This is a genomic window from Labrys neptuniae, from assembly GCF_040797145.1.
GTDB lineage: Bacteria > Pseudomonadota > Alphaproteobacteria > Rhizobiales > Labraceae > Labrys > Labrys neptuniae.
Genome location: NZ_JBFNQD010000013.1, coordinates 1 through 115,343, shown reverse-complemented (window position 1 = coordinate 115,343; position 115,343 = coordinate 1). Strand labels below are relative to the sequence as shown.

General features: G+C 63.6%; 98 protein-coding genes. 40 read left to right on the top strand and 58 right to left on the bottom strand.

Going from position 1 to position 115,343, the window contains the following annotated elements:
- The first annotated feature begins 7 nt into the window (after positions 1 to 7).
- From ABXS05_RS27465 to ABXS05_RS27450, 4 genes are all read left to right on the top strand, one after another.
- Entirely contained in the window at positions 8 to 1,018 is a 1,011-nt protein-coding gene (locus ABXS05_RS27465; protein WP_149249589.1) for an ABC transporter substrate-binding protein, read from the top strand.
- A 44-nt stretch (positions 1,019 to 1,062) separates the two neighbouring features.
- Positions 1,063 to 1,971 (top strand): ABC transporter ATP-binding protein, encoded by a 909-nt coding sequence (locus ABXS05_RS27460; protein WP_367626059.1) that lies wholly within the window; start codon positions 1,063 to 1,065, stop codon positions 1,969 to 1,971.
- Entirely contained in the window at positions 1,968 to 2,852 is an 885-nt protein-coding gene (locus ABXS05_RS27455) for an ABC transporter permease (protein ID WP_367626058.1), read from the top strand. Before ABXS05_RS27460 ends, ABXS05_RS27455 begins: the two co-directional genes overlap by 4 nt.
- A gap of 154 nt (positions 2,853 to 3,006) precedes the next feature.
- Positions 3,007 to 4,077: an LLM class flavin-dependent oxidoreductase gene (locus ABXS05_RS27450; RefSeq protein WP_367626057.1), complete on the top strand. Its 1,071-nt coding sequence runs from the start codon at positions 3,007 to 3,009 to the stop codon at positions 4,075 to 4,077.
- A gap of 16 nt (positions 4,078 to 4,093) precedes the next feature.
- Here ABXS05_RS27450 and ABXS05_RS27445 read toward each other — a convergent pair whose 3' ends face one another.
- The 13 genes from ABXS05_RS27445 to ABXS05_RS27385 all read right to left on the bottom strand — a co-directional run bounded on the left by ABXS05_RS27445 (position 4,094) and on the right by ABXS05_RS27385 (position 13,172).
- Positions 4,094 to 4,879 carry a putative hydro-lyase gene (locus tag ABXS05_RS27445; protein WP_367626056.1) on the bottom strand — a complete coding sequence of 262 codons (786 nt, stop codon included), beginning with the start codon at positions 4,877 to 4,879 and terminating at the stop codon, positions 4,094 to 4,096.
- 222 nt (positions 4,880 to 5,101) lie between these two features.
- Complete coding sequence (gene sctT / locus ABXS05_RS27440; RefSeq protein WP_311936350.1) at positions 5,102 to 5,908, bottom strand: type III secretion system export apparatus subunit SctT; 807 nt, start codon at positions 5,906 to 5,908, stop codon at positions 5,102 to 5,104.
- Complete coding sequence (locus ABXS05_RS27435; protein WP_068281421.1) at positions 5,908 to 6,180, bottom strand: EscS/YscS/HrcS family type III secretion system export apparatus protein; 273 nt, start codon at positions 6,178 to 6,180, stop codon at positions 5,908 to 5,910. Before ABXS05_RS27435 ends, sctT begins: the two co-directional genes overlap by 1 nt.
- A 24-nt stretch (positions 6,181 to 6,204) precedes the next feature.
- Positions 6,205 to 6,858 (bottom strand): type III secretion system export apparatus subunit SctR, encoded by a 654-nt coding sequence (sctR, locus tag ABXS05_RS27430; protein WP_311936348.1) that lies wholly within the window; start codon positions 6,856 to 6,858, stop codon positions 6,205 to 6,207.
- Positions 6,851 to 7,792, bottom strand: a complete 942-nt coding sequence (gene sctQ, locus ABXS05_RS27425) for a type III secretion system cytoplasmic ring protein SctQ (RefSeq protein WP_367626055.1) — start codon at positions 7,790 to 7,792, stop codon at positions 6,851 to 6,853. The genes sctR and sctQ overlap by 8 nt, the downstream gene beginning before the upstream one ends.
- A 145-nt stretch (positions 7,793 to 7,937) precedes the next feature.
- Complete coding sequence (sctO, locus tag ABXS05_RS27420) at positions 7,938 to 8,438, bottom strand: type III secretion system stalk subunit SctO (RefSeq protein ID WP_367626054.1); 501 nt, start codon at positions 8,436 to 8,438, stop codon at positions 7,938 to 7,940.
- Positions 8,431 to 9,783 (bottom strand): FliI/YscN family ATPase, encoded by a 1,353-nt coding sequence (locus ABXS05_RS27415; protein ID WP_367626053.1) that lies wholly within the window; start codon positions 9,781 to 9,783, stop codon positions 8,431 to 8,433. Before ABXS05_RS27415 ends, sctO begins: the two co-directional genes overlap by 8 nt.
- On the bottom strand, positions 9,780 to 10,403 hold the full coding sequence (gene sctL, locus ABXS05_RS27410; protein WP_367626052.1) for a type III secretion system stator protein SctL: 624 nt from the start codon (positions 10,401 to 10,403) through the stop codon (positions 9,780 to 9,782). Before sctL ends, ABXS05_RS27415 begins: the two co-directional genes overlap by 4 nt.
- A gap of 3 nt (positions 10,404 to 10,406) precedes the next feature.
- The gene (locus ABXS05_RS27405) at positions 10,407 to 11,021 is read right to left on the bottom strand and encodes a hypothetical protein (RefSeq protein ID WP_367626051.1); all 615 of its coding nucleotides are present in this window, start codon (positions 11,019 to 11,021) and stop codon (positions 10,407 to 10,409) included.
- Complete coding sequence (gene sctJ / locus ABXS05_RS27400; RefSeq protein ID WP_311936335.1) at positions 11,018 to 11,830, bottom strand: type III secretion system inner membrane ring lipoprotein SctJ; 813 nt, start codon at positions 11,828 to 11,830, stop codon at positions 11,018 to 11,020. Before sctJ ends, ABXS05_RS27405 begins: the two co-directional genes overlap by 4 nt.
- 32 nt (positions 11,831 to 11,862) lie before the next feature.
- Positions 11,863 to 12,297, bottom strand: a complete 435-nt coding sequence (locus tag ABXS05_RS27395) for a hypothetical protein (RefSeq protein WP_311936333.1) — start codon at positions 12,295 to 12,297, stop codon at positions 11,863 to 11,865.
- Between the two features lie 48 nt (positions 12,298 to 12,345).
- Positions 12,346 to 12,528 (bottom strand): hypothetical protein, encoded by a 183-nt coding sequence (locus ABXS05_RS27390; protein WP_068281412.1) that lies wholly within the window; start codon positions 12,526 to 12,528, stop codon positions 12,346 to 12,348.
- Positions 12,525 to 13,172 (bottom strand): type III secretion protein, encoded by a 648-nt coding sequence (locus tag ABXS05_RS27385; protein WP_367626050.1) that lies wholly within the window; start codon positions 13,170 to 13,172, stop codon positions 12,525 to 12,527. Before ABXS05_RS27385 ends, ABXS05_RS27390 begins: the two co-directional genes overlap by 4 nt.
- 306 nt (positions 13,173 to 13,478) lie before the next feature.
- On the opposite strand from ABXS05_RS27385, the gene ABXS05_RS27380 reads away from it, so the two are divergent.
- Entirely contained in the window at positions 13,479 to 14,159 is a 681-nt protein-coding gene (locus ABXS05_RS27380) for a L,D-transpeptidase (RefSeq protein ID WP_367626049.1), read from the top strand.
- Positions 14,160 to 14,404: 245 nt separating this feature from the next.
- Here the strand turns inward: ABXS05_RS27380 and ABXS05_RS27375 are convergent, their stop codons facing one another.
- The 3 genes from ABXS05_RS27375 to ABXS05_RS27365 form a co-directional block, all read right to left on the bottom strand.
- Positions 14,405 to 14,572: a hypothetical protein gene (locus ABXS05_RS27375; RefSeq protein ID WP_367626048.1), complete on the bottom strand. Its 168-nt coding sequence runs from the start codon at positions 14,570 to 14,572 to the stop codon at positions 14,405 to 14,407.
- A gap of 122 nt (positions 14,573 to 14,694) precedes the next feature.
- Positions 14,695 to 22,299 (bottom strand): DUF4781 domain-containing protein, encoded by a 7,605-nt coding sequence (locus ABXS05_RS27370; protein WP_367626047.1) that lies wholly within the window; start codon positions 22,297 to 22,299, stop codon positions 14,695 to 14,697.
- 84 nt (positions 22,300 to 22,383) lie between these two features.
- Entirely contained in the window at positions 22,384 to 23,253 is an 870-nt protein-coding gene (locus ABXS05_RS27365; protein ID WP_367626046.1) for a MurR/RpiR family transcriptional regulator, read from the bottom strand.
- 211 nt (positions 23,254 to 23,464) lie between these two features.
- Between ABXS05_RS27365 and ABXS05_RS27360 the strand changes: the two genes are divergently transcribed.
- The 7 genes from ABXS05_RS27360 to ABXS05_RS27330 all read left to right on the top strand — a co-directional run bounded on the left by ABXS05_RS27360 (position 23,465) and on the right by ABXS05_RS27330 (position 29,610).
- A complete protein-coding gene (locus ABXS05_RS27360) occupies positions 23,465 to 23,641 on the top strand; it encodes a hypothetical protein (protein WP_156771301.1) in 177 nt (58 codons plus the stop codon).
- Positions 23,642 to 23,753: 112 nt separating this feature from the next.
- The gene (locus ABXS05_RS27355; RefSeq protein ID WP_367626045.1) at positions 23,754 to 24,779 is read left to right on the top strand and encodes a SctD/MshK family protein; all 1,026 of its coding nucleotides are present in this window, start codon (positions 23,754 to 23,756) and stop codon (positions 24,777 to 24,779) included.
- Positions 24,776 to 25,213 (top strand): hypothetical protein, encoded by a 438-nt coding sequence (locus ABXS05_RS27350; RefSeq protein ID WP_367626044.1) that lies wholly within the window; start codon positions 24,776 to 24,778, stop codon positions 25,211 to 25,213. The genes ABXS05_RS27355 and ABXS05_RS27350 overlap by 4 nt, the downstream gene beginning before the upstream one ends.
- A 152-nt stretch (positions 25,214 to 25,365) precedes the next feature.
- Positions 25,366 to 25,551, top strand: a complete 186-nt coding sequence (locus tag ABXS05_RS27345; protein ID WP_367626043.1) for a hypothetical protein — start codon at positions 25,366 to 25,368, stop codon at positions 25,549 to 25,551.
- Positions 25,538 to 27,700, top strand: a complete 2,163-nt coding sequence (sctV, locus tag ABXS05_RS27340; RefSeq protein ID WP_367626042.1) for a type III secretion system export apparatus subunit SctV — start codon at positions 25,538 to 25,540, stop codon at positions 27,698 to 27,700. Before ABXS05_RS27345 ends, sctV begins: the two co-directional genes overlap by 14 nt.
- A gap of 78 nt (positions 27,701 to 27,778) precedes the next feature.
- Positions 27,779 to 29,122: a type II and III secretion system protein family protein gene (locus ABXS05_RS27335; RefSeq protein ID WP_367626041.1), complete on the top strand. Its 1,344-nt coding sequence runs from the start codon at positions 27,779 to 27,781 to the stop codon at positions 29,120 to 29,122.
- A 14-nt stretch (positions 29,123 to 29,136) separates the two neighbouring features.
- A complete protein-coding gene (locus ABXS05_RS27330) occupies positions 29,137 to 29,610 on the top strand; it encodes a hypothetical protein (protein ID WP_367626040.1) in 474 nt (157 codons plus the stop codon).
- Between the two features lie 139 nt (positions 29,611 to 29,749).
- On the opposite strand, the gene ABXS05_RS27325 is transcribed toward ABXS05_RS27330, so the two are convergent.
- Positions 29,750 to 30,574: a tetratricopeptide repeat protein gene (locus tag ABXS05_RS27325; RefSeq protein ID WP_311943942.1), complete on the bottom strand. Its 825-nt coding sequence runs from the start codon at positions 30,572 to 30,574 to the stop codon at positions 29,750 to 29,752.
- Between the two features lie 142 nt (positions 30,575 to 30,716).
- Between ABXS05_RS27325 and ABXS05_RS27320 the strand changes: the two genes are divergently transcribed.
- Positions 30,717 to 31,760, top strand: a complete 1,044-nt coding sequence (locus ABXS05_RS27320; RefSeq protein ID WP_367626039.1) for an EscU/YscU/HrcU family type III secretion system export apparatus switch protein — start codon at positions 30,717 to 30,719, stop codon at positions 31,758 to 31,760.
- 116 nt (positions 31,761 to 31,876) lie between these two features.
- Here the strand turns inward: ABXS05_RS27320 and ABXS05_RS27315 are convergent, their stop codons facing one another.
- Positions 31,877 to 35,005, bottom strand: coding sequence for a LysM peptidoglycan-binding domain-containing protein (locus ABXS05_RS27315; RefSeq protein ID WP_367626038.1), 3,129 nt, complete (start codon positions 35,003 to 35,005; stop codon positions 31,877 to 31,879).
- A 308-nt stretch (positions 35,006 to 35,313) separates the two neighbouring features.
- Between ABXS05_RS27315 and ABXS05_RS27310 the strand changes: the two genes are divergently transcribed.
- The 7 genes from ABXS05_RS27310 to ABXS05_RS27280 all read left to right on the top strand — a co-directional run bounded on the left by ABXS05_RS27310 (position 35,314) and on the right by ABXS05_RS27280 (position 44,380).
- Positions 35,314 to 37,749, top strand: coding sequence for an ATP-binding protein (locus tag ABXS05_RS27310; RefSeq protein ID WP_311943946.1), 2,436 nt, complete (start codon positions 35,314 to 35,316; stop codon positions 37,747 to 37,749).
- Positions 37,750 to 37,753: 4 nt separating this feature from the next.
- Positions 37,754 to 38,149: a response regulator gene (locus ABXS05_RS27305; RefSeq protein WP_367626037.1), complete on the top strand. Its 396-nt coding sequence runs from the start codon at positions 37,754 to 37,756 to the stop codon at positions 38,147 to 38,149.
- A gap of 86 nt (positions 38,150 to 38,235) precedes the next feature.
- Positions 38,236 to 39,738, top strand: a complete 1,503-nt coding sequence (locus ABXS05_RS27300; protein WP_367626036.1) for a hypothetical protein — start codon at positions 38,236 to 38,238, stop codon at positions 39,736 to 39,738.
- A 22-nt stretch (positions 39,739 to 39,760) separates the two neighbouring features.
- Entirely contained in the window at positions 39,761 to 40,156 is a 396-nt protein-coding gene (locus ABXS05_RS27295) for a response regulator transcription factor (RefSeq protein WP_068281395.1), read from the top strand.
- Between the two features lie 23 nt (positions 40,157 to 40,179).
- Positions 40,180 to 41,916 (top strand): YaiO family outer membrane beta-barrel protein, encoded by a 1,737-nt coding sequence (locus tag ABXS05_RS27290; protein ID WP_367626035.1) that lies wholly within the window; start codon positions 40,180 to 40,182, stop codon positions 41,914 to 41,916.
- Between the two features lie 65 nt (positions 41,917 to 41,981).
- On the top strand, positions 41,982 to 42,956 hold the full coding sequence (locus ABXS05_RS27285) for a HEAT repeat domain-containing protein (protein WP_311943953.1): 975 nt from the start codon (positions 41,982 to 41,984) through the stop codon (positions 42,954 to 42,956).
- Positions 42,953 to 44,380 carry a glycosyltransferase family 2 protein gene (locus ABXS05_RS27280; RefSeq protein ID WP_311943955.1) on the top strand — a complete coding sequence of 476 codons (1,428 nt, stop codon included), beginning with the start codon at positions 42,953 to 42,955 and terminating at the stop codon, positions 44,378 to 44,380. The genes ABXS05_RS27285 and ABXS05_RS27280 overlap by 4 nt, the downstream gene beginning before the upstream one ends.
- 15 nt (positions 44,381 to 44,395) lie before the next feature.
- On the opposite strand, the gene ABXS05_RS27275 is transcribed toward ABXS05_RS27280, so the two are convergent.
- The 3 genes from ABXS05_RS27275 to ABXS05_RS27265 all read right to left on the bottom strand — a co-directional run bounded on the left by ABXS05_RS27275 (position 44,396) and on the right by ABXS05_RS27265 (position 46,768).
- Positions 44,396 to 44,656: an Hpt domain-containing protein gene (locus tag ABXS05_RS27275; protein ID WP_367626096.1), complete on the bottom strand. Its 261-nt coding sequence runs from the start codon at positions 44,654 to 44,656 to the stop codon at positions 44,396 to 44,398.
- A 106-nt stretch (positions 44,657 to 44,762) separates the two neighbouring features.
- On the bottom strand, positions 44,763 to 45,287 hold the full coding sequence (locus tag ABXS05_RS27270; RefSeq protein WP_367626034.1) for a hypothetical protein: 525 nt from the start codon (positions 45,285 to 45,287) through the stop codon (positions 44,763 to 44,765).
- 140 nt (positions 45,288 to 45,427) lie between these two features.
- Positions 45,428 to 46,768 carry an aspartate aminotransferase family protein gene (locus ABXS05_RS27265; RefSeq protein WP_367626033.1) on the bottom strand — a complete coding sequence of 447 codons (1,341 nt, stop codon included), beginning with the start codon at positions 46,766 to 46,768 and terminating at the stop codon, positions 45,428 to 45,430.
- 351 nt (positions 46,769 to 47,119) lie between these two features.
- Between ABXS05_RS27265 and ABXS05_RS27260 the strand changes: the two genes are divergently transcribed.
- Together ABXS05_RS27260 and ABXS05_RS27255 are read left to right on the top strand one after the other, a co-directional pair.
- On the top strand, positions 47,120 to 47,989 hold the full coding sequence (locus ABXS05_RS27260; protein WP_311943960.1) for a DeoR/GlpR family DNA-binding transcription regulator: 870 nt from the start codon (positions 47,120 to 47,122) through the stop codon (positions 47,987 to 47,989).
- A 111-nt stretch (positions 47,990 to 48,100) separates the two neighbouring features.
- A complete protein-coding gene (locus ABXS05_RS27255) occupies positions 48,101 to 49,051 on the top strand; it encodes a helix-turn-helix domain-containing protein (protein WP_311943962.1) in 951 nt (316 codons plus the stop codon).
- Between the two features lie 259 nt (positions 49,052 to 49,310).
- On the opposite strand, the gene ABXS05_RS27250 is transcribed toward ABXS05_RS27255, so the two are convergent.
- The 5 genes from ABXS05_RS27250 to ABXS05_RS27230 form a co-directional block, all read right to left on the bottom strand.
- Entirely contained in the window at positions 49,311 to 52,475 is a 3,165-nt protein-coding gene (locus ABXS05_RS27250; RefSeq protein WP_311943963.1) for an efflux RND transporter permease subunit, read from the bottom strand.
- A gap of 3 nt (positions 52,476 to 52,478) precedes the next feature.
- Positions 52,479 to 53,600 (bottom strand): efflux RND transporter periplasmic adaptor subunit, encoded by a 1,122-nt coding sequence (locus tag ABXS05_RS27245; protein WP_367626032.1) that lies wholly within the window; start codon positions 53,598 to 53,600, stop codon positions 52,479 to 52,481.
- 1,071 nt (positions 53,601 to 54,671) lie between these two features.
- Positions 54,672 to 54,962: a hypothetical protein gene (locus tag ABXS05_RS27240; protein WP_367626031.1), complete on the bottom strand. Its 291-nt coding sequence runs from the start codon at positions 54,960 to 54,962 to the stop codon at positions 54,672 to 54,674.
- 85 nt (positions 54,963 to 55,047) lie between these two features.
- Positions 55,048 to 56,007, bottom strand: coding sequence for a phosphotransferase (locus tag ABXS05_RS27235; RefSeq protein ID WP_367626030.1), 960 nt, complete (start codon positions 56,005 to 56,007; stop codon positions 55,048 to 55,050).
- Complete coding sequence (locus ABXS05_RS27230) at positions 56,007 to 56,960, bottom strand: phosphotransferase (RefSeq protein WP_367626029.1); 954 nt, start codon at positions 56,958 to 56,960, stop codon at positions 56,007 to 56,009. Before ABXS05_RS27230 ends, ABXS05_RS27235 begins: the two co-directional genes overlap by 1 nt.
- A 321-nt stretch (positions 56,961 to 57,281) precedes the next feature.
- Here ABXS05_RS27230 and ABXS05_RS27225 point away from each other — a divergent pair, with 321 nt between their 5' ends.
- Positions 57,282 to 58,682 carry an amidase gene (locus ABXS05_RS27225; RefSeq protein WP_367626028.1) on the top strand — a complete coding sequence of 467 codons (1,401 nt, stop codon included), beginning with the start codon at positions 57,282 to 57,284 and terminating at the stop codon, positions 58,680 to 58,682.
- A gap of 7 nt (positions 58,683 to 58,689) precedes the next feature.
- Positions 58,690 to 59,916, top strand: a complete 1,227-nt coding sequence (locus tag ABXS05_RS27220; protein ID WP_367626027.1) for a Zn-dependent hydrolase — start codon at positions 58,690 to 58,692, stop codon at positions 59,914 to 59,916.
- A gap of 206 nt (positions 59,917 to 60,122) precedes the next feature.
- Here ABXS05_RS27220 and ABXS05_RS27215 read toward each other — a convergent pair whose 3' ends face one another.
- From ABXS05_RS27215 to ABXS05_RS27200, 4 genes are all read right to left on the bottom strand, one after another.
- The gene (locus ABXS05_RS27215) at positions 60,123 to 61,946 is read right to left on the bottom strand and encodes an ABC transporter ATP-binding protein (RefSeq protein WP_367626026.1); all 1,824 of its coding nucleotides are present in this window, start codon (positions 61,944 to 61,946) and stop codon (positions 60,123 to 60,125) included.
- Between the two features lies 1 nt (position 61,947).
- Entirely contained in the window at positions 61,948 to 62,856 is a 909-nt protein-coding gene (locus ABXS05_RS27210) for an ABC transporter permease (protein WP_311943972.1), read from the bottom strand.
- 2 nt (positions 62,857 to 62,858) lie between these two features.
- Positions 62,859 to 63,839 carry an ABC transporter permease gene (locus ABXS05_RS27205; protein ID WP_105860342.1) on the bottom strand — a complete coding sequence of 327 codons (981 nt, stop codon included), beginning with the start codon at positions 63,837 to 63,839 and terminating at the stop codon, positions 62,859 to 62,861.
- A 79-nt stretch (positions 63,840 to 63,918) separates the two neighbouring features.
- Positions 63,919 to 65,481 carry an ABC transporter substrate-binding protein gene (locus tag ABXS05_RS27200; RefSeq protein ID WP_367626025.1) on the bottom strand — a complete coding sequence of 521 codons (1,563 nt, stop codon included), beginning with the start codon at positions 65,479 to 65,481 and terminating at the stop codon, positions 63,919 to 63,921.
- A gap of 308 nt (positions 65,482 to 65,789) precedes the next feature.
- On the opposite strand from ABXS05_RS27200, the gene ABXS05_RS27195 reads away from it, so the two are divergent.
- Entirely contained in the window at positions 65,790 to 66,569 is a 780-nt protein-coding gene (locus ABXS05_RS27195; RefSeq protein WP_367626024.1) for an HAD-IIA family hydrolase, read from the top strand.
- A gap of 185 nt (positions 66,570 to 66,754) precedes the next feature.
- Here ABXS05_RS27195 and hpaH read toward each other — a convergent pair whose 3' ends face one another.
- The 11 genes from hpaH to ABXS05_RS27140 form a co-directional block, all read right to left on the bottom strand.
- Positions 66,755 to 67,558, bottom strand: a complete 804-nt coding sequence (hpaH, locus tag ABXS05_RS27190) for a 2-oxo-hept-4-ene-1,7-dioate hydratase (protein WP_367626023.1) — start codon at positions 67,556 to 67,558, stop codon at positions 66,755 to 66,757.
- Position 67,559: 1 nt separating this feature from the next.
- Positions 67,560 to 68,432, bottom strand: coding sequence for a fumarylacetoacetate hydrolase family protein (locus ABXS05_RS27185; protein WP_367626022.1), 873 nt, complete (start codon positions 68,430 to 68,432; stop codon positions 67,560 to 67,562).
- A 91-nt stretch (positions 68,433 to 68,523) separates the two neighbouring features.
- Complete coding sequence (gene hpaD, locus ABXS05_RS27180; RefSeq protein ID WP_311943982.1) at positions 68,524 to 69,504, bottom strand: 3,4-dihydroxyphenylacetate 2,3-dioxygenase; 981 nt, start codon at positions 69,502 to 69,504, stop codon at positions 68,524 to 68,526.
- A gap of 85 nt (positions 69,505 to 69,589) precedes the next feature.
- Positions 69,590 to 71,107 (bottom strand): 5-carboxymethyl-2-hydroxymuconate semialdehyde dehydrogenase, encoded by a 1,518-nt coding sequence (gene hpaE, locus ABXS05_RS27175; protein WP_367626021.1) that lies wholly within the window; start codon positions 71,105 to 71,107, stop codon positions 69,590 to 69,592.
- 44 nt (positions 71,108 to 71,151) lie between these two features.
- Complete coding sequence (locus tag ABXS05_RS27170) at positions 71,152 to 71,538, bottom strand: 5-carboxymethyl-2-hydroxymuconate Delta-isomerase (RefSeq protein ID WP_367626020.1); 387 nt, start codon at positions 71,536 to 71,538, stop codon at positions 71,152 to 71,154.
- A gap of 57 nt (positions 71,539 to 71,595) precedes the next feature.
- The gene (locus tag ABXS05_RS27165) at positions 71,596 to 72,606 is read right to left on the bottom strand and encodes a phosphotransferase enzyme family protein (protein WP_367626019.1); all 1,011 of its coding nucleotides are present in this window, start codon (positions 72,604 to 72,606) and stop codon (positions 71,596 to 71,598) included.
- Positions 72,607 to 72,672: 66 nt separating this feature from the next.
- Positions 72,673 to 73,956 carry an aspartate aminotransferase family protein gene (locus ABXS05_RS27160; RefSeq protein WP_367626018.1) on the bottom strand — a complete coding sequence of 428 codons (1,284 nt, stop codon included), beginning with the start codon at positions 73,954 to 73,956 and terminating at the stop codon, positions 72,673 to 72,675.
- A 1-nt stretch (position 73,957) separates the two neighbouring features.
- Positions 73,958 to 75,316: an aspartate aminotransferase family protein gene (locus tag ABXS05_RS27155; protein WP_367626017.1), complete on the bottom strand. Its 1,359-nt coding sequence runs from the start codon at positions 75,314 to 75,316 to the stop codon at positions 73,958 to 73,960.
- Between the two features lie 12 nt (positions 75,317 to 75,328).
- The gene (locus tag ABXS05_RS27150; RefSeq protein ID WP_367626016.1) at positions 75,329 to 75,979 is read right to left on the bottom strand and encodes an HAD family hydrolase; all 651 of its coding nucleotides are present in this window, start codon (positions 75,977 to 75,979) and stop codon (positions 75,329 to 75,331) included.
- Positions 75,976 to 77,229: a Tm-1-like ATP-binding domain-containing protein gene (locus ABXS05_RS27145; RefSeq protein WP_367626015.1), complete on the bottom strand. Its 1,254-nt coding sequence runs from the start codon at positions 77,227 to 77,229 to the stop codon at positions 75,976 to 75,978. Before ABXS05_RS27145 ends, ABXS05_RS27150 begins: the two co-directional genes overlap by 4 nt.
- Positions 77,229 to 78,029 (bottom strand): IclR family transcriptional regulator, encoded by an 801-nt coding sequence (locus tag ABXS05_RS27140; RefSeq protein WP_311943993.1) that lies wholly within the window; start codon positions 78,027 to 78,029, stop codon positions 77,229 to 77,231. The genes ABXS05_RS27145 and ABXS05_RS27140 overlap by 1 nt, the downstream gene beginning before the upstream one ends.
- A 286-nt stretch (positions 78,030 to 78,315) precedes the next feature.
- Between ABXS05_RS27140 and ABXS05_RS27135 the strand changes: the two genes are divergently transcribed.
- Positions 78,316 to 79,806 (top strand): APC family permease, encoded by a 1,491-nt coding sequence (locus tag ABXS05_RS27135; protein WP_367626014.1) that lies wholly within the window; start codon positions 78,316 to 78,318, stop codon positions 79,804 to 79,806.
- Between the two features lie 272 nt (positions 79,807 to 80,078).
- A complete protein-coding gene (locus ABXS05_RS27130) occupies positions 80,079 to 81,557 on the top strand; it encodes an aldehyde dehydrogenase (RefSeq protein WP_367626095.1) in 1,479 nt (492 codons plus the stop codon).
- Between the two features lie 58 nt (positions 81,558 to 81,615).
- Here ABXS05_RS27130 and ABXS05_RS27125 read toward each other — a convergent pair whose 3' ends face one another.
- Entirely contained in the window at positions 81,616 to 82,059 is a 444-nt protein-coding gene (locus tag ABXS05_RS27125; protein ID WP_187829496.1) for an SRPBCC family protein, read from the bottom strand.
- Between the two features lie 179 nt (positions 82,060 to 82,238).
- Complete coding sequence (locus tag ABXS05_RS27120; RefSeq protein ID WP_367626013.1) at positions 82,239 to 83,099, bottom strand: helix-turn-helix transcriptional regulator; 861 nt, start codon at positions 83,097 to 83,099, stop codon at positions 82,239 to 82,241.
- Between the two features lie 407 nt (positions 83,100 to 83,506).
- Between ABXS05_RS27120 and ABXS05_RS27115 the strand changes: the two genes are divergently transcribed.
- Complete coding sequence (locus tag ABXS05_RS27115) at positions 83,507 to 89,122, top strand: autotransporter domain-containing protein (RefSeq protein WP_367626012.1); 5,616 nt, start codon at positions 83,507 to 83,509, stop codon at positions 89,120 to 89,122.
- 126 nt (positions 89,123 to 89,248) lie between these two features.
- The gene (locus tag ABXS05_RS27110) at positions 89,249 to 90,187 is read left to right on the top strand and encodes a hypothetical protein (RefSeq protein ID WP_367626011.1); all 939 of its coding nucleotides are present in this window, start codon (positions 89,249 to 89,251) and stop codon (positions 90,185 to 90,187) included.
- A gap of 175 nt (positions 90,188 to 90,362) precedes the next feature.
- On the opposite strand, the gene ABXS05_RS27105 is transcribed toward ABXS05_RS27110, so the two are convergent.
- Both ABXS05_RS27105 and ABXS05_RS27100 read right to left on the bottom strand, forming a co-directional pair.
- Positions 90,363 to 91,073, bottom strand: a complete 711-nt coding sequence (locus tag ABXS05_RS27105) for a L,D-transpeptidase (protein ID WP_367626010.1) — start codon at positions 91,071 to 91,073, stop codon at positions 90,363 to 90,365.
- Positions 91,074 to 91,322: 249 nt separating this feature from the next.
- The gene (locus ABXS05_RS27100; protein ID WP_367626009.1) at positions 91,323 to 92,255 is read right to left on the bottom strand and encodes a DUF930 domain-containing protein; all 933 of its coding nucleotides are present in this window, start codon (positions 92,253 to 92,255) and stop codon (positions 91,323 to 91,325) included.
- A 93-nt stretch (positions 92,256 to 92,348) separates the two neighbouring features.
- On the opposite strand from ABXS05_RS27100, the gene ABXS05_RS27095 reads away from it, so the two are divergent.
- A complete protein-coding gene (locus ABXS05_RS27095; RefSeq protein WP_367626008.1) occupies positions 92,349 to 93,350 on the top strand; it encodes an adenylate/guanylate cyclase domain-containing protein in 1,002 nt (333 codons plus the stop codon).
- A 65-nt stretch (positions 93,351 to 93,415) separates the two neighbouring features.
- Here ABXS05_RS27095 and ABXS05_RS27090 read toward each other — a convergent pair whose 3' ends face one another.
- From ABXS05_RS27090 to ABXS05_RS27075, 4 genes are all read right to left on the bottom strand, one after another.
- Entirely contained in the window at positions 93,416 to 94,426 is a 1,011-nt protein-coding gene (locus ABXS05_RS27090; protein WP_367626007.1) for an OmpA family protein, read from the bottom strand.
- 78 nt (positions 94,427 to 94,504) lie between these two features.
- On the bottom strand, positions 94,505 to 94,729 hold the full coding sequence (locus tag ABXS05_RS27085; RefSeq protein ID WP_367626006.1) for a hypothetical protein: 225 nt from the start codon (positions 94,727 to 94,729) through the stop codon (positions 94,505 to 94,507).
- Between the two features lie 512 nt (positions 94,730 to 95,241).
- A complete protein-coding gene (locus ABXS05_RS27080; protein ID WP_367626005.1) occupies positions 95,242 to 95,754 on the bottom strand; it encodes a flavin reductase in 513 nt (170 codons plus the stop codon).
- Between the two features lie 10 nt (positions 95,755 to 95,764).
- Positions 95,765 to 97,330 (bottom strand): 4-hydroxyphenylacetate 3-hydroxylase N-terminal domain-containing protein, encoded by a 1,566-nt coding sequence (locus tag ABXS05_RS27075; protein WP_367626004.1) that lies wholly within the window; start codon positions 97,328 to 97,330, stop codon positions 95,765 to 95,767.
- A 57-nt stretch (positions 97,331 to 97,387) separates the two neighbouring features.
- On the opposite strand from ABXS05_RS27075, the gene ABXS05_RS27070 reads away from it, so the two are divergent.
- The 3 genes from ABXS05_RS27070 to ABXS05_RS27060 are packed head-to-tail and all read left to right on the top strand — an operon-like array spanning position 97,388 to position 99,284.
- Positions 97,388 to 98,326 carry a helix-turn-helix domain-containing protein gene (locus ABXS05_RS27070; RefSeq protein ID WP_437178701.1) on the top strand — a complete coding sequence of 313 codons (939 nt, stop codon included), beginning with the start codon at positions 97,388 to 97,390 and terminating at the stop codon, positions 98,324 to 98,326.
- A gap of 60 nt (positions 98,327 to 98,386) precedes the next feature.
- On the top strand, positions 98,387 to 98,881 hold the full coding sequence (hpaR, locus tag ABXS05_RS27065; protein ID WP_311944012.1) for a homoprotocatechuate degradation operon regulator HpaR: 495 nt from the start codon (positions 98,387 to 98,389) through the stop codon (positions 98,879 to 98,881).
- Positions 98,868 to 99,284: a hypothetical protein gene (locus tag ABXS05_RS27060; RefSeq protein ID WP_311944013.1), complete on the top strand. Its 417-nt coding sequence runs from the start codon at positions 98,868 to 98,870 to the stop codon at positions 99,282 to 99,284. The genes hpaR and ABXS05_RS27060 overlap by 14 nt, the downstream gene beginning before the upstream one ends.
- A gap of 32 nt (positions 99,285 to 99,316) precedes the next feature.
- On the opposite strand, the gene ABXS05_RS27055 is transcribed toward ABXS05_RS27060, so the two are convergent.
- The 6 genes from ABXS05_RS27055 to ABXS05_RS27030 form a co-directional block, all read right to left on the bottom strand.
- Positions 99,317 to 100,879, bottom strand: a complete 1,563-nt coding sequence (locus ABXS05_RS27055; RefSeq protein WP_367626002.1) for a SpoVR family protein — start codon at positions 100,877 to 100,879, stop codon at positions 99,317 to 99,319.
- Positions 100,880 to 100,890: 11 nt separating this feature from the next.
- Positions 100,891 to 102,198: a YeaH/YhbH family protein gene (locus tag ABXS05_RS27050; protein WP_367626001.1), complete on the bottom strand. Its 1,308-nt coding sequence runs from the start codon at positions 102,196 to 102,198 to the stop codon at positions 100,891 to 100,893.
- A gap of 21 nt (positions 102,199 to 102,219) precedes the next feature.
- Positions 102,220 to 104,166 (bottom strand): PrkA family serine protein kinase, encoded by a 1,947-nt coding sequence (locus tag ABXS05_RS27045; protein ID WP_367626000.1) that lies wholly within the window; start codon positions 104,164 to 104,166, stop codon positions 102,220 to 102,222.
- A 420-nt stretch (positions 104,167 to 104,586) separates the two neighbouring features.
- Positions 104,587 to 105,036 (bottom strand): DUF411 domain-containing protein, encoded by a 450-nt coding sequence (locus tag ABXS05_RS27040; protein ID WP_367625999.1) that lies wholly within the window; start codon positions 105,034 to 105,036, stop codon positions 104,587 to 104,589.
- Between the two features lie 20 nt (positions 105,037 to 105,056).
- A complete protein-coding gene (locus tag ABXS05_RS27035) occupies positions 105,057 to 105,686 on the bottom strand; it encodes an SCO family protein (protein ID WP_367625998.1) in 630 nt (209 codons plus the stop codon).
- Positions 105,683 to 106,699 (bottom strand): LysR substrate-binding domain-containing protein, encoded by a 1,017-nt coding sequence (locus tag ABXS05_RS27030; RefSeq protein WP_311944021.1) that lies wholly within the window; start codon positions 106,697 to 106,699, stop codon positions 105,683 to 105,685. Before ABXS05_RS27030 ends, ABXS05_RS27035 begins: the two co-directional genes overlap by 4 nt.
- A 90-nt stretch (positions 106,700 to 106,789) precedes the next feature.
- Between ABXS05_RS27030 and ABXS05_RS27025 the strand changes: the two genes are divergently transcribed.
- The 4 genes from ABXS05_RS27025 (at position 106,790) to ABXS05_RS27010 (ending at position 110,145) form a co-directional block, all read left to right on the top strand.
- On the top strand, positions 106,790 to 107,737 hold the full coding sequence (locus ABXS05_RS27025; RefSeq protein ID WP_367625997.1) for an MBL fold metallo-hydrolase: 948 nt from the start codon (positions 106,790 to 106,792) through the stop codon (positions 107,735 to 107,737).
- Between the two features lie 14 nt (positions 107,738 to 107,751).
- Entirely contained in the window at positions 107,752 to 108,744 is a 993-nt protein-coding gene (locus ABXS05_RS27020) for an alpha/beta hydrolase (RefSeq protein ID WP_367625996.1), read from the top strand.
- Positions 108,745 to 108,841: 97 nt separating this feature from the next.
- Complete coding sequence (locus ABXS05_RS27015; protein WP_367625995.1) at positions 108,842 to 109,645, top strand: CDP-diacylglycerol diphosphatase; 804 nt, start codon at positions 108,842 to 108,844, stop codon at positions 109,643 to 109,645.
- Between the two features lie 101 nt (positions 109,646 to 109,746).
- Positions 109,747 to 110,145, top strand: a complete 399-nt coding sequence (locus ABXS05_RS27010; protein ID WP_367625994.1) for a PAS domain S-box protein — start codon at positions 109,747 to 109,749, stop codon at positions 110,143 to 110,145.
- A 110-nt stretch (positions 110,146 to 110,255) separates the two neighbouring features.
- Here the strand turns inward: ABXS05_RS27010 and ABXS05_RS27005 are convergent, their stop codons facing one another.
- Both ABXS05_RS27005 and ABXS05_RS27000 read right to left on the bottom strand, forming a co-directional pair.
- On the bottom strand, positions 110,256 to 110,705 hold the full coding sequence (locus ABXS05_RS27005; RefSeq protein WP_367625993.1) for a PaaI family thioesterase: 450 nt from the start codon (positions 110,703 to 110,705) through the stop codon (positions 110,256 to 110,258).
- Positions 110,706 to 110,777: 72 nt separating this feature from the next.
- Complete coding sequence (locus ABXS05_RS27000) at positions 110,778 to 111,056, bottom strand: hypothetical protein (RefSeq protein ID WP_367625992.1); 279 nt, start codon at positions 111,054 to 111,056, stop codon at positions 110,778 to 110,780.
- Here ABXS05_RS27000 and ABXS05_RS26995 point away from each other — a divergent pair.
- On the top strand, positions 111,037 to 111,411 hold the full coding sequence (locus ABXS05_RS26995) for an SPW repeat domain-containing protein (RefSeq protein ID WP_367625991.1): 375 nt from the start codon (positions 111,037 to 111,039) through the stop codon (positions 111,409 to 111,411). The genes ABXS05_RS27000 and ABXS05_RS26995 overlap by 20 nt on opposite strands.
- 303 nt (positions 111,412 to 111,714) lie before the next feature.
- Entirely contained in the window at positions 111,715 to 112,878 is a 1,164-nt protein-coding gene (locus tag ABXS05_RS26990; RefSeq protein ID WP_367625990.1) for an aminotransferase class V-fold PLP-dependent enzyme, read from the top strand.
- A gap of 42 nt (positions 112,879 to 112,920) precedes the next feature.
- On the opposite strand, the gene ABXS05_RS26985 is transcribed toward ABXS05_RS26990, so the two are convergent.
- Positions 112,921 to 113,880 (bottom strand): hydrogen peroxide-inducible genes activator, encoded by a 960-nt coding sequence (locus ABXS05_RS26985; RefSeq protein ID WP_311944034.1) that lies wholly within the window; start codon positions 113,878 to 113,880, stop codon positions 112,921 to 112,923.
- Between the two features lie 327 nt (positions 113,881 to 114,207).
- On the opposite strand from ABXS05_RS26985, the gene ABXS05_RS26980 reads away from it, so the two are divergent.
- The coding region (locus tag ABXS05_RS26980; protein ID WP_367625989.1) for a peroxidase family protein at positions 114,208 to 115,343 on the top strand (1,136 nt) is incomplete at its 3' end.

Sequence of the window (115,343 nt, the reverse complement as noted above, 5' to 3'; positions counted from 1 at the left end):
GTGTTTCATGAGGCGTCATATGCGGGCGATGATCGGGCTGCTGGCCGGTGCGGGATTGCTGTTTGCCTCGGCGGCAGAGGCAGAAGAGGGCAAACTGCGCATCGCCCAGCAATTCGGCGTCGTCTATCTTACGCTCAATGTCGCGCAGGCGCAGAAACTGTTCGAAAAGCACGGCAAGGCCGCAGGCGTCGACATCGATGTCGAATTCGTCAAGCTCTCGGGCGGGGCAGCGGTGAACGATGCGCTGCTGTCGGGCAGCATCGACATTGCGGGGGCAGGGGTCGGACCGCTCTTCACCTTGTGGGATCGCACCCATGGCAAGCAGAACGTCAAGGGCGTCGCTTCGCTCGGCAATTTTCCCTATTACCTCGTTACCAACAACGCCAATGTGAAGACGATCGCCGACTTCACCGACAAGGACCGCATTGCGCTGCCGGCCGTCGGCGTCTCGGTGCAGTCGCGCATCCTGCAATGGGCCTCGGCCAAGCAATGGGGCGATGCCGATTATGACAGGCTGGACAAGATCTCGGTCGCGCTGCCGCATCCGGAAGCCGCGGCGGCGGTGATCAAGGGTGGCACAGAGATCACCGCCCATTTCGGCAACCCGCCCTTCCAGGAACAGGAACTCGCCGACAATCCCAAGGCGCATGTCGTGCTGAAATCCTATGACGTGCAGGGCGGTCCGGCCTCCTCGACGGTGCTCTACGCCACGGAGAAATTCGTCAAGGAAAGTCCCAAGACCTACAGGGCCTTCCTCGACGGTCTCGACGAGGCCGCCAGGTTCATCCGCGACAATCCCGAGGCGGCGGCCGATATCTACCTGGAGGTAGCCGGCGCCAAGACCGATCGCAACCTGCTCCTCAAGATCATCAAGAACCCGGAAGTCAGCTTCAAGATCGCTCCCGACAACACGCTGGGGCTCGGCCAGTTCCTGCACCGCGTCGGCGCCATCAAGAACGAGCCGAAGAGCCTGTCGGACTATTTCTTCGACGAGCCTCGCATTTCCGGCGGCAGCTGAATGCTTCGTTCCAAGAATGTTGAGATGGGTGATCGGTAGACCGCATGACGGACAGCCTCCTGCAGGGTTTTTCCAAGCCAGTCTTCTCCAAGCCGCGTGACGTTTCGCGTGCGCTGCAGCCAGCTGTCGAGAACGCCTTGCCAGCCCCTTTGCTGCAGGCACGTTCGGTGACTTTGGAATATGCGACCCGCCATCAGGTCGTCCGGGCCACGCATAGGGTGGATCTCGACGTCTACGAGGGCGATCGTTTCGTCCTGCTCGGGCCGTCGGGCTGCGGCAAGTCCACACTGTTGAAGGCAGCGGCGGGGTTCATCAGGCCGGTCGAAGGGGAGTTCGTGCTCAGGGGGCGGCCGATACGCGCGCCGGGCCCCGACCGTATCGTGGTTTTCCAGGAATTCGATCAGCTGCCGCCGTGGAAGACGGTGCTGCAGAATGTGGTCTTCCCGCTCGTCGCCTCCGGACGCCTGCCGCGCCACCAGGCGCGGGAGCGAGCCCTGCATTACCTCGACAAGGTCGGGCTTGCCAGCTTCGCGGACGTCTTCCCGCACCAGCTCTCGGGGGGCATGAAGCAGCGGGTGGCAATCGCCAGGGCGCTCGCCATGCAGCCGGAAATCCTGCTGATGGATGAGCCTTTCGCGGCGCTCGATGCCCTGACGCGGCGCAAGATGCAGGAGGAACTGCTGCGCCTGTGGGACGAGGTGCGCTTCACCCTGCTGTTCGTCACCCATTCCATCGAGGAAGCGCTTGTCGTCGGCAACCGCGTGGCGCTGCTCTCGCCACGTCCGGGCCGGGTGCGCGCGGAGATCAACAGCCATGAATGGGACCTGACGAGCAGTGGCGGGACGGCCTTCCAGGCCGCGAGCCAGCATATCCATCGCCTGCTGTTCGAGGAGGAGGCGAAGGAGCCGGAAGGCGCGGTCGAAGCGAGGATTGGCATGGGAGGACGGGGATGAGCATGGTCTCGAACGGATCGCTCGTTCCACCTGTCCGCCCGGAATTCGAGCGCGACCTCCCGCCCTTCGTCGAAGTGGCGCTCGAACGCCGGCTGCCGCTGGCGACTCGCCTCTGGCAACAGGGCTGGCTGCGCAAGAGCCTGATACTCATGGCCCTCGCGCTGCTGTGGGAAGTTCTTGCCCGCTATCAGGACAATGACCTCTTGCTGCCGACCTTCATGGCGACCGCGCGGGCCTTCATAGCCGACATGGCCAGCGGCGAGCTGCCCGAGCGGGTGAGGCTGTCGCTCCTCGTGCTCGTTCAGGGATATGTCGCCGGCATCGTCCTCGCCTTCGCGCTGACCACGCTCGCGGTTGCAACCCAAGTGGGCCGGGATTTGCTCTCGACCCTGACGGCCATGTTCAACCCGCTGCCCGCCATCGCCCTGCTTCCGCTGGCGCTGCTCTGGTTCGGGCTCGGCGCCGGCAGCCTGGTGTTCGTGCTGATCCATTCGGTGTTGTGGCCGCTTTCCCTCAACATCTTCGCCGGTTTCCAGGCCGTGCCCGAGACCCTGCGCATGACGGGCCGCAATTATGGCCTGCGGGGCGTGCGCTACGTCTTTCAGATCCTGGTGCCCGCCGCCTTGCCCGCCATCCTTTCCGGGTTGAAAATCGGCTGGGCCTTTGCGTGGCGCACGCTGATCGCGGCGGAACTGGTGTTCGGTGCCTCGTCCGGCAAGGGCGGGCTCGGCTGGTTCATCTTTCAAAACCGCAACGAGCTCTACACCGACCGTGTTTTCGCCGGTCTCGCTCTCGTGATCCTGATCGGCCTCGTCATGGAGAATGTGGTGTTCGCGACATTGGAGAGGATCACCATCCGTCGCTGGGGGCAGGTGCGCTGACCTTGCCCACCTCTCACAGTCACGTCTTCGACTGGCGGTCGCCCTCGAGGACATCAGGAATGCTTACGGAAAGACCGACCATGTCGAGTAGCGAAGCACGCCAAGCCGGCGATCACCACCGCTCCGCAGCCACGGGCAATGGCGGGCCGACGCCATGAGCGGGACGGGCGAATATCTGTGGTACATCCCCAATGACGTCAGGGCCGGCCATCGCGGCGACGCGGCCGCCGCGGATCACAACAGCCTGGAGACGCTGACCAGCCATGCCCGGGCTCTGGAGGGCCATGGCTGGAAGGGCGCACTGATCGGCACCGGCTGGGGCCGGCCCGATACCTTCACTCTTGCCACTGCCCTTACCGTACGGACCACCACTTTCGAGCCGCTGATCGCCATCCGGCCCGGCTATTGGCAGCCGGCCCAGTTCGCCTCCGCCGCCGCCACGCTCGATCAGCTCAGCGGCGGCCGCGTGCGCGTGAACGTCGTGTCGGGCCTGGACAATCTGGCGGCCTATGGCGATGCCGAGGGGGAGCAGGCACATCGCTATGCCCGCACCCGGGAATTCATGCGCCTGGTGCGCAGGCTCTGGACCGAGGAGAACGTCACCTTTGAAGGCGAGCACTTCCGGGTTACTGGCTCCACCGCGGCGCCGCGCCTTTCCCCGCGTGGCGAACGTCGGCATCCCCGTCTCTATTTCGGGGGCGCTTCGGAGGCGGCGGAACGAGTCTCCGCAACCGAGGCCGATGTCCAGCTGTTTTGGGGGGAGCCGCGCGGTGGCGTCCAGGAGCGCATCGAACGCCTCAAGGCTTTGAGCAAGGCGCTGGACCGCGATCTTCCACCCCTGGAGTTCGGCCTGCGGATCACGACGCTTGTCCGTGACACCAGGGAGCAGGCCTGGGCCGATGCCGAGGCGAAGGTTGCCGAGATGGCCAGGACCAACGGCGCCGGCTGGCACGACCACCGCCAGGCCGTCGCCGAGGGGCAGCGCCGATTGCTCGATCTTGCCTCGCGCGGCGACGTGCTCGACGACAATCTCTATACCGCCCCCGGCAAGTTCGGCGGAGGCGGTGCCGGCACGACCTGGCTGGTCGGCTCGGCCGCCGATGTCGCCAATTCACTGCGCAAATATCGCGATCTCGGCATCACGCATTTCGTGCTTTCCGATACGCCCTATCTGTCCGAGATCAAGCGCCAGGGCGAACGATTGCTGCCACTGCTGCGCGATTGATGCCGATGCCGAACGGCTAAAACAGCCTGATCTGGCCGACATCGGCATCGGCGTCGAGATCGGTTATCAGCATGTGCCCTGGCGTATTGGTGATGAACATCTCCGGCGTCGAGCATTTCAGCACGCTTTGCGCCGTCAGGCCGGAAGCCCAGAAGACGGGAATCTCGTCGGGACGGACATCGACGGCATCGCCCCAGTCGGGGCTGTCGACGTCGTCGATGCCGATCTCCGTGGGATCGCCGACATGGACCGGCGAGCCATGGGCGTGCGGAAAACGTGCCGTCATGGCGCGAGCCCTGTCGACGAGATCCTTTCGGATCGGCCGCATCGAGACGACCATGTAGCCGCCGAACATGCCCACGCCCTGGGTACGGATTGAGGAGCGATAGAGCGGCACGTTCTGGCTCATGGCGACATGGCGCACCTCGATCCGGTTCCGTCGGAGCATATGCTCGAAGCTGAATGTGCCGCCGAGTGCGAAGGCGACCAGATCGTCACGCCACAGGCTGATGATGTCGGTCCTGCTCCAGGTCTGTGGCCCGGCATGGAAGACATCATATTGCGGCAGGTCGGTACGCACGTCGATTTCGCCGAGAGTAGGCAGGCTGGGATCTCCGGCCCGATTGACGCCGACCAGGGGCAGCGATTTGGGGTTGCGCATGCAATATTCCAGGAAGTCGTCGGCAAGGCTGTTCGGCAGGATGATGACGTCTGCCTGCAGCTTGCCATCCGCCAGGCCGGCGGTGTGGCCGCGATAATGGCCGAGCCTGATCGCTTCGCGCAGACTGGTCGCGCCGACCATGCGGAATTCTTCGTACCTCGTCGCGATGTGTGGACGTCCCATTGATTTCTGTGGCCCCCAGCTTGCTGCGAGAGTAGAGAAATCTCGAACAAGCAATTAGAATTATTATATTTTTTGGTTCTTTCGATGGCTGGAACGGCTCTTTGTTGTTCGGCTGCCGGCCCGAGCGCTCGCACAGGTTCCTTATGACCGGGCAGTTTGTTTTGGCTTTTGCGACCATCGCTACCTCGCTCCACCGACAAGTGCTTTGAGGTCGTTTACGCCCTGGTCCAGGAAGGCGAGATCGCTGGTCATGTAATGGATGAGGAAGGCGGCATAGAGCACCGAGACGAGGCTGAAGACGAGGGTCTTCACCACCAGCGACAGGGCGAAAATATTGAGGTGCGGCGAGGCGCGGGCGAGAAAGGCGAGCACGACGTCCGAAAGCAGCAGGCTGACGATCAGAGGCGCCACCAGTGTCAGCGCCATGCCGAGAATGCGCGTCAGCAAGGTCAGCAGGATGGCGCCAGCATCCCGGCTGAAGATCGGCGAGAGACTGTCGATCGCCCAGAGCGCATAGCTGTCGTACAGCGCGCTCAAGGTATGATGAAGGCCACCGGCGGCCAGATAGATGCCCACCATGACGATCATCAGCAGCGTGCCCGTGGCGCTCGTCTCATGCGTCATCATCGGATCGATCAGCGTGCCCATGGTCGAGCCGCGCTGCAGGTCGACGATGTTGCCGGCGGCCTCCGCTGCCCAGAACGGGATGCCGAGCACGAAGCCGAGCAGGGCGCCGATCACCACTTCCTTGAGCATCAGCATGAGCATCATGGGCGCGTCGACATGGCCGCGCCCGGCAATGTCGACGGTCATCGGGATGACCGGCAGCGCCAGCGCCAGCGCCACGCCGGTGCGCAGGATCCCGGCCAGCCGGGTACGGGAGAACAGCGGCATCAGCGCGACCAGGCCGACGATGCGCGCCGTGGCCAGGGCACTGGCCAGGACCAGGGTTTCCAGCCCCTTGAGGGATGCAAACAGGTTTTCCATCACTGGCGCGTCACGACGGGAAACTCGTCCATGACCTTGGACGCCTCGTTGGCGATCTGGTAGCCGAGGAGCGGGCCGACCAGCAGGATGACGACGAGAACCACGACCAGCTTGACGGTCTGCGGCAGGCTCTGGTCCTGGATCTGAGTCAGCGCCTGCGCAAAGCCGATGAGCAGGCCGACGACCAGCGCCGCCACGATGGCAGGCCCGGAGAGGATCAGCACCATCCATAGGGCACTCTGGACCTTGGCAAGAATGAAATCATTGGCCATCGGGCGGTCCTTGCGGTGCAACCGTCAATTGTAGCTGAGGATCAGGCCGTGCATCAGGCGCGACCAGCCGTCGATCGCCACGAAGAGCAGCAGTTTCAGCGGAATGGATATCAGTGTCGGCGAGACCATGATCATGCCCAGCGTCATCAGCACATTGGCGACCACCACATCGATGATGAGGAACGGCAGGTAGAGCAGGAAGCCGATCTCGAAGGCCCGCGTCAGTTCGGAGGCGACGAAGGCCGGCACCAGGATCTGCAGGTCGTCATCCTTCACTTCCGCCCGTGCCGGTTCCGGCCACAGCCGCTTGGTGCCGTCCAGGAAGAACTGGCGCTCCTGGGGCTGGGTGTAGCGCAGCAGATGCTGCTTGAGCGGTTCGCGGGCCAGCTCGGCTGCGCGCGTCAGGTCCTGCGTGGTCTGGAACTGGATGTTTTCCTGCTGCAGACGTCCCGAGATCTCGCCGATCAAGGGCGTCGTCACATAGACCGTCAGCACCAGGGCGATGCCGTAGATCACCAGGTTGGGCGGTGTCTGCTGGACACCGAGCGCGTTACGGATGAGGAAGAGGACGACGGAGATCTTCAGGAAACCCGTCATGGTCACCACGGCCAGCGGCAGAATGCCGACCAGGCCGACCGCGACGAGAAGGCCGAGAAGATTGGGCGAGCCCTCAAGCATCAGTTGCCATGCGAACGATACGCACTCCCATGCCGTCACCGACCTTCACGATCTCTCCGCGACCGATGCACTTGCCATTGGCCACGAGATCGACCGCAGGCTCGGAAAGCTCGGGGAGCGGCACGATGGAACCGGCAGCGAGCCGGCTGACCTCGTGCAAAGGCATCGTCATGCGGGCGAGTTCGAAGACGACCGTCACCGGCAAATCCTCCAGGCCCGCGTCGTCAGGCTGTCCGCTTGCCGATTGTGGTTCATCCATGATCCATCCCCATCTCGTTTTGCTGATCGGCATCGGTGCCGAAACAAGTCTGCCGCTCTGTCCGATCGGCTCCGCCAGCGCCGCCCGGCGCCCGGCCAGCACCACCAGGACCGTTTGCGCTCCGCGGGTCCAGCCATCGGTCATGACGATGTCGCCGGGCTGGAGGGTACGCAGTTCCCCCACCGAAAGGCTGGTCGCGGCCCACCAGAGGCTGACGGGCAGGGGCAGATCGAGCCGGCGAACGGCAGGCTTGCCCGATGCGGTGTCGAGGATACGGCCGATCCTGGTGGCGAGCGTGGCGTCCGCCTGCAGAAAGCAGGCGCTTTCGGCCTGGCCAGTGGACCGGAGGGCAAACGCGAAGGGCATATCGGGCGGGGAGCTGAGCCCGGTGGCTGCGATCAGCTCGATCGTCCCGTCCAGTTGCTGTTCCAGCCAGGCGATCTCATCCCGCAGGTAGGATTCCAGCAGTAGGGCAGCATGCGCGGGGGCCAGCGGCCCGACTGTGGCGCCAGGATTGGCCCGCGCCAGCCAGCGTTCGAACTGTGCAGGCGCGAGACAAAGACGGCCCGTTGCGGCACCGACCTTGAAGTCGATGGCGGTGGTCGTGTCCGGATCCACCGCCGGTTGCCACAGGACGGAAAGCAGGAACTCCTCACCGGCAACGCGGATCTTCACAGGCGGACGATGGCGATAGAAGGCGTTGAGGGCCGCGGCATCCGCGGGGGTGATCGCTTGCAGGCGGGCCGCCGAGACCGGGGGGGCGGCCGCAGGGCGCTGTCGCGTTTTTCCAAGTGCCGCTAGTCTCTGATGCATGCGAAAATCACGCTCTTCCTGGCTTGAGCTTTGACGCGGCCGCGAGGGTCGCTTCCTCCTCGATCGTGATTTCCTCGATCGCCTCCAGCCGGCGCCTGCTGCGCGATCTCATCTCGTCGACGAGACGGGTCAGTTTCTCGACGGCCTTGCGCCGGGCGTGGTGGTCCTCGCGTACCTGCATCAGCTTTTGCTGCTGCCCGGCTTCAGCCTGCCTTGCCTCTTCCGTCGCCTGCCGCAGCTGCTCCACTTCGCTGGCGGTAAGCTGGAAGCGGCCGCGCAGCGCCAGCAGGTCCTGGGCCGTCAGCGGCCGGCCCATGAGATCGACGAAGGAGGCTCGTTCGTCGGCCGCAGCCTGCTCGAGGCGAGTGGCGAGCGCGCTGGCCGCCGATCGCGCCCGATCCTGTGTTTCGCGAGCCAGGCGCTGCTGGTGGGCAACCGCTTCCAGGGCGCGTCGCTCGCGCAAGCTGCGGATCCTGTGGAGCTGGGAGATGATCGCCGGCCTAGCCATTGACGATATCCCGCAAGCGTTCGGCAGTGTGTTCCATGGCTTCCTGCTGATCGGAGGGCTGACGCAGGAAGGCATTGATCCGGTCGATCTTGGCGACGGCTTCATCGGCGACGGCGTCGCTGCCTTTCTGGTATTCGCCGATGCGCACAAGCAGTTCCACCTCGGCGTGGCGCGACATCAGCTCGCGTATGTGGGTCGCGTCGGCGCGGTGCTGCTGCGAGACCACCGCATTCATCAGGCGGCTTCTGCTGCGCAGGATGTCGATGGCCGGGAAATGGTCGCGCCGGGCCAGATCGCTCGACAGGAAGACATGGCCGTCGAGCAATGCCTGCAGCTCCTCGGCCACCGGGTCGAGCGTGCCGTCCCCTTCGAGCAGCACACTGTAGAGGCCGGTGATGGTGCCGATCTGACCCGGGCCGGCCCGCTCGAGCAGGCGCGGCAACGCCGCGAAAAGGGAGGGCGGAAAGCCGCGCCGTGTCGGCGGTTCGCCCGAGGCCAGGCCGATTTCGCGCTGGGCTCGGGCGAAGCGTGTGATGTTGTCCATCGCCAGCAGGACATGCTGGCCCCGGTCGCGGAAATATTCGGCGATGGTGGTGGCGACGAAGGCAGCCTTGACGCGTTCAATCGCCGGCCTGTCCGAGGTTGCCGCAACGATGACGGTACGCGCCATGCCCTCGGGGCCCAGCGCATGCTCGACGAATTCGCGCACTTCGCGGCCGCGCTCGCCTACCAGCGCGACCACGGCCACATCCGCGTCGGTGCCGCGTACGATATTGGCGAGCAGGGTCGATTTGCCGATACCTGGCTCACCGAACAGGCCGATGCGCTGGCCGCGGGCACAGGTAAGCATGCCGTCGAGCGCGCGGATGCCGAGCTGGATCGGTTCGCTGATCAGCCCGCGCGAGAGCGGCGACGGAGGGAAAGCGTGTACGGGGCGCCGGTCATCGAGGGTATCGCCATGCAGCGACCGGCCGTCGAGCGGCTCGCCAAGAGCGCTTACCACGCGGCCGAGCAGGCCCGGACCGACGCCGATCTGCAGCTGGGCCGCCACCGGAATCACTTCGGTCAGGCTCGACAGGCCAGCCAGGTCGTCGAGCGGAACCAGCACGGCAGAACCATCGGCAATGCCGACGACCTCGGCCCTGACGCGGCGGCCCGTCTTCGGATCGACCAGGTCGCAGATTTCGCCGAGCCGCGCCTCTTCCACCGTGGCATGGATGACGACCCCGACGACTTCGCGCACCCGCCCGCTTCGTGTTCGCTGGTTCTCTTCCCGCAGCCGCTTGCCGAGGCGCGGAACGATGTCGGCGAGTCTCGCGTCGATGTCGATGGAGGCGTCGGTCATGACGCTGCCTTTCTCGCCGACCCGAGTGCAGCGGCGACGGCATCGAGCTGGGTTCCGATACCGGCATCGATCACGGCGGCCTCACTCGCTACGATGCAGGCATCACGCGCGAGGGCAGGATCGGTCTCGACCTCGATGGGGAAGCCGAATTGCCGCTCCCGCGTGAGTGCGTCGAGTTCCTCGCGAACCCTGCCATATGAATCGGGGTGAACGGTGAGCCTGAGATATTTGGCCTGCCTGACCTCGGCGACGGCCTGGCGGGCGATCTTGGCGACGAGTTCGTCGAGATCGAAGCTGCCCAGCAGGCGCCGGGCGACTTCCAGTACCAGGCCGCTGACCTGGTTTTCGACACCCTCGAAATAGCGATCGAGCTTGGCCGTCGTCTCGGTGACGAGACGTGCAGCCTCCCGTTTGCCTTGGGCAAGCCCGTCTTCATAGCCCTGCGCATATTCGGCGGCATAGGCCCGCCGTCCTGCCTCGCGCAGGTGTCCGGCGTCCTGCCGCGCGGTTTCCAGAAAGCCATAGCCGTCCTGCCAGGCCTTTGCCTCCGCCGCGCGCAGGATGCGCCCGGTCGGGCGCCTGGGTCGATCGGCCAGGGGGCCTGTGTCCTGCCCTGCCATCTTCTACCTCGAGCCAGCGGCCCGCCGCACGATCGGCGGGCCCAATTGCGTAGAAGGCGCCGGTCCGATGCCATCGAGTTCCGGACGGGGCGGCAGCTTGAGGCGGACCCGCATCCCGACACCCGCCGGCAGGGCATCGCACCAGGCGCCGAGGCAGCGCCAGCCATCGGCCGTGACCCGCCCCGTCAGGCCGGCGATCGGGTCGAGGTCCTGTTCGGGACCGGCAAGGTCGCGATTGACCACCGCGAATTCACAGAGCGCTTCGCCGAGTTGCGCATGCAGCGCCGCCGTGGTCTCACGGCGGATCACGCCGGCGAAAGCGGCGGCCCAGTAGATCGCGCCGGCTTTCAGCGCGATATCGGCCAGCGCGTCCGGGTCACAGAGCGCGATGGCCCGGTCGCCTTCATCGACCTGCGGCTCCTGGGGAGAAAAGCCGTAATGCTCGCCGATCAGGCTGGAGAGCCTTGCCTCCAGCCGCCCGGCAGTCAGCATATGGGCGCAAGCCTCGTCACCCAGCGAGCCGCCGAAACAGGGAACCAGGCGCGCCGCAATCGCATGAAGGGCCGGCTTGTGCAGAAAGGACTGCCAGGCCTGGGCAGCATCGATCTTGCCGGTCATGGCGCCCTCTTCACGGCGCGAAGGGGAGGAGCGCTGTCGAGAGTGTAGACATCGCGCCGCCGCCGCCAGTGAAGATAGGCCAGGCTCCCGACCAGGAGCACGACCATGGCGATCAGCCCGTAGACGATCCACATGGCACGCGCGAGGTCGTCGGGATGCAGCCAGATGCCCATGAAGTTCGTGAGGCCCGGCTCGCTCGTGGTCGGCTCGACCGCCGCCGCGACCGGCACGAGGATGACCGAAACATTGTCATAGGTCAGGCCGGCAACGCCGTTGGCAACCAGCATCTTCACCTGCGGCACCAGTTCCTTCATGTCGACCGAGGTGCGATGGCGGATGAAGACCGATGCCGAGGACGGCACCAGTTGCTGCTTGAGCGGATCGTTCTCCGGCAGGACGAGATGGACGCGGGCCGACAGCACGCCGTCGATGTCGGAGATGGTTTGCGAGAGTTCCTGGCTGAGGCCGTAGATCATCGCCGCGCGTTCCTCCACCGGGGAGGAGACGAGCCCGTCGCGCTTGAACACCTGGCCGAGGGTGGCGAATTTCTCCTTCGGCAGCCCGATCGCGTCGAGCACGGACATGGCTTCGGCAAAGCGCGCCTTGTCGACCAGGACGGTCACCGTACCTTCCTTGTCGATCTGGCGCTGGGCGGGAATGCCCTTGCGCACCAGGGCGGCGACTACTTCGTTGCCCTGGCGCTGGCTGAGGCCGGTATAGAGTTCCACCGTGCAGGCCTGCAGGAACAGCACGCCGACAAGAGCAAAGACGGTGCCGAACCGGCGCAGCCAGGCCGGCAACCGATGCATCGATACTGGCCTCACGGAGCCCCCGCCACGCACTATTGCTGTTTGATCAGCGTGTTGACCGAGCCGGTGGCGGCCGTCACGCTGTTGATGGCGACGGAGACATTGGCTGCCGCCCACATGAAGGAAATGGCGCGATCCAGCGTCAGATCCGCGTTCGGCTGGCCCGGTGGCCCTTCATTGCCGGCCGCGGCATTGCCGGTTCCTTCGCCGGCCGGCGGGGCGGAACCTGCCTGGGGCCCGTTCTTGGCAAAGGCCGACTGGGCCTGCTGCACCACCCCTTCGAGCGAGTGGAGGGCACCGCCGACGAGGGTGGCGGGATCATTGGGCTGCCCGGTTCTGCCAACGCTCTTTTCCATCTCCACGAGATAGTCGAAGAGCTGATGCTCGACATTCGCCTGTGGCTGGGGCGGTTGGAACTGGGTGGGTGCCGCCGAAACCGCGCCTATGGCAGCGTCTGCAAGCTGCATGTTCATTCCTCATCGATCGCCGATTGGGGCCTGCCTTCCGGTTCCAGCTCAGCCTTCCTCGTTGCGGGCCTGCTGCATGCCTTCCAGAGCCCGGTCGCCCTGCTGCTGGGCCATGCTCACGGCGAAGTTGGCGAGGGTTTCTTCCATCTGCTTCTGCAGGGCCGCTTCCTGGCTTTCCTTGCTCGGGTCGGGCTGATTGGTCGGGCTGATACCGTTGCTCTCGATCTTCATTTGCTCTCTCCTGGATGCTTGGCGGCGGGCGAGGTCTCGACCTCGGCGCGCCGGCCTCGGAAAACACGCACCGGCACAACATTTTCGGCCGAACCGTCGACTTCGCGCGCCCGCGTCGGACCGGACGGCTCGGTCAGCACGCCGAGCGCCTTGCGGACGGCGTCGATATAGGCAGGCGGGCCGGAAACCGAGACGACCCGCTCGTTCTGGGCGATCTTGATGGGGTAGCGTGCATCGGCGACGCCGAGTTCCCGCAGTCGGCCGGGGATGCCGGGCAGGGTGGCTGCGTCGACCTTGAACATGTCGGTACGCATTTCGGCTTCGGTCGCCACGGCCAGGCTGGAGCCATCATAATACCAGACCAGTCCGTATCGGTCGCAGACCCATTGCAGGAACTCGCGCGCCGTGCCTATCGGCATGCCGGCACTCAGGCGACCTTTCACCCCGTCGCTGAGCTTTACCGGAACGTGGATGTTGCGGCCGAACTCGGTCAAGGCGTCGCGTACCGACTGGTCGATGGTGATGTATTTGTAGGAACCGGCAGGCCAGTCAGGCTCGGCTGCGCGCGTGGGCAAAGCCGCCACGCACAGGCAAAATCCGACTGCGAAGCCGAGAATGGCAGGGGAGCGACGACGCGTTCCCATAGCCATCCTGCTGGTCTCAAATTCCATGCCCCTTACCTGTGCAACGACGCGTCCGCTCTTCGAGCGTGAGTCCCATGCGGCATGATTTGCCTGCCAAACCGTGCCGCACATTATCGTGATCGTCGCTGAAATGAAAGTCCAATTGGATTATAGATCCATAGGCAAGTGCCAAACGCTTCAGATTCGTGCTGCGGCTGGAGGTACGTTGTTACGGTTTTCGAACGAGGCGACGCGCAGGGGAGAGCAGGGGAAATGACGGTCGAAGCAGGGCGTCTTCATGCGTGCCGCTGGCTGCGAGGCAAACCCATGATCCTGCAATCCGTCATGCGCAGAGCCGCGATGGCTGTCGCTGTCGCCGGCACCGTATCATTGTCGATGATGGGTATCGCCGCGGCCCAGGCCGGCGGCTACGATCCGCGCACATGGGTCTATGACGGCGAGGATGACGTGGTCATCGCGCCCTCGGACAATCCGGGGGATGTCGTCGGTGAGCCCGCCCCTGGGGCCGCCCGTCAACCGGCGACGCGGCGCACGCCGCCGATCGCGCGCCAAATCGTGGCCTTCGCCGAACCCCATCCCAAGGGATCGATCATCGTCGACACCGGCGAGCGCCGCCTCTACTACGTGCTCGGCGACGGCAGGGCGCTCAAATATGCCATCGGGGTCGGACGCGAGGGTTTTTCCTGGTCGGGCCGGGACCGCATTCTCGACAAGAAGGAATGGCCCGATTGGCGTCCGCCTGCCGAAATGCGGGAAAGAGAGGCCGCACAGGGACACTACCTGCCGGTGCGCTTGGCCGGTGGGCCCAACAACCCGCTCGGCGCGCGTGCGCTCTATATCGGCAATACCCTCTATCGCATCCACGGCACCAATGCGCCCTGGACTGTCGGCACGGCCAATTCTTCGGGCTGCATCCGCATGACGAACGATGACGTGATCGATCTCTATCAACGCGCCTCGATTGGCGCCGAGGTCGTCGTGCGGTAGTCGGAGGTACGAAAATACTGATAAATTCTTGTAGAAATTGCCGACAAGGGCGCTCCGCAACCCTTCCGGGTGCTGTGTTGGCTTCCAGGGCCGAGGCTGGCGTTTGGGACGAACCTATCGGATGCACAGAGCCATATTCGGGAAGAGGATCCGTTTTCTGGCCCACGCTTTGGCATAAATCATTGTCTTAGCATCATTTTTTAGGTCCGACGGTCAGTCTTCCCGGGAATGTCGCGCTGGAAGAATCAGGTCTTCTTTCCGCCTGCCCAGAAAGCCGCGATCACGCCGACGGCGATGAAGATCATCATCGCGAAGAACACCTGGGCGATCTGGAAATTGAGGGAATCCCTGGCCACGAAAAGAGCGGCGACGGGCGCCGCCACGAACAACAACAATCGAATGATCACGCCCATCTGTGCCTCCATGGCTCGCTTCGAAGCCAGGGAGCAGATTGGGCTTGTCATCGGTGCCTTGCATTGACCTGAATCAAGGCGAGATCGGACTCCTGCGGGCTCGGAATGCTTCCGAACTCATCTCATGCCGTCGCGCCAGGCAGGTAGATGCGGTCCCCGGCAAAGATGACGTCCGGGATAGCGATGTGGCCCATGTTGAGCAACACCGTTTCCCGCACATCGGCCGAATGGTTGCGCGCGATGCCGCCCATCGTATCGCCGTCGCGGGCGATGATCGGCTGATAGCCCTGGCGTTCGAGTTCGGGATTGAGACGTCCCTCGCCATCCTGTGCTCCGGCCGGATGGGTCTGCACGAAACTGGCTTCGACCCAGCCCTGATGCTCCGTGCCATCCGCGCCATGGGCACTGACGGGAACCCAGGTCCTGCCGGATTCGTCGGTTTTGGAAACGCCCGTTTCCTTGACCAGGGAACCTGGCCGGATCACCGTCTCCACACCGGAATCGCCAGCCGGCTCGTCCCGCAGATTGAGCCCGTCATCCGCCGAGACGACGAACTGGGCCGGCGTCGCCTCCGATGTGCCGGGTTCTCTCGGCAGAGGCTTGTTCGGGCCCGCTTTCGTCGTGGTCGGCGAGGGAGTTGAGGAACTGGTGGCGGTAGGCGAGGTGGTGGGCGTTGGTGTCGTCTTTGACGGCGTTGGTGTTGGCGTTGCTGGCGCCGGTGTCGTCGGCGTCGGGGTCGGCGTGGAATTGTTGCCAGAGGGCTGTACCCCTGGGGCATTTGCCTTGTTCTGCTGATCCAGCCAATTCGCGACCACGATGCCGCTGAACAGGATCATGCCGCCGCCGAAGGTGACACCGAAGACGACACGATCGAAGCCTGACATACTAGGCTCCCATTTCCCGCGTCCCAGTCCTGTCCGGGCACCGCGTGCCCACAGATAGGCCGAACCGAGGAGGAAGGCGGCGTTGTCGACCGTATCGGCGGCGCCCGGAACGAAGTCGAACCCTTTTGACACGAAATCCGGCACGCCAGGCAGGCTCGAGAGGTTCGAGCCGTCCTTGGGGATGGAATCGCCGAGCGAGAGGCCGCTCCCGATCGCATAGGAGGGCAGGTTCCATTTGTCGGCCATCGGCATGGTGGGCCGGCCGGTGCGGGCTTCGCGCACGGCCTTGGCGAAATAGAAGGCGTTGCTTCCTTCAAACAGGGCTCCGCCGGCACCGCCCAGAGTGACCGAGGTCGGGATGCCGGCCGCCTGGGTCGGCAGATAGCTCAGCGCATCGCCGATCTTCATGATACGGCCCAGCGGCGTGTGGAGCGCCGTCCATTTGCCCGGCAGGGCCGCAGCGGCGCTCATGGTCAGACCGCGCCAGGCGAGACCACCGGCTCGCATGTAGGCTTGGACATGCGGTGGCAGGGCTGGCCAGACGGCGGCAAAGGTGGCCGTGGCGGTCGTGGTGAGAACGAGATCGTCGACGCCCATCGCGCGCATTTTTGCCAGCGCCCGCACTGGCGCCGAGGCGGGCGTGTAGCCGTTGAGGGCCGAGCGCTGGTTGCCCTTCAGCAGGGCGGTCTGGAAAGGCTTGAGCACATCGACCTGGGCTGGCGTGAGGGCCTGCAATTGATCGTCCTTCAGGCCTGCCAATTGGTTCGGCCTGAGTTTCTTCACCTGCTCCGGCGTCAACTCAGCCAGTTGCGAGGGGTTGAGCTCGGCCAGATCGAGATATTTGATGCGTTTGGGCGCGATGGCGCGTAATTGGTCCGGCGTCAGATCCCTCAATTGATCGGGCGTGAGATTGACGATTCCACTCGGCGAGAGGCGGGCGATGTCATCCGGAGACAGGTTGCGGACCTCGATGAGTTCGTCCAGGAGCTTGCGCCCTTCCTCGCTCATCGCTTTCTTCTGGGTGTCGCCAACCGCCTCCATCTGCGCCAGCGTCAATTCGGGAATCTGCTTGCGTGTCAGGGTGGCTGCCATATCGGCGACAGATGCATTGGGCAGAGCGCGCAGCTGTTCGCCGGAAAAGGCTCTGATCTGCGACTTGGTCAGTGCCGAAAGCTGATCGGGTTTCAGCCATCCGGCCTGCTTGGCGTCCAGACTGGCGATATCGAGATATTTGACGCGATTGCTCGGGATCGCGCCGATCTGGGCCTGCGTCAACTGCCCCTGCAGGCCGGATCGCTTGAAGGCTTCCCATTGCTTCAAGGTCAACCAGGAGACCTGCTTGGGCAGCATGGAGCCGATATTCAGGTCTGCAATACGGTTCTCTGGGATCGAGCGCGTTTGAGCCCGCGACAGATGAGGCAGCAGCCCCGCCTGATTGAAGGCTTTCCATTGGCTGTTGGTCATTGCCGCGATCTGGGCCTGAGAGAGACCCCCGATCTGTCTTTTCGTCAAACTGGCGCTATCGAGATATTGGACGCGATTGTCGGGTATCGCCCCGATCTGGCCCTGAGTCAGGTGCTCCTGCAGGCCGGCCTGATGGAGCCCCTGCAATTGCTTGCCATTGAGGGCCGCGACCTGAGCCTTGGTCAGCGAGCGAACCTGGGATTTCGTCAGGGATCCGGCGTCGATATTCCTGATCCTGTTTTCCGGAATCGCCTGCAATTGGCCGCGCGTGAGCGAACCCTGCAGTCCGGCCTGTTTAAAGGCTTCCCACTGCTTGGGCGTGAACGCGGCGACCTGGTCCGGCTTCAGCCAGGGCACGTTCTTGGCGTTGAGCTGGGTGAAGTCCAACTGCTTGGGATCGGTGGCTTGCAATTGCTTGCGCGTGGGAGGCGTGCTTTTCGGCGATTGGCCCGAAGGGGTGGGGGCGGTCTTCTTGCCTAGGGTGATCGGGTCGATGGGGCCGTCGCCGGCACCATGTACGCTGCTCGGGGAGGCAGGAGGCGCCGCATCCCTGCCGCCTCCAAACCAGAAGTCGCTCTGGGCGGCATGGTTGGGTTGCTGGAGCGTTGCGCCACCGGAAACATCGGTCAGCGGCAGGCCGGGCAGTTCGACCACCTCCTTGCCTCCTTCGGCAGGCTTGATGGCGCCGGCAAGCTCGACAGGTCCGTCATAGGCGCGCGTCCGCACGCCGAGCCTGTCGGCCACCTCGCCGGCGAGGGACCGCGTGAGGGGACTGCCGGTTTGATGGTCGAGGGAACCGGCGCGGCAGGCGAGGATCGTGATGCCCTGGCCGTCGCGATAGCCGGCATTGCGCAGGTCCTCGATCAGCTGGGTCGCGCCAGGCAGGTTGGTCTCGTCGGCGATCACCAGGAAAGTGTCCTTGTCGACCGCGCCCTTGTTGGACAGCCCGATCGACAGGTCCTTGGCAGCCACAGGCTGCCCGCCGATCGTCACCGTACCGTCGGGAAGATAGTTCAGCGTGCGGCCGTTTTCCGAGCCGAACGAGCGTGTATTTACCGAGGCAGGCAATGCCGTCGAAGGGGACCCGCCGGCCGACTCGTCGGCCGCGGCGAGCGGCTTGGTGGCTCGCAGCCCCTTGACGCCCAGGCCCGTGCCGGCGACGCCGACGCCGAGGCTGGTCAACGCGCTGGCGAATTCAAGGCCGCTCATCTGGTCGCCATAAGCGGCCAGGTCATGGGCCGACACTGCCGTCAGCGGCACGCCCGTGCCGATGGCCGCCCAGTCGAGGCCGCGCGCGGTACGGTTCAGCCCGCCCGAACTCCTCATATAGGCGTCTGCCGTCGTGGCGACGGAGCTGCCTTGCCCGGTCATGCCGATGCTGGCCCGGAACGCCTGCGTCACCGACAATTCCGTGGTTTTCGCCATGCCGATGGTGCGCAACACGCTCGATCCCATCGGCAGGACGGTGGTGGCCACCGTGCCGATGTTCATCATCGATTCCATGTCGCCCAGTTCGCCGCCATGCTGGAGATAGTCCACTTCCTTGATGACGGCGCGGGTGCCGAGATAGGCGCCCCCGGCATAGGCCACGCCGGCGGCGAGCGGCGAGAAGGGATTGGGAATGACGGCGACGGCCGTGGCGAGGGCGGTGCCGATGCCCACGATCGGATCGATGATCTTGTCGAAGGTCGAGACATTGCGGGCCTGCACGATCTCCAGGTCGATCTTGCCGTCGGCCCCGGGCTTCATGCTGAGGCCAACAGGCACGATCAGCTTGCCGCTTTCCTGGAACTGGCGGTTGTTGTCCTGGAAATCCTTGATGGACTCGAATTTCTGGCCGGTGGCATCGACATACCAGGTCTTATCGCCATCCTGGACGGCGAAAAGCGAGACCTGTTGCGCACCGACCTTGTCGTCGACATAGAACAGGGGCACGACCTTGACCGAGGCGGTGTTGCCGCCGATGTCGCGGATCTCGTCGACGACCTTGTCGAGGGTCGTGCGGCCATCGTCGCTGGAAGTGTCGAGGCCGAGGGTGCGCGCAACCAGCCCTTCCTGGGCCTGGCGCCCCTCGAGCGGCGTGAACTGGTCATTGTAGCCGGAATTGTAGAGGTTCTGGAACGTGGCCTGGTAGACCGACATCGCCTGGTCGGGATGGTCGTCGAGATAGACGCTCTGCAGATGGGCATAATAGGGCGCCGATCCCGCATCGTCCAACAGCTTGAGCGGCTGGGTTAGCAGGAAGGAATACCATTGTTCGGAGCGCTCGGCCGATTGGCGGGCATTCTCGACGCTGGCGCGCTGATCCTGCGCCGCATCGAGCCGGATCTGGGCCGCCGCGACGTCGGGATGGACCCATAACCACTGGCCATTGACCTCCATGCGAACAGGCTTGCCGCTCTTGACGATGGCATCGATGCCGCCGCGCTGCACGTCGCCGGCCATGTCCGGGGTCACCTGCACCTTCTGGCCATTGACCGTGACTTCCACAGGCTGGGTACCCTGGGGCAGCAGGCCTGCGGGCGCCTCGACACTGCCCGGGCCGTGCTGCTTGAGGGCGCCATCGAGATCGGTCTTCAGCCCGGTGATCTGCTTGTCGAGACCGTCCCGCACCAGACCGAGCTGGTCCTTCATCATCGCCTGGATCTGCTGGCCGGCCGAAACCTGCGCCGCCTTGGCCGCCGCCAGGCCTCCCCGGCCGTCGGCGTAGCACATATTGGCGTTGGCGGGGTTGTTGAGAAGCGCCTGCCACTGCTTGTTGAGTTCACCGTTGCGCAGGTCCTCGCGGATGTTCTTGTCGCTGGTCGCGAAGGTCAGTTGAACCCGTTTGGTATCGTGCTCGTATTTGGTCTCCAGGTAGAGCTGATGATCCTTGGGATCCTCTATGACGTGCTGTTCCTTGATCTTGCCCAGATAGTCGCCGCCATAGGTGGAATATTCCTTCTCCATATCGAAGGAGCCGGGATTGGCGGCGCGGTACTGTGCCAGGATCTTCTGCCGGAGATCGGTGGCCTGAACTTCCTGGCCAGAAAGCGTGCTCGTGGCCGAATAGAAGTTGGAATAGGTCGTGGCTGCATCGACCTGCTTGCCGGCATTCTCGCTCAATGTCTTGGCATCGCTGAGATTTTTCTCAGCCGCCGTGCGCTCCGGCGTGCCCGGCTTGGTGGCGTTGACCTCCTGCTGCCGGACGCCGACGAGATAGTCCGCCAGTGCCTTGTCGCCCTGGCTGGAAGAGAGCCCCGCCTGGTAGAACAGCGCAGTCACGTCGTCATGGGCCGCCTTGGACTGGGCGTCCTTCAATTCGTAATTGGTATGATCGTCGGCGGCGGTGGCCCTTACCGTCGTCTGCCCGGGGAGGGGGGGCGGAGGCGGCAATGTCGCCTGCTTGCTGATCGCCTGGTCGAGAAGGCGTTGGGCCTTCTCGTAGTTCTCGCGCGCCGTTGTCGCATTGGTGAGCTGGCTGTTGGCATCGGTGAGGGCCTTCTTGGCGTCGGCGAGCGAGCCCTCCGGCGTCGGCGCGTTCCATTGCAGGCCGAAGGGGGCCAGCTTGTCGTCGAGCAGGACCTTGGCGTCGGTCATCGCGCCCTTATAGGCGGGATCGAGCGCGTAGACGTTCAGCTGTGCCTGTGACTGATTGACCTTGGCACTGGCCTCGGCCCGCTGCCCGATGGCGACGTTTTCGGCGTCCATCGCCTTGGCGACCACCGGATCGACCCATTTGCCGTTCTTCGGCACCCAGTCGCCTCCCGACGGTGCCTTGCCGGGGGGCGGGGTGCCATAGGGGTTTTCCGCCGTCGGATTGGTTCCAGGCTGGCCCTCGCCATATTTTGCGATGGCGTCCTGGGTTTTCTGGTGCAGGTCGGTGACGGCCTGCTGCAGGCTTGGCAATTCCTCGCCGGCGAAGATGCCGTCGAGGGTGGTCTTGACGATCTCGGCCTTCTTGGCTTCCTGCGGATCGGAACTCTTGGGGTCGATGGAGACGAGGGTCTGGGCGAGCGCGGCCTCGGCGCTGTCGGGCTTGACCTTGACGTCGCGCCCGGTGGCGTCGTCATGCAGGGTCATGCTGCCATCCGGCTTGGTGGTCAGCGTGTAGCCGTTGAAGGTCACGGAGACGGTGGTGTCCTTGCCCTGCTTCACGGTGCGCGTGGTGCGACCATTGCCCTCCACGACGCTCTTGGTCTCGGTCCCGTTGGCTTCCGTGCTGGTGGTGACCGCATTGCCCTTTTCGTCGGTCGTGCGCACCGTTTGGGAATCGTGCTGATAGTCCTGGTAGTAGCCGGTGACCGTCTTGCCGGTCTTCTGGTCGACGATCTCCGTCGATTGCACGTCGCCATTGTCGCTGGTGGGCTGGCTCGTCTTGACCTCCAGGCCCGCGGCCGCGAGCTGGGCGGTCACCTGCTCCTTGGTCAGCCCGCGTTCGGCGGCGATCTGGTCGATGCTCTTGCCGGCGGCGACATCCTTCCCGATGCCCTCGGCTCCCTTGCGGGTTGGGTCCTGGCTGGCGGCAAGCGTGGTCTTCTGCCCCTTGGCATCGGTCACCACCGTGGTGGACTTGCCGTCCGCGCCGGTCGTCTTCACCGTCGTCACGCCATTGGAGAGCTGCGTCGTCTGGGTGATCGTTCCCGTTCCCAGATCGTCCTCGCGGCGGGTTGTCGTCGTTCCCGTCTTCGGGTCGTAGTTGGTGGTGATCTTCTGGCCGGATTCGTCGCGCACCGGCGTGTCGGTCTCCTTGCCCTTGGCGTCCTTCACCTGGGTGTAGTAGGTGCCGTGCTGGAAATCGTAATATTCGGTGACGGTCTGGCCGGTCTTGGGGTCGCTGATCTCAGTGGTGCGGACGTCGCCATTGTCGCTCTTCGGATCGGTTGTCTTGATGTCGAGGCCGCCGGCCTTGAGCTCATTGAGCACCTGGTCGCGCGTCAGCCCGCGTTCGGTGGCGATCTGGTCGACGCTCTTGCCTGTCTGAACGTCCTTGACGATGGCGCCGGCATCGGCCCCCGGCTTCGGCGTATCGGCGGGAGCCGGATTGTCGACGAGCGTAACGGCCGGCGTGCCGCTCTGGGGCGTGACGAACAAGGCGGGGGTTACCGTCGGTGCACCGGATGAAGGGATCAGCGGCGTAGTGTTCGCGAAGGCCAGCGGCGTAACGACCGGGCTTGGTGCCGTCGCCGGCGGCTCGAGTTTCGTCAGCTCCGTATTGGTCTGCTTGAGTTCCTTCTGCAGCTTGGTGGCCTCTTCGGCCTCGCCCATCTTCTGTGCGAGTCGGATCTGCTCACGCAGCTTCTGCGCCTGGGCTCGAAGTTCTGCGATGCGGTCGATGTCGTTCTTGGGCGTGATCTTCGGCGGAGGTGGCGGCGGCAGAAAGATGGGACGAACGACCATGCGTTGAATCTCCAAAGGCAGCCCGATTTCCTGCGCACCTCCACCGGAACGCCTGAGCCGGGTTTCAAAGTGGCTGTGGCGCCCTCATCGCGAGGGCGTCCAGTAGACATCGTATTCGCTGAGATGCTGCTCCACGGCGCGCATCGCTTCCTTGACGTCGACGCCGGACCGTTGAGCGATGAGAGCGATGAGGATCTCCGCCGCCGCGAGGGCCGGGGTGACGCTCCTGAAGAAGGAATGGGATTCGACCGTGACGATGACGCTGGCACGCGCCAGGCGTGCCAAAGGCGACACGCGGCTGTCGGTGATCGCCACGATGGTCACGCCGCGCTTGGCCGCACGGCGCGCCACCTCGACCGTGGCGCGGGCATAGGGCGCCATGCCGACCACCAGCATGACGTCTCCGGGACCGGCATGACGAAGGGCATCGACCTCACCCTTGGCGGCGGCATCGAGCAGCGTGCCACGATCGTCGAACAGCGAGAGCAAGCGGGAAAAGTGAGTCGCGACGACCTGTTCCGACCGCAGTCCCAGGCAATAGACGCGCCGTGCTTCGATCAGGATGTCGGCGACGGCGACATGCTGCATGGCGCTGGTATATTCGCCGAGGCGGGCGACCTGGGCGGCGAGCATGTCAGTGGTCGCGCTGACCGTCGAATAGCCCTGGCCGTCCTCCGCCACGCTCGGTGTCTCCACCGCTTCGGCCGGCTTGGCGGCCGATTTGGCCCCCGGCTCGCGCAGCGCCTGCGCATAGAGGGCCCGCATGTCCTCATAGGCTTCCAGGCCCAGCCAGCGGGCAAGGCGCATCATGGTGGAATGCGAGACACCGGCCCGCTGCGCCTGCTCGCGCATCGATATCAGCGCCACTTCCTGGGGGTGGTCCAGCACGAACCGGGCCGCCAGCTTCAGTTGCGACGGCATGGTCTCGAACCGCTCGACCAGGAGCTGCGTCAACGGACCTTCTCTCATTGCGGCGACCCAAATCTGTTGATGACAAGAGTATGACATGGCCTTCGCCAATGCAACAATTGGAACTTATTAATAGCATGCATTCCAAATGGACTTTCATTCCGAGATTCACTAGCATGCCGGCGACGGCGATCCGAGCGATGCCCTTCGCGGTCTTGTGATCTCGCCGTTCGAAGCGCGATTCAAGGAGTGAACGATGTCCGTGTCTTCCCTAAATCCAAACGCATCCAGCACCCCCAGCGGGGCTGTCGACGATGCGATCGCGAAAATGGAAAAGATGTTCTTGCTGAACCTGAAGCTTCAGGTGGCGACGACTGAAATCGGCGTCAAAAACAAGGCCGCCGACAACATCACCCGCGGCAGCAAGACCTGAATGACGAGCGCCGCCGGCCCCGGCCGGCGGCGCTCGAACCGTATTGTCCGAGCCGTTTTCCGAAGGCGCAGATCGGAAAAGGTGGCCCGACTGGGGATTGGGGACTGGAACGATGCCCACCGGAATGATCGACAAGGCTCAAGGTGAGGCGCATGCCCTGCGTCGGCCCTCGCCACCGCCGGCTGCGGACAAGACCCGATTCGAGCCCGAATCGGCCGTGAATTTCCAGGTGACCGATGGCCTCCACAAGGATGCCAGCCTCGGGTTGGACGAGGCGGAGCATACGATCGGTTCCGGCAGGGATGCCGACATCGTCCTGAGGGATGCGGGGATTGCGCCTCTTCATGCACGCCTGCGCTACCGGGGCGGCCGGGTGGAGATCGAGGCCCTCGGTGGGGCGCTCAGCCTTGCAAAGGGCGAGATCCTGCCCGAGGGCCATGGCCGCCGCTGCCGCCTGCCGCTCGAAGTCGGCATCGGTGAAGCGCGGTTTCGCCTGGAAGCCCGGCGTGGATCGTCAAGGGCCGCACATTTGGGAGGCGGAACCTGGCTCGGGCGCTTGCTTTTCGCGAGCGGTGCCGTGATCGTCACGGTGGTGGGAGCCTCGCTTGCCCTGAACTGGCTGCCGAGCGCCACGGCGTTTTCCTCTCAGCCTCACCGGACCGAAGCATCGCATCCGCTTGCTGACATCACCGAAAAACCTGCCGCACAGCCGGTCGTCGCGAGTTCGACCGATGCGGCTGCTCCGGCGAGCCGTGCTCGTGACGACCTCGCGGGCCGTCTGGCGGCTGCGGGATTCTCCAATCTGACCATCGCCACGGAAAAGGACCGGCTGGTCGTCTCGGGCGCGCTGCCGGCGCAGCAAGGCGAGGCCTGGCGCGACGTCCAGGCGCGCTACGACCAGGCATATGGCGACCGCGTGCCGCTCGTCTCGCGTGTCGAGACGGACAAGCCCGCACAGTCGCCGCCGCTCACGCTGCGGGCGATCTGGTTCGGCGAACGGCCCTATGTCATCGCCAGCGACGGCGCTCGCTATCACGAAGGGGCATTCGTCACCGGCGGCTGGACCATCGAGAAGATCGGCGAAGATGATCTGCGCCTGGCCAAGAACGGCTCGACACTCACCTTGAAATACCGATGACCCGACGGCTGGATGCCATTCGCCTCGATGCACCCCATCTCGGTTCGTCCAGCCAGGAGACGAACGTCAAGGGCTTGCAGGGGCCTCCGGTCAACCGGCGGCGACTGCATTCGATCGAGGCACGCTCCGAAGAGGCCGGCAAGGCGGGTGGGAGCGAGCGTTCGGAAGCCACGCCGCGATCGGCGGGCAGGGCGGCAGGGCCATCGGCCAAGCGCTCCCTCGACGACGAACTGCAGGATCTGGTGATGCCCAAGGGAGCCGGCTCTGCCATTCTGCGCCGTTCGGTACCCATCCTGCACTACTGCATCACCGATCTGGTGCCCCAGTTGGAAGGTGGAGACCAGCTTCGCAGCCTCGCCCGATCGCTGATGGAAGAGGAAATCGAACGTCATCGCGACCTGATGGCGCGGCTGCAGAAGGAAACCGAGAGCTGACCGACCGGCAGGACACCGTAAAGCTGCTGCACCTGCTGGGCTATCTCTATGGTCGCCACGGCCAGGTCAAGCGCGGCACGGCCTATCTCCTGATCGCGGCGCAGCTCGAGCCGGCGAATGCGGAAGTCCTGCAGACCCTGGCCCATCTACTCGTGCTGGGCGGCGAGGCAGGCAAGGCGCTCGCCACGATCGAAAGGCTGGAGGAACTGGAAAGCGCCGACCATCCCGCCCTCGCCTTGCTCAAGGGCAAGGCCTTGCTGGCGGCGGGGCGCCCCGTGGAAGCGCGGCGGTCCTTTCAGGACTTTCTGGCGCAACGAGAGCTGAATGAGCATGCCTGACCGCCTTCTGACGTTCCTTGCCAAGGCCGCCAAGCGCGCCGATCTCGTCATCGCGATCATGATGCTGGTCGCGGTGATCATGATGCTCATCCCGTTGCCGACAGAGCTGGTCGACGTGCTGATCACCATCAACATCGCCATCAGCGTGCTGGTGCTGCTCGCCGCGCTCTACGTCACCCATCCGCTCGATTTCTCGTCCCTGCCATCGGTGATCCTGGTGGCGACGCTGTTTCGCCTCGCCATCACCATCACCACGACCCGCCTCATCCTGCTCCAGGCCGATGCCGGCCAGATCATCACGGCCTTCGGCACCTTCGTGGTCGGCGGCAGTATCGCAGTGGGACTGGTGGTGTTCCTGATCATCACCATCGCGCAGTTCCTGGTCATCGCCAAGGGCGCGGAGCGGGTCGCGGAAGTCGCCGCGCGCTTCACTCTGGATGCTCTGCCGGGCAAGCAGATGAGCATCGACGCCGAATTGCGCAATGGCGACATCGACAAGACGGAGGCGCGCCGGCTCCGGCAACGTCTGGAGCGCGAAAGCCAGCTCTTCGGCGCCATGGACGGTGCCATGAAATTCGTCAAGGGCGACGTCATCGCCGGCATCGTCATCATCCTGGTCAACCTGATCGGTGGTATCGCCGTCGGCACCCTGCAGCACGGCATGTCGGTTGGCGTGGCGGCCTCCACCTATGCCCTGCTGACGGTAGGCGATGGCCTGGTAGCCCAGATCCCGGCGCTGCTGGTGGCGGTGGCTTCGGGCACCATGATCACCCGCGTTTCAGGAGCGGAGGGCGAAGGCGATCTCGGCGGCCAGATCGCCGGGCAGCTGTTGCGCGATTCGCGCACGCTGGGCCTGGCTGCGGTCATCCTGGCCGGTCTCAGCCTCGTGCCTGGCTTCCCCACCATCATCTTCCTGATTCTCGGTGCCATATTGGGTGTTGGCGCCTATGCCCTCCATCGCAATGCCAAGGGGACGAAGGAGGAGGGACAGAGCTCGAACTCCGCGATTGCCTCCGATGTCGCGCGGTCCGGCAAGGCTTCCGGTTCCCTCACGGCCGAGGAAGGGGAGGAGACCCTGCCTTCGAGCCGGATCCTGGTTCGCTACGGCAAGGGCACGCTGCTCGACAGGGCCGTGCTGGACGAGCATGTGGGCGGTATTCGCCAGCGCCTCTACGATGATCTGGGCGTAGAGCTGCCCCGTATCGGGGTCTATGAAGACCCGGCCTTGCGGAGCCAGCACATCCGGATCGACGTGGAGGAGGCGCCGGTCCTGGAGGCGGATCTGCCCGAAGGCCGTATCAAGGTCGAGGGCGATGCCGCCAACCTCGCTCTGCTCGGCCTCGCCTACGAGGAACATCCCGCCGGCCCGCGTGACCAGGCCTTGTGGGTCGACGCCGGTGCGGCACCGGCCTTGGCAGAGGCTGGACTGGTCTCCTCCGAGCCGGGAGAAGTCGTCGGCCAATGGGCCGAGGACGTGTTGAGGCGCTATGCCGGGCACTTCGTCGGCATCCAGGAGACCCGGGCACTGCTTTCCGAAGCCGAGCAGGACTATGGCGAGCTGGTTAGGGAAGCCCGCGAAACGGTGCCGCTGCAGAAGATTGCCGAGGTGCTGCGCCGTCTGGTGGCGGAAAACGTGCCGATCCGCAATCTGCGCATCATTCTGGAAGCCTTGGTGGATGCAGGCGCCCACCAGCAGGATCCGGCCCTGCTTGCCGAGCATGTGCGCGTTGCGCTGAAGAGGCAGATCAGCTTCCGAGCCGCCGACCGCAACCGCGTCATCGCCGCCTATGTCATGCAGCCCTCGGCAGAGGAACTGCTGCGCGCTGGCCAGCAGACGGCGGCGATGGGCGGCTTCCTCGGCCTGCCGGAGGAGCAGGCCCAGTCCATCGTCACGCAGATCGGCCGGGCTCTCCGGGAAACTGCGCCCGATGCCGCGCCGGTCGTCCTGACGGCGGGAGACGTCCGGCGGCACATGCGCACTTTCCTGGCGCAGCACGGCATCGAGCTTGCGGTTCTGTCCTATCAGGAGCTCGCACCGGAATTCAACGTGCAGCCGCTCGCCACCATCACCAGCCTGCAGGGCCAGGGCGCTGCCCGGCCTTCGCTCGCAACCACCCGCCCGGCCAAACAACATGAGGGGGCTGCCTGACACGGGGCAGGCACGGGCGCCATCGGTAGACGACAGGAGAGGAACGGAATGACAAGTCACGGCAGGGCCGGCCTTTGCATGGTCACACATGCAACGGGTCTCGCCCCGGAAATCGGTTGGTCTCTCCTGTATCGGCAACTGGCCGTGCTTGCCGCTTTCGCGCTTCTCCTGCTGGGCCTGGTGCAAGGCGCCCATGCCCAGACCATGACCAGCCTGCCGAGCAAGCCCAGCGTCGACCTCGCCGTGGGGCAGGGGCGGCTGTTCCGCTTCAAGCAGCCGGTCGAATCCGTCCTGGTCGCCGATACCACCATTGCGGATCTGCAGATCGTCTCGCCGCAACTGGTCTATGTCTTCGGGCTGAAGCCGGGCCTGACCAATCTGATCGCCGTGACGGCCGACCAGAAGGTCGAGGCGACCACGGAATTCCGGGTCAGCACCGATCCCCGACCTGCCCAGCGGGCCCAGAAGGTGATGCAGCCGCGCGGGGCGACCAATCTCACGATTTTCGGGGACCGCATCGTCGCCAGCGGCAATGCCGGCAGCGTCGACGAGGCGCTCGATACCGACGATGTCGCGCGTACCTACTCGCAGCCGGATCGGCCGCCGATCAACGACACCACCATCTCCGGCTCTCAGCAGATCAACATCCGCGTGCGCTTTGCGGAGATCTCGCGCTCCGAATTGCTGTCCTTCGGCGTCGATTGGGGCGTCTTCGCCAATTCGGGCAACTTCTCCTTCGGCCTCTTGAAGACCGGCGGTGTGAGCGAGGGCGGCGGCAATCTCGGCATTGGCCTGCGATCCAACGCCGTCAATGTCAGCGCGCTCATCGAGGCGTTGCAGCGCAACGGCATCGTCAAGATCCTGGCCGAGCCGAACCTGACCGCGGTCACCGGCCAGACGGCAAGCTTCCTCGCCGGCGGTGAGATACCCGTACCGATCCCGCAAAGCCGCGATACCGTGACGGTGGAATACAAGTCCTTCGGGGTCTCGCTCAACTTCACCCCGACCCTGCTCCCCAACAATCACATTGCCATTCACGTCAAGCCGGAGGTCAGCTCGATCTCCGATTCCGGCGGTGTCAGCCTGAACGGCTTCAACCTCCCGAGCTTCGTGGTGCGGCGTGCCGATACCACGGTGGAAGTCGCAAGCGGGCAGACCTTCGCGATCGCGGGGCTGTTCCAGCAGAGATTCGCGAAAAGCCTGCAGAAATTCCCGTTCCTGGGTGACGTGCCTGTGCTCGGCACGCTGTTCCAGTCCGAGCGTTTCCAACGCGAGGAAACCGAACTGGTGATCCTGGTGACGCCCTATCTCGTCCAGCCGGTGCGAGGCCATGACCTTGCTACCCCGATCGACCGGCCCGCCCGAAACAAGAAGGCTCGCAAGCCAGCGAATACCGCCGGCATGGGCCTCATCGTGAAATAGGAGGGACGGGAGCGATGCGTGCGAATTTGCTGCGGGCGGGTCTTTGCCGGGGTGTGGCTCTCCTCGGCGTGATGGGACTGGCCGGTTGCTCGGCCGGCCCGACAGCCGATTATTCCCCCGGCTACAGTTATGTGGCGACCAATGCCGGCCATGGTTCGGCCAAGGGCGCGACAGGTTCGGTGCTGGTGCCCGATGCCTGTCTTGGCCCCCCGGCCGATGTCCAGCGTCCGGCCTGGGGCACGGTGGAAGCTGCCATGCCCGATCTCGGAGCCCATCTGCCGCCGGGCTGCGCCAATGCCTATAACCTGCAGCGCATGACCGAAAGGCAGAGGGATCTCGTCGAAGGCCGGCGCATGGGGCCGGCTGCCGGGGTCACGACCGCGCGCGCGGCCCGCAAATATCTGCTGGGAGACAAGGAGGGGGATGCATCCTCATCGGAAAATCTCGGCGGTGCCGGCGGCGGCGCGACGCAGCAGTCCTCCGACTAGGGCCGGATTCGGACCGAGGGAAGGACCGGGCCATCGCCTAAAGCATTTTCCAGGAAATTTGACAGACTTTTCGGCTAAGAAAATGCGTCAGAACAAAGAACTAGAGAAGAATGACAATTCGGAGAAAAGTCGTTTTTTTCTAGCTGGCGCTGGCCCCGCCGTTCATCAGGCCGAGCGCCTCGGCGCGCTCCTTGGGACTGGACTTGGCGCGGATCGAGCGGGTGCGGGCCAGCAGCGCATCGACCTCGCTGCTGGAAAGGCCGACAGGCGGAGCGGAGCGGACCTGGCTGTCCTGGCCCAGCAGGCCGTAGCAGACCACGAGGTTGCGTTTGTGATGCAATTGCGCGTCCGGAGCCGCGGCGACCTGCTGGATGAACGGCATCGCCTTCGGCGCGTCGCCGGCGAGGGACGCGGCGAGCGCCATATTGGCCTTGATGTCGAGGTCCGCGGGCGACAGCGCCAGGGCGCGCGAGAAGGAGGCCTCGGCCGGGCCGGTCTGGCCGGCCACGGTCTGCGCCACGCCAAGCCGATTATAGGCGCTGGATGTGTTGACGATCTGCGCGCCCTCGCCGAGGGCGCGGAGCCCGGCCTCGTTGTCGCCGGTCGCCATCATGGCCGAGCCCAACCCAACCAGGGCCTTGCCATCCTTCGGCGATTTCGCCAGCGCGGTGCGATAGGCGCTTATCGCGCTGGGATAGGAGCCGGCACGGACATAGGCATCGCCGACCTCGACATTGGCCGTCGCGGAGGCGTCCGGCGCTGCAGCTGCCCTTTCGTAGAGGGCGAGCGCAGTTCCTTTGTCACCATGCGACTCGACATCGGCAGCCAGCCGCATCAGGCGGGAGGATTGCGTGTTCGATGCGCTCCCCAGGCCGACAGCGGGCGTGTTGGCAGTATGCGCCGTGGTGCAGGCCGAAAGCACCATCATCGCAAAGACGGGACAAAACGCCGTGCGCAGCCGCATGCCGATCCTCCTGAAAGCCGCCGGATCATATCGCAAGCCTCCTGCCGCGGAAACCATATACGCAGGTCATCCACGAGGAACCTCGCGAACATGCACAATCGCGCAGGAAATAGCGTTATCGCGCATGGTATAGGGCGCTGAGATGTCCCAGGAAAGCGAAGAGAAAAAGCTTCCCGCTTCGGAAAAGAAACTGCGCGATGCACGGCGCAAGGGCCAGGTTTCCAACAGCCGGGACCTTGTTTCAGGCTTCTCGATCTTCGCGGCGCTGGCTTTTCTCTATATTGCCGGGTCCGGCATCATGGATCGCATCAAGCAATTCGCCGAGCTTGTCGCGAGTGCGCAATCGGCTCCCTTCGCCCAGACCGCCAGTGCCCTCATTCATCAGGCCATGCTCACGCTTCTCTATATCGTGGTGCCGCTGGCGGGTGTCGTCGTTGCCGTGACGATTCTGGTCAGCACCATCGCGACGCGCGGGCCGGTGTTTTCCTTCGAACCGCTCAAGCCGCAATTCGAGCATGTCAATCCTGCCAAGGGGTTGAAGCGCATCGCATCCCTGCGCAATGTCGTCGAGTTCGCCAAGAGCCTGATGAAGACGCTGCTGCTAGCGGCCGTCTTCGTCGCCATCATGGCCGCCTGGCTGCAACCGCTCTTCGAGGTTCCAGCCTGCGGCCAGTCCTGCCTCGAGCCGACGCTGCTGGCCATCCTTACGCCCCTGGGGGGGGCGGCGGCGCTCGCCTTCATCGTGGTCGGCCTCGTCGACATGCCGATCCAGCGTGGCCTCTTCCTGCGCGACATGCGCATGACGAAGACCGAATACAAGCGAGAACACAAGGACTTGGAGGGTGACCCTCTGATTCGACAGGAACTTCAGCGCCAGCGTCGTGACACGGCCAGCCGGCCCTATAGGCTCGGCCTTGCCAATGCGGTGCTGGTCATCGCCGGCCCGGAGCGCCTAGTGGGTTTGCGCTATGTACGCGGCGAAACCCCCGTTCCCGTCCTGGTCGGCAAGGGCGAGGGCGCTGCTGTGCCGGGCCTGCGTGTGCAAGCCCGCGAACTCGACCTGGCAATCGTCGAGGATGGAGCCCTGGCCGAAGTCCTGTTCGAGCGCACGGCTCCCGGCGCCTATGTCGAGCCCGACTATTTCCCGGCCATCGTCGCCCATCTGGTCAAGAACGGGCTGGTCTAGAGCAAAGGGCGTTCAGGCTGAAACGCACTTTTGCTCTAACTATTTGTTTTAACGAATCTTCTTGAGCGAGAAGTCTGTCGGCTTTTCTGGAAAACGCTCCAGGACATCGTCGCCGGTCAGGCCACCGGGACGGCGATGCCGAGCGCCGCGAGAGCGACATCGATCTGCGCCACAGAAGCCGGTCCGGCATTGCCCTTGCGAACCTTGGAGGCGGTGTTGTCGATATGCACGGTGACTTCGCCCGAACCATAGTCGTCGGGCGCCGTGAAATCCTCCTGGGCGTTGAAGCGCGAGGGATACGTATAGGTGGAATCGGACGAGGCGGTCTGCGGAAGTTTGGTGGCATCGCCTTTAAGGCCGGCGAGCGTATGGTGCAGATTGCTCACCAGCGTGTCGCGCGCCGCCTTGGGCATGGCGTTGATCCAGTCGATGAAGGCCTGCCGGCTGGTGGGGTCGTTCATCTTGAAGCCCTTGAGTTCGCCATATTGGATGAGGAGAGGCACGGGGCTGTAGCCTTCGCGGCTCTGGTTCCTCAAGGCGGTGGCAGCCTCTTCCGACAGGCCGGCATGCTTGAGGAAGGCAGTCGCGTCGGCGGTCTCGAATTCGTGATTGTCGCGATTGCCCGCCACGACGAACTGGGCGATTACCGCGCCGATGACGACGGCCAGCCCGATCGGTCCGAAGGCGGTGCCGGTGCCGAGCGCGGCCATCACCGTGCCGCCGCCGGCGACCAGGGAGAGGCTGCCCATCGTCGGATCGCCCGCCTTGAAATAGTCGACCGCGTTCCAGACATCGAAGATGGCGCCGACCGCACCGAGAACCTTCACCGCCGGCTTGCTGCTGGATCCGAACACCTCCACCGTCTTGTTGCCGCCCGAGAGAAGGCCAAAGCCGTGCGAGAGCTCGATCGCACGCTGGCTGACGCCGGCGGCATCGATCACCATCTTGAGGCCGCCCTTCCAGGTCGGATTATTGGCAAAGTTGACGCCGGTATTGACCAGGCCCGCCAGGGTAGCGGCAGTGCCGATAATGCGCAGGATCTTGCCCGGCGTCGTGTCGTTCTTGAAGGCCTTGATGCCATTGGTGTCGGTGATGTCGTCCAGCCCTGCATTGAGCTGGCGCATCTTGCGCTCCACTTCGGCGGGCGTGTCACCGGCCTTTGGCAGTGAATCCTCGACCAGCTTGACGGCCTTGTCGAGCTCGCTCTGCTTGACGCCGAGCATCTTGGCCATGCTGCCGTCCTTGAAGGAGACGAGCGCATCGTCGACCTTCTTGAACGTCGCCGGATTGCTTGGGTCGAAATCGGCGAAGCCGGGGATCACGGTGCGCCGGATCAGCTGGGTTGCCGCTTCCTCGACGATCTTGCGGCCGCGGTCCGTCAGGCGCAGCGTGCCTGCCAGCTTGTCGAACTTGGGCAGGCCGAGCAGGGTCGGCTCCTGCGTCAGCGTCATGTTGAGCGCCATCGCGGTCTTGTCGTCGGCGAGCAGTTTGGCGACGGCGTCGTTGGCCTGTTTCTGATACCGGGCGAGCTCGGGCGGCAGATTGCCCAACTGGTCGATCTGGACCAGGAGCTTCTTGCCGTCCTCGCGGATCTGGGCGGCGAGGTCCTGCTCCTTCTGCTGCCATTGCGGGCCCTTGCCCGTCTTGTAGTCGGCGATCGCCTGGGTGAGCTGCTCGGGCGTCATCAGCGGGCCCTTGCTGGCGATCAGATATTGCAGCTCCTTGGTGTGTTCCAGATAGGCATCGACATCCTTGTTCACGGTGCCGGCTGCAAATTGCTGCACATTGGGAATGACGGTTTCGTCGACCGGGTAGCCGAGGGCAAGCGGGTAATCCAGGCGCGAGCCGCTGGCGATGGCCTGGGGGATGGAGTTGATGTCGTAGCTTCCGATCTCGGCGAAGCGCGTGACGATGGTCGATGCGCCTGGTGCGTCGCCTATCTTGTCGATGATCGCCATCAGGTTGGACAGGCCTTCCATGCCGATCAGATCGGTGCCGATCTCGCGCTGACGCGTGGCATTGGCGGCCTCGATGGTGGGCAGGGCGGCCTGCATCAGCTTCACGGCGAGGTCAGGGTCGGCCTTGTCCACCAAGCCGCGCAGATTGTACATCACGGTCGCCGCATCGCCCTGGTCGCTGACCGCCGTCTTGGGATCGTAGTTCTTCAGCTGCTGGGTCGCTTCGTCGGCAGCTGCCTGGATGAGGGTGAGGGCATCCTGCGAATTGGCGATGGCCCGCTTCACCTCGGGTGTCGCCTTGGCGTAGCCCTCCGCTATTTTCTCGAAGGCCTTGCCGGGGCTGCCTGCGGCATTGGCGTCGTCGATGATCTTGCGCGCCGCGGCCTCCACCTGCGGCCCGGCATGGCCGGAGGGGCGCAGGGCGATGCCGAGATCCTTGCCGGCCGCTTCGATGGCGCTCTGCGCCGGGCCGCCATCCGTCCAGTCGCGATCGAACAGGCGCTGCAGCGCGGCCGGCCGCTCGGCTTCCGGCAAGCCGCCCAGATAGGCCTTGGTGTCGGCAGTGAGTTGTTTCTGCTCGGCCGCGAAATCATAGTTCGGATCGTCGGAATCGGCGCCCTTGTTGCCGCGTTCATAGAGGCCTTTCGCGAAAGCCTCCTCCGGATCGGTCTCCAGCCCGCGCTCGCGAATGGCCGCTTCGGCGCTGGCCTTGGCCGGGCCGCCATCCGACCAGTCATAGGCAGCGATCCTGAGGGCAGCCGCCTGGCGCTGGGATGGCGGCAGGGCATCGAGATAGGTCCCGATATCGGCCTTGATCGCCGCACCACCGGCCTTCAGCTCCTCCAGGGAGATTCCGTCCTGGTAGCCGAGCTTGTTGCCCTGGCCATAGAGATCGTCGAGGAACGCCTTTTCTCCGGACGGCACGCCGCCGGCACCGGCTGCGGACTTGGCAACCAGCTCGGGCGCGCTTTCAGGGACGATGACGACATCATTGGGATGCAGCACCTCGCCATTGGCGTCGAGATGCCCCTTATTGGCCGCGATAAGGTCCGCAAACTTGACATTGCTCTCGGCCGCGATCTTCCACAGGCTGTCGCCCTGTTCGACGATAACCGTCTTTTCCGTTTTCGGATCGAGCTGCTTGGGCCCGCCGGCATCGGCACGCTCGCGCACGGCCTTGTCGATCTGCGATTCGAAGAATTTCTGCTGCTGCGGGGGGAGCGCGAAGCTCACATTCCGGATCGGATCGAAGCGAAACCGTGCGTTCGGATCTATACGAAAAGACATGCTGCGTTACCCCGCCAGAATCAGTCGTGCCATGGCGACGGCGCATCCGCCGCGAACGGCTGCGCGGCCAGTTTGTGGGCAGCACTATGGCCGGGGGTGGATGATGGTTTGATGACACGCCGGGACCATCCGGCGCGGGCCTGGTGGATTCCGCGAGGCGAAGGCGGACACGTCAGATCCTGGACTGGCCCATTGGGAAAGGCTGGACTATCGTCGCATCTCACTTGTGATATCGGTGAGTTGATTGCCGGAAGATTTCCATCTGCGATGGTCGACGGCGAATAGTCCGATCAAGATTTGGGGCCGGTATGGGTACGATCTGGCAATCACTCCTGGCAAACCTTGCACTCGTCTCGATATTTCTGGTGGGATGGGACATCATTTCGGATCTCGCCAGGCGGACGTCCAGGAAAGTTCAGGATCTCCTCCTGGGTGCGGTGATGGCGGGCGGGGCCATAATATCCATGCTGTTGGCCATGCCGATCGCCTCCGGCTTCATCGTCGATCTGCGGTCCGCCTTCATCGCTTCCGCCGCCTTTTTCGGAGGATGGAGAGCGGCTGCCATTGCCACCCTGTGCGCGATCGCCTTCCGGCTCTATCTCGGCGGCGCAGGGGCATGGCCGGGTGTGACAGGCATCCTGATCTCGGCAGCCGTCGGGCTGGGCTATCACTACGCCATTGGCGGCCGGCGCCGGAAATCGGTGGATATTCTGGGGTTGGGTGCTGCGGTCGCGGCCGGCAGCGCCATCGGCTTCATGCTGTTTCCATCACATGCGGGTCTCGAGATTTTCAAACAGGCCGGTTTGCCGCTGTTGTCGTTCGTCTTCGTCAGCCAGATCATCATTGGCGTCCTGCTCGACAGGCAATGGCGTCGACGCGAACTGGCGGAAGCCAATTTGATCTTCAGTGCGATGGTGCGAGAGCTGCCGGATTGCCTCAATGTGAAGGATAGTCAGGGCCGTTTCATCGCCGCCAATCCCGCAACGGCCAGATTCATGCGGGCCGGTTCGGTGGATGCCCTGATCGGCAAGACGGATTTCGATTTCTTTCCCACGGATCTGGCGGAGAAGTTTCGACAGGACGAAGTGTCGACCCTGGAGCGTGGCGAGACGGTGCGGATCGATCAGCCGGCCGTGTTTCCGGACGAGCGGAAGGGCTGGATAGCGACATTGAAAGCGCCGTTCCGTGACGAGGCCGGGCGGATCGTCGGCATCATCACCTATAATCGCGACGTGACCGAGCAAAGGCGTGCGGCCCAGCTCAAGAACGAATTCATCTCCACCGTCAGCCATGAATTGCGGACGCCGCTGACCTCGATCCGCGGCTCTCTCGGCCTCATCGCCGCCGGTGTCACGGGCGCACTGCCTCCAAAGGCCGCCAATCTCGTCAAGATCGCCCACACCAACAGCGAGCGGCTGGTTCATCTCATCAACGATATCCTCGACATGGAAAAGATCGAGTCGGGCAAGATGGTGTTCCAGGTCACCAGGACGGCGCTGCGCCCGGTTCTGGAGCAAGCCATCGCGGGCAGCACCAACTACATGTCCGAAAAGCAGATCCGCATCGCCCTGATGGACGACGCCCCTCGTGCGGAAGCCGTTCTCGATCCGGATCGGCTGCATCAGGTCCTGGCCAATCTCCTGTCGAATGCCATCAAGTTCTCACCCGACGGCGAGACGGTAATCCTCCGATTGCAGCGCCAGCCGGGCAGAAAGCTGCGCATATCGGTGATCGATCGCGGCAGCGGCATTCCGGACACTTTCCAGGATCAGATTTTCGAGAAATTTGCCCAGGCCGATGCCTCGAACACCCGCAGCAAGGGCGGCACCGGCCTTGGCTTGAGCATTGCCAAGACCATTGTCGAAAAGCTCGGCGGCAGCCTCTCTTTCGAAACCGGAGAGGGAACCGGCACGGCCTTTCACGTCGATCTCCTGGAAGCGGAACGGCCGCCCAGGCCGGAACCGGCCGTCATCGTGCGCAAGCGGGACAACCGGCTCAGGGTACTGATCTGCGAAGACGAGGCCGACATTTCCGCTGTACTTGCCATGCTTCTCGATGCGGAAAATTTCACCAGTGATGTCGCCCCCGACATCGCCTCGGCCAAGACCCTTCTGCGCACACGCGACTATGTGGCGATGACGCTGGACATCAAGCTGGCCGGGGAATCGGGCATCGAGCTCTTCCGCCATATTCGAGCTTCCGCCACCAATGCCGACATTCCCGTCATCGTGATCTCGGCAGTCGCCGACGAAACCCGGCGCTCCCTCAACGGATCTGCGATCGGGATCGTGGACTGGCTGGAGAAACCCGTCGACCCCGATCGTCTTCATGCCGCGCTCGAAAAGATCGTCACCCGCAAGCTCGATCGCCGACCCAACATCCTGCATGTCGAGGATGACGAGGGTGTCCTGACCGTGATGTCGGAAGGGTTGGGGCCCGATGTCTGCATTTCCTCGGCTCGCTCCTTGGTGCAGGCCCAGGAGGCGATTGCGCTGCAGCGCTTCGATCTGGTCATTCTCGACATCGGGCTGCCGGATGGGTCCGGGCTCGACCTCCTGAAGGATCTGCCGCCCGAGACGCCGGTCATCGTGTTCTCGGCCGTGGAGCTCGACCAAAATCTCGGCGATCGCGTCAGGGCCATCATGACCAAGACCAAGACGTCCGAGCTGGATGTGGCAAGGCTCGTCAAGAACTTGCTGCCGACCTTCGATATTCATATCCATGCGACGACCCCCGGGGAGTGAATCGATGCCGACCAAGATCCTTTATGTCGACGATGAGGATGACATCCGGGAAATTGCCCAGATCTCCCTGGAACTCGAACCGCAATTCGAGGTGCGTTCGTCCGCCTCGGGCAGCAGGGCGCTCGTCGATGCCGCAGAGTGGCAGCCGGATCTGGTTTTGCTGGATGTCATGATGCCGGGCATGGACGGACCGGAAACGCTGCGCCAGCTGGCTGCATCGGCCCGAACGGCTGCAATTCCGGTCGCCTTCGTCACCGCCCGGACCCAAACGCATGAGGTCGTGCGCTATCGTGCCATGGGCGCGATCGGCGTGATCGCAAAACCGTTTGATCCCATGGTGTTGGCGAAGGATGTGAAGAGATTGCTTCAGGAGCGTGGATCAGGCCGGCAGCTTTTGTGAAGGTCTGACTGGTGCGGTTCATTCGGACAGGATGGAAAAATCGGGCTTGTTCGCTAGCCCTGTTCGCTGCCATTGAGATCATGTGCTTGTCTCCGTTCATGTCGGTTGCCTTCGCCTCGGAGGGCAAGGAATGGTCCTTTCCCATGCCAGGTCTTACGGCCACACCCGAAAAGCTCGTCGTCATCGGTGTGAAGGAGAATGGACTTTTCAAGCCGACCGAGGTCGTCCGGCCTGGGCAGGAGGACAGCAAGCGGCCATCACGGCCGGCCTCCTTTCCCTTCGAGGCCAATTTGCTCCCTCTGCTCGATCATCGCGTTTTTGGGGTGGAGGAGCGCGTCCAACTGTCGTCGGATACAGCGGGGGTCGTGATCCGATGCTCCCCGGGGCGTCGACCGGCCGGCGTGGTATTCAGCGCGGCCGGATACCGGCTCCCGCTCGGCATGCGGGGGGCGTTGCGCATCGAGGGGCAAGGTTCGACCGGTTTCGGCCTAGCCCTGACCGCGCCGGGCGAGGATGCGCCCGAGCGCCCCTCCGGCGGCATGCAGGCCCTACCTTCGTCCATCCCTTCGGCAACCTGGCGTAACACCGACGGTGTCCGCAACCTGGTCGTGACCTGCCCGCAGGGCGACGCGACGGTGACGATCTCGGCTTTGCACCTGGTCCCCGATAGTGTCGGAGACCATCGGGGCGTCGGGAGCTGGATCTGGGACCTGCGACCCTGGCTCGCCGATCCCGGCCGGTTGGTGGACGAAGCCCGGCGCGAGGGGGTCGATCGTCTCTATGTGCAATTGCGCATCGAGGGGGGGCAGGTCGAGGACGCTGCCCAGATTGTCCGTTTGATCGAAGTGCTCGCTCGCGCCGATATCGCCGTGCATGCGGTAGAGGGCGATGCGGCAATGGCCACGTCTGCCGGGCGTGCCCATGCACTCGACCGGGCCAGGATATTGCAGCGCTTCAAACAGGCCGCTCCTGGGCTGCGTTCGTTCCAATATGATATCGAGCCCTATCTCCGGCCCGAATATGCCGCCGATCGTGCTGCCGGATGGCGTGAGTGGGCGACGACCGTCAAAGCGCTTTCGCAGGTGTTTGGCGAGCCCATCGAAGTGGTGGTGCCCTTCTGGATGATCGAAGATGCGGCGGGCGAGCAGGCTCTGGAAAGTGTGCGTGGATCGATCGGGTCAATTGCCGTAATGGCCTATCGCACCGACCCTGCAATCGTTGAGCAAATCGCGCAGCCATGGCTGAATTGGCAGGGCGCTGATGCAATTCCGGTTGGCATCGCGCTCGAAAACGGTACAGTTCCTGACGAATATCACAGAACATATGTTCGAGCACGGCGCGGCGAGGTTCTGCTTGATCGCTCAGAAGATGGGGGCGCTGTACGAATACTGACCGAACAGATCTCCGATTCAAAAACTAAACCTGTTTTTTCGCTAAGTCACGAAGTTGAGGTGAATTCATCGCGAATCAGCTTTATGAATGCTCGCCAGACCCTGGCAGAGGCTCGAAGAAGGCTTGAGCGGACATTGTCGGCATGGCCTGGGTTCGGTGGCTTGCTGATCCATGAATTGCTTGGGCCGGGGCAGTGACGGTTGACGTGGGACAGTGCAAGTGAGTGCTGCGAAGACAAAGGTCCTGATCTGCGACGATGACCCCTTGTTGCTGGAGCTCATGGAGTTTCGGCTGCAGGCAAAGGGCTATGACGTCGTCAAGGCGGTCGATGGTGCGGAAGCGCTTTCCCGGGTCGGAGGGGAGCGGCCGGATATCGTCGTACTCGATGCCATGATGCCGAAATCGGACGGATTCGAGGTTCTGGCCCGCATCAAGAACGATCCCGACCTGTCTGCGATTCCGGTTGTGATGCTGACGGCCCGCAAGGGGGAAAAGGACATCGTTTCCGCTCTGGAGAAGGGGGCGGACGACTATCTGGTCAAGCCCTTCATTCCCGAGGAATTACTGGCGCGGCTGGCACGCCTGGTTTCGCGGCGGCAGGGCAGGCGCGGATGAAAGGGCGGGCGGGCGCCGTCGCATTGACGCTTCTTCTGGCGCTCGGGCAGGCTGCTTCGGCCCAGACCTCCGATGAGCTCTATGCTTCCGGCGTCAAGGCCCGTCAGCAGCAGCATTTTGACGAGGCTGCCGATCTGTTCAGACGTGTCTTGGCACAAAAGCCCGACAATACAGATGCCCTCGTGCAATTGGGCTTCGTCGAACTCGGCCGCAACGATCTTGCGGCTGCCCGCGAATCCTTCGCCAAGACGCTTGTCCTCGCGCCTGCCTATGCGGACGCCAAGTTCGGGCTGGCGGAGATCGAGTTCCGCTCCGGGAATTTGGATGCGGCGCTCGGGCTCGTCGAACCGCTCGCGCAGGAGCATCCCGACAATGGCGATTTTGCACAGCTTCTCGCCAATCTCCGCAAGGCGCAGGCAGCGAAGAAGCAGGCGGCGACCGCGAGGCCTGTAAAACCCGGCCCCGCCAAGGCTTCTCTTCCGTCCAAGCCTCACCCATCCAAGCCTCGTCCGGATCCCGTTGCAGCCTTGCTGGAGAAGGGCCGGAAGCTCAGAAATGCAGGGCGCTTTGGCGAGGCCGAGCAGGTCTATCGCGATGCGCTGAGGCATGCGCCGCGCAATACGGACGTGCTGGTGGCGCTCGGCCTGGTCGCGGGCTTCCAGCAGAAGTTCGAGGAGGCAGGCCGTTTTTTCGATGCCGCTCTTCGGATCAGGCCTTCCTTGCTCGACGCCAGGCTCGGCAAGGTGCGGCTCGCTCTCTGGCAAGGCGATGTCGCGCTTGCCAGGACCCGCATCGACTCCGTCCTGGCCGACGCACCCGGCAATTCGGAAGCCCTTGTCCTCGCGGGGCGGATCGCCATGCTCGAAGGCGACCATGCTCGCGCGGCCCGGGTCTACCAACAGGTCCTGGCGCGGGAGCCTCGCAACAGCGAGGCCCTGGTGGGGTTTGGCGATATCAGCCGGGCAGAGGGCGATGACGATGCGGCGCGACAGGCCTATCGCCAGGCATTGGCCATCGAGCCCCATTCCCAGGATATCGCGCAGCGACTGGCCGTGCCGCCGCCTCGCAAATGGCGTTTCGACATCGGCAGCGAGGTCAGCGCCTTGACGGCGGGGCAGGGAAACTGGACGGACAGCATCGTCGGCCTGTCCTACCGCCTGACGCCCAGCACCACCGTTTCGGGCAAGACCCGTCTCGCCACGCGTTTCGGCCAGACGGACCTGCAGGTCGAGGGGCGTATCGATCATGCTTTCTCCTCGCGGTTTTCGGCCTATGCTCTGGTCGCCGCGACACCGAGTGCGGATTTTCTGGCCCGCTATTCCGTCGGCACCGGTGCTTCCTGGCAGGCGGTTTCCCGCACGAACGGCGTCGGCCCGCTGTTTCTCAATGTCGATGCCCGTTATGACGATTTCGCAGACACGCGGGTGACGACGATTTCGCCCTGGATCCAGGGTTATGTCTTTGATGGCCGCCTCGGCCTGTCGGCCCGCTGGGTGCACGCGCGCGATGATGCCGATACCCGCGCCGACGGCTATGTGCTTCGGGCCGATGTCGTGGTGACGCCGCGATTGTCGCTGTTCGCGGGCTATGCCGATGCTCCCGAGATTTCGGACGGCTCCCTGGTGCCAACCCGCTCCGTCTTCGGTGGTGCTGCCTATGACCTTACCGACGACCTGACGCTGAGGGCCAGCTTCGCCCATGAAAGGCGCCGGGCCTTCGATCGCAATACCTTCGGTCTTGGCCTGACCGCCCGGTTCTGATCATGCTCTGGCTGATATGGTCCATTTCGATTGTCCTGAGCGTCTTGTCGCTCCTGGTCATGGGCATGCTGATCCTTCGGCGCCTGCTCAAGCAGCGCCGGAAGGCGGCCGAGGCACAAGCCCGCCAGACCGTGCTCAGGGCATTGATCACCTTCTCCCACGACCGCGACCGTCAGGTCCTGAAGCAAGTGGTCGCCGGCGTTCCGCCACGCGTGGCCCTGGATGCGGGTTTCGAGTTCCTGGCCCTGTTGCGGGGAGACGAGCATGATGCCGTCATCGCACTTTTTGCCGAGTGTGATCTGCCCGCCGAAGCAGGCCGCCAGCTCCGCAAGGGCAATGCCGCCGCGCGCATTCATGCCGCCGAGATGTTGGCCAAGTTCAAGTCGAACGACACGGCAGCCGCGCTGCAGATGGCTTTGGAACGTGACCGCTCTCGGGAGGTGCGTCTTGCGGCTGCGATCGCTCTTTGCGATCTTGACGCGTTGCCTCCACTCGATGCCGTCTTGCGCCAGATCGGCCCGACCGGCCAGCGCTCCCGGCGCCTGGTCGATTTGTTCAGGCGTCTGCCGGCCGATCGTTTCGATGAATTGAAGGCCCATATTGCCCGTCCCGATACCACGACCTTCGTCAAGTCTGCGGCGATCGAGGCCCTGGCCCGGACGGGCGACCATCGGCTCAATGACCTCTTCCAGCAGGCAGCCAAGGAGGCCATTCCCGACGTCGCGGCAGCGGCAGTCCGGGCCCTGGGTTTGCTCGGCCATCCCGATGCCGTCCCCGTTCTTACCGAAGCCATGGCCCATGGCGACTGGAGCGTCCGGGCGGAGGCGGCCGAGGCCGCCGGTCGCCTGGGGCTGCCGGATTTCGTCGCGCCTCTCCTCGTGCTGCTGGACGACGATATCTGGATGGTGAGCTACACGGCTGCAAAAGCCATGCGCGGCATCCCGCCATTGGGCGAGGACAGATTGCGCGAAGTCGCCGCGGGTGAGACCTCCCTTCGCCAGCGCATCGCCTCGCTCGTTCTCGCGGAAGGACCTGCATGATGTCGGACTGGGCTCACTACGCTACGCTAGGAGCGGGCATCCTCGCCTGGCTCATCATTGCCTTGGGCCTGATTCAGACGCTGGTCTATCTGCTGCAGCTCTTGGTGGCCGCTTATGCGCTTTCGCGGCGGCCGCCCGTTACGCGCTCGGCTCTGTTATGGCATCGCTATGCCGATATCGCGCCGCCGATCGCCCTGATCGTGCCTGCCTATAACGAGGAAATGAACATCGTCGAGAGCGTCCATTCGATGCTGGCGCTCGAATATCCCAATTTCGAAGTGGTGGTGGTCAATGACGGCTCCAAGGATCAGACATTGCAGCGTCTGATCGAGGGCTTTCGGCTGGTGAAGTTCCAGCGGCCGCATGAAGACGCCCTCAAGCACAAGCCGATCCGTGGCCTCTACTCCTCGCCCATGAACGAAAGGCTGTTCGTGGTCGACAAGGAGAACGGCGGCAAGGCGGATGCGCAGAATGCCGGCATCAATGTCTGCCGGGCGCCTGTCTTCTGCGTCATCGACGGGGATTCGATCCTGGAGCCGGATGCGCTGATGCGCGCCGTCCAGCCCTTCATCGAGGATCCGGAGCGTGTGATCGCAGTGGGCGGAACCATTCGCATCGCCAACGGTTCGCGCATCGAAAGCGGCCGGGTGCAGGAGGTCAACCTGCCCAGGCGCTGGCTGCCGCTCTTCCAGATCGTCGAATATCTGCGCGCCTTCCTGATGGCGCGGCTGGCCTGGAGCCGCATCAATACCTTGATGCTGGTCTCGGGCGCCTTCGGGGTGTTTCGCCGGGCCGAGGTCGTCGCCGTCGGAGGCTTCACCAAGGGCTCGATGGGCGAGGATCTCGATCTCGTCATCAAGCTTCATCGCCACATGATCGATGCGGGGCGGCCCTATCGCATCCAGTTCATTCCCGAACCGGTATGCTGGACGGAGGCGCCGGAAACGCTTGGCGTTCTCGGCCGCCAGCGTTCACGCTGGCAACGTGGCGCGCTCGAATGCTTCTTTCGCTATCGCTCGATGCTGTTCAGGCCGCGCTATGGCCGCGTGGGCTTCCTCGGCCTCGGCCACATCCTGGTGGTCGACGTGCTCGGGCCGATCGCCGAGGTGCTGGGCTATGTCCTGATCCCGGTGAGCTGGTTCCTCGGCTTCCTGTCCACGCCCTATATGCTGGCCTTTGCCGCGCTGGTCTTCGTCTACGGCGTGTGCGTCAGCGTCGGGTCGCTGGTGCTGGAGGAAATGGAACTGCAGCGCTTCCCGCGAGCGCGTGATCTGGCCATCCTGACCCTGGCTGCCGTGGTCGAGAATTTCGGCTACCGTCAGCTCAACAATTTCTGGCGCATCAAAGGGTGGTGGCAATATCTGCGTTCCGACCAGAACTGGGGCGAGATGACCAGGACGGGTCTGTCGGGGGCACGCAAATAGCGCTTTGCCGCCCCATCATGCCAAGGCTGATTCGAGTTCTGCGATAAGCCGAGCGAGGTGCTGCTGAATGGCGACCTGATCCCTGCCGTCGGGCGCCGTAAGGGCCGTTTCGAGCTCGAATGCGCAGCGGCTCACCTCGGGAAAGCCGAAAGTGCCGCCGGCACCCGACAGCGAATGCGCGATCCTGACGAGATCTGCGTGTTTTTCCGAAGGAACTGCTATTTGGTCGTCGGCAAGCGTCTTCAGGGCAGCGAACTGGCCATGCGCGCGTTCGATAAACCGCAGCCGCAGGCGCGCAATGGGATCTTCAATAATCGAAGCCTCCTGTGTTCGGGACGAAGCGGACCCATCCTACAGCGCCGGGCGGCGCGCAGCACACAATCTATTGGGCGCGAATGCGATCCAAATTCATCTTGTCGTTCCTGTATGTCGCGGCAAGCGACGTGCAGTTTCGTGGCGCAGCCCTCTGCTCACCAGGACGGGCCGGCACCTGTGGTTGCAGGCATTTGTCCAGGCGCCGCTTGGTGTCTGCTGCCTTGCGTTCGGCGGATTTGACATCGTCAGCCTTCATGTCCGCGGCGTTGGACCTGAAGGTAAAGCAGCTCTTTGAAGGGCTGGTATTGCCGGCGTAGTTGCAGTTTCCGAAGGTGAAATAGATACGGCCACCGACATCGACGACTTCGTAACCCCCGACATTGCGTTGATAGGTCACTTTCTGGAATTGCCGCAGTTTGATGCAATCGGAAGGAAGCGGGCGTCCTGACTTGATTTTATCGAGGGAGACGAAAAGCGTGCAGGCCGGCTGGTCGGGATACCGCGTGTATTTCTCGCCGAGCATTTGCGCAGATGCCGATGTTACTGCCGCAAGCGACAACGACAAGATCGCGACGAGAGACGAACTATGCATGACTCGCTCCTACTCAACCGTGGTTGGACAAATGTGATCATCCAGGTGTGGAGTAAGTGAGGCCTGAGGCTGCTTGCGAGGCTTCGCAGCATGGTTTTGCGTCAATACAGCCTGCCAAAGGCGACCGTGAAGTCGCTTTTCTAGCCGCGAATCTGGCCCAGGACCGCATCGCAATGGTCGACGAAGGTGTCGGCGTGCTCCCGGCGGAAGCAGAGGGGCGGGCGGATCTTCAGAGTGTTGCCATAGGCGCCTGCGGCGCCGATCAGGACACCGCGCTCGCGCAGCCCGTTGATCATGGCGCTGGCCGTTTCCGGCGCCGGCGTCTTGCTTTCGCGGTCCGTGACGAATTCCAGGCCGATGAACAGCCCGGCGCCACGCACTTCGCCGATGGCAAGATGGCGGTTGGCGATCTCCCGCAGGCTGTCGCGCAGATAACGGCCGACATCACGGGCATTCTCGATGAGACCCTCTTCCCTGATCACGTCGAGCACGGCGAGGCCCGCGGCCGCGGCCACGGGATTGCCGCCGAAGGTGTTGAAATATTTGTCGCGGGCGTTGAAGGCGGCGAGCAGGTCCGGTCTCAGCGCCATGCCGCCCATGGGGAAGCCGTTGCCCATAGGCTTGCCCATGGTGACGATGTCGGGGACGATGCCGTGGCGCTGGAAGCCCCAGAGCGCATCGCCGGTGCGCCCGAAGCCCGGCTGGACCTCATCGGCGATGAAAAGGCCGCCCTGGGCGTGGACGGCGGCGATGACCGGGGCCAGCAGGCCGGGCGGGTCGGCGTGGACGCCATCGCTCGAGAAGATGGTATCGGCGATCATGCCGGCAAAGCGGATGCCCTTGCTCGCCATCTCCTTGATTGCCGCCATCACGGCGGCGGCCATGACCTCGCCGGGATGTTCATCCGGCTTGCGATAGGAATCGGGCGCCGGGACGGTGCGCACATGCGGTGCGAGCGGGCGGCCGGGGCGCGACGACGGCGAAATGTCGGTCACGGCCGCCGTGTTGCCGTGATAGGCCATCTCGCTGACGATGAAGCCGGTGCCACCGGTCGCCGCCTGGGCGACACGCAGGGCAAGGTCGTTGGCTTCACTCCCGGTACAGGTGAGGACCAGATTGCCGATCGCCTCCGGCAGGGTCGCCAGCAGGCGCTCGGCATAGTCGTCGACGACGGCATTGAGATAGCGCGTATGGATGTTCAACCTGCCGACCTGCTGCCGGATCGCCTCCACCACGCGCGGATGGCAATGCCCGACGGAGGGTACGTTGTTGTAGACGTCGAGATAGCGCCTGCCATCCGCCCCCTGGATCCACACGCCCTCGGCGCTCACCGCCTCGATGGGCTCCCGATAGAACAGCACCGCGCCTTGCCCGAAAGTGCCAAGGCGCCGCTCCACGGCGCGGCGCGTCTGCTCGTCGCTCGGTTTGGCCGCTTGCGGGTCATAGGCGTTGAGGGCGAGGATTTCCTTCTCGATCTGCATGGCAGGGTCCAGGCGGGTTCGGGGGATGGCTGACGGCATCTCCCGGAGGAGACGAGCAACTTTGCAACCACCATCGAGTTGTGTGTGAGGTTCCACAATCTTCAAACACCCTCAGCACAGACTTTGAAGAATATCAGGAGCGAGTGTCATCGCATCTCTCAAACTATGCGAAAAACGACGCCAAATTTATCCGTTTGGTCAATACATGAAACCGGCCGGGTTGGGTGATTGCATGTGGATGTGAGGAAAGTTCCGCATTTTTTGTGGACATTCCACATTTATCGGAACAAGATCATGAGAGAGGACGCCAAGTCCCGTTTCCGGTAGTGACGCCAATTGGTGGGGTTCTCGATGGCAAACGATGCGCCGTCCGCGGAGAAGGAAGACAGATATTCCCGTTCGGTCCAGCCGAACCAGGAACGGGACCGGCTTTCCAAGGAGGTGCGCCAGCAGCGCATTATCGCACAGCTCTCCGCCGCACCGACCTTGCGTGCCTCGGAACTGGCCGCAGCCCTCGGCGTCTCCGGGGAGACGATCCGGCGTGACCTGCTCGAACTGCATGAGCAGGGCCTGATCAATCGCACCTATGGCGGGGCCTCGCGTCCCTTCGCCCATGAACCGTCACGCAGCGACCGCCGCCACGTGATGATCGCCGAGCGCGAGGCGATCGCCGCCGCCGTCTCGGCCATGATCCTGCCCAAGGAAGTGCTGATGCTGGGCGGCGGCACCACGACCTATCACGTCGCCCGCTTCCTGGCTGCCCGCAACCGCGACATCACCGTCATCACCCATGATTTCGCCGCCGCGATGGCGCTCGGCACCAACCCGACCATCCGCGTGCTGTTCTGTGCCGGCCGCCTCCATGCCAGCGAAGGCTATCTGTTGGGGTCGCAGACCATCGCCAGCATCAACGGCTACGAGGCCAACCGCGCCATCGTTGGGGCCACGGGCCTGGGTGCCCGCGGCATCTACGATGCCGACGAGGAGGCCGGTGCCGTCTACGCCGCCATGGTCCAGCGCGCCGCCGAGGCGATCGTGGTGGCCGATCATGCCAAATTCGACCAGCTCGCGGTCGCCATCTGCTCGCGCTGGGATGCGATCGACCGCCTGGTTACCGACAGGCAGCCGCAAGGCTCGCTCGCCGGCGGCCTCAAGGAGGCCGGCACCGAGGTGATCGTGGCCGGTCCACGAAACGAGAATGCCGGGGAGGGCGCACGCTAACCCTTCACGCCAGGTGGCCGCAGAGCCGCTGACGGGCCCGGTCATCACCAGATTGCCGGCCAGCCATAACAAGATCGAACATCATCCAGACAGACGGAACGGGGCCACCTCATGCATCATCCTGCCATCCGCACGCGACCCGCGGCATCACGGCCGATCCATATCGGTCGGCTCACGTTGGAAATCACGCAGGCCGAGGGGGAACGGATCTGTCATTGCGAGCCGGCCAAAGGCGCCAGCGAGGCCTGCTACATGCTCCTGGTCCCCTTGAGCGGCAGGCTGCACTATGCGCAGGCCGGCCGTACGGGCAGTGTCGGGGCGGGGGAATATGTGCTGCTCAGCCAGATGGAATTTCACGAATTCGCTGCCCAGGCCAATACTGCGCTCATGGTCCTGCGCATTCCCGTGCTGGAATTGCGGGGGCGGCTGACATCGGTGGATGATCACATCGGCCGCCGCTTCGGGGCCAATGTGCAGATGACACGCCTCATGGTGGATCTGCTGCGCAGTGTTGCGGAGGTCTTCGTCGATTGCCCGCCGCCCAATCCGGAAGCGCTCGCCACCGAGATCTTCAGTTTCGTGGCACTTGCCATCGGTGCCGAGGATCGCGGTTCGACCGTGGATGTCCGCAATGCGCGCTACCATCTGCGCCGGCGTATCTTCGAGTTCATCGAGAAAAACCTCGGCGACCAGGAACTGACGCCCCGCAAGATCGCTGCCAGCAGCAGGATTTCGCTGAGCTATCTCTACAGCCTGTTCAACGACGACGACACCACGGTGAGCCAGTTCATGCAGCTCAGGCGCCTGCAGCGGGCCTATGAACTGCTCGTGGGCGATCCGGGGGGACGCCTCACCGTTTCGGAGATCGCCTACCAGGTCGGCTTCAAGAACGTCTCGCATTTTTCGCGCAGCTTCAGCCGCCAGTTCAACATGGCGCCGCGCGATGCCCGCCGCACTGCGCAGGAGGCGCCGGAGCTGAAGATGCCGCTGCCGGCGGTGGAGACGCAGGAGCGCCTGCCGCGCCGCGGCTTCACGGCCCATACCCTGCAGGCTTCGCCCTGAGGGCGGGTCGTCGGACCCGCTCAATTGCACCGGCAAGCCCGGCGCTTCCGAGTCTGTTCGGACGCCCTGACTAAAGAACTATGACGAGGTCATGCCCGGTACCGGCACATCAGCCTGATTTCAACGCTCCGTCACGCTACCGCGTCATACCCTCGCCAACGAGACAGTGCCTGGCGCCTTCGTCACGGTTCAATTCCACTTGGAAAGCTGGAGCCGCCGGAAAATCCGGCGCGGTTCAGCTCCAAAGCGCGATCCTGTCTTACTCTGACGACGGCACCTGCGGGATCTTTGCATCGGGAATAGCCGGCCGCGCTCCGGTACGCAGCCGCTCCCTCAGCCCTTGGAACAGGACGTAAAGCGGAGGGATCACAAAGATGCCGATGAAGGAAGCGAGTATCATACCGCCGAAGACGGGTGTACCGACGTTCCGCCGCGCAATCTCAGAGGCGCCGGTGGCGACCACCAAGGGATACAGTCCGAGAATGAAGGCAAGCGACGTCATCATGACGGGACGGAAACGCAGCCGTGCTCCCTCCGTTGCGGCCTCGAGCAAAGGCACCCCCCGCTCGCGCTGCTCCTTTGCGAACTCAACGATCAAAATGCCATTCTTGGCGGCAAGGCCGATCAACACAATCATGCCTATTTGACCATAGAGGTCGAGCGTAAGGTGGCCGATGGTGATCGCGGCAAAAGAGCCGAGAATACCGACCGATACTGATAGCAAGACGGGAACCGGGATGGTCCAGCTCTCATAGAGGGCCACCAGAAAGAGGAAGGCGAACAATACGGCGAAGGCGAGGATGAATCCGGTCTTGCCTTCAGCTCGCTTTTCCTGGAATGCCGTGTCCGTCCACGCTCCGCTGTACCCGTCGGGCAGGGTAGCGGCTGCAACGCGTTCCATCGAGGCAAGTGCCTGCCCCGATGACACGTCAGGAGCGGGGGCACCCTGTATCGTCACCGCTCTCTTGTTGTTGTAGCGAATGAGCGAAGGCGGCCCGACAACGACGCGCACTTCGACGAAGGAACGCAGGGGCACCATCTTGCCGTCCGCGTTGCGGACATTGATGCGATAAATGTCTTCCACAGACTTGCGATCGGCAGCTTCGGCCTGGACCTGGACCTGCCAGGTCCGCCCGAACAGGTTCATATCGTTGACATAGTAGCCGCCGAGCGAGGCCTGAAGGGCCTGGAAAACATCGCTGAGGGAAAGACCCAGGATCTGGGCCTTCTCACGATCGATATCGAGGAACAGCGACGGATTGTTTGCCGAGTAGGTGCTGAATACGCGTGTCAGTTGCGGATCCTGATTGGCCGCCACAGTGAGCCCGCGAACAACTTGGGCCAAGGCCTTCGGATCGCTGCTGCGCAAGTCTTGAAGCACATAGGTGAAACCGCCGCCTGTCCCCAAGCCGACGATCGGCGGAGGGGCGAGCGGAACGACCGAGCCATCCCGAATTTGCCGAAGCTCTGGCCCCAGCCGGGCAATCACTGCGCTGGCCGAGAGGGACCGGTCTTTCCGATCTTCAAATGGCTTGAGCGTTACGACGATGAAGGCGGCGTTAGGCTGAGAGTAGTTGTCGATGAAGTTCAGTCCGATGATCGATGTGTAGTCGGCTACGGCGTCCTCCTTCTTCAAGATCGTCTCGGCCTGTCGTATCACATCGCTGGTGCGTGCGACGGACGCTCCTCCCGGCAAGGAAACAACGACGAAGAAAGCCCCCTGATCGTCCTCGGGAAGGAATCCGGTCGGTGTCTTCTTTCCCAGGAGAAAGACGCCCCCCATCGCAGCGCCCACGCCAACGATGCCGATCACGGCAAAGCGTACCAAACGCGCTACGACGGCGCCGTACCCGTCCCGGATCCGGTCGATAGCGCGCATGACATAGCCGATCGGGCCACGCTTGGGGCCATGGGATCCCGGTTTTAGGAGAATGCCACACAGTGCCGGGGACAATGTCAGGGCGTTGATTGCCGATAGCAGCATGCCAACGGCGACCGTGACCGCGAATTGCCGGAACAATTCACCGGAAATTCCAGGAATGAATGCAACCGGAACGAACACCGACAGGAGGACGAGGGTAACGGCGACGATCGGGGCGGTGATCTCCGCCATGGCTTTCTTGGTGGCATCGGCAGCCGACAGTTCCGGGTGCTCTTCCATGATGCGTTCGACGTTCTCGACGACCACGATCGCGTCATCGACGACAATGCCGATGGACAGCACGATGGCGAGCAGGGAAACGGTATTGGCCGAGTAGCCGATCGCATTCAGAACGATGAAACTGCCAATCAAGCTGACAGGAACAGCCAAGGTCGGGATCAGCGTCGCCCGGACGCTGCCCAGGAAGAGATAAACGACGAAGACGACAAGAATGAACGCCTCGATCAGCGTCTTCTGGACCTCATGGATCGTATCCTTGACGAAGACGGTCGGATCATAGGTCACCTTCCAATCAAGATCGTCCGGAAATTTTGCGGCAAGCTCGGTCATGCGCGCCCGCACCGCGTCGAGGGTGGTAATGGCGTTGGCCCCCGGCGATTGATAGAGCGCGAGCACCGCCGAAGGACCGCCATTGAAGAGCGTCTCACGATCCAAATTGGCAGCGCCGAGTTCCAGCCGGGCGACATCTCCCAGATGCAGGAGCGACCCGTCGGGATTGGTCCGCAACACGATTTTCTGGAAGTCCTCGATCGAACTGAGCCGCCCCTTGGTCTGCAAGTTCAGCTGCAGCTGCTGATCGTCCGAGATCGGGCGTGCGCCGATCCGCCCCACTGCTGCCTGGACGTTCTGCGCCTGGATTGCACGAATTATGTCGCCGACCGCGAGATTGAGTCCTGTCAGGCGATCTGTGCGCACCCATGCTCTAACGGCATAGTCCTGCGGTCCCCACAGACTGGCATCACCAACGCCCGGTATGCTTTTCAGGTCGTCGAGGAGGTTGATCGTGGCGTAGTTCGAGATAAACAGAGGATCATAAGTGTGCTTTGGCGAGTATATGGCCAGAACACCAAGGAGCGCCGAGGACTTCTTTTTGACGGTGACGCCCTGCTTCTGGACGTCTTGGGGAAGCTTGGAAATCGCAGTCTGGACGCGATTATTCATATTGACGGTATTGATGTCCGGATCGGTTCCAAGTTCGAAAGAGCCGATGAGCGAATAGCTGCCATCATTGCCGCTGACGCTCTTCATATACATCAGCTTATCGACACCCACGACTTGCGCCTCGATAGGCTGTGCAATCGTCGCATCGATAATGTCGGCGGAAGCGCCTGGATAGGATGTCGTGACCGAAACCTGCGGCGGGACAATGTCTGGATATTGCGCGATAGGGATGACAAACAAGGAGAGCAGACCGGCTATCACCGTGATGATGGCAATGACAATTGCCAGGCGCGGCCTATCGACGAAAACCGAGGAGAGCATGGCTTACTTTCCCTCGCCTATGATCGTCGCAGGTGTGGCTCTCACCGGTGTTCCCGCGCGAAGGCTTTGGAAACCCTCCGTGACCACCTGTTCTCCACCGGACAGTCCATCGGCAATGATTGCGCTAGCGCCACTTTCGCCCGCTGTTTTGATGCGTTTGACGACAGCCTTGCCATCCTCCACCGCGAAGACGTAGATGCCGGCCTGATCGGCAATCAGCGCAATCTGAGGCACGAGCACGCGGTCTTGCGGTTTACCTGTCTGAAGCTCGACCTTGACCAATTGCCCGTCGATCAAGGTGCCCGATGGATTCGGTATATCGGCCCGGATAACGACCGTGTCCGTGAGACGATCGACTGTCACATCAACGAAATTTATCTTACCGACCTGGTCGTAGAGTGTCCCGTCGGAGAAGCGAACCCTGACTTCGACAGCTTTACCCTCGCCGGTTTTTCTCGCTTGGCTCAGATCTCGCTGGCTGACCGGAAAGGTCACATGCATCAGGTCTTGACTGACAAGTGTTGCCAGAACACCGCTGTCAGGCCCAACAATATTGCCCTTGGTCACGGCAGTTCGACCAATGCGGCCAGCGATCGGCGCGTAAATATCGGTGTAGCCAAGGTTGATCATCGCTGTTTGAAGGCTTGCTTGCGCCGATGTTACGCCACCTTTGGTTTGGGCCTCCTGGGCAACGGCCTGGTCCCTGGCGACGACGGTTCCCGCATTGCGTGCAACGAGATCTTCCGCGCGTTGGCGCTGGATGGTTGCGAGCGTCAGTTCGGCCTTCACCCGCTCAAGAGCGCCTTGAGCTTGTTCGACGTCGGCCTGAAACAGCGATTTCTCGATCTTGTAGAGGGGGGCTCCCACAGCAACGGTATCGCCTTCGCGAAACGACACGTCATCCAGCACGCCCTTGACGCGGGCCCTGATCTCGACACGCTCCGGCGCCTCGATACGGCCAACGAAGTCGACCGATTGCGTGACAGGGCGACGCTCGGCAACGACGGTGGAGACCGGTACCGCCGGGACATCCGCGGCAATCGAAAAAGCCGAAAAGGAGAAAGAAAACGAAAGACCGATTATTGAAGCATAGCCTCCACGCCGCACAGCGTTTAACCAGCTCATCGACTTTTCCTTCCATAAATCTCTTACACGGTGTCAGATCTTGAGTTTCATTTCATGAGATAGGCTTAGTGTGCGTTTTCTGTTGCAGCTTACATTATGCCAATCGTGTGAAAGAGATAAATTTCGGGCCTTTTCAGTAAGATATTTGGTTTTTGGCGAGTGTTTCTTTCGTTCGCACTCATTTTTGAAGATTTATAGTAGAAACAAATTGTCATTTCAGTGTTCGGAGTAGTTGTTCATTCCAATTTCGCAACAGTGCGTGTCCCGCCGTAAAAATAGAGCTTCATGATGTGAGCCACTCAAAGGGGCGGCTCACCCTGGGCCAGTTTCGAACAACCACATTTTTTCTTCCAACCACAGTACCCCTGCGGACCACCCGTCTGTTTCCCGGAATGATCCTCCGATCTCCTCGGCGAATATGGGGGCTGCCCAGCGGATGGCGTGCCATGGCCCGGCGCGCTGCGATTTGAGTCGTTCCGTTATTCAACAACGCCTGACTGCCATCGACGCCGCCAGCCGGCATGGCTTGGGCGATATGCGACGAAGCAGGCGCTATAACGATGGCAAGCAATCCGCCTAAGCATCTCACAATTTAGCTCCCTCATAGGCGTAACAAGCACCGCTTATATGAGGTAGATCACCAGCTCGGCCATCTAAAGCGAACCTCCTGATTTTTTTAAAAAACCTAAACCAACACTGGTGCTATTTCCACATATATTTTTAGAGCTTTTCATAGATGATGAGTTGATCTTAATCCTTCAAACTCGACCGATTTTGTTTGGATTTTTCACCTAATTTTCTCGATTGGAAAAATGAGCGGAAGACGATGAAGGCGTCGAAGTTCTCGGCCGCGTAGAAAATGGCTCTACTGAAGCAGGGTAATGAGGGTATCTCACCCGCAGATATTTGCGGCGCAGCGAGCGACAACCGGCGCTGATCTACCTTAATTGTAAAAATATGCAGGCACACTTTCGCCGGAGATGAAGAAGCCAAAGCAGCAAGAGGATAAGCGCGTGCGGTTGAAGAAGACCGCCGTGGACCCAACGCCGGATCGCGAACGGTTGCAGGACGTCATTCGTCGAAACCTCCAAGGCCTGCCTGGAAGCGGCAGGTGGTGCATGGCATGCGCTGCGATTGGATGATTTCGGTCTGCTCGACGGCATCGTTCGTCGCCCGATATAGGCTGTGCTGGGTCTGGGCCACCATCTGAGCGATTGGTTCGCAGAACACCGTACTCGGCCGGACCCTGTTGGCATCGTCCAGAGTCGATCGTGGCACCGCAACCCCGCCGACATGGTACAAGCGGGCAGCTATGGGCTTGATCCGGGCATCCCGGTCACGCTTCTCGTCGAGATCGCGCACTCGGATCTACACCGGACACCTCGTCCGGCGGGGGACGAGCCCGGTGATGACAAAATGTCGAGGTTGCTGCGACTGGCGGGCAGCTTCAGATCAGCCGCAGCCAGCTTTCCCAGCGCGGATCGTACATTACCTGGCGCGCGCGCATATATTTCCACACGCCATATTTCTGATAATCGAAGTCCCAGCTGTTGAGCTTGCGGTTGACCACGGCCCAGCTCGCCCATTTCACATCGGCCAGCGCCCGGTTGAGCATGACTCGGGCCACCATGTCGGGCCGCACGGCGCCGCAATATTCCTCGATCAGTTCCAGGGTCTTCTGCTCGTCGTAGAACATCTCGGCGAACAGCACGCCGAGTTCATAGGCGCGTTCATTGTTGGAGGCGAACTCGTAGTCGATCAACTTCATCGGCCGCGAGTTGGGGGCACCATCGGCACTGATCAGGAAATTGCCGGGCATGGGATCGTTGAAACAGGGCACGAGATCGAGCCCTGAGGCGAGGAAGGCGGCCTTGGCCTGGCGATAGCGATGCTCGATCCACGGCATGGCCGGCGGGAAATGCGCGCCGAGCTCGCGGCCCTGCTCCATATGCTCCTCGATCATGTCGAAGATGGTCTTGGTCAGCGAAAGCGCCGGGCTTGCATGCAGGCGGCGATAGATGCCGAGCACGTCGACCTGGATGGCGGGGTCGGAGAAATCGGCATTGGTGCAGGCCCGATAGCCATCCAGGAATTCGCTGATCTCCAGCCCATCCGCTGCGTCGAAGAACACCACTTCCGGCGCCACGTCGATGGCGTGGGCGTTGCGCGCGGCTTCATTGGCGGCAACGCGGTCGATGAACATTTCCGAGCCCGCGCCGGGCACCTTGATGAAATAGCGCCTGGTGTCGCCCTCGATCTCGGCGACCCAGTTCTGGTTCATCAGCCCGCCGACCAAAGCGGTGTAGTGCACGCCGCGGCCCTGCCAGGACGGTACCCTGGCGACGGCCTGTTCCAGGCGGTGTTCGGCTTCGCTTGCGGCCTCGCCGAGGTGTTTCTTGACGGACATCAGATCCTCCGCAGCGCTTCGCCGAAACGCGGCGAGTGCACGGCCATGCGGCAGCGCACCAGGCGCCAGCTGGCGAATTTATGGAATTCCAGGGTGTTGCGCGGCGAGCGGGCGGCGACCAGCGTGCCGATCAGACCCCAGCGCAGATCATCTGCCACGCCATAGAGCCAGGCTCGGTTGTAGGCGGCCTCGTCGAAGCCGCCCTGGCTGCGGGCGAAAGCATCGCGCGCCTCCGGTTCCTGGTCGAAGGCCTCGGCGAGGAAGCTGCCGAGATCCTCCAGCGGGTCGGCATTGCCGGCCCTGTCCCAGTCGACCAGGCGAATGTCGCCGGCCTCGCTGATCATGATGTTGGAGACGTTGCCGTCGCCATGGCTGGGAACCGCGGCCTTCCGCCCCGGCACCAGCGCCTCGCCGGCATAGCGAAGTTCCGCCAGCAGCCAGTCGGCATCGGCAGGCAATTGGCCCTTGGCTGCGCGGGTATCCCGATGGAAACGCTCGATCTCGTCGAATACGCTGCTGGTTCGGGAAAGCGCCGGACCTTCCTGGAAACGTCGGCGTGCGGCTAGAACGCGATCGACGACGTCCTGATCGAGCAGGCGCTCCAGGGTGGCGGTACGCCAGCCGGCGTCGAGATCCTCCATGACCAGGGCTCCGGCATTCTCATCCGCCACATGGACATGGGGGCCGATGCCGAGTTCGGAGGCCTGCCGCGCCGCCTGGAAGGCGCAGGCGACGTCGATATAGAAGGCGGCGTCGGGATGCATGAGCTTGACGAACAGGCTGTCACCGCTCGCCTTGTCGCGCACCCGCCAGGGTGAACCATCGACACCCCGCCAGCTCGGTGAGGCAAGCACCGGTATGGCGGGTTCCGTGGTGATCGTGCGCGCCGCCCAGCCGGGCAGCTGTCGGACATGGGCCTCGACCCGTGCCCGCTCCTCCTCGAACATGCTCATTCCGTCGTCGGTCCCCCGGAGCCTCTGCGAAGTCGCCAAGACCTTTGCGACATCTCTGGAATCGCAAAGGCATGTCGAAACAAGGAGCTAGGGCCGGAGCGTTTCGTTTGACGCATTTTGCCCTAGCGATGGTGATTTTGGAGGCGATGGCGCAGGCCATTGCCCCGATCCTATCTTCGCCGCGAAAGGCTGCGGTGAGGATGCCTGATGCTCCATGATTTCTTGTCCGGCAGACCGCGCCTCTACCCGAGCTTCGGCAAAACCCGTTAGGTCGGGCGATATCACCGGCGCCCCTATCCGCGTCGGAACAGGGAGCCTTTCATGTCCATCACCAGCCTTGTCGCCATGAGTGTCGGTGAAATCGTCGACGCCTATGCGGCGGGGGAGCTTTCCCCGGTCGAGGTCACGCAGACGGTGATCGAGCATTCCGAGGCGACCAATGCCGCCGTCAATGCCCTGTTCTGCCTGCGGCCGGACGAGGCGCTCGCCACGGCCCGGGCTTCGGAAGCTCGCTATCGGTCCGGTGTGCCCGCTGGCGTGCTCGACGGCATCCCGGTCACCGTCAAGGACAGCGTCGCCATGGTGGGCTGGCCCTATACCCACGGCATTGCCGCCAATCGGGATCAGCCGGCCTCCACCTACAACTCGCCACCCGCCCTCGCCCTGATGGAGACCGGTGCCCCGATCTTTGCCAAGACGACCATGCCGGATTGCGGGCTGATGGCCTCCGGCATCAGTTCGCTGCACGGCGTCACGCGCAACCCCTGGGGCCTGTCCTGGAACACCGGAGGATCCTCGGCCGGTGCCGGCGCTTCGGTCGCAGCCGGCATGGGCTTCCTCTCGGTCGGCACCGACATTGCCGGTTCGGTGCGCCTGCCGGCGGCCCATTGCGGCCTTGCCTCGCTCAAGCCGAGCCATGGTCGGGTGCCGCATCTGCCGCCCGACACCATGCGTATGGCCGGCCCGATGGGACGGCGGGTCGAGGATATCGCCCGCATGCTGACCGTGCTCACGCGTCCCGACGAGCGCGACACCTGGAGTTTTCCGGGCGACGGCATGCAGTATCATCGGCATCTCGAACGCGATCTTCGGGGGCTGCGCATCGGCGTCCTCACCGATATGGGGTTCGGACCGAAGCCTGAACCCGCCGTGCGCGCGGCCGTGGAGGCGGCGGGCCGGCTGCTGGAAGGCGCGGGGGCTGTCGTCGAGCCCTTCGTCTCGCCACTCGATCACGACGCCTATGCGCCCATCGACCTCTATCTGCAGGTCCGCGGCTTCGTCGAATACAGCGATTTGCCGCCGCATGACGGCAGCGGCATCAACTCCTATGTACGGGACTGGGCCCTGCAAGGAGCTTCGCATTCGGGTGAGGATCTCTTCCGCAGCCTCGGCGCCATCACCAGGATGAAGGCGGCCCTGCTCGCTGCCTTCGAAGGCTGGGACTATGTGATCGCCCCGACCCTGCCGGTGGTGAACTTTCCGGCCGAGGAGCCAGGCGTCTCGCGGGAGGTGCCGCTGGCCCATACCGTGTTCACCGCCCTGTTCAACCAGACCGGCCAGCCCGCGTCCACCATCTGCACCGCCTTCGATGACCGGCATCTGCCGATCGGCATCCAAATCATCGGCCATCGCTGTGACGATCTCGGCGTCCTGCAGGTGACCAAGGCACTGGAGGACCTCAGGCCTGTTACCATGGACTGGCCGCTCCAGCCGAGGGCATGAGGCGCGCATGGCTTCGACACTGAACCGCCTCCTGGAGACCTTTGCAAGGATTGGCGCCACACCGGACGGCGGGGTCTGTCGGCTGACCGGAACGCCTGAGGATGGTGGGGCGCGGGTGCGGCTCGCCGCCGAGATCCTCAGCCGTCAATTCGGCCTGCATGTCGACCCCATCGGCAACATGTTCGGCATCGCCACCCTTGCCCCATCGTCGCAGGAGGCGGTGCTCGTCGGTTCCCATCTCGACAGCCAGCCGACCGGCGGGCGCTACGACGGCGTCTATGGCGTGCTGGCGGGCCTGCTGGCCATCGAGGCCGTCGTCGCACGCGCGGCGGCGGAGCCGGGCAAGGCCAGGCGCAATCTGGTTGTCGCCAACTGGACCAACGAGGAGGGCGCCCGCTTCCAGCCGAGCCTGACCGGCAGCTCGGTCTTTGCCGGGATGATGGCGCTCGACGCTGCGCTCGGCCTTATCGACGGTGCTGGCGTTGCCCTGGGCGAGGCGCTGGCCGCCATCGGCTATCGCGGTACGGCAGACTTGCCCCTGGAGCCCCGGCGCTATGTCGAGCTTCATGTCGAACAGGGCCCTCTGCTGGAAGAGGAAGGTATCGAGATCGGCGTCGTCACCGGCTGCTGGGCTGCGCGCAAGCTGTCTCTGGTCTTTCACGGCGAGCCCTCGCATACCGGCCCGACGCGCATGGCGCGTCGCCGCGATGCGCTGCGAGCCGCTGCCAGGGCGATCGAACTGCATCATCAGCTGATCGAAGCGAGCGGCAGCGGTGCCCATGCTTCGGCGGCCCGCATCACCGTCGATCCCAATTCGCCCAATGTGACGCCGAGCCGGGTCCAGGTCTGGTTCGAGTTCCGCCATGAGGAGGCGGCTGTGGCCGTTGCGCTGGGCGATGCTTTTCTGGCTGAGGCGCAGGCTGCGGTGGCGCCTCTGGGTGTCGACATCGAGATCGCGGTCGATGAGCAGCGCGGCACGGCGAGCCTCGATCCGCACGGCGCGGCATTGACCACGGCGGTCGCCCGGGAACTGGATCTGTCTTCTATGGAAATGAAGACGATCGCAGGCCATGATGCGCTCGCCCTTAACAAGCGCATGCCGGCGTCGCTGATCTTCGTGCCGAGCCAAGGCGGCCTCAGCCACAACCCCGCCGAATTCACCGACGAAGCCGCGCTCGACAAGGGGCTGGCAGTGCTGACGGAAGTGCTCTGGCAGCTGGTGACGGAGGAGTAGGGTTCGGGGTACTTGAAACCCGACCGGGAGAGGTGCAATCAGCCTTCTCCCCTTGTGGGAGAAGGTGGCCGAGCGTGCGAGGTCGGATGAGGGGTGAAACGCAGCCTTGCAGGCTATTCGTGCCACCCCTCATCCGCCCCGTTGGGGCACCTTCTCCCGCAAGGGGAGAAGGTTATTCGTGCTTTATTTTGGACCGCTTAGTCTATTCAAGCCGCTGCCGATTTCTCCCCCGCTTCGGCATCGAGCAAATGGCAAGCGGCGAAGCTGCCCGGGCGGTGTTCCCTTAAGGCGGGCGTCTCGGTGCGGCAGCGCGCGAAAGCCTTGGGGCAGCGGGAGGCGAAGCTGCAGCCGGGTGGGATGTCGATCGGGCTCGGCGGCTCGCCTTCGAGCAGGTAGTCCTTGGGATCGAAGGGCTTTTCTTCCAGCGTCGGGGCCGCCGAGAGCAGGGCCTTGGTATAGGGATGCTGAGGCTCGAAGAAGAGATCGTGATTATCGGCGATCTCGACCATTTCGCCCAGATACATCACCGCGATGCGGGTACACACTTTCCGGACCATGGCGAGGTCATGGGAGATGAAGACATAGGTAAGATCGTTCTTCTCCTGCAGGCTGGAGAACAGCTCGATGAGCTTGGCCTGTTCGCGCTGGTCGAGGGCGGACAGGGTCTCGTCGAGGATCAGCAGCTTGGGCGAGAGCACGAGGGCGCGGGCGATCGAGATGCGCTGGCGCTCGCCGGTGGAGAGGGCATTCGGCAATTCATCATAGAGGCGTGGCGACAGGCCGACCTCCTGCATGGCCGCGATCACGCGCTCGCGCAGGGCCTTGCCGGAATGGCTGCCGCGGATCAGCAGGCTTTCCTCGATCATCCGCCCCACCGTTGTGCGCGGCGGCAGGGCATTGTAGGGGTCCTGCAGCAGGAGCTGGAACTCGCCGCGCTTGGCCAGCAATTGCTGGGCGGAGAGCGTGCGCAGCGAGACCCCGCCGAGGATGATGTCGCCCTTGTCCGGCGCCTCCAACCAGGCGAGCAGGCGGGTCAGGGTCGACTTGCCGCAGCCGGATTCGCCGACAATGCCGAAATTCTCGCGCGGCAGGATGTCGAAGCTGACGCCGCGCACCGCCTGGATATGGCGGTAGGTGTTGAAGGTGCCGCGCTTGCGGGCAAGATAGGTGCGATGGGCCTCGGCCACCCGCATCAGTGGCGCATCGGCGTCGTTGCGGCGCGAGAGTGGTCGTTCGCGCGTCGACCAGATGCGGGGCACGCTGGCGATGGCGCGGCGGGTATAGTCGTCACCGGGGGCCTGCATCAGCGCAGCAAAGGGCTGTTCCTCCACCAGACGGCCCTGATGCAGCACGGCGGTGCGGCCGCCGAACTGGCCGAGCGTCGCCAGCGAGGACGACAGGTAGATCGTCGCCGTGTTGTGGCGCTGGCAGAGGTCATGCAGCAGCGCCACGATCTGGGCGGCGATGGTGACGTCGAGGGGCTGGGTGATGTTGTCGGCGATCAGCACGGCGGGTTCCGCGCAGATGGCGTCGACGATCATGGCGCGCTGCATCATGCCGCCGGAGAATTTGGCCGGATATTCGAAATAGCGCTCTTTGGGGGAGGGAATGCGCACCTCGCCGAGCAGCTGGATGACGCGCTCCTCGCATTCCTTCCGGCTCCAGGCCGGGCGTACGCTGCGCAGCTTCTCGCAGATCTGCACGCCGACCGGCTGGGTCGGGTCGAGCGAGCTCTGGGGCTTGGAACCGATATAGGCGATGTCGCGGCCGACGATGAAATTATCGCCGGCGGCGTCTCCGGTGATGTCCTTGCCGGCGAACAGCACGGAGCCCCGGCGATAGGTGAGGCTCTCGTGCAGCCAGTTGGCGAGGGCACGGCTCAGCACCGTCTTGCCGGCGCCGCTCTCGCCGTAGATGCCGAGGATTTCGCCGGTATGGAGGGTGAGGGCGATGTCGTCGAGCACCGGCGCCTCGTCGCGCGGCGAGCCGACGGTGAGATGACGGGTTTCCAGGATCGGGGAATTGTCCATCTCAGGCGCCTCCATAGATCTTGTTGCGCGCCTTTTCGAGGGCGGATCCCATCAGGTTGATCGATGTCAGCGCCAGGGCCAGGAACACGCCGGGGCTGGTGGCGATCCACCAGGCATTGATGAGATATTTGCGGCTGTCGGAAATGATCGAGCCGAAGCTCGGCGTCGGCGGCTGGATGCCGAGGCCGAGGAAGCCGAGGATCGCCTCGAAGATCATCATGCGGGCGACGTCCAGCACGGCGACGAAGGCGATCGGGGGCAGGATGTTCGGCGCCGCATAGAGCAGCAGGATGCGCCAGTCGCCGGCGCCCAGCACGCGCAGGCCGCGCACATATTCCTTGCCGCGCTCGGTAACGGCGGCGCTGCGGGCGACGCGGGCATAGAGCGGCCAGCCAGACAGGGCCAGCACGATGATGATGGTGTGCACCTCAGGCTTGGTCACGCCCAGGATGGTGATGGCCAGGATGATCATCGGGATCGAGAGCTGCGCGTCGGTGATGCGCATGATGATGGTGTCCCACCAGCCGCCCTTGAAGCCGGCGAGCAGGCCGAGTCCGCAGCCGATCAGGAAGACAAGCGCCACGGTGACCACGCCGATCAGCAGCGAATAGCGCAGGCCGATCAGGCAACGCAGCAGCATGTCGCGGCCGAGCTGGTCGGTGCCGAGTGGATGCAGCCAGGTCCATTTCTCGCCCAGGAACAGCGGTGGAAGGAACTTGTCCTTCACCACCATCTTGGTGGCGGAGATCGAGGAGAGCTCCGGATAGATCGCCGAGGTGAGGAGCAGCGCCAGGAAGACGAACAGGCCGACGCGAAAGCTCGGCATGGCCCAGGCGCTGGCCAGGATGCGCCGGCTGATCGACTGGGCCCGTTCATGGGTGGGCGCGGCGTCGCTGGTCACGGTGCTCATGCTCAGATCTCCACGCGGGGGTCGATGAGATAGGCCACGAGATCGACCAGGATGTTGATGAAGACGAAGACGGCACTGGTGGTGATGGCAATGCCCTGGATCACCGGAAAGTCGCGGCCGAGCACGGAGACCACGGTGAGATTGCCCAGGCCCGGATAGTCGAAGATGTATTCGATCACCAGGACGCCGCCGATCAGTGTGGAGAGCTGGATGCCGAGCAGGTTGACCAGGGGCACCGAGGCGTTGCGCAAAGCGTGGGAATAGACGATGCGCCGGCGCGACAGGCCGCGCACGCGGGCTTCGTCGATGAAGGGCGCCTGCATCACCTCGCCCAGGGAGGTGGTCAGGGTGCGAATGATGAAGGGCGAAATCTCGACCGCCAGCACGAAGGCCGGCAGCAGCACATAGCTGAAGCCCTTGTAGCCCAGCGCCGGCAACCAATCGAGCTTCACCGACAGGAACAGGATCAGCACGATGGCGAGCCAGAAATTCGGGATGGAGACGAAGAGCGACTGCACGCCGAAGGCCAGGGCATTGGGCCAGCCATGCTGGTTGAGCCCGCCCGCGAGCCCGATCGGAAAGGAGATCAGCAAAGCGAAGACCAGGGCGACGCCGGCCAGCTGCAGGGTCAGCGGCAGGCGCTCGAGGATGAGGTCGGCCACCGGCGCCATCTCGGCCTTGGTCGGATCGACATATTGCCCGCCCGCCGCGACGCCGCCGCTGCGCGGCCTGATATAGGATTGACCGAGATCACCCTTGGCCAGGCCCATCATGTAGCGGCCATATTGCACGATGATCGGATCGCGCAGCCCCATCTTGGTGGCGACTTCCTCGACGACATTGTCCGGCGCCATGCCGCCCACGATCAGGCGGACGGGGTCGCCGGGGACCACGCGCAGCAGGGTGAAGATGATCAGCGACGTCAGGGCCACGATGAGCAGGCCCTGGGCGATCCGCTTGATCAGGAATTCGACAATCAGCATCGGCAAACGGTCTCGCGTCCAAACAACCGCTGGAAAAAAGTGGAGCCGGCCGGGGGGACCGGCTCCAGTCCCTCGCGGCTCAGGCCAGGTTTGCCTTGCTCATGTCCTGCATGCCGTTGGGATAGATGTAGAGACCGTCGAGCTTCTTGGAGTAGGCGTGGATGAACACCGAGGTGAACAGGGCCAGCGCCGGCGCCTTGCGCGCGATGGTCGGCAGGGTTTCCGTCTGCAGGATCTTCTTGCGCTCCTCGATCGAGCCGGCGTTGCGCTCCTTGTCCAGCACCGCGTCGATCTCCTTGTCGACGATGCCGGTGATGCGCTTGGAGGAGGAGTGGAAGTGGGTGCGGATCACCAGGTCCGGCTCGGGCGAGCCCGTGCACCAGCCGCAATCGATCATGTTGCCTTCGCCGCCACCCGGCTTGTCGTAGAGCAGATTGCCCCAGGCCGCGACCTCCAGCGTCTGCAGGTTCACCTTGAAGCCCTGCTCCTCCAGCATGCCGGTGATCAGCTCGGCATATTCCTTGGTCTTGGGATAGAAGCCGACCGAGGAATAATAGGTCAGTTCCGGCAGGCCCTCGCCCTTGGGGAAGCCCGCCTCGGCCAGCAGGGCCTGGGCCTTGTCCGGATCATATTCGGGATAGTCGGCGACTTCGGTATAGCCGAACTTCACCGGCGAGATATGGGCCTTGGAGAAGGTGCCGGAGACACCGAGGACTTCCAGCACCTGCTTGCGATCGATCGAATGGCAGGCGGCGAGGCGGATGCGCGGATCGTCGAAGGGCTTCTTGGAGCAGCGGAAGAACAGATATTTGTTCTCCACCGAAACCGCCTTGTGGATGGCGAAGCGGTCGTCCTTGGCAATGGTGTCGACCTGCTCCTGCTCCAGCCGCTCGATGATGTCGGCTTGGCCGTTGAGCAGGGACAGCGTGCGCGTGGTGGTGTCGCCGACGAAATGATACTCGACGCCGGGAATCTTGGGCGCGCCGAATATGAAATCGGTGTTGGCGGCCAGGATCGTGGTGTCGCCCTTCTGGTCGACATATTTGAACGGGCCGGTGCCGTTCATGCGGGCCGAGAGCTGCGCCTTGTTGGCGACGTCCTTGGCCGCCATGATCGGCAGGAAGGACGAGAGGTAGTAATAGAGCGCGGCCGGATAGCCATAGTCCTTGGTGTTGATATGGCAGGTGTGCTCGTCGACGATGTCGACCTTGACCTGGCCCGGATACCATTGCGCCGGCCTGTCGGCTTGGGAGCCATATTCATAGGTGGCCTTGACGTCGGCCGAGGTGAAGGGCGTGCCGTCATGGAACTTCACGCCTTTACGCAGCTTCACCTCGAGCGTGTAAGTGTCGATCGGCTTGAGGGACTCCGCCAGCTCGAACACCAGCTCTTCGGGATTGTCGGGCTTCATCGGCGCCCGGGTCAGATAACCGAACACGAAACCCTCGACGATGAGCTGGCCGAGATTGGTATGGGTGGTCGGGTCCCAATTGCCGGTCAGCGCCTCGGCGCCCAGAAAGCGCAGGGACCGGCCTTCGGCGGCGAAGGCCGAGTTGACCAGGAAGTCGGGGTTGACGCGGCCGAAGCCGAAGGCGCCGGCTCCGGCCAGCGCGCCCAGCATTAGGTCTCTGCGGTTGATCATCTCTCGTTCCTCTGAATGGGGGCGCAGAAGTTTTTCGGGGCTCGCCTTCCGATCCGACGCAGTGCCGAGCCGTCCCGCCTTGTGGTTGGCGGGTGATGAAACTCTAGACCAGATGGCGCCTGAGCCTGATGCCTACAGCTCCACGATTCCATTGCTGACCCTTCTCGCGCCATGCCCAATCAAGAGGCATGGAAACAGGGCCATGCATTGGGCGGCTGCCGGCACAGGAATGCAGGAGTTCAGGCAATAGGCGCTGCGTGCCCGGCCGGCCTATGATCCCAGCCGAATCGTGTCAGGGAACCTCGCCGATGCCGTCATTCCAATCCATGAATCTGAAGGGGATCGTTTCGGATCTCGACGGAGTGGCCTATCGCGGCGACAGCCCGATTGCCGATGCCGTCGAGGCCTTCCGGCGCTGGCGTGCGGATGGCATTCCCTATGCGTTCGTCACCAACAATGCCACGAAATCGGCTGCGGATTTCGCGGCCAAGCTCACGCAGATGGGGATTGTCGCCGAACCGGAGCAGGTCTTCTGCGCGGTCTCGGCCACGGCAAGCCTGATGCGCCGTCGCTGGCCCAGGGGGGCCCGTGTTTTCGCCATCGGCGAGCAGCCCTTGTTCGAGGCGCTTGAACAGGCCGGCTTCACCCCGGCGGGGGACGATGCCGAGGTCGTGGTGCTCGGCTTCGACTATCAGCTGAACTACGCGAAACTGAGCACCGCGGTGCGCGCCGCCCTCGGTGGCGCTGCGGTGGTGGTGACCAATCCCGACCTGCTGGTGCCCGTCGAGAACGGCTACGAGCCCTGCGTCGGCGTGCTGATGGCGGCCGTCCAGGCGGCGGTGCCGTCCTGCCGGCCGATCGTGGTGGGCAAGCCCGAGCCGCTGATGATCGAGGAAGCGCTCGGCTTTCTCGGCACGCCGCGCGAGGGGACGATCATGATCGGCGATCAGATTGCCACCGATATCCTGGCCGGCCAGCGGGCGGGCCTGCGTTCCGTGCTGGTGACGACCGGCGTGGCGGCTGCCGCCAGGCCGGATGTGACACCGGACATCGAGGTGGCGAGCCTGCTCGATTTGATTGGGAGCTGAACCTCGACCTTTGTCATCACCGGGCTTCATCCCGGTGATCCAGAAGCCACGAACTCATAGAACTGCGGTGAATGGATGCCCGGGACGAAACCCGGGCATGACAAAATGGAGCATTTCTCGGCCCAGCCTCGGTCTCTGAGTCAAGCTGCGGGGACTCGCCCCCCGATCTGAACCCTTGTCCACTCTCAGGCGAAATAGATGCTCACCGAGCCATAAGGACCGAAATCGGCGTGGATCGTGTCGCCATGCCGCGCCTCGATGGGGCGGATGAAGGAGCCGGCGAGCACGATCTGCCCGGCCTCGATGCCCTGACCATACTCTGCCAGCCGATTGGCGAGCCAGGCGATGCTGCGCGCCGGCTGGTTGAGCACGCCGGCGCCGAGTCCGGTTTCCTCGACCTCGGCATTGCGCGTGACGATGGCGCCGATCCAGCGCAGGTCGACCTGATCCGGCCGCATCGCCCGACCACCAGCGACGATGCCGGCATTGGCGGCATTGTCGGCGATGGTGTCGACAATGGTGCGGGCCTTCCGGGTCTGAGGATCGACGCGCACGATGCGCGTATCGAGGATCTCGAGGGCAGGGGTGACGTAGTCGGTGGCGTTGAGGACCTCGAAGACGCTGACGCGTGGGCCCCGCAGCGGCGCCTTCATCACGAAGGCGAGCTCGGCCTCGATGCGCGGCTGGATGAAGCGGTCGGCCGGAATGGTGGCGCCATCCTCGAACACCATGTCGTCGAACAGCACGCCGGAATCAGGAATGTCGATGTTCAGCGCCGATTGCATCGCCTTGGAGGTGAGGCCGATCTTCCAGCCGATTACCCTGGCGCCGCGATCGATCTTCTTGCTCACCCAGCGGGCCTGGATCGCATAGGCGTCGGCCATGTCGATGCCGGGATGTCTGAGGGAGAGGAGGCCGGTCTGGCTGCGGGTGCGTTCGGCCTCGTCCAGGCTTGCGGCGGCGGCGGCGATTTCGTCTGGCGTCAGCATCTCAGGCCTCGTCGGCGATGGTATTGGTGAGCGTGCCGATACCCTGAGCGCTGACTTCGACGACGTCGCCGGGCTTGAGCCAGATCGGCGGATCGAAGCGTGCGCCGGCACCGGTCGGCGTGCCGGTGACGATGACGTCGCCGGGAACCAGGGTGGTGAAGGTGGAGATATAGGCGATGATCCGGGAGAAGGAGAAGATCATCCGGCTGGTGCGGTCCTGCTGGCGAAGTTCGCCGTTGACGCGGGTGGTGAGTTCGATGTCGGCGAGCTGGGCGCTGTCGGTATAGGGTACCAGCCAGGGGCCGATCGAGCCGGTACGGTCGAAATTCTTGCCCTGGGTGACGTTGAACTTGGCGTGGCGCACCCAGTCGCGGATCGTGCCCTCGTTGCACAGCGACAGCGCCGCGATGTGGCCGAGCGCCTCGGCCTCGGCAATGCGCCGGCCGCCCTTGCCGATGACGATGACGATCTCGCCCTCATAATCGAGCTGTGGGCTTTCGGGCGGGCGGATCAGCGGCCGGCCGTGGCCGGTGAAGGAACGGGGGAAGCGGATGAAGAGCGAGGGGTTGGCCGGCGCAGCCTGGCCGTCCTTGTATTCCTCGTTGCGGTCAGGAAAGTTCACGCCCACGCAGATCAGCTTCTCCGGCGCGGGGATCGGAATTTCGAAGGTGATGTCCGACAAGGCATAATCAGGGGGCAGCGATGACGCTTCCTCGGCGAGTCGTGCCAGGGCGCCGGCTGCGATCACCTCGCGCAGGCTTGGCCAGCGTTCGCCATGGCGCTTCGACAGATCGATGATACCCTCGCCCTTCGCAAGGCCGTATTTCAGGGTTCCCTGATGGGAGAAGGCGGCAAAACGGGGCCTGTCGGTCACGATCGTCTCCTTGAAGGTCTAGGCGGGGCGCATTCAGGACCGAACACGCGCCGTTTCGGTGTGTCCGGGGCAGCGATGTCCAGGCTGGCGATCAGGGAGCGATAATCGGCTGGGCCTTGAGGATGGAGTCGATGACGGGTGTGCCGGCGAACTGGCTGCCATGCTCGAACCAGGATTTGGGGGCGGGAGCGCCCCACAGCGTCTGGCGTTGCGGGTCCTTGAGGTCCCATTTGATCGGCTCGAGGTCGGGATCGACCGTCTGGTAATCCGAGCAATAGATCTCGATGCGGTGCCCGTCCGGATCGAGGATATAGAGGAAGAAGGCGTTGGAGATGCCGTGGCGCCCGGGACCGCGCTCGATATTGGCGACCCAGCCCGATGTCGCCATCAGGTCGAGCAGGTCGATGATGTTGAGCGGGGTCGGCACCCAGAAGGCGGTATGATGCAGGCGCGGCCCGCGGCCATTGGTGAAGGCGATGTCGTGCACGCCGCCCTTGCGATGAGTCCAGGCCGCCCAGAGCCGGCCGGTCTCCTCGTCCTCGGTATATTCGGTGACGCGAAAACCGATCTCGTTGTAGAAGGCCACCGACGCGTCGACATTGGGCGAAAAGCAGTTGAAATGGTCGATGCGCAGCGGCTTGACGCCGCGATACAGTGCATATTTCTGGTGGATCGGCGGCAGGCGGTCCATCTTCGAATAGAATTCGAGCGGAATGCCCTGGGGATCGCGGGTGCGGAAGGTCCGGGCCTGGTAGGGCCGTTCGATCCAGTCGACCGGCAGGTTCCTGTCCTTGAAGAAGTGAGCGGCCCTGTCGAGGTCGTCCTCCGAAAAGACCTTGAAGCCGAGGTCGCGGGCCTCGGCGGTGTCAGCTTTTTTGAGGATGATGCAGTGATGGCCGCGCTCCTCCATGGCCCTCAGATAGACGGTATCCGCCGTCTCGTCGGTCACCTGCAGGCCGAGAATGTCGACATAGAAGGCGCGCGATTTGGCAAGGTCGGTCACCGCCAGCTCGACATGGCTGAGCCTGACGATGTTGAAGGGTGGATGGAGAACGGGTTGGGGTATGGGCATCGGATCTTCCTCCCGCCCGCTCCCTTGAGGGGCGGGCTGTCTTCTATGGCGGCCAGGCCTGGGGCCTGTTCCTTCGAGCGGTCAATCAGCCGCCCAGCTTCGTGATGGCGTGGGGCTTGGTGGCGAAGGCGATGTTCTTGGTCTCCATGTAGAAGTCGAAGGACCAGTCGCCGCCGTCACGGCCGATGCCGGAATTCTTGACCCCGCCGAAGGGCGTCGGCAGGTGGCGCACATTCTCCGAATTGACCCAGATCATCCCGGCCTCCAGCGCATCGGTGAAACGCAGGGCCCGGCCGAGGTCAGAGGTCCACAGATAGCCCGCCAGGCCATATTGGACGTCGTTGGCCAGCGACAGGGCTTCGTCCTCGTCGGCGAAGGGGATCGCCGTCAGCACCGGTCCGAAGATCTCTTCCTGGGCGATGCGCATACGGTTGTTGGCAGCCGTAAACAAGGTTGGCGCGACATAGCAGCCGCCACCCGGCCCCTCGACCTTGGTGCCCCCCGCGGCAACCTTGGCGCCCTCGGCCTGGCCGATGGCGATATAGTCGAGCACCTTCTTCTCATGCTCGGGATGGATTATCGGACCGACCACGGTTTCCGGATCGAGCGGATGGCCGACCTTGATCCGGCTGGCCTTCTCGGCGATCAGCGCGGTGAACTTTTCGTAGATGCTTGTCTCGACGAGCAGGCGCGAGGAGGAGGTGCAGCGCTCGCCGTTCAGAGAATAGATCATGAAGACGGCGGCGTCGGCCGCCCGTTCGAGATCGGCATCGGCGAAGACGATGACGGGGTTCTTGCCGCCCAGCTCGAAATGCACCCGCTTCAGGGTCTCGGCGCCCTGCCGCATGATCATCGCGCCGGTGCGGCTCTCGCCCACGAAGCCGATCGCCTTGATTAGGGGGTGCTCGGTGAGGGCGCGGCCGGCATCCTCGCCGAAGCCGTTGACGAGGTTCCACACGCCCTTGGGCAGGCCGGCTTCCTCGGCGATCTCGACCAGCAGCCTTGCCGTCAGCGGCGAGAACTCGGCCGGCTTGTGCACGACGGTGCAGCCGGCGGCGAGGGCCGGGGCAATCTTCCAGGTCGACAGCATGAAGGGCGTGTTCCAGGGGGTGATGATCCCCACCGGCCCGATCGGCACGCGCGTGGTGACGTTGAACTGGCCCTCGGCGCGCAGCGACTTGCCGTCGCGGGCTTCGGGTGCCCGGTCGGCGAAGAAGCGGAAATTCTCGGCGCCGCGCAACGCGGCCTTGGCCATGAACTTCAGGGCCTGGCCGGTGTCCATGCATTCGACGAAGGCGATCTCTTCGGCGCGCGCCACGATGGCGTCGGCGATCTTGTGCAGGAGCTTCTTGCGCGTCGTGCCCGGCATGGCCGCCCATTCGGCGAAGGCCGATTTTGCCGCCCTGGCGGCATGATCGATATCGGCAGCCGAGCCACGCGCCACGCGGGCCAGGGGCTTCAGATCGATCGGCGAGAGCGTCTCGAAGGTCGCGCCATCGGCGGCTGCGACGTCCTCGCCGCCAATGCGGTTGGCAACCACGCCATGCTTGAAGTGGTCGAGATAACCCTCGGCTTTGGTTAGGTTTTCCTGCAGTCTGGACATGACAAATCTCTCGCAAATCGGCGGCGGGTACCAGGGCTCAGGCCCTATTGTCCGCGGAGGCGTGGGTGGATGGCGTTGCGTTTCCAGCTCAACTCGGAATCGATTTCCCGGATTTCCAGCGAAAGCGCGAAGTGAGGAGTTTCGAACAGGGGAGCGAGGACCTCGCCCGCGACCGCAAAAAGGGCCTCGCCGGTCCGCCTCTTTTCGTCCGCGCTGCGGCCCTTGCCGATGCGAAAATTGAGGTCGACGAAGGCATTCTCCGGCAATCGGTCGGCAATGGCGAAATGCTCCGCCTTCAAGGCCCGGACGCGGATGGCACCGAGCTCGAACAGGCCGGTAGCCAGGATTGCGGCGTGCAGCCGGTCGCAGAGTTCGCCGATATCGGCGCGGCCTTCGAGATTGCCGGAATATTCGATGGTGAGATGCGGCATGGTTCCCAGCGTTTCCCGATCTATTTAATTAACATGTTAATAATTGAGCCAGCGATGTCAAGCATCGATTTGCAGGGCATCGGCGAGCTGGAGGCTTTCCTTCAGATAACGCGACAGGCGCCCGGCCGCGTCCGGGGTGTCGGGCCTCTGCGCCAGCCAGCCGATATAGGTCAGGCTCCGCAGCGTCAGGAACAGCGGCAGGGCGGCAAGGGTTTCATCGCTCAGATCGCGACGGCTGCGATAGCCGGCGATCAGCGCGCGCTCGATGGTGGGATAGACAGGCTCGCGCCGGTTCTTCAAAAGCGCCGTAGCGATATCGAAGAGGCGATAGCCGTGGCCGCAATCATCGAAATCGATGAAGGCCACGCCGCTATTGGTGATGAAGACATTCTCGCGCACGAGGTCGGCATGGATGAGGCCGTAGTCGAGGCGAGGGGCATGGCTGTCGAGGGCCTGGCGGAGCCGGACTCGGAGCGCGGCAAGCGCTTCGCTTTCTTGTGGCGAAAGGCCCGGACACTCCCAGAACCGTCCCCAGAGCGGCCGCCCGCCCACGAGCCCGTCGACATCCCAGGCCGGCCGGTGGAAACCGGGTGGCTGCTGCCAGGCATCGGCGAGATCATGCATGGTGGCCATGGCTTGGCCGATCCTGAAGAAGAGTTCGGTCTGTTTGCCCGGCGACTGCGCCAGGGGCGTTCCGGTCTGGCCGAGCGGCATACCCTCGACCCAGCTGACGACATCGGCATGCTGGGCAGCAAAGAGGGCATTGCCTGCCAGGGGCACGAGGCTGCGCCCGTCGGCAGCCGGAATGGACGCCGGCACGGCCAGTCCGCCCCGCTTGAGAGCCGTCATCCAAGCAAGCTCGGACTGCAGTGCCGCCTCGTCGTGATAGCCGGCGCGGTGCAGCCGCAGGGCGGCCGGTCTACCGTCGGCGAGGACGATGCGGAAAACCGCATTCTCCCGGTATTTGAGGAACTGCGGCTGCTGGGCCGGCACCGGCCAATGCCGGAGCGCTTCGCCGGCCCGTTCCAGCAATGCGTTCTTCAGCTCTTGCGTGAGATTATCGGCCATTGTCGCCTCATGAAACTGCTCACCGGTTGGTATTCTTACCCTCCCCCTCCAGGGGAGGGGTAAGTCTCACAGGCTGGACAACACGTCATCGAGGGTCGAGATCATCAGGTCGGCATGCTCGGTCGAGAACGGCATGGGCGGGCGGATCTTGGTGGCGCATTGATGCACGCCGATCTTGCCCATCAGCACGCCGCGCTCGCGCATGGCGTTGACTATGCGGGTGGCCAGATCCGGGGCCGGGTCCCTGGTTGCCCGGTCCAGCACGAATTCGGTGCCCATGAACAGGCCGCTGCCGCGGATGTCGCCGATAAGGGCGTGCTTGCCGGAGAGCCGCTCGAAGCCGGCCCGCGCATGGGCGCCGACGGTGCGGGCATTCTCGATCAGCTTCTCTTCCTCGATCACGTCGAGGACGGCCATCGCCGCGGCGCAGGAGACCGGATTGCCGCCGAAGGTGTTGAAATAGCGGAAGGCCTTGCGGAAGGCGTTGAGCGTATCGATGTTGGCGACCACGCCGCCGACCGGATGGCCATTGGCCATCGGCTTGCCCAGCGTGACGATATCGGGAACGAAGCCGGCGCGCTGGTGGCCCCACATATGGCTACCGGTGCGGCCGAAGCCGGGCTGGACCTCGTCGGCGATGACGAGGCCGCCGGCCTTGTGCACGGCCGCCACCGTCCTGTCGAGGAAGCCCGGGGGCAGGTCGGGAAAGCCTTCATTGGCGAAGAAGGGATCGATGATCAGGGCAGAAAAGCCGTGCGGGCTTGCCTGCAGCGAGGCGATCGCCTCCTCGACCTTGCCGGCAAAGGAGACCGCGAAGGCCTCGCCCGGCACCCCGCCCAGCGGGCGGTAGCTGTCCGGCGCCGGCACATGGCGGACATGGCCGCCAAAGCCGCCGACCGGCGGCATCCGGGTGGAGAGCTGCGACACCGCGGCGGTGTTGCCGTGATAGGTATGGTCGGTGGCGATCACGCCGGTCCGGCCAGTCACCGCCTGCGCCATGCGCAGTGCGACGTCATTGGCCTCGCTGCCGGTGCAGGTGAGGATGGCGGCGTTCAGGCTGGCGTCGAAGGTCGCGGTCAGGCGCTCGACATAATCGAGGATGCCCTCATGCAGGTAGCGCGTATGGGTGTTGAGGGTCGAAGCCTGGCGCGTGATTGCCTCGACCACGCGAGGATGGCAGTGACCGACATGCGGTACGTTGTTGTAGCAGTCGAGATAGCGCCGGCCCTCGTCATCCCAGAGCCAGACGCCTTGGCCGCGCACCAGATGCACCGGCTCCTCATAGAACAGCGACATGTTCCGGCCGAGCAGCCTTTCGCGGCGGGCGAGCAGAGCGGCGTTGCCGGCCATCTCAGCGCCCTCCCGCGGCGCTCAGCCCGGCATCGAGGGCGGCGACGATGCGCGCCACGTCCCCGGCCGTGATCACAAGCGGCGGTGAGATGATGACATTGGCCCCCGAGGTACGCACCAGCACACCTGCCTCATAGGCGATGTCCTGCACCTTCTGCACCACATCCTTGGCGGCAGGCGTCTTCCTGGCGCGATCGCCGACCAGTTCGAGCGCCCACATCAGGCCAATGCCGCGCACGTCGCCGACGAGTTCGTGCCGGGCCTTGAGCCCGTCGAGACCCTGGTCGAGCTCGGCGCCACGGGCGGCAGCGTTGGTGGCCACGTCGAGCCGGCGGATTTCCTTCAGCGTGGCGATAGCCGCCGCCGCGCCGATGGGATGGCCGGAATAGGTGTAGCCATGGCTGATGGTGGCGAGCGTGTTCTTGTTGCTTTCGAAGGCCTGCGCGATCGTCTCCGAGATCATCGCCACGCCGAAGGGGAAATAGCCGTTGGTGATTGCCTTGGCCGTCGACATCAGATCGGGCTTGATGCCCCACAGGCGCGATCCGGTCCAGGCGCCGGTGCGGCCGAAGGCGGTGATCACCTCGTCGGCGATCAGCAGGATGCCGTGCCGGTCGCAGATCTCGCGCATCAGCGGCAGGAAGCTCTCATGCGGCACGATGATGCCGCCCGAGCCGAGCACCGGCTCGAGGATCAGGGCCGCGATGGTATCGGCACCCTGGAAGGCGATTTCCTCTTCGAAGAGCCGGCCGATCGCCGCCGCGATCTCGGCGCCGTCCTCGGTGCCGAACGGATTGCGGTAGGGCCAGGGTGCCGGCAGATGGTATACGCCCGGCAACAAGGGCTCGTAGTTGCGGCGGAAGTGCTGGTTGCCGTTGACGGAGGCGCCGCCGAAATGGGTGCCGTGATAGCCCTTCTTCAGGGCGATGAACTTGGTGCGCTCGGGCTGGCCGTTGACCCGGTGATATTGGCGCGCCAGCCGCAGGCAGGTTTCCACCGAATCCGAGCCGCCGGAGGTGAAGAAGGCGCGGCTGAGTCCGTCCGGCTTGAACCACTCCGCCAGCTCATAGGCGAGCTCGATCGAGGGCGCGTTGGTGGTGCCCCGGAAGGTCGAGTAATAGGGCAGTTCATCGAGCTGGTCCTTGATCGCCTGTTTGATCGGGTCGCAGGAATAGCCCAGATTGACGTTCCACAACCCGCCGACGCCGTCCAGCACTGTCTTGCCGTGGATGTCGGTGATCTCGACGCCCCTGGCGGAGGTGATGATGCGCGGCGGATTGGCCTGCATGTCGGCCGGATGCGCCATTGGATGCCAGAGCTGACGGGCATTGTTCTCGATCAGGAAATTGGTCTCACGCATCGTTCATTCCTCTCAAAGGCCGAGCATGGCCAGGGCCTGGGCATAACCCTCGGCTGGCCGGGTGACGTCGAAATGGACATGGGGCAGGCGCACCGCTCTGGCGCCCTCGATGTTCTTCAACTGGTCGTCGACGAAGACACAAGCCTCCCGGGCGATCCCGAGCTCGGCGAGCACCTGCTCATAGGCGCGCGGGTCAGGCTTCAGGATGCCGGTATGGGTGGCATCGACGATCACGTCGAAACGGTCGATCAAGGGAAAGCGTCGGCGGAATTCGACGCCGTAGAACAGGTCGAGTTCGTTGGAGAGGATGGCGAGCTTCAGCCCCGCCGCCTTCACCTGCAGGATGGCATCGCGCGCTTCCGGGCGCAGCACCAGTTCGGGCTCGGCGCCGCGGGCCCGGCGCACGAAGGTCTGCATATCCGTCCAGTCCTCGCCGACCATCTGGCCGACCTCGCGGGCCCGGGTGAGCCAGTAGTCGCGCTCGCTGATCTCCTGGCGCTGCATCGAGACCCAGAGCGGATCGGTTTCCGGAGCGAATGGGCCGCGCCAGGTGAGGGTATCAGGCGCTAGGCCGAGCGTGCGCTCGGTGACGTCATGCGTTTCGAACAGGGTGCGGGTGACGACGCCGCCGAAATCGAGGATGAGGGCGCGTTCGCCGGTCATGGCCGTCCCTCCGGGACGATGCCCTCGGCCACCCATGCGTCGAAGAGCGCGAGCGCGGCATCCGAGAAGTGCGGCGCGTTGATGTGCGCGTCGATCTCCCGCAGGGCGACGTTCGGCGGCAGGGACTTGCGGATCTCGTCCACGAAGGCGGCATGGCCGGCCGGATCGTGCAGGGGTTCGCCCGGCTTGTCCCATTCCTGTAATCCCTCGATCGGCAGCAGGAAGGCGGTCTTGCCGGCGGCCCGCCCGAGCTTGGCGGCGACGACCCGGGCGATTTCGCGCCGGCCCTCGGGGGAGGCGGTCACCGAGCCGATCAGGCGGTTATGGGCGTGGTAGGGGCGGTCCGCCAGAACGGGCGGCGGCTCGCGCCAGGATGGCAGGTCGACCATATCGACGGCACCCGGGGCGACGATCTGGGGAACGCCGGCGCGTCCGGCATTCTCCAGGCGGTCGGGACCGGAGGTGACGATGCTGCCATAATGGTGGTTGCTGACTTCCTGGATGCAGAAATCGAACACTGCCGCAAAGCCGCCCTTCTCGGCTACTGCCTCGAAGGCGCGCCCGCCCATGCCGGTGGCATGAAAGACCGCGACGTCATAGCCCCGCCGTTCCAGCTCGGGTTTGAGATGCTTCATATATTTGAGGCAGGTGGAGCCAAGGGAAGTCATGCCGATCAGGGGGCGGGCTGTATCCGGCTTGCGGCTATGCCGGGCTGCGCCCACCACGGCACCGCAGGCCTGCGACAGCACGGCGCAGCAAATGCCGCTGAGGCCGTAGAGGCCGCCGGCCCACAGGATCATCATCAGGTCGGGCGCGATGCGCTCGGGCGGAACGAGGTGGGAATAAGCGATCGTCGAGACGACGAATTTGGGGATGCCCACTGGCAGGACGGCCGATACGTCGAGGGCGAGGTCGGTGCCCATCGAACCGCCGAGCGCGATGATGCCATCCATCTTGCCGGCCCGGTAGAGGTCGAGGACGAGGGCCGACGCGCCCTGTGCCATCAGGGCCATCGCGCTGTTCTCATCCCCACTGGCGATGATGGCCTCGATGGAGGTTCCGGCAGCCGCGGCGACATCGTGCCTGGAGTGATCGGGGAGATAGGGCGGGTCACCCAGGATGCTGACATCGAGCATGACAGGGTGTCCGCCCGCTTCCCGGATGACGGAGGCCATGAACTGCAGTTCGTCCGATTTGGTGTCGCCCGTTCCGATGACGAGTATTCTGGGCACCGAGACCACCGTGCTCATCAGGCAGTCCTCCCAAGACGAGCGGTACCAAGACGAGTATTGGCTTCGGCGGGGCGTTCCAGACCGTAATATTTTTCCGAAATGGTCTCGGCCGTGGCGACGGCCTCCGCGCCCAAGGCCTGCAGGGCCGTCTTGCCGACACGCACCGTCGGAGCCGCGATCGCGATGCATCCGATCGGATGGCCGTTGGGTGCAAGGATCGGGGCGGCCACGCTGACCACGCCGATCTCGAAGCCCTGATGGCCGATCGAGAAGCCGCGAGCCCTGGTTTCTCCGAGCAATTCGCCAATCCTGGCCGGATCGGTGATCGTATGCTCGGTGAAGCGTTCCAGCGGCGATGCCAGGGCGGCCTCGATCTCGCCGGCGGGGCAGAAGGCCAGGAAGGCGAGCCCGGAAGCTGTCGCGTGGAGGGGCAGGATGCCGCCGACATCGACGATGACCCGATGAGCCCGCGGTGAATCCTCGACGTGGATGGTGGCGAGCTGGCCGCCCGAAAATTCGGAAAGATGCACCGTCTCGGCCGAGGCCTCCGCCAGTGCCTTGATATGGGGCAGGGCGATGCGCGGGAAGGGATAGCGGGCCTCGCGAATGCGGGCGAGGCGCACCGGCGCCGCCCCGATGCGGTATTTGCGTGTCACCGGGTCCTGCTCGACGAAGCCATGCTTGGTGAGCTCCACCAGGAAACGCCGTGTGGTGGCCTTATCGAGGGCGCAGAGCCGGGCGATGTCGGTCAGCCCCGCCTCCTCCTCAAGGCGCGACACGGTGTCCAGCAATGAAAGGGCCTTGCCGATCGTGCTCATTCTTCCTCCACCGGGGTCGGTTCGTGTCGGCTTCCGGTGCACCGGGAGCCTTGCGGGTTCTTCTGCCGGGACCCGAGATAATTAACATGCGAAATAACTTGACAGCTGCCGCGGTTCTTTGCAAGTCTATATTTGAAGTAACGGTTCAAATATTGAACCGAAGTTTGCGCATCAATACAGACGGCCAACAAGAATAAGGGGCAGCATCGTTCATGCCGTTTCAGACGAAACGGCGGGCGGGCTTCCCCATGCATGCCGGCGCCTTCAACCAGGGGAACGAACACCCATGACCGTGCAAGATTCGCGGCAAGATTCGCGGCAAGACACGCGACACGACTCGCAAAGCCAACCATCCAACCAGCTCCGCAAGAACAGCCTCGGCGTGGGGGCGATCACCTTTCTGGTGGTCTCGGCTGCAGCGCCGCTGACGGCGGTCGCCGGCGGTGTGCCCCTGTCCATGTTGCTGGGCAATGGCCCCGGCATCCCGCTGACCTTCGTACTGGTCACCCTGATCCTGCTGCTCTTTGCCGTCGGCTATGTCGCCATGGCCCGCCATATCCGCAACGCCGGCGCCTTCTATGCCTATACAGCCCAGGGGCTTGGCGGCCTGATGGGCGGCGCGGCGGCCCTCATCGCCATTCTTGCCTATAATTGCATGCAGATCGGCGTGTTCGGCATGTTCGGCGCGGCGACCAAGGGCTTCTTCGCCGAACAGTTCGGCCTGGACCTGCCCTGGTGGGTGTGGACCTATGTCGGCATCGCCGCGGTGGCTGTTTTCGGCTATCGCCGCGTCGATCTGTCGGCCAGGATCCTCACTGTGCTCGTCGCCCTGGAATATCTGGTCGTGCTGGTCATCGATGCGGCGATCTTCTTCAAGGGGGGCGATGCCGGCCTCTCCCTCACGCCTTTCACGCCGGCGGCGTTCTGGAGCGGCACGCCTGCCATCGGCATCCTGTTCTGCTTTGCCGCCTTCATCGGCTTCGAGGCGACCACGATCTACAGCGAGGAGGCCCGCGAACCGCACAGGACCGTGCCGCGGGCGACCTACATCTCCGTGCTGATCATCGGCGTGTTCTACATGCTGACCTCATGGCTGATGGTGAACGGTGCCGGCGTCGACAAGCTCGTGCCGCAACTGCAGGGCCTTGCCGATCCGACGACCTTCCTCTTCGGCCTAGCCGAACGCTATGTCGGACACTGGATCACCGTGGTGATGAGCCTTCTGTTCATCACCAGCCTGTTCGCGGGCGTGCTCGCCTTCCACAATGGCGTGGCGCGCTACATCTATGTCGCCGGCCGCGAGGGGCTTCTGCCGCGCTCGATCGGCGTGACGCATCCCCTGTTCCAGAGCCCCCATGTCGGCTCGATGATCCAGACCGTCATCGCCGTGCTGGTGGTCGCGCTCTTTGCCGCCACCGGCCAGGATCCGGTGCTGGCGCTGTTCTCCTGGCTCACCAATGTCGCGACCCTGGCGATCATCCTGCTGATGGCCTTCACGGCGTTGGCGATCGTTGCCTTCTTCACCCGCAATCCAGGGCTCGAAGGCAATGTGCTGGTGACCAAGATCCTGCCGGTGGTGACCGGCCTGATCCTGCTGGCCCTGGTCTATTTCATCGCGGTGAACTTCGGCGCGCTCGCCGGCGCCAATGGCGTGCTCGCCGTGCTGCTGCCGGGCCTGGTGCCGATTGCCGGCATCATTGGCTTCCTGGCGGCAATCCGGTTGAAATCCACCGATGCGGGGGCCTTTGCCCGGCTGGGTGTCGGGCAGGAGGCGTAGCCTGACAGCCGCGAGAGCGAATCTGGTCTTTCGCGAGAGGCTGCCTGAAGGATCGGGAAACACGACCTTTGTCATTGCCGGGCTTTGTCCCGGCAATCCAGAGGGCAACGTGACCTGAAACAGCGAGGACTGGATGCCCGGGACAAAGCCCGGGCATGACAACAACGGAGCTTTTCTCAATGAGCGACTGTGGTCGTGGGTTGAAGATGGGCGATCGCTCCAATCCTGACGGTGGACATACGCCCACCGTCCCCATCCGTGAGAGTTCAGAAATGCAGGACCAGATCGACCGCCTCCGGCTTCTTCCCGTCGTCCCGCAATCGCTGTTCATCGGCGGCAATTGGAGCGAGCCGCAGGATGGCGCCGTCCTCGACGTCATCTCGCCGATCGATGGGCAGAAGCTGACCACGATCGGCGATGCCGGGGCTGGCGATGTCGACCGCGCCGTGCGCGCCGCCCGCCTCGCTTTCGAGAAAGGCTCCTGGTCGAAGGCGGCGCCCTCACTGCGCAAGAAGGTGCTGCTGCGCATCGCCGAACTGATCGAGCGAGATGCCCTCGATCTTGCCGTGCTGGGCGTACGCGACAACGGCACGGAAATGGCCATGGCGCTGAAGGCCGAGCCGGGCAGTGCGGCGGCGACCTTCCGCTACTACGCCGAAGCGATCGACAAGGTCTACGGGGAGATCGCGCCCACGGCCAGCGATGTGCTCGGGCTCGTCCATCGCGAGCCGGTCGGCGTCGTCGCCGCCATCGTGCCGTGGAACTTCCCGATGATGATCGGGGCCTGGAAGATCGCACCGGCGCTGGCGGCCGGCAATTGCGTGGTGCTGAAGCCGGCGGAGGGAGCTTCGCTGAGCCTTCTGAAACTGGCTGCCCTGTGCGCCGAGGCCGGCCTGCCGGAAGGCGTACTCAACGTGGTCACGGGCAGGGGGGCGGTGACAGGCGAGGCGCTCGGCTTGCATGGCGATATCGACGTCATAGCCTTCACCGGTTCGGGCGTCGTCGGGCGCAGGCTGCTCGAATATTCGGCCCGCTCCAACCTCAAGCGTGTCTATCTCGAGCTCGGCGGCAAGTCCCCCAACATCGTGTTCGCCGACGCGCCCGATCTCGATCGGGCGGCAAAGCTCTCGGCCCAGGGCATCTTCCGCAATGCCGGCCAGGTATGCGTCGCCGGTTCGCGCCTGCTGGTGCATCGTTCCATTCACGAGGCCTTTTCCGAAAAGCTCGCCGCCATCGCTTTCACCATGAAAGTCGGCGATCCGCTGGAGCTCTCAACCGAGATCGGCGCCGTCTCCAGCGAGGCGCAGCTGAAGAAGGACCTGGCCTATGCCGAACAGGCCCTCGGCGAGGGCGCGCGCCTGCGCACCGGCGGCCGGCAGATTCTCCAGGAGAGCGGCGGCTTCTACATGCAGCCGACGATCTTCGACGTCACGCCCGGCATGACGCTCGCGCGGGAGGAAGTCTTCGGCCCGATCCTGTCGATCATTCCCTTCGAGACCGAGGCCGAGGCGATCGCCATCGCCAATGCCAGCGATTACGGCCTCGCTTCCGCTGTTTGGACCGCCGACCTCTCGCGCGCCCATCGCATGGTTCGCGCCCTGCGTGCCGGTGTGGTGCATGTCAACACCTATGGTGGTGCCGACAATACCGTGCCTCTCGGCGGCGTAAAGCAGTCCGGCAACGGCCATGACAAGTCGCTGCACGCTTTGGACAAATACAGCGATCTCAAGACGGCCTGGATCCAGCTTTGACTGAACGCGTGGTCATCACCAGGGCGCCAGGCCTGGCGCCCTGGTGGGTGGGCCAAAACTATTGATTGATCTCGGGCTCGACCAGCCGCGCCAGGTTGCGCAGCGAGTCCTGCCAGCCGAGATAGCATGCCTCGGGCGGGATGAGGTCGGGAATGCCGGCCTGCTCGATGTTCAGCTCGGTGCCGCAGGACACTTTCTTCAGCGCCACGGTCACCACGATCTCGCCTGCCAGATTGGGATCGTCGAACTTGTCCGTATAGCGCAGCCGCTCGCCTGGCACGAGTTCGAGATATTCGCCGCCGAACGAATGGCTATGCCCTGTGGTGAAGTTGCGGAACGACATCTTGAACGTGCCGCCGACGGTCGGCTCGGAATGATGCACCGTGCAGGTGAAGCCGTTCGGCGGCAGCCATTTTGCGAGGGCATCCGCTTCGAGGAAGGCCCGGTAGACCTTCTCTGGGCTGGTGGCGAGAACGCGGTGCAGGCGGATGGTGCTGGGCATGGTCATTGTCCTCTTGACTGAGAGAGCGGGAAGTCATGGTCGAAGGCATTTGCCATGCTCCGAGGACGAACACCGTTCCGCCCGTCCGACAGAGGGGCACAGATTTTTTTGGCACCTGCCTCCATCAGCCAAAGCCTCGCGGGGATTCCATCGAGGAATGGTCCGGTCGAAGGGGGCCTTCACATCCCTCCGGAAGGCAGGCTCTCGGGCAAGCGGATCTGTCTGGCTTCGCCGCCGCCGCTCCAGCTTTCCAGGTCGAGCTTCCACAGCGGCGGCAGCTTTGCGAAGGGAGGCGTGGTATGGGCGATCACGATCGCCGCGCGGCGGCTGTCGGAATCGACTTTCAAATTGATCGCCTTGACATGGGCCTTGATGGCGTCGAGCCCGATCTCGAGAATACCGGCGATTTCCTGGTTCGACTTGCCCTGGGCGATCCAGGATGCCACCTCGACCTGGCGCGGCGTCAGCGTGGGAAATGCCAGCCGCAGCCGGTGGGCCGGCGTGAGCTTGGCCAGGGTACGTTCCTGAGCCTGGCGGTAGCATCGCAGGATGTGAGTGCGGAAGGCCTGCAGCCGATCGCGATCATCATCGCTGAAAGCCGGCCGGCCCACGATGCGATGGCCGACGATCGAAACGGCATAACCTGAGTGCTCCATCACGATCCCGATCATCCGGCGGGCTCCGGACGGCAGGAACGCTTCCTTCGCGATCGGGAGTTCGATGAATTCCTCATCGCTGAAGAAGTCCGACTCGCGCAGGGCCTTATCGCCATAGAAGGACGGATCATGCTGCCAGAACGGATGAGAGTGCATATGCCGCGCGAAGGCCTGCATGGCGTTGGCCCGCCGGCCGGGATCGTCGCCGACGGATACCAGAGCGCGAAAGTCACGGCTGGGATGGTGAAATTCCGTGAAGCTTACCACTTCCGCATCGACCAGGCGGCCGATGGCGGCGAATAGAAGAGCGGGAAGCGTCTGCAGATCCGGCTCCGCTTCGTAGAGGCGAATGATCTCAGTATCGAGTTTGTTGTCCCTGTCCATGGGATCCTGCGGAAAAATCTGGGGTGCGATTTCAGTTTTTGCGTCGTTTCACCGATTGCAGAACCTACCTGCCGCAGTAACGCTCCGCGATCGACACCCATATCAGCACAATCATACCCCTTCGGGTAATAGTCAGACGAAGATTTATTGGGAATGTTGCTGTTCTATCCACCGTGGCGCAGCGCGTTGGATTCGTCAGTGGCCGGCGTTGCCGTGATCGGTCCTGACCCTTCGATATTCTATCGACGGCCGCCGGGGGCATTGCGGTGACGATATGGGAAGGCGCGGCGGCGGGTTCCGCTGCAGGGCAATCTGGCGGCCGGCGTGGCGGTCGCTCCAAAATTGCATCGAGCAGACGCCGTCTATGGGCGTTGGCCACGGTTTCTCCTCTCGCAATGATGCTCGGTGTGACCGGCCTGGCGGCCCCCGCTCGGGCCGGAGCCTGTACAGTCGACTCCACCGCCTGCGACGCTGCCGGCGGTGCGGGCTATGATCGTGGCGGCATCGGCGGGGCCGGTAATGGCGGTGGCGGCAACGCCACCGCCTTCGGGCCGGGTGACGCCACGGTGCAAATCCCCGGCACGCTCGGGGATGCTGGCGAGGGCGGGGCCGGTGGGGCAGGGGAAGGCGCGGGAGGAACCGGCGGCGGGCGCCAGGTTATTTACGGCGTGGTTGTGGCTACTCCTGTCAAAGCCGACGACGGCTCGCCGGGATCGAATGGATACAATTTTTCATCCGGCGGCGGTGGCGGCGGCGGCAACTACATTATCGGAACGAATCTCAGCGTTTCGGGCATTGGGGCTCTCCGTGGCGGCAATGGCGGCACCGGCGGTTTCGGAACGTCGGGCTCGGCAAGCAATGGCGGTGGCGGTGGCGGCGGCGGCGCGGGCGTGGTCTCCATTCAGCCGAATACCGTCATCGGCAACCAAGGGCTGATCCAGGGAGGCAATGGCGGCAATGGTGGTGGCGGCGGAAACCCGGGCGGCGGCGGTGGCGGTGGTGACGGTCTGCTGGTGTTCGGCAACGGTACGAACATCGCCAACCTGGGAACGATCGTCGGGGGCGTTGGCGGAAGCGGCACGGGCGGATCGATCGGAGGCAACAGTGGCGCCGGGGTCAACCTAGTCGGCAGCGGCGTCAACCTGATAAACTGGGCGGATATTGTCGCTGGGGCTGCCAATGGCGCCGAAGCCGGCATCGGTGTGATGACCAATGGCAACAGCACCATCCAAAATCATGGGAAGATCAGTGGCGGGCTCGAGGCCAATGGCCTGACATATGGTGCCTCCATTCGCTTCGGCGGGACAGGCAACACGCTGAAACTGTGGTCCACCTCGATGCTGGTGGGCGACATCCAGCTGATCACCAACGCTGCTGCGACAATAGCCGCACAGGAGGCCGGTGTGCCGGTGGTGAGCAATGCGATCACACTCGGCACCGGCTCCTCGGTGACGTTCGACACGACCGATGGCGATCTTTCGATTTCAGGCGTGATATCCGGCGCGGGGCAGGTCACGGCTACAGGCGGCGGCACGGTCGTGCTGTCAGGCGACAACAGCTATACGGGCGGCACCAGCATCTCTGCCGGGACATTGCAGCTCGGCGTCGGCGGCACCTCGGGCTCGATCGTGGGGAACGTGACGGACAACGGCCTATTGGTCGTCAATCGTTCTGACACCTCGACGCTGTCCGGTGTCGTCTCGGGTAGCGGGGCGCTCGTGCAGAGGGGCACCGGCACCACCATCCTGACCGGCGCGAATACCTATAGCGGCGGGACCACCATCGAGAAAGGCACGCTCGCGCTCGGCGCCGGAGGCAGCCTCGCGGCGAACGGCAATGTGTTCATCACCGGAGCGGGCGGCAGCTTCGATATCAGCACTTCGGGCGGCAACCAGACCATCGGCGCCTTCGCCGGTGATGCGGGCACCACGATTGTGCTCGGCTCGAACACATTGACCTCGAGCACTGCCTTCAACACGACCTATGGAGGGGCCATCACCGGTACCGGGGGGCTCGTGAAGCAGGGGGCGGGCACGCTGACCCTGTCCGGGCAGAACACCTATGGCGGCGGCACCACCGTAGCCGGAGGTACCCTGGCCCTTACGGGCGCGGGCAGGCTGGCTGCCAATGGCGCCGTGACACTGTCGGGCCCTGGCGCGGCCTTTGATATCAGCCTTGGATCTGGTGATCAGGCCATCGGCGCGCTCGCAGGTGTCTCCGGCACCGCGGTATCCCTGGGTAGCAACTCCCTGATCCTGAACACCGCCACATCGGTCGATTTCGGCGGCGGGATCACCGGCCAGGGCGGCCTCGTCGTGCAGGGGGAGGGTATCCAGATCCTTACCGGTGCCAACACCTACACAGGCGGTACGACGATCGCCGTCGGCACGAGTCTCCAGCTCGGCAATGGCGGCACGGGTGGCTCGATCGTCGGGAATGTGGCGGTCAACGGCGCTCTCATTCTCAATCGATCCGACAACCTGACCTTGGATGGCACCCTGTCGGGCAGCGGCGGGATCCTGCAGCGCGGCCAGGGCACGACGCGGCTGACGGGCGACAGCAGCGCTTTCACAGGCCGCGCCAGTGTTGTCGGCGGCAATCTCGTGATCGCCGGCCAGCTCGGCGCGCCCACTTCAGTCACGGGCGGGACCCTCACCGTGGACGGCGTGCTCGGCGGTCGGGTCGATGTCTACGGCTCTGGTACGGTGACCGGCGGAGGCACGATCGAAGGCGATCTCGTTTTCTCCGGCGGCGTTCTGACGGGAGCGGCCGGCAAGACTCTGACCGTCGACGGCAATCTCGACCTCGCCTCCAGCACGAACGTCAATGTTGCCCTGGGTTCGGCCTCGGCGACACCGCTCTTCCAGGTCGGCGGCAACCTCACGCTCGACGGCACGCTCAACGTCACCGACCAGGGCGGCTTCGGCCCTGGCGTCTACACCTTCATCGGTTACGGCGGCAGCTTGACCGATAATGGACTGGAGATCGGCACGTTGCCGGCCGGTGTCGTCCCGGACAACCTGACCATCCAGACCTCGGTCGCCGGTCAGGTCAACCTCATCTCCACCGCCGGTATGGCGCTCGGTTTCTGGGACGGCGAGAATGCCGGCCAGCGCGACAATGGCGCCGTGGACGGTGGCGGCGGCGTCTGGCGCGCCGACGGGCGCAACTGGACTGACAAGGACGGCTCCATCAATGGCCCCTATCAGCCCAACCCGACCTTTGCGGTCTTCCAGGGCACGGCCGGCACTATCCGCGTCGACGCCAGCGCCGGCGCGATCGCGTCCGCCGGCATGAATTTCGCCGTGGACGGCTATCGTATCGAGGGCGATGCCATCGCCCTCGCGGCCTCCGGCGGCGAGAGCATCATCCGCGTCGGCGACGGCAATCCGGCGAGTGCCATGACGGCGACCATCGCCTCCGAGCTCACCGGCTCCAACAAGCTGGTAAAGACCGATTATGGCCGGTTGATCCTCGCTGCCGACAACAGCTACAGTGGCGGGACCCGGATCGAGGACGGCACGCTGCAACTCGGCAATGGCGGCACCACCGGCTCGGTTCTCGGCGATATCGCCAATGACGGCCTGCTCGCCGTCAACCGCTCCAACGCCTTGACCCTGTCCGGCGTGATCTCCGGTTCGGGCGGGCTCTGGCAGACCGGCAGCGGTACGACCATCCTGGCCGGCACCAACACCTATACGGGCGGCACCGAGATCGGAAACGGTACGCTGCAGATCTCGGCTGACGCCAATCTCGGCGCGACTTCCGGCGGCCTGATTTTCAACGGTGGCAAGCTGGCGACGACGCAGACCTTCGACATGGCTCGCGCCATCACGCTGGCGCAGGCCGGCGAGTTCAATGTCGGCGGCCATACCGTGCTGGGCCTGACCGGTGCCGTCTCGGGACCGGGCGACCTGCTCAAGACCGGAGGCGGGATCTTGCGTCTCGACAATGCCGGCAATGCCTATGGCAACACCCTGGTGCGCGAGGGCGGGCTGATCGGCAATGCCGCCTCGATCTCGGGCAATATCGGCAATGCGGGGATCGTCGTGTTCGACCAGACCACCGATGCCAGCTTTGCCGGCGATATCGTCGGCCTCGATGGGACCTCCGGTGTCATGGATAAGCGGGGAACCGGCAGCCTCACCCTCACGGGCGTTTCCAGCCTCGACTGGGCGATTGAGGCCGGCAACCTCACCAGCGCCGCCGAACGCTTCGGCGGCAGGGCGCAGATCGTCACCGGCGCTTCCCTCACCTTCGACCAGACGGCGAACGCCTTCTATGGCGGCTCCCTCCTGGGCAACGGCAAATTCATCAAGGCCGGCTCGGGCATGCTTCTTTATGATGGCGACAGTTCGGACTTCGCCGGGACGACGGACGTCACCGCCGGCGAGCTGATCGTCGGCTCGGACGCCGGCCATACCAGTGCCGTGCTCGGCGGTTCGCTCAACGTCGAGGATGGCGCCGTGCTCGGCGGCCATGGCACTGTCGGTTCCGGCGTCGGTTCCGTCATCACCATTGCTTCCGGCGGCACGCTCGCGCCGGGCAACTCCATCGGTACTTTCACCGTCAACGGCAATCTCGTCTTCGACGCGGGCTCGCATCTTGCCGTGGAGGTCGATCCCGCCGGCACGGATGCCGATCTCGTCCATGTCACCGGCAATGCCACGCTGAAGGGGGGCTCCGTCGCCCATATCGGCGCTAACGGCGCCTACAAACTGCGCTCAAGCTACACGATCCTGTCCGCCGACGGCACCTTGTCGGGCAGCTTTGACAGCGTCACCACCGATTTCGCCTTCCTGACCCCGGAGCTCGCCTATGACTATGGGGCGGGCACCGTCGATCTCAACCTCAAGCGCAATTTCATCGACTTCAGCAGCGTCGGCCAGACCCGCAACCAGCGGGCGACGGCCGGCGGCATCGAGAGCATCGGGCTGGCCGCAGGTCAGCCGGTCTACGATGCCATCGCCCTTCTGCCCGACGACAAGGCGCTGATCCGCGCGGCTTTCGACCAGCTTTCCGGCGAGATCCATGCTTCCGCCAAGAGCGTGCTGATCGAGGACAGCCGCTTCATTCGCGATGCCGCCACCGGCCGTATCCGCGCCGCCTTCGGCGATGTCGGCGCTTCGTCCTTGCCAGTCACCGTCTATGGCGCGGGCGGTCCGCAGGCGGCTTCGCCCACCGCCGATCGGCTTGCCGTCTGGGGCCAGGGCTTCGGCGCCTGGGGCCGGATCGACAGCGACGGCAATGCCGCCAAGCTCTCGACCTCGACCGGCGGCTTCTTCGTCGGCGCCGACATGCCGGTTTTCGAGACCTGGCGCTTCGGCGTGCTCGCCGGCTACAGCCGCAGCGACTTCAAGGCCCGGGATCGTGCCTCTTCCGGCACCAGCGACAATTACCATTTTGGCCTCTATGGCGGCACGAGCTGGAGCGTGCCGGGCGGTCGGCTCGGCCTGCGCACCGGCCTCGCTTACACTTGGCACGACATCGACACCAGCCGCTCGGTCGTCATTCCTGGCCTCGTCGACAGCCTGAAGGGCGACTATCGCGCCGGCACCTTCCAGGCCTTCGGCGATCTTGGCTATCGGGTGGATACATCCTATGCATCGCTGGAGCCGTTCGCCAATCTCGCTTATGTCAGCCTCGACACGGGCTCCTTCACCGAGCAGGGCGGGGCGGCGGCGCTCCATGCTAATGGCCAGGCCACCGACACCTATTACTCGACCCTCGGCTTCAGGGCCGCGACGAATATCGATGTCGGCGGCACTACCGCCACGCTGCGCGGCTCGCTCGGTTGGCGCCACGCCTTCGGCACCACCACGCCGCTCTCGACCCAGGCCTTCTCCGTCGGCAACGCCTTCACTGTGGCGGCCGTGCCGATTGCCCGGGATGCGGCAGTGGTGGAAGCCGGCATCGACGTGGCGCTTTCGCGCGCCGCAACCCTCGGTCTTTCCTATGATGGGCAGCTCGCCGCTTCAGCCCAGCAGCATGCCTTCAAGGCGAATTTCAACTGGCGGTTCTGACGCCCGGCGCCAGTCGATTGCCTCGCAAAGCTGACTTCCGTTATATTGTTCACCAGGCCCGACAGCAATGATGGCTCATAGTCATGCCGGGCGCGGCATCATCGCGGATCGAGGCTGGGGAACGTCATGGCGAGTTTCGTGCAGTTCCTGCAATATTCCGGTGTGTTTGCCGCCCAAAACTTCCTGGTGGTCCCGGAGGGCGGCTTCAATCTGGTTTGCCTGCGCGATGCCCAAGGCGTTCACCTGGCCTACGACAAGGCCCGGCTGCAGATCGACGATATCAGCGTCGAGCAGGTCGAGCGCATTGCCCAGGATTATGTCGACACCCGCTACGGCAAGCTGCAGAGCCAGGAGCGCGACGATCAGTTGCTGCGCCTGCGCACCGCGCTCTATGGCACCATACGGCCGCAGGCCGGGGCACGCGCCCTCAAGGTTCAGGCCAAGGGGACCGGCATTCCCCCACTGACGGGCACGCGCGGCAGCACGGTCATCAAGCTCGACGTCGCCATCATGCCACGCAAGAGCTACTCGCTCGCCTTCAAGTTCCTCAGGCATTTCGACCAGGCGGGCAAGGTCGTCGACGCCACGAAGTTCAAGCCGGATGACGCGCCCTGGTTCCTCACCCGGCTGAACTGGATCTTCGGGGCCCAGACCAACATCTTCTTCACCCCGGCCGGCGCCGACTGGATCATGGTGGAAAAGGCCCTGGGGCCGAAGATCATGCGGGATGTCTTCCGCCAGGACATCGTGCCGCTCAAGCAGGATGGCGCCGATCTCACCTGCTTTCTCGTCGGCGATTACGATGCCATGGCGAGCGAGGCGGCGGGGCAGTTCCTGCCGGACGAGCAGGTCTGCGTGGTCGTCGACCGGGGCAATCCGGGAGTGTTCGACTATGGCGAGGCCTTCATCGGCGTTATGGCGCACGAGGTCGGTCACTTCCTGCACCACAAGCGCAATCTGGGCGGCAGCGGCCACCATAATCGCGGCGGCATCCTGCTTTCCAGCGGCCTCGAAAGCCTGGAGCTGGACAGGCAGCTCGTCAGCGACCTCAACGCCTGGACATAGCGCCCGGTTTTGCGGGGGCGCTCCGGCGTGTTTTCGGCAGGTTCTGCGATTTGTCATGCCGGGCTTGACCCGGCCATCCACAAACCACCGGCAAGGGGCTGGATTGCCGGGTCAAGCCCGGCAATGACAAGGTTCGCGCATATCAGAACTCTGCTGCAGGCAGCAGCTTCCCGCCTTAGGCCGGCAACACGACCACCTTCGTCCCCACCGGCGTCTGGCCGTAGAGGTGGAGCATGTCCTGGGTGAGCAGGCCGGTACAGCCGCTCGTAACGCCGGAGCCGATCGACTGGGGAATGATGGTGCTGTAGAGCGTGTAGAGCGTGTATTTGCCGTTCTGATAGAGATAGAGCGTGCGGGCGCCGAGCGGGTTGTTGAGGCCGGGCGGCATGCCGCCGGCATATTTAGCGGCCTCCGGCTGGCGCGCGATCATCTCCCTGGGCGGCGTCCACACCGGCCATTCGGCCTTGCGCCCGACATAGGCATCCCCATGCCAGAGGAAGCCCTGGCGGCCGACATTGGCGCCGTAGCGGGTGGCGATCCCCTCTCCCTCGATGCGGTAGACATAATATTTGCTCGGATCGACGATGATCGTGCCGACCGCTTCCTTGCTGGGGTACTGCACTTTTCGGCGATAATATTTCGGGTCGATCTTGCTGACATCGACCGCCGGGATCGGGAATTTCTCCTCGGGCACTGCCGCATAGAGCCTCGCCGCCTCGGCCCGGCTCAGGCCGCCTGACGTCGCACAGCCGGCCAGCCCCAGCGCGCCGAGACCGGCAGCCGAGCCGACCAGAAACGACCGGCGGCTGAGAAGTCCCGATCCGAGCCCGGGCTTGGCGGCCTCGTCCATCTCGCCGGTATCGGCAATCCCACCGTCCATGATCATGATCTTCGCGTTCCCTTGTCCCATTGCCCGACCAGAGAAGACAGCGGCATGGGCCGCCGAATGTCTCGCTGGGCTGAAATTGCCCTTACATGGTCCGATTGGCAAGCTCAGGCCTTCGCGCGGCCGGTTGCCATGCACCAAAATCGGTGATCTCTCGCGGGCCCGCAATCGACTTTCGCCGAACTCCGAGAAAGTTCTGCAGATCATGGCAGCGACGTCCGGGGCCAAGCCGCGCGCTTCATGCCTCGCTTATGGCGAAGGGAGCCCGCGGCTTTTCCAGTCGCTGCGCGGGACCGGATTGCCGACCTGGAAGGCGAAGGCAATTACCTTCGTCGCCTTGGCATCGACTTCGCAGCGATAGCTCAGATCGTACCATTGCGAATTGGCGGCGAACGCCGCCTTGGAGTCCTCAAGCACGCTCCCTTGCTCGAGCAGTTCGCGAGGCAGCATATCGGGGACATAGGAGGGCGAAGCATGCAGCAATTGCTCATGGAGTTCCGTCACGCAAAGCTGGCCCGCCCGCTCGCCGCGAGACATGCTTCCCATCGCGAGCATCGCGTTGATGTCGTTGGTTGTCTCCTGCGAAAACAAGGTCTTGGCTTCGGGAAGCTTGGAATTTAGTTGAGCTTGATTTTGGGCTTGAGCGTTGATTTTGGCTGGCGCGGCCGGTGTCTTTGTCGCGACATCCTGGGGAGCGGGATCGGCCGTAGCCGTCATCACGGGCAGTGGTTTCGGCTCACTTGTGTGCGCCGGATCGGGACGGTCCGGAGGCGAGGCAGAACCGTTTGCAGAGCTGTTGCCATCCCTAGCCCTTCGAGGCCCACGATCCTTGTCGCCAAAAAGAAACACCGGCTTCATGACCGGCTGCGTCGCCTGCCGATCGCCCGTCGCCTTGGATGACGGTGGTTTCGCCGCACTTTCGGCCGGCGGCTGTGCGGGGCTGGCCGGCGGCGGAGCTTCGGCTTTCGGCTTTGGTTTCGGGGGCGGATCGACCGATTGTACCAAGTCGACCGTTATCGTCTGCTCTTCCTTCAGGGGCGATACCAGCGATCTCGGCAGGATGAGCGCGGCGACCAGCAAATTGAGGAGAAGGGAGGCCAGCAGGCTCCACTTCCACCATCGCTGATCCTGCCGATCGTTTCTCATCCCGGAAGATGTGGAACCAAATATCGCCAGTATCAAGCACGAGGGCCTGCCGGGTCGAAATATCCTTCGGCAGCTAGGGCGGATAGTCGCCACCGCCACACCTGCAGCTCGGCAACGGCTCATCGTGCGATGAAGTCCTTCCGCCACTTGCCAACAGCAGCCTCATGGACTTCAAGGAATGAAACCAGGGGCGATTTTGGTATACTATGTGGTGCTGCGTTCTCGGGGCGGATGCGCGTGATGGATCAGGAGAGAATTCTAGCTGCAGTCCTCTTGGTCGATGTCGTGGGGAGCACGCCGCTCTATGAGCGCGTCGGCGATGTCGGCGCCTTGCGGCAAATCTCGGACTGCCTGGATGCGGTACGCGCGATCACCGCCCGATATGGCGGCGAATTCATTCACTCGAAGGGCGATGACGTCCTAAGCCTGTTCAAAAGGCCGGAGGCGGCACTGAAGGCTGTCCGCCAAATCAGCAGCCAGCTGACGAACGGGGCGTTGAGGACCAGGATCGGATTGCATTTCGGCGCGGTCATTCGAATGCGGGGCGACATCTTCGGCGACGTCGTCAATGTCACCGCGCGATTGTCCACCACGGCAAACCCCGGGGAAGTGCTGGTCAGCCAGAGCTTCTTCGAAGCGCTTATTCCGGAAAGCCGCAATGCCTTGCGGCTCCTCGACAGCATGGCCTTCAAGGGAAAGCAGGAGCCCTTCGATGTCTATACCCTGCGGGAGGACGATGTGGCGCTCAGCACGCAGCTTGCCCGCCAGAGCACGGTTTTCGACAGGCTTGCCGGGCCGGTACGGCACCTCAACCTCGTCATCCGATATGGCGATCAGCTGCGATCCTGCCGCAACAACGAATCCGTGACCATCGGCCGGTCCCCGGAGTGCGATATCGTCGTGCCGCGGCCCTGGGTCTCCAGGCATCACGCGACCTTCACCATTTCGAACGGCAGGGCCAAGCTTGCCGAGCGAAGCTCGTCGGGCACCTTCATGTCGACGGGGACGGATCTTGAAGTATTCGTGCGCCGCGAAGACGTTCTGCTCTTCGGCTCCGGCTTGATATCGCCCGGTGTGCGATCATCCCTCAGTGAGGCCCAGATTCTATACTACGAAATCATCTCGGGCTGACCGCTGCTCACGCAGTTCAGCAAGACCGGCGGTTCGCCGGTCTCCCAAAAAGGATAGGTGCCGCCTCACGGATTGACCCATTTATTCTTCGGGTTTTTCAGCCAATCCTGATAGTGCCCGATGATGTCGTCGCGTGTAATCTTGTAGCCCTTCCTGGCGGCGGCTGCCTCGATGTTGTCGATCATCATCTTGCCCATCGCCTGCATCACCTGATCGGCGTCGGGATTGCCGGTCGTCCAGCTCGTCGGCCAGCCTGTATAGGGGTTCCAAGGCACCGGAACGCCGCCCAGCTGAATGGGCGACAGATTGTCGGAGGCGATCTTGAGCCCCATGGTGCTGACATAGGCAAAGGCTGCGTAGGGTGCGGCCTGATCGAACGCCTTGTCCCAATCGATATTGGGTTGATCGAGGGCATCCAGGACACCGGGCGGTTGCCACTGGAAGGTGACGACCACCGAGCGGTCGCGTTCGTCCTCGTCGAGAGACTCCAGGTGCGGCCAGCTATCGCGATAGAACGGATTGGCGGACACCTGCTGCTTGGCGCCGGAGCCGCCGGACGTGAAGAATTTTGCCGATGAGCCGGCGAGCTTGCGCAAATATTTGTCGATGTTTGCCGCGCGTCGTTCGGAGAGGCCATTGTTGTCATAGCTCTCTCCGCCGGTCCGGCTGGCATGGCCTTCGACGCCGATCCTGAGCTCGGCATGCGCCTTGATGAACAGGCGCATCACGCCATCGATCGCCTTCAGGTGCAGCGCCTTGGGCGCGTCGCTGCCCACGTCGTAATTATAGAGGAGGAAGAACGCGAAGTTCTTCATCGGCGCTGGCAGCCAGAGGGCCAGGCCGTCACCGGTCTTGTTCGGATCGGCTCCCTTGCCCACGAGCTGCGCCAGGACCTCGTCGCGGATGCGAAGCCATTGGACGACCAGATTGTGGTCCGCCTTCGGGTCGAGCTTGCGCGAGATGCCGGTGCGCGCTCGAAACCGCCGATCGGCCTCTCCAGACACATAGTCGCGCTGAGGCGTGGACAGTTGTTCGTAACGCTTTGACCAGACGCCGGGTATGTATTGGTCGGTCATGTTCGCTCCACAAATGCGTTGCTGTGCAGAACGATCGGTCCTTGCCCGTCGCTCGGCGAGCGGGCTGGAGCAATCGTTCTAATGCGGGTTGAAGAAACCGAGAACGCGGGTGGCGGACAGCGAGTGCAGTGCCTGCACGAAGCCCTCCACACTCAGTGTTCGAGGTGTATCCAGGCGCAGGCCGCTTCCACCGGCCAGTCGCACGAAACTCGAATTGCCCAAGGCCGCGATCGCATCAGGATACGGCTTGGCGTCGTCGTCGACGCCGGCACGTGCAAAAACCTCCTGGAAGAACGCGGGCATGATTGTGCCTCTATATTTTGCGCTCGCATGCACATCCCGGAAGAACAGCTCGCCGCGAACGGCAAGTTGCCGACGTCCGCGCGACCTGACACCGTGCCCTGTTTCAAGTCATTCGCCGCCAGCTCTTGCATGCAGCCAAAGGCGGATGGCTCAGGGATCCTTGCCCGGCAGCTCATTGCCGGATCCCGCTATATTATGCCAAGGCGCTGATCAGTATATCCCCCAAAGATGGGACCCCCAATAAGTATCGCCGGATTAGGATGTTCATTGAAAAAGAGAATAGAATTTCTGAAAATGTATTATTCTTATAGAAAATAAAAATTAATACAATTGATGTTTATTTTCAAAATTTCCAAAAGGAAATTATCAAATTTGACGGATTATGACGCAAAGAGCCGAGACTGTCATGTCAATATGAGAGTAAGATTCGATGTTTGGATATATAGTATTCGTGATTTTTTCTTGAAATTCAATCCAAATTGAAAGTAATTACATTTTTTGTCGACGATATTCTAGCCTCCAAAGCTCCCCGCCTGTCCCAACACATGCGCGTAGCCTCTGTCGAAATAGAGCAGGGCGTGGCCGTCCTTGCGGCTGCGGATGTCGACGACCTCGCCGATGAAGATGTGGTGGCTGCCCACCAGATGCCGGTCGATCAGGTGGCAGTCGAAGGAGACGATGGCGTCGGCCAGCGCCTGGTTGCCGGAGGGGAGGTCGATCCAGTCGGCGGCGGCGTAGCGGGAGTCCATGTCGGCGCGCTGGCCGGCGAAATAGCCGGCGAGGTCCTGGTGGTCCGGTGTCAGCACGTTGACGCAGAACCGGGCGTTCTCGATGAAGACGCCGGTCTGGGCCGAGCGGCTGTTCATGCATACCAGCAGGGTCGGCGGCTCGTCGGTCACCGAGCACATGGCGGTGGCGGTGAAGCCGCCGCGCCCGGCGCTGCCATTGGTGGTGACCACGTTGACGCTGGCGCAGACCCGCGCCATGGCGTCGCGAAAGTGGGTCCGGGAGACGGGATCGGGCATGGCGGCGGCCTCACTCGGCCGCGGCGGCGCGTGCCGGGCCGGCCTCGCCGAGCGGCGGCAGCCAGGTCTCGCCGGTCCAGCCTTTCTCGTCATAATCGGCCATGCATTGGTCGACCAGGGCTTCCATTTCCCGAAGCCGTCCGCCACGCTCGGCGCCCTTGAGCACCTGCAGGCGGACTTCCTCGGGTGCGCCGGCATAATTGAGCTCGTACAAAGCGTGGCGGCCGGCGAATTCCGTGCCCGTCGCGTCCCATAAGAGCTTCATGATCTTGATGCGCTCGATATGGCCCATGTCGTTGGAGCCGCGCACATATTGGGCGAGGTAGCGGTCGATCTCGGGGTTGGCGAAATCCCGGGCCGAGGAGGGCAGATAGATCAGGCCGGAGGCGATGGTGCGCCTGACGATGTCGATCACCCTGGGATAGGCTTCCGACATGAAGGTGCGGTAGGCGAGCGCTGCTTCCAGGTTGGGCAGCACGGCACCATCAGCCCAGGGAATGGGGTTGTGGGCCATGGCATTGGCGAAGGACCAGAACTGGTGGCGGATGGCGATGACTTCGCCGAGCATGGCCTGGTTGCCGCGGAAGGCATCGCCGCCGGTGGCGCGCAGGGCCTTGGCGAGCAGGCCGGCGAGGAAATCGAGCTTCACGCCGAAGCGGATGCAGCCCTGAAAGCAATAGCCATGCATGAAGCCGGAGGCGGGATGGAACGACAGGATCTTGCCGGCATCGCGCAGCACCAGCACATCCTCCCAGGGGATGAAGACGTTGTCGAGCACCAGGATGGCGTCGTTCTCGTCAAAGCGGGAGGAGAGCGGATAGTCGAAGGGCTGGGCGGTGCGGTTGGCGGTTTCCTCATAGGAGGTCCGGCAGAACATCTTCACCCCTGGCGCGTTCATCGCCAGGATGAACATCACGGACAAGGACGGGTCCTCGGTGACGGTGGCCGAGCTCTGGGCGAGGAAATTGTAGTGGGTGAGGGCGGAAGAGGTGGCGACGACCTTGGCGCCGGAGACGTAGATGCCCGCATCGGTTTCCTTGGTGATGTGGACGAAGACGTCCTTCACCGCGTCGGCCGGCTTGTGGCGGTCGATCGGCGGGTTGACGATGGCATGGTTCATGAACAGCACGGCTTCCTGGGCGCGCTTGTGCCAGGCCAGCGCATTGTCCCTGAAGGGGCCGTACCAGTCGGCATTGGCGCCGAGCGTGTTCATCAGCGCCGCCTTGTAGTCGGCGGTGCGGCCCATCCAACCATAGGTCATGCGGGCCCAGTGGGTGATGGCGTCCTTCTGCGCCACCAATTCGGCCGAAGAGCGCGCGACGCGGAAATATTTGTGGGTGTAGCCGCCCGAGCCCGTGTCGGTCGGCGCGGTCAGGATCGGCTTGGTCTTCTCGTCATGCAGGGCGTCGTAGAGCCGGGCCAGCGAGCGCGCCGAATTGCGCATGGCCGGATGGGCGGTGACATCGGCTACCCGTTCGCCATTGATGTAAACCTCGCGCCCGTCGCGCAGCGAAGCGAGATATTCGGCACCCGTGAAGGGTCGTTTTGTATCGGCGCGAAAATCTTCTGATCGCATCGCCGTCCTCCCTGATGTTCGTTGAGGTGAGGCTAGGCCTTGCCGGCGGCGTGTGCCATGGACAGAATGGCAAAATCGCTTGTACTTTTTTCGGCGGCGCTGATGGCTCATCAGGTTCCCAGTTTCTTCGTCTATGGCGAGCCCGATCGCCCGATCGATCTTGGGTTTTTGCATGTGGAAACGGTGATGGAGCGCAGATCACTGCATTCAGGCCGGGTTTCCGCTCATAAGCATGACAGGATGGCTCAGATCACCTTCTGGAGCAGGGGCCGGGGCGAATATTTCATCGAAGATCGGCGGCTGGACTTTATCGCACCAGCTGTCAGCTTCATTCCCAGCGGCGTGGTGCATGGTTTCACTGTCGCGCCGGATGAAAGCGATGCCGTCGTCGCCTCGATTGCCGACAGTGCGCTGCCGCCGATCGCTGCGCTTTCGGCCCTGCCGATCGAGGAGCCGCTCATGGTGCGCGGACAGGCCGAGAGCCGTTTCTGGCCTTCTCTGGCCGCGACCATGCAGCGGCTGCTCGAGGAGTATCAGCTGGGGCAGGGGGCACCCCTGGCAGCCTTGCTGGCCGTGGCGATGAACGACATCGCCCTGCTCGGCCGGACCGGCCGTACCGGCGAACGCGAGGGCCATGACCTTGCTTTCGCCTTCCGGCGCCTGGTGGACCGGCATTTCCGGGATGCCTGGCCGGTCGAGCGCTATGTCGCGGCGCTCGGCACCACGCCGCATCTGCTCGCCAGGGCTTGCGGCACCTCCCATGGCCTGTCCGTCAAGGCCTTCATCGACAGGCGGCGCCTGATCGAGGCCAAGCGCCTCCTGGTCTTCACCATTCGCTCGGTCGAAGACGTCGCCTATGAGATCGGCTTTCGTGATCCAGCCTATTTCTCGCGCTTCTTCCGCAAGCATGTCGGCGAGCCGCCGGGCCAATGGCGCGCCGGGCAGGTGCAATCTTCCCATCTGGGGGCGGCGAAAGAACCATCGCCGACGGTTTGATCAAACGTCGATGTATGCGAGTAGTGCTCAATTCCCTGAGCCGCTATCGGGGGACGATGCATGGATGAAGTGAAGGAAGCGCTGCCGGTGATCGAGGAAGCAAGGTTGAAGGAAACGCGGCGTTCCCTGCCGATCGCGCTCCTGCGGGCGCGCGAGGCCGTCATGAGCCATTTTCGCCCCATGCTCGCCAATCACGGTGTGACGGAACAGCAATGGCGCGTGCTGCGTGTCCTGAACGAGGCTGGCACGCTCGATGCCTCCGAGGTCGCCGATCGTGCCTTCATCCTGGCGCCCAGCCTGACCCGCATGATCCGTTCGCTGGAGGAGCGCGGCTTCATCTCCAAGCACAAGGACAAGGGCGACGGGCGCCGCGTGCTCCTGAAGCTCGCGCCCGCCGGCGAAGACGTCATCCACGAAGTCCTGCCCGACAGCCGCAAGATCTATGCCGTGCTGGAAGAGCGTTTCGGCCGTGAGCGCATCGATCAGCTGGTCGACCTTCTGGGAGAACTCGCGACGTTTCGCAACGAATCCGAAACGCCCGATGATCTTGCGTGAGCCGATGACCGCACCCGCTTCAGTCCTGCACGAGTTGCCCGGTGGGGAAGAGCTGCTCGCCTGGTTCGGCCGGGTACCGAGCTTCCACGATGGCTATTTGCTGGAGATCGCCTTCTTCGGCAAGGGGCAGGCGCTCATGCGCATCCATGCCTGGATCCTGACGGACAAGGTCGATGACCAAGGCCATCTGATCACCGACAGACATGCCGTCGTCACCTTCGCCCTGGACGGTGTGAATACCATCGAGTGCAGAGATTTCGACATGGTGCCCGGCATCATCCTCGATCTGGATGTCACGCGGGTGGAGGAGGGCCTACGCTTCGAATGGAGCGCGAGCTATGGCGTGGGTGGTGCCGTCACGGCGCGGCAGGCCCGCATCACGCTGGAGCCGGGCAGGCCCTGAAGGCGTGCCTCGCGTGTCAGGCCGCGACCAGTTCACCCGCCTACCTGGCGGGTCGAACATTCATAGATCCTGTTTCCCGTGCGGGCGTCGATGCCTTCCAGGCTCACCTCATAGCCCCAGAGGCTGCGGATATGGCGCAGCGTCGCGTCGCGGCTGTTGGGCTCCAGCACGATGCCGTCATTGACCTTGTGCTGGAGGCGCAGATGCCGGTCGCCCAGCAGATCCACGTCGACGACCTGGATGTCCGAGCGGTTGGCGCCGATATCGTAGCTATGGGCGAGGGCGGTGCGAATATTCTCGTAGCCGCGCTCATTGTGGATCGAGGCGACCTTGTAGAAGGATTCGTTGGCGGCATCGGACAGGACGAACATCCGCCATTTGCGGATCAGCGTCGGGCTCAGATATTGGCGGATGAAGGACTCGTCGCGGTAATTGGCCCAGGCGTCGAGCAGGACTTCGCGCCAATTGCCGTTGCCCGCGAATTCCGGAAACCAGTCGCGATCCTCCGGCGTCGGCTCGGTCGAGATGCGCTGGATGTCCTGCATCATGTCGAGGCCGAGCGCATAGGGATTGATTCCGGAAAAGCGGGGATCGTCATAGCCCGGCTGGAACACCACGTTGGAATGGTTGCGCAGGATCTCGAGCATGGCGCCCTCGCTGATCCGGCCACGGTCGAACAGCGCGTTCATCAGCGTATAATGCACGAAGGTGGCGCAGCCCTCGTTCATCACCTGGGTCTGGCGCTGCGGATAGAAATATTGGGCGATGACACGCACGATCCTGAGGATTTCCCGCTGCCATGGCTCGAGGATCAGGCTGTTCTTCTCCAGGAAATAGAGCAGGTTTTCCTCGGGAAGATTGAGTGCTTTCTTCCGCTCGGGCGTGCCGTCCTTGGCATCGTCGGGCCTGTCGCCGCCTTTGGAGGGCGGCAGCGTGCGCCAGAGATCATTATAGGTGCGCTCTTCATATTCCAGCCGCTCGCGCACCCCCTCGCGCTGCTTTTCCGAAGATAGTTTGGGCGGGCGGCGATAGCGGAACACGCCCTGTTCCATCAGTGCATGGGCGGCATCGAGTATGGCTTCCACTGCAGCGACGCCATGCCGTTCCTCGCAGCGGGTGATGAAGCCCTTGGCGAAATCGAGATAGCCCAGGATCGCGCCCGCATCCGTCCATTGCTGAAACAGATAATTGTTCTTGAAGAAGTGATTGTGGCCGAGCGCCGCATGGGCCGTTACCAGGGCCTGCAGGGCCATGGTGTTTTCTTCCATCAGATAGACGACGCAGGGGTTGGAGTTGATGACGATTTCATAGGCGAGCCCGCGTCCACCCTTGCGGTACATCAGCTCCTGATGGAGGAAATGCTTGCCGAACGACCAATGTCGATACATCAGCGGCATGCCGACGGACGAGTAGGCGTCGAGCATCTGTTCGGAGGAGATGATCTCCATCTGCACGGGATAGGTGTCGAGATTGAGCTCCTCGACCGCCAGCGCCTCGATGGCATCATAGGCCCGCGACAACGTCTTGAAGTTCCAGTCCGAGCCTGAGAACAGCAAGTCGGCGTTGGGCGCATGCTTGGGCGTCGGCTTGGGCATCGGCGCTCCTTTCACCCGCCCTGCGAGGCGGGCTGCCTGGTGAAGAGCTGGCGAAAAACCGGATAGATGTCCGAAGCCTTGGCGATGCGGCTCATCTGGAAGTTCGGCCAACGCTCGGTAACGGCCGCATAGGCCTGCCAGAGCGAGGTTCCGTTCTCGGTGCCGCCGAAGATATGACTCTCGCGCTCGTCGATGATCTCGACATAGGCGAAATACTGGCACAGGCGCATGATCTCGCCATCGAGCAGCGCGATGCAACGCCCGGAATCGGTGGCGATGTTGTCGCCGTCCGAAGCCTGGGCGGCATAGATGTTCCATTCATTGGAAGGATAGCGCTCCTTGATGATGCGCTGCATCTCCTCCAGGGCGGTCGAGACCACGGTGCCGCCGCTCTGAGTCGAGTAGAAGAAGGTCTCCTCGTCGACTTCCTGCGCCTCATGGGTATGGCGAATGAAGACGATGTCGGTGCGCTCGTAGCGCCTCTTCAGAAACAGATGCAGCAGGACGAAGAAGCGCTTGGCCAGGTCCTTTTCCCGTTCCCCCATCGAACCGGACACGTCCATGAGACAGAACATCACCGCATTGGCGTTCGGCAGCGGCTGTGCGTCGAAGCGGTTGAAGCGGATGTCGACCGGATCGATATAGGAGATCACCCGGCGCCGGCGTTCCAGCCGGTCAATCTCCGCGCGCAGCTCGGCGATGCGCTGGTTCACTGCGGGACCCGCCGCGCCGGTATCGATCTCCTGCAATTCCCGGAGAATTGCGTCCAGGTCCTCCTGTTTCGGGCGCTTGAGGGCAATGCGGCGGCCATGGCTGTTGCGCATGGTGCGCCCGACATTGATATTGGTCGGCGAGCCGCTCACCGAAAAACCCGCCCGCCGCGGCTTGACGATCAAGATCTCCTTGAGGTTGAGCTTGACCATATCGGGCAGCTCGAGATCCTCGAAGAAGAGGTCGAGCACCTCCTCGCGGGTCAGCACGAAGCGGAAATCGTCTTCCGAGTCGGTCAAGCCCGGAGCCGAGCCTGACCCTGCTCCCTGATTGGGCTTGGAGACCCTATCGCCCGGCGCAAACTGCTTGTTGCCGGGTAGGACGTGATGGCGACCGCCGCTGTCCCTGGCCTCGCGGAAGGTCGGCTCGCTCGTGCCGTGCACCGGCATCGAGACGGAATGCTTGGCATCCACATCCGCGATCTTGCCCGTCTTGATCTGGTCGCGGATGCTCTGCTTCAGCTCGGCGCGCGCCCGACGCAGGAAGCGCTGACGATTGCCAAGGCTCTTGTCCTTGGGATTGAGGCGGCGATCGATAAAGATTGGCATGGGAACACCACCCGGCCGGGATCAACCCGCCTTGTTTACACGCATATACCAATCCACCAGCCGACGCACCTGCCGCTTGGTGTAGCCGCGTGCCTCCATGCGCTGCACGAACTCCGTATGCCGCTTCTCGGTCACGCTGTCCTGCTTGGAGCCGAAGCTGATCACCGGCAGGAGATCCTCGACCTGGCCGAACATCCGCTTCTCGATGACTTCCCGCAGCTTCTCATAGCTGGTCCAGGCCGGGTTGCGGCCGTTGTTCCTGGCCCTGGCGCGCAGGGTGAATTTAACCACCTCGTTGCGAAAATCCTTGGGATTGGCGATGCCGGCCGGTTTTTCGATCTGGGACAGCTCCTTGTCGAGCACCTCGCGGTTGAGGACCTGGCCGGTATCGGGATCTTTGTAATCCTGATCCTCCACCCAGGCATCGGCATAGGCGATGTAGCGGTCGAACAGGTTCTGGCCATATTCCGAGTAGGATTCCAGATAGGCCTTCTGGATCTCGTGCCCGATGAACTCGGCGTAGCGGCTGGCCAGCTCCGATTTGATGAAGTCGAGATAGGTGGTTTCCGTTTCCTTCGCGAACTGCTCGCGCTTGATCGCCTCCTCCAGGATGTACATCAGGTGCACGGGATCGGCGGCCAGTTCCTGGGTATCGTAGTTGAAGGTCTGCGACAGGATCTTGAAGGCAAAGCGCGTGCTCACGCCCGTCATGCCCTCATCGACGCCGGCGGCATCGCGATATTCCTGGACAGCCTTCGCCTTGGGATCCAGCTCCTTGAGATTCTCGCCGTCATAGATGCGCATCTTGGTGTAGAGCGGCGAATTGTCGAACTCGGCCAGCCGGGTCGACACCGAGAAGCGGCTGAGGATATCGAGCACCTCCGGCGCGCAGGGGCTGCTGGCCAGTTCGCTTTCGCGCAGCAGTTTTTCGTAGATCTGCCTTTCCTCGGTGACGCGCAGGCAATAGGGCACCTTGACCACCAGGATGCGGTCGAGGAAGGCTTCGTTGTTCTTGTTGCTCTTGAATTGCAGCCACTCCGACTCGTTGGAATGGGCCACGACGATGCCTTGATAGGGGAAGGCGCCGAAATTTTCGGTGCCATTATAGCTGCCTTCCTGGGTGGCGGTCAGCAGGGGATGCAAAACCTTGATCGGTGCCTTGAACATCTCGACGAATTCGAGCAGCCCCTGGGTCGTGCGGTTGAGCCCGCCGCTGTAAGAATAGGCGTCCGGGTCCGACTGGCTGAAATGTTCGAGTTGGCGGATATCGACCTTGCCGACCAGGGCTGAAACGTCCTGGTTGTTTTCGTCGCCAGGCTCGGTCTTGGCGATGCCGATCTGGCGCAGCCGCGAGGGCACCAGCTTGACGACACTGAATTTGGAGATGTCGCCGGACAATTCATCGAGACGCTTGGCCGCCCATGGGGAGATCAGGCCATTCAGGCGCCGCCGCGCGATGCCGTATTTGTCTTCTAGGAGCTCGCCCATCCGATCCGGATTGAACAGACCGAGCGGCGACTCAAAAACCGGGCTTATCTTACCGCCCACTTTGAGCGTGTAGATGGGGCGCTCTTCCATCAACTTCTTCAGCCGTTCCGCTAGGGAAGACTTGCCACCGCCGACGGGACCGAGGAGGTAGAGAATCTGCTTGCGCTCTTCCAGGCCCTGGGAGGCATAGCGGAAATAGCCGACGAGCCGCTCGATCGTATCCTCCATGCCATAAAAATCGGCGAAGGCAGGATAGGTCTTGACGGTGCGGTTGGCGAAAATCCGCCCGAGGCGCTCGTCCTTGCTGGTATCGAGCAGTCTCGGCTCGCCGATCGCGTCAATCATCCGCTCGGCCGCGGAGGCGTACATCGACTGGTCCTCGCGGCATGCGAGCAAATATTGCTGGAGGCTCATCTCCTCCTGCGCCGCGCTGGTATAATGTTCCGCAAACAGGTCGAAAACGTCGCTTCTCTCAGTCATGGCAGCCTCCCATGGTGGCTGATCGGGTTGACTGCGCCCTTGCTCACTCAACTGCAGGAAACCCGTAGAGTTCCGAGTGACTCACAAAGAACATCCGCTAAGATTGCGGCAGATTATGGTAGTCTGGTGCCGATAAGTATTTTTATCTAGAGTGCGATCGAAAAATTAATGTTCGTCGCTCAGCCACCTCACGCTTGTGGCCCTCGCCGCAAGTATGAATCGGCTGATCAACAAGGACCAATCTAACGCATCATCGTTGATTCGTCCGTGCATGTGCGCACCGTTCACAGCCAAAATACACTGCCGGCAGCCCGGAAGGGCACGTGATGCGGAGGCGGGCATGGCCATGGCTGGCAAGCCGCGGCAAAGCGACGCGACCGGCGTCGAGGCCGCCTGATGTGTGTTTTCTCGAAGGGGCGATCAGCGATAGCGAGCGAAGACCTGGGTGGTGCCGTCCTTACGCAGCAAGAGGACGTCATAGGGCTCGGCATCGGCTCTGCCTTCACCCATGCCGGGCGAACCGATGGGCATGCCGGGTACCGCCAACCCGACCGCGTCGGGACGTTCGGCGAGCAGGCGCGCGATCTCGCGGGCCGGAACATGGCCTTCGATGACGTAGCCGCCGATCAGGCCGGTATGGCAGGAGGCGAGGCTCTGCTCCACGCCCAATTGCAGCTTGCGCCGCTGCAATTCGTCCGACGGGAGTTGCCGGACGTCGGTTGCATAGCCCCGCTCCTGCAGATGACGGGCCCAGCCGACGCAGCAACTGCACCCCTCATTGGTGAGGATCTCGATGACGGGGGCGGCCGCATGGGCAAGGCCGGGCAGGGAAACCAGCGTCGCAACCGAAAGGCCGCGAAGGACTTTCACGACTGACCTTATTTTCATCTTCAGGCCTTTGTATCGATAATTCGACGTAATTTCTGAAGCTTGGTCTCACGCGGCTCATGCATGTCGAGCATACTGGCAAACTTGCCATCGGCATCCATCACATAGACGCCGGCGGTATGATCCATGGTGTACTCGCCGCCTTCCATCGGCACCTTGCGGGCATAGGCGGCGAAGGCCTTCACCATGGTGTCGGTTTCCGCCCGGCTGCCGCGCAAGGCGAGGATGCGCGCATCGAACGAGCTCATGTATTGCGCCAACAGGTCCTGGCTGTCCCGTTCGGGATCGACAGTGATGAAGAGGACGTTGAAAGCATTGGCGGCAGGGCCGAGGGTACTCATCAGATCGGTGAGATCGGACAGGGTGGTCGGACAGACGTCTGGACAATGGGTGAAGCCGAAAAAGGCGAGATAGGGCTTGCCGGCAAGACGTGCATTGTCGATCGTCTCTCCCTTGTGGGAGGTCAGCCGGAAAGGACCACCGACCCTGGCCATGTCGATGACGGGTTTGTCGGTCGCCGGCCCGGCGGCGCCTTTCCATGTCTCCGGCAACAGGGCGTTCGCCGCGAGCAGGAGCGCGGCGACCGCGATGGCACACCAAGCGGCGATGCGGACGATTTTCAGACCTATCATCGTGCCCGCTCCTTGCGCAGGCCTTGCCCTGCCAATTCCAATGTCAATTCCGTTCGCCTCGTTTGTTTTGGTGGATTCTCGGCCGCTTCCTCGAAGGCAAGGAGCGTATCGGCAACTTCGGTCCTGAACCAGGACGAAGCCGGATCCTGGTCGAGACGGGCCGACCAGACCATCGAGACGGCCGGCAACGCGAGGTCGAGGGGAGCCGGCCCCGCCGCCAGGCCGAAGCGCGGCCCGTAAAGCTGTGCCATGCGCGTCGGTATCGTCGTGATCGTCGGGGAGGCGGCCACCGTCGCCAGCACACTCAGAAATTCGGACGATGCCGACACCACGTTGAGCTTGGCGTCGATGGCATCGAGGGCGGCTTCAAGGCAACCTTGCAGGCTGTCGGTCAGTGTGACCAGCGCATGTGGCAGCGCCAGATAGTCGGCCAGGCCGATCGGCATGGCAATATCAAGCCGGCCAGGATTGAAGACGCAGCTCAAGGCCTGCTCGAACAGGAATTGCGCCTTGTGGCGCTGGGCAACGGCCTGGAAACAACCGACGGCCAGATCCAGGGTGCCTTCATCCAGCAGGCGATGAACCTCGTCGCTTCCCGCCTGTCGGCTGAGCAACCTCACGCCGGGGGCGGCTCTGCGCAGGCGGGCCGTGAGCCCGGGTATCAGCAACAGCTCCACCTCGCTGGAGAAGCCGAGGCGGAATGTACGTTCCTCCGTCGCCGGGTCGAAGGTGGAGGGCGCGTGGAGTGCGGCTTGAATCTGTGCCAGGGCCAGGCGAACCGGCTCGGCCAGGGCAAGCGCATGGGCGGTGGGCTGCATGACGGTGCCGACGCGGACGAAGAGTTCGTCCAGCAACAGCACGCGCAGGGTCGACAGGCTGTGGCTCATCGCCGGCTGCCCAACCTTGAGGCGGGTCGCTGCACGCGTGACGCTGCGCTCCTGCATCAAGGCGTCGAAAGCCACCAGGAGGTTGAGATCGAAGGAACGAAGATCGAAATGGTTGATGTGCGACATGAGCCGTATCGATTTCTAATATGATCTCGATAACGCTAAATCCTGCACCAGACAATGCCGTTCTTCGAGCCGGCAGATGTGGAGCAGGATATGAAACAGGACACGGAACAAGCCCTCGGATCCTATCGGGTCGGCGCAGCCACCATCACCAAGATTCCGGAATTGGCACTCGACGGGGTCGATGCCGCTCTCCTCTATCCCGATTGTGATCCCGGCGCGGCAGCCGAGGAAGCACGAAAACTGGGACGAGGATCGGTCGACGAACAGACGGGGCTGTTGCGCCAGAGCGTTCACGCCTGGCTGGTGACGACACCGGATCGGGTCATTCTCGTCGACACGGCTTCCGGCAACGACAAGGAGCGTCCCGGCCTGGCGGTGCTGCATCACCTCGACGAGCCGTTCCTAGAGCGGCTGAAGGCGGCGGGCGCCAGGCCTGATGACGTCGACCTAGTCCTGCTGACCCATATTCACGCTGATCACGTCGGATGGAATACGCGCAGGGTAGAAGGACGCTGGGTTCCAACCTTTCCGAATGCCCGCCATGTCTTTTCCGCCCGCGAACGCGCCTATAATGCGGCGCTCGCGGCAGCGACAGGCTCGGACGCCGCGATCCGGGCCGAAGCGGACCTGGGCGCCATGGCTCGCCTGCCGCTGCCTGGCGTGTTCGAAGACAGCATGAATCCCATCATCGAGGCGGGGCTGACCCGGGAAATCACGGCGGACGGCTCGGAAGCGGAGGAAGGCTTCTTCTTCTTTCCCAGTCCCGGCCACAGCATCGATCACGCCTCGATCGGTTTTCGTTCGGAAGGCGAATATGCCCTGTTCTGGGGAGATGTGCTGCATCATCCCCTCCAGATTGCCAGGCCGGACTGGAACTCGGCCTATTGCGAGTTCCCGCAGGCAGCCGCCGCGTCGCGCCTTTGGGCACTGAACCATGCGGCCGAGACCGGTGCCCTGGTGCTGACCACGCATTTCGCCGAGACCTCCGCCGGCCGCGTCCGTCGCGACGGCAAGACCTTCAGCTGGCAATTCGTCTGAACAAGGAGCCCGTCATGACTTTAGCCGACACCCTGTCGATGCCCCGCATCATTGCCCGGACCCGGCTGATTGCGAGCGACACGCCGGGCATCCAGTTGCAGCTCCTCAACAAGCGGCCGGACGGCATGAACACCTTCAGCCCCGAGCGGACCCTGGTGATGATGCATGGCGCGACGTTCTCCTCGGCGAGCCTGTTCGATGTGCCCGTGGGCGAGGGGTCGTTCATGGATGTGCTGGCACGTGCGGGCTACGATGTCTGGGCCCTCGATGTGCGCGGCTATGGTGGCTCCACCCGTCCGCCCGAGATGGAGGAGCCGCCCGAAGGCGGTGTTCCGCTGACGCCGGCCCTCACGGCGGCGCGGGATCTTGCCGCGGCGATCGACTTCATCCGCCGCGAGCGTGGCATCGCTCGGCTCGGTGTGCTCGGCATGTCATGGGGCGCGACAATTGCCGGCATCCTTGCCAGCCAACCCGACGCGCCGGTCGAGAAACTGGTACTGGTGACGCCTCTCTGGCTCTCGGAGAAGCCGTTGCGCATCGATGCGGGAGGGCCGCTCGGGGCCTATCGCCTGGTGAGCCCGCGGGCTTTCTCTGCGGCATGGCAAGCACCGGCGCCCGAAGAGGCGAGGGAAACCCTGATACCCAGGGGCTGGTTCGAGGCCTGGGAGAAGGCGACTCTGGCGACCGATATGGGTTCGCCCGTGCCGGGCACGATCAGGGCCCCTTCGGGTGCCGTCCAGGATGTGCGTGCGCATTGGACCGCCGGCAGGCCGCTCTATGATCCCGCCGCCATAGGCTGTCCGGTGCTCCTGGTCGGCGGTGAATGGGATGTCGATGTCCGGTTCGACATGGCACACGATCTGTTCACTCGCCTTACCAAAGTGCCCTACAAGCGGTTCGTCGAGATCGGGCAAGCAACGCATATGGTGCTCATGGAGAAGAACCGGGCGCAGGCTTTCGATACGGTAATCGGCTTCCTTAATGAAGGCTTCACGCGGGGCGACTAGGTGGCTCGATAGCAGGCGGGCTCGCGCATGCCGAGCTTTGATGGCTCTGGGTTACGGCGCGGGCCCTCGATATCGATGGAGCCAAGGAGAGGAAAGCATGAGGACACGCGCGATCGGTTGGCGCAGGACCGTGATGGCTCTCGCCATCGCCGCCGTACTCGCCGGGCTCGCCTTGTTTTTCTTCCTCGCACGCTTTCTCGATCCCGATGCCCTGTGGAAGATCGTCGACGGGCAATGCGTGCCGGAACAACAGCAGCAGGCCGAGCGCCGGCATTGCATCGAGGTCGACCTCGGCAAGGGTGTCGATCACGGGTTTGCCATCCTCAAGGACAATGCCCCGACAAAACCCTATAATTACCTGCTCATCCCGACGAAACGCATAACCGGCATCGAGGACGAGGCCCTGCTGGCGCCGGATGCGGAGAACTATTTCGAGCATGCCTGGGCCGCGCGCTTCCATCTCGGCGCGATCTTCAAGCGCAACCTGGATTGGAACATGGTTGCGCTGGCCGTGAACTCGGCAAAGGACCGATCCCAGAACCAGCTTCATATCCATGTCGGCTGCGTCAGGCCGGACATTCGCAATGCGCTGAAAAACAGCGAAGCGAAGCTTTCAGAAGGCTGGTCGCCCCTCGGGCTGCCGACCTCCGATCGTCCCTATCTCGCATTAAAGCTGAGGCAGGACAGCCTCTCCGGCTTCGACCCGTTCCGAAAGATCGCCGACGACATTCCCGGAGCCAGGGCCGCGATGGGTCTTCAGACCGTCGTCGTGGTCGGCGCGGTCTTCGGGGACGAGAGCAAGGGCTTCTATATCCTCAGCCGACGCCGGGAGGATGGCTCACCGGCTCATGGCGAGGACCTGATCGATCCGACCTGCCAATTGGCCAGGCAGTCGCAATAAGACTGGCTGGGACCGGAGCCTGGAGGCTGCTACGCTGACGGCCACGCAGCAGCGCGGTCTCGCGATGAGGCCGAGCAATGCGGCTGCACGGGGAGGGCGCCATGATCGATGAGACGATCGCGAGGGCAATCGTGGAGCAGATGGCGGAAGCGCTGATCTTTGCGACTGTCGACGGCAAGATTGCGCTGTGGAACAGGGGAGCGAGCCTGCTGTTCGGCTTCGAGCGGGATGAAGCGATCGGCCAATCGCTCGATCTCATCATTCCGCCGCATCTCCGGAACGCGCATTGGTCGGGGTTCGATGCGGCGATCGAGACCGGACGATTGAAGTTGAATGGCAAGCCGACCCTGACGAGGGCGCTGCACAAGACGGGGCGCAAGCTCTATGTCGAAATGAGTTTTGCCCTGATCGAGACCGACCAGGGCATCCTCGGTTCCGTCGCCGTGGCGCGTGACGTCACCGAGAAGGTCGAGCGGGAACGGGCTGGCGCGATCCGCTAAGGCGTTTTGCGATTTGACGGAATCGGCAAGAATCGCAAAGACGCGCCGAACCAAAGAGTTAGAGTAAGCAAGCGTTCACGCTTGAACGCGTTTTGCTCTAGGGAGTGCGTTCAATCGACAATGCCATCCTTGCCTTCGATGGCCATGAGCGTCGCGGTCAACAGGGCGATCAGCCGCTCCTTGCCGTCGCGCTCGGCAAAGACCTCGGCCTGGGCGAGCGTCAGTGTGCGCCCGGCCTTGATCACCTTGCCGCGCGCCATGATATGCTCGCCCGCTGCCGGGGCCAGGAGATTGATCTTGAATTCCGCCGTGAGGACACCCCTTTCGGGCGGCATCAGGCTGAGAGCGGCATACCCCGCCGCGCTGTCGGCAATGGCGCTCACGGCTCCGGCATGGACGAAGCCGTGCTGTTGCGACACTTCGTTTCTCGGCACGAGAGATATCTCGACTTGGCCCGGCAACACAGTGGCGAGCCTTGCCCCAAGCGTGCGCATGAGGCCCTGCTTTGCAAAGCTGGCCCGAATGCGGGCCTCGACCCGCGCAATGTCCGGTTCCGTCACAGGACCTCCATTTGGAAGATAATCAATGCAGCGTCATCCGTGACGCAAGACGCCGACACTTCGGCACACTGGCTAATAAGCCAGCGATGCCCCGATGGAAATCATGCGATGAAGACTGGCTCCGGCCGATCGCAAGTCCCGATCGGCAAACGTCTTGCGCTCTACGTCGAATGAACTGCTCAGCATAATAAGACGCATTGTAATCACTAGGTTTTCTTGAGATAATGCAGACAGTGCGAAGAACGCCCGGCTGAGGATGTTCTCAAGCAACGCACGGTGGTCCTCAAGGGCGTTTGAGCCAAGCTCATCGTAGCCTGAGAGGAGGCGCGTTATGGCAACGTTCAAAGTCATGGGGCCCTTGGGGCTCTTGCAGCACCGACGCTGGGAGGACATCGCCTCGATGATCCTCGGTGCCGCAATCATCATCTCTCCGCTATGGCTCGGCACCACCGAAACGCCGACCGTGATGCTGGTCACGGCCCTGGTCGGCGCGGCCGTCGTGGTGCTGGCCAGCCTGGAGGTGGTATTCCTGCGACGTTGGGAGGAAATCCTGGCGCTCGCCTGCGGCCTGTGGCTGGCAATCCAGCCATTCGTGTTCGCCTATGATCCACCGCTGCGCAACTGGCACATCGTGCTTGGCGCGCTGGTGGCGATCCTGGCGATCCTGGAACTCTGGCAGGACCGCAATCGCGACATGTCGGCGTAGTTTGCGCGACCGGACAGATATGGCCAGGCCTCTCGCCAGGCCTGGCCTGCTTGTCAGGCAGTCAGAAGCCGAACCTGATCTGATCCCTATCCAACAAGTCGAAGAGAGCGCTGTATGGCGCCAAGGCCGGCTCTGTCCTTGTTCCATGGAGACTGAAGAGTCGGGCGTGAGGTCGATGCCGGAAGAGACGCGCCGTGCTTGGTGAAAGCCCGCGAGCCGCCAGTTCGAGCACGCTTGGCGGCGGGTTCAATTGCTGTAGTGTCTCGGCTTTCGAATGCGAGTCGCGCCAGAAGGGAAGAGATGATGACTGCCTTGTTGCCGAATGTGGACCCCGAAGGTCTCCTCGAATATTCGGTGGTCTTTACCGATCGCGCGCTCAACCACATGTCGCAGGTCTTCCAGGGCGTCATGCGGGACATCTCGCAAACCTTGCGCCGCGTCTACAAGGCGGAAGAGGCCGGCGGCGTGGCCCTGGTGCCCGGCGGCGGCACCTATGCGATGGAGGCGGTGGCGCGTCAGCTCGCCCAGGGCAAGAAGGTGCTGGTCATCCGCAATGGCTGGTTCTCCTATCGCTGGACGCAGATATTCGAGATGGGCGCCATTCCCGCCGAGAGCATCGTGCTGAAGGCGCGCCAGACGCAATCGGAATCGGGCGTGCGCCAGCTGCCCTTCCAGCCCGTGCCGATCGAGGAGGCCGTGGCCACCATCGAAGCGGAGCGCCCGAATGTCGTCTTCGCGCCGCATGTGGAGACCGCCTCCGGCATCATGCTGCCGGACGGATACATGAAGGCAATCGCCGATGCGGCGCACAAGGTCGGCGCGCTCTTCGTCCTCGACTGCATCGCTTCGGGCTGCGTCTGGGTCGACATGAAGGAAGTCGGCGTCGACGTGCTGATCTCGGCGCCGCAGAAGGGATGGAGCGCTTCGCCCTGCAGCGGCATCGTCATGCTGAGCGAAGCCGCGAAAGCCGAGGTGAAGGCCACGACCAGCTCCTCCTTTGCCTGCGACCTGAAGAAGTGGCTCGAGATCATGGAGGCCTATGAGAAGGGCGGCCATGCCTATCATGCCACCTTGCCGACCGATGCCCTGCGCGGGTTCCGCGACGCCGTGCTGGAAACCGAGGCGAGGGGCTTCGAGAAGGTGAAGGCGGCACAGCTCGAGCTCGGGGCTCGCGTGCGCCAGCTCTTCGCCCAGCGGGGTTTTGCTAGCGTTGCCGCGCCGGGCTTCGGAGCCCCCGGCGTGGTCGTCTGCTATACAGACGATCCCGGCATCAAGTCCGGCGCCAAGTTCGTTGCCGTCGGCGTGCAGGCGGCTGCGGGCGTTCCGCTCATGTGCGACGAGCCTGCCGACTTCCAGACCTTCCGTATCGGCCTTTTCGGCCTCGACAAGCTCGCCGATATCGACCGCACCGTGGGCAGTCTCGAACGGGCTCTGGGAGAGGTCGTGGGTACCGCCAACATCAGGTAGCTGCGAAGCGGAGCGTATTGCCGGCCCTGTCCCCCGAAGGGATCACGAAGGCTGGTGAAGAGCGGCGGGCCGGCGCTGCAGATCAGACGTGTTCTGGTCGTGGCGCAGTTTCAAGAGATCGGCCGCATCCCGCACCACTTTCGAGATCTCGAGCAGTTGTTTGACCAGGGGACTTGTCTTGCGCCAGATCATGCCGATGGTGCGCGAGGGCTGGGGGTTTGCAAAGCGGGTGATGGAGACCTGTGCCGAGCGCGTTTCCATCGGCACGGCCATTTCAGGGATCAGAGTGACCCCGATGCCTGCGCCGACCATCTGGACGAGCGTCGAGAGGGAACTGCCGTCCAGCAATTCGCGTGTCCGCAGGGACGGGGCATTGCAGAAGGCCAGGGCCTGATCGCGGAAGCAATGACCCTCCTCCAGCAGGAGCAGCCGCATTTCGCTGAGCATCTCCCGGTCCGGCACGGGCTTTCCCTCGTCCTCGCTCGGGCGCACCAGCACGAAGCTTTCGGTGAACAGCGCGACCTCGTTGAAGGAAGGTTCCGATACCGGCAGGGCGACGATGGCCGTATCGAGACGCCCGTCGATGAGTTCCTGGATCAGCCTGGGGGTCACGGTTTCGCGCACATGGATATCCAGGCCTTCATGCGAGCGGGCGAGATTGGAGACGAGGGTCGGCAGCAGATAGGGGGCGACGGTCGGGATGACCCCGATGCGCAGCGGCCCGACCAACTGGTCCTGCCAGGCCTGGGCCAGGTCTCCCAGCGCCTCGACGGCGCGCAGAATGTCGCGGGCCCGCGTGGCGAACTCGGTGCCGAAACTCGTGAGCCTGATCTGGCGCGCACCTCTTTCGAACAGCGCCAGGCCCAAGCCTTCCTCCAGCTCCTTGATCTGCATCGACAGGGCCGGCTGGGAAATCGCGCACGCATCTGCCGCCCGGCCGAAATGGCTGTGCCGCACCAGAGCCTCGACATAGCGCAGCTGCCGCAACGTCAGATTTTTCATAACCTAGCCTTATCGCGACAATCGGAAAAGCTGAATTAAACTGATGGCCGGACTCTAGTAAAGCTCTAAACGGGGATGGTGATGCGAGTCGAAGGCGACTCGAATCCCACATGTGACCCCGCCAATGCCGCCTTGAGGGCGCACAGAATCCGGGTGGCCGCGATTAATGTCGTTTGCAAGGTGTTCCATTGCGGTAAGCGGCTGGCATGAAACCATGCCGCGCCCCGTGTGCCATTCGTCCCGGTGGCCGTGACACGCGCGTGTTGTTCTCAGACGCGATAGTGCCCGGCCAGGCAAATTTCATCACAAGAACCATTGGAGGCAATGATGGACGGAAGCGATACGCCGAACACCGGCAAGTGCCCGGTAGCGCATGGGGCGCGTCCCGGCTTTGAGGTTCGTTCGAACCGTGACTGGTGGCCGAACCAGCTGAACCTGAAGATCCTGCACCAGCATTCGAGCCTGTCCAATCCGATGGGCAAGGCGTTCGACTATGCGCAGGAATTCAAGAAGCTCGACCTGGCGGCGCTGAAGCGGGACCTGTTTGCGCTGATGACGGATTCGCAGGAATGGTGGCCGGCCGATTTCGGCCATTACGGCCCGCTGTTCATCCGCATGGCCTGGCACAGCGCCGGCACCTACCGCACCGGCGACGGGCGCGGCGGCGCGGGTGCGGGCCAGCAGCGCTTCGCTCCGCTCAATTCCTGGCCCGACAACGTCAATCTCGACAAGGCCCGCCGCCTGCTCTGGCCGATCAAGCGCAAATACGGCAACAAGATCTCCTGGGCCGATTTGATGATCCTGACCGGCAATTGCGCCCTGGAATCGATGGGCTTCAAGACCTTCGGCTTTGCCGGCGGCCGCGAGGATGTGTGGGAGCCCGAAGAGGACGTCTACTGGGGCAGCGAGAACGTCTGGCTCGACGACAAGCGCTACAGCGGCGACCGCAATCTGGAGAACCCGCTGGCCGCCGTGCAGATGGGCCTGATCTATGTCAATCCGGAAGGCCCCAACGGCAATCCCGATCCCCTGGCGGCGGCGCGCGACATCCGCGAGACCTTCGCCCGCATGGCGATGAACGACGAGGAGACGGTGGCGCTGATTGCCGGCGGCCACACCTTCGGCAAGACCCATGGTGCCGGCGATGCCGCCAATGTCGGGCCGGAGCCGGAGGCCTCCGGCATCGAGCTGCAGGGCCTTGGCTGGCACAACCAGTTCGGCAGCGGCAAGGGGGGCGACACCATCGGCTCGGGGCTCGAGGTGACCTGGACCTCGACGCCGACCAAATGGAGCAACAACTTCTTCTGGAACCTGTTCGGCTATGACTGGGAGCTGACCAAGAGCCCGGCCGGTGCCCATCAGTGGCAGCCCAAGCATGGGGCGGGTGCCGGCTCGGTGCCGGATGCGCATGACCGCTCCAAGCGCCATGCCCCCTCGATGCTGACCACGGACCTGGCGCTGCG

Coding starts and splice junctions, on each gene's coding strand:
- sctO (WP_367626054.1), bottom strand. CDS start 8,438: ATGGCTAGGCCGGCGATCATCTCCCAGCTCCACAGGATCCGCAGCTTG.
- ABXS05_RS27370 (WP_367626047.1), bottom strand. CDS start 22,299: ATGGTCGTTCGTCCCATCTTTCTGCCGCCGCCACCTCCGCCGAAGATC.
- ABXS05_RS27060 (WP_311944013.1), top strand. CDS start 98,868: ATGATCTTGCGTGAGCCGATGACCGCACCCGCTTCAGTCCTGCACGAG.
- ABXS05_RS27210 (WP_311943972.1), bottom strand. CDS start 62,856: ATGAGCACCGTGACCAGCGACGCCGCGCCCACCCATGAACGGGCCCAG.
- ABXS05_RS27270 (WP_367626034.1), bottom strand. CDS start 45,287: ATGCATAGTTCGTCTCTCGTCGCGATCTTGTCGTTGTCGCTTGCGGCA.
- ABXS05_RS27235 (WP_367626030.1), bottom strand. CDS start 56,007: ATGTCCGTCAAGAAACACCTCGGCGAGGCCGCAAGCGAAGCCGAACAC.
- ABXS05_RS27395 (WP_311936333.1), bottom strand. CDS start 12,297: ATGCAGCTTGCAGACGCTGCCATAGGCGCGGTTTCGGCGGCACCCACC.
- ABXS05_RS27350 (WP_367626044.1), top strand. CDS start 24,776: ATGACCCGACGGCTGGATGCCATTCGCCTCGATGCACCCCATCTCGGT.
- ABXS05_RS27130 (WP_367626095.1), top strand. CDS start 80,079: ATGCAGGACCAGATCGACCGCCTCCGGCTTCTTCCCGTCGTCCCGCAA.
- ABXS05_RS27450 (WP_367626057.1), top strand. CDS start 3,007: ATGAGCGGGACGGGCGAATATCTGTGGTACATCCCCAATGACGTCAGG.
- ABXS05_RS27120 (WP_367626013.1), bottom strand. CDS start 83,099: ATGGACAGGGACAACAAACTCGATACTGAGATCATTCGCCTCTACGAA.
- ABXS05_RS27285 (WP_311943953.1), top strand. CDS start 41,982: ATGCTGATCCTTCGGCGCCTGCTCAAGCAGCGCCGGAAGGCGGCCGAG.
- ABXS05_RS27020 (WP_367625996.1), top strand. CDS start 107,752: ATGACTTTAGCCGACACCCTGTCGATGCCCCGCATCATTGCCCGGACC.
- ABXS05_RS27200 (WP_367626025.1), bottom strand. CDS start 65,481: ATGATCAACCGCAGAGACCTAATGCTGGGCGCGCTGGCCGGAGCCGGC.
- hpaR (WP_311944012.1), top strand. CDS start 98,387: ATGGATGAAGTGAAGGAAGCGCTGCCGGTGATCGAGGAAGCAAGGTTG.
- ABXS05_RS27375 (WP_367626048.1), bottom strand. CDS start 14,572: ATGGGCGTGATCATTCGATTGTTGTTGTTCGTGGCGGCGCCCGTCGCC.
- ABXS05_RS27465 (WP_149249589.1), top strand. CDS start 8: ATGAGGCGTCATATGCGGGCGATGATCGGGCTGCTGGCCGGTGCGGGA.
- ABXS05_RS27245 (WP_367626032.1), bottom strand. CDS start 53,600: ATGAGCTGGTTAAACGCTGTGCGGCGTGGAGGCTATGCTTCAATAATC.
- ABXS05_RS27150 (WP_367626016.1), bottom strand. CDS start 75,979: ATGACCGGCGAACGCGCCCTCATCCTCGATTTCGGCGGCGTCGTCACC.
- ABXS05_RS26990 (WP_367625990.1), top strand. CDS start 111,715: ATGACTGCCTTGTTGCCGAATGTGGACCCCGAAGGTCTCCTCGAATAT.
- ABXS05_RS27435 (WP_068281421.1), bottom strand. CDS start 6,180: ATGGCCAATGATTTCATTCTTGCCAAGGTCCAGAGTGCCCTATGGATG.
- ABXS05_RS27335 (WP_367626041.1), top strand. CDS start 27,779: ATGGTCACACATGCAACGGGTCTCGCCCCGGAAATCGGTTGGTCTCTC.
- ABXS05_RS27305 (WP_367626037.1), top strand. CDS start 37,754: ATGCCGACCAAGATCCTTTATGTCGACGATGAGGATGACATCCGGGAA.
- ABXS05_RS27080 (WP_367626005.1), bottom strand. CDS start 95,754: ATGCCCGATCCCGTCTCCCGGACCCACTTTCGCGACGCCATGGCGCGG.
- ABXS05_RS27125 (WP_187829496.1), bottom strand. CDS start 82,059: ATGCCCAGCACCATCCGCCTGCACCGCGTTCTCGCCACCAGCCCAGAG.
- ABXS05_RS27445 (WP_367626056.1), bottom strand. CDS start 4,879: ATGGTCGGCGCGACCAGTCTGCGCGAAGCGATCAGGCTCGGCCATTAT.
- ABXS05_RS27050 (WP_367626001.1), bottom strand. CDS start 102,198: ATGCCAATCTTTATCGATCGCCGCCTCAATCCCAAGGACAAGAGCCTT.
- ABXS05_RS27265 (WP_367626033.1), bottom strand. CDS start 46,768: ATGCAGATCGAGAAGGAAATCCTCGCCCTCAACGCCTATGACCCGCAA.
- ABXS05_RS27355 (WP_367626045.1), top strand. CDS start 23,754: ATGCCCACCGGAATGATCGACAAGGCTCAAGGTGAGGCGCATGCCCTG.
- ABXS05_RS27145 (WP_367626015.1), bottom strand. CDS start 77,229: ATGAGCACGGTGGTCTCGGTGCCCAGAATACTCGTCATCGGAACGGGC.
- ABXS05_RS27230 (WP_367626029.1), bottom strand. CDS start 56,960: ATGAGCATGTTCGAGGAGGAGCGGGCACGGGTCGAGGCCCATGTCCGA.
- ABXS05_RS27045 (WP_367626000.1), bottom strand. CDS start 104,166: ATGACTGAGAGAAGCGACGTTTTCGACCTGTTTGCGGAACATTATACC.
- ABXS05_RS27105 (WP_367626010.1), bottom strand. CDS start 91,073: ATGATCATGGACGGTGGGATTGCCGATACCGGCGAGATGGACGAGGCC.
- ABXS05_RS27085 (WP_367626006.1), bottom strand. CDS start 94,729: ATGCCCGCGTTCTTCCAGGAGGTTTTTGCACGTGCCGGCGTCGACGAC.
- ABXS05_RS27280 (WP_311943955.1), top strand. CDS start 42,953: ATGATGTCGGACTGGGCTCACTACGCTACGCTAGGAGCGGGCATCCTC.
- ABXS05_RS27090 (WP_367626007.1), bottom strand. CDS start 94,426: ATGACCGACCAATACATACCCGGCGTCTGGTCAAAGCGTTACGAACAA.
- ABXS05_RS27015 (WP_367625995.1), top strand. CDS start 108,842: ATGAGGACACGCGCGATCGGTTGGCGCAGGACCGTGATGGCTCTCGCC.
- ABXS05_RS27155 (WP_367626017.1), bottom strand. CDS start 75,316: ATGCGTGAGACCAATTTCCTGATCGAGAACAATGCCCGTCAGCTCTGG.
- ABXS05_RS27320 (WP_367626039.1), top strand. CDS start 30,717: ATGTCCCAGGAAAGCGAAGAGAAAAAGCTTCCCGCTTCGGAAAAGAAA.
- ABXS05_RS27170 (WP_367626020.1), bottom strand. CDS start 71,538: ATGCCGCATCTCACCATCGAATATTCCGGCAATCTCGAAGGCCGCGCC.
- hpaH (WP_367626023.1), bottom strand. CDS start 67,558: ATGCTGACGCCAGACGAAATCGCCGCCGCCGCCGCAAGCCTGGACGAG.
- ABXS05_RS27110 (WP_367626011.1), top strand. CDS start 89,249: ATGGCGAGTTTCGTGCAGTTCCTGCAATATTCCGGTGTGTTTGCCGCC.
- ABXS05_RS27225 (WP_367626028.1), top strand. CDS start 57,282: ATGTCCATCACCAGCCTTGTCGCCATGAGTGTCGGTGAAATCGTCGAC.
- ABXS05_RS27160 (WP_367626018.1), bottom strand. CDS start 73,956: ATGGCCGGCAACGCCGCTCTGCTCGCCCGCCGCGAAAGGCTGCTCGGC.
- ABXS05_RS27205 (WP_105860342.1), bottom strand. CDS start 63,839: ATGCTGATTGTCGAATTCCTGATCAAGCGGATCGCCCAGGGCCTGCTC.
- ABXS05_RS26985 (WP_311944034.1), bottom strand. CDS start 113,880: ATGAAAAATCTGACGTTGCGGCAGCTGCGCTATGTCGAGGCTCTGGTG.
- ABXS05_RS27380 (WP_367626049.1), top strand. CDS start 13,479: ATGATCCTGCAATCCGTCATGCGCAGAGCCGCGATGGCTGTCGCTGTC.
- ABXS05_RS27360 (WP_156771301.1), top strand. CDS start 23,465: ATGTCCGTGTCTTCCCTAAATCCAAACGCATCCAGCACCCCCAGCGGG.
- ABXS05_RS27025 (WP_367625997.1), top strand. CDS start 106,790: ATGAAACAGGACACGGAACAAGCCCTCGGATCCTATCGGGTCGGCGCA.
- ABXS05_RS27140 (WP_311943993.1), bottom strand. CDS start 78,029: ATGAGCACGATCGGCAAGGCCCTTTCATTGCTGGACACCGTGTCGCGC.
- ABXS05_RS27315 (WP_367626038.1), bottom strand. CDS start 35,005: ATGTCTTTTCGTATAGATCCGAACGCACGGTTTCGCTTCGATCCGATC.
- hpaD (WP_311943982.1), bottom strand. CDS start 69,504: ATGCCCATACCCCAACCCGTTCTCCATCCACCCTTCAACATCGTCAGG.
- hpaE (WP_367626021.1), bottom strand. CDS start 71,107: ATGTCCAGACTGCAGGAAAACCTAACCAAAGCCGAGGGTTATCTCGAC.
- ABXS05_RS27070 (WP_437178701.1), top strand. CDS start 97,388: ATGGACAGAATGGCAAAATCGCTTGTACTTTTTTCGGCGGCGCTGATG.
- ABXS05_RS27135 (WP_367626014.1), top strand. CDS start 78,316: ATGACCGTGCAAGATTCGCGGCAAGATTCGCGGCAAGACACGCGACAC.
- ABXS05_RS27010 (WP_367625994.1), top strand. CDS start 109,747: ATGATCGATGAGACGATCGCGAGGGCAATCGTGGAGCAGATGGCGGAA.
- ABXS05_RS27385 (WP_367626050.1), bottom strand. CDS start 13,172: ATGGGAACGCGTCGTCGCTCCCCTGCCATTCTCGGCTTCGCAGTCGGA.
- ABXS05_RS27165 (WP_367626019.1), bottom strand. CDS start 72,606: ATGGCCGATAATCTCACGCAAGAGCTGAAGAACGCATTGCTGGAACGG.
- ABXS05_RS27260 (WP_311943960.1), top strand. CDS start 47,120: ATGGCAAACGATGCGCCGTCCGCGGAGAAGGAAGACAGATATTCCCGT.
- ABXS05_RS27095 (WP_367626008.1), top strand. CDS start 92,349: ATGAAGTCCTTCCGCCACTTGCCAACAGCAGCCTCATGGACTTCAAGG.
- ABXS05_RS27030 (WP_311944021.1), bottom strand. CDS start 106,699: ATGTCGCACATCAACCATTTCGATCTTCGTTCCTTCGATCTCAACCTC.
- ABXS05_RS27075 (WP_367626004.1), bottom strand. CDS start 97,330: ATGCGATCAGAAGATTTTCGCGCCGATACAAAACGACCCTTCACGGGT.
- ABXS05_RS27255 (WP_311943962.1), top strand. CDS start 48,101: ATGCATCATCCTGCCATCCGCACGCGACCCGCGGCATCACGGCCGATC.
- ABXS05_RS27310 (WP_311943946.1), top strand. CDS start 35,314: ATGGGTACGATCTGGCAATCACTCCTGGCAAACCTTGCACTCGTCTCG.
- ABXS05_RS27415 (WP_367626053.1), bottom strand. CDS start 9,783: ATGACCGACGCCTCCATCGACATCGACGCGAGACTCGCCGACATCGTT.
- ABXS05_RS27000 (WP_367625992.1), bottom strand. CDS start 111,056: ATGACTTTGAACGTTGCCATAACGCGCCTCCTCTCAGGCTACGATGAG.
- ABXS05_RS27405 (WP_367626051.1), bottom strand. CDS start 11,021: ATGACCGGCAAGATCGATGCTGCCCAGGCCTGGCAGTCCTTTCTGCAC.
- sctT (WP_311936350.1), bottom strand. CDS start 5,908: ATGGAAAACCTGTTTGCATCCCTCAAGGGGCTGGAAACCCTGGTCCTG.
- ABXS05_RS27220 (WP_367626027.1), top strand. CDS start 58,690: ATGGCTTCGACACTGAACCGCCTCCTGGAGACCTTTGCAAGGATTGGC.
- sctV (WP_367626042.1), top strand. CDS start 25,538: ATGAGCATGCCTGACCGCCTTCTGACGTTCCTTGCCAAGGCCGCCAAG.
- ABXS05_RS27325 (WP_311943942.1), bottom strand. CDS start 30,574: ATGCGGCTGCGCACGGCGTTTTGTCCCGTCTTTGCGATGATGGTGCTT.
- ABXS05_RS27215 (WP_367626026.1), bottom strand. CDS start 61,946: ATGGACAATTCCCCGATCCTGGAAACCCGTCATCTCACCGTCGGCTCG.
- ABXS05_RS27390 (WP_068281412.1), bottom strand. CDS start 12,528: ATGAAGATCGAGAGCAACGGTATCAGCCCGACCAATCAGCCCGACCCG.
- ABXS05_RS27455 (WP_367626058.1), top strand. CDS start 1,968: ATGAGCATGGTCTCGAACGGATCGCTCGTTCCACCTGTCCGCCCGGAA.
- ABXS05_RS27035 (WP_367625998.1), bottom strand. CDS start 105,686: ATGATAGGTCTGAAAATCGTCCGCATCGCCGCTTGGTGTGCCATCGCG.
- ABXS05_RS27250 (WP_311943963.1), bottom strand. CDS start 52,475: ATGCTCTCCTCGGTTTTCGTCGATAGGCCGCGCCTGGCAATTGTCATT.
- ABXS05_RS27330 (WP_367626040.1), top strand. CDS start 29,137: ATGCGTGCGAATTTGCTGCGGGCGGGTCTTTGCCGGGGTGTGGCTCTC.
- ABXS05_RS27460 (WP_367626059.1), top strand. CDS start 1,063: ATGACGGACAGCCTCCTGCAGGGTTTTTCCAAGCCAGTCTTCTCCAAG.
- ABXS05_RS27195 (WP_367626024.1), top strand. CDS start 65,790: ATGCCGTCATTCCAATCCATGAATCTGAAGGGGATCGTTTCGGATCTC.
- ABXS05_RS26995 (WP_367625991.1), top strand. CDS start 111,037: ATGGCAACGTTCAAAGTCATGGGGCCCTTGGGGCTCTTGCAGCACCGA.
- sctL (WP_367626052.1), bottom strand. CDS start 10,403: ATGGCAGGGCAGGACACAGGCCCCCTGGCCGATCGACCCAGGCGCCCG.
- sctR (WP_311936348.1), bottom strand. CDS start 6,858: ATGCTTGAGGGCTCGCCCAATCTTCTCGGCCTTCTCGTCGCGGTCGGC.
- ABXS05_RS27055 (WP_367626002.1), bottom strand. CDS start 100,879: ATGCCCAAGCCGACGCCCAAGCATGCGCCCAACGCCGACTTGCTGTTC.
- sctJ (WP_311936335.1), bottom strand. CDS start 11,830: ATGCATCGGTTGCCGGCCTGGCTGCGCCGGTTCGGCACCGTCTTTGCT.